This window comes from Corynebacterium tuberculostearicum, assembly GCF_013408445.1.
GTDB classification, from domain to species: Bacteria; Actinomycetota; Actinomycetes; order Mycobacteriales; family Mycobacteriaceae; genus Corynebacterium; species Corynebacterium tuberculostearicum.
Window position 1 is genome coordinate 114,871 of record NZ_JACBZL010000001.1, and the last position, 113,162, is coordinate 228,032.

The 113,162-nt window shown below is 58.7% G+C and carries 105 protein-coding genes, 2 tRNA genes and 9 pseudogenes (2 of these 116 only partly in view); 63 read left to right on the plus strand and 53 right to left on the minus strand.

Annotation, left to right across the window (positions count from 1 at the left end):
* Positions 1 to 833, plus strand: partial view of a 3-hydroxyisobutyryl-CoA hydrolase gene (locus BJ985_RS00535; protein ID WP_179386250.1) — the 3' portion only. Its footprint begins 211 nt before the window's first position; only the last 833 of its 1,044 coding nucleotides appear in the window; its start codon lies beyond the left edge, outside the window; the stop codon is at positions 831 to 833.
* Here BJ985_RS00535 and BJ985_RS00540 read toward each other — a convergent pair.
* Together BJ985_RS00540 and BJ985_RS00545 are read right to left on the minus strand one after the other, a co-directional pair.
* Complete coding sequence (locus tag BJ985_RS00540; RefSeq protein WP_179386251.1) at positions 810 to 1,988, minus strand: DUF6882 domain-containing protein; 1,179 nt, start codon at positions 1,986 to 1,988, stop codon at positions 810 to 812. The genes BJ985_RS00535 and BJ985_RS00540 overlap by 24 nt on opposite strands.
* Positions 1,985 to 2,588: pseudogene (locus BJ985_RS00545) on the minus strand (Rossmann-fold NAD(P)-binding domain-containing protein); the annotation flags it as partial. The gene BJ985_RS00540 and the pseudogene BJ985_RS00545, both read right to left, overlap by 4 nt.
* 108 nt (positions 2,589 to 2,696) lie before the next feature.
* Between BJ985_RS00545 and BJ985_RS00550 the strand changes: the two are divergent.
* The gene (locus tag BJ985_RS00550; RefSeq protein WP_179386252.1) at positions 2,697 to 3,350 is read left to right on the plus strand and encodes a hypothetical protein; all 654 of its coding nucleotides are present in this window, start codon (positions 2,697 to 2,699) and stop codon (positions 3,348 to 3,350) included.
* On the opposite strand, the gene BJ985_RS00555 is transcribed toward BJ985_RS00550, so the two are convergent.
* The gene (locus tag BJ985_RS00555) at positions 3,347 to 3,871 is read right to left on the minus strand and encodes a gamma carbonic anhydrase family protein (protein ID WP_179386253.1); all 525 of its coding nucleotides are present in this window, start codon (positions 3,869 to 3,871) and stop codon (positions 3,347 to 3,349) included. The genes BJ985_RS00550 and BJ985_RS00555 overlap by 4 nt on opposite strands.
* 33 nt (positions 3,872 to 3,904) lie before the next feature.
* On the minus strand, positions 3,905 to 4,282 hold the full coding sequence (locus tag BJ985_RS00560) for a hypothetical protein (RefSeq protein ID WP_179386254.1): 378 nt from the start codon (positions 4,280 to 4,282) through the stop codon (positions 3,905 to 3,907).
* A 141-nt stretch (positions 4,283 to 4,423) separates the two neighbouring features.
* On the opposite strand from BJ985_RS00560, the pseudogene BJ985_RS00565 reads away from it, so the two are divergent.
* Positions 4,424 to 4,978 (plus strand): annotated as a pseudogene (locus BJ985_RS00565) (IS1634 family transposase); the annotation flags it as partial.
* Between the two features lie 78 nt (positions 4,979 to 5,056).
* On the opposite strand, the pseudogene BJ985_RS00570 reads toward BJ985_RS00565, so the two are convergent.
* A pseudogene (locus BJ985_RS00570) lies at positions 5,057 to 5,767 on the minus strand (IS6 family transposase).
* 351 nt (positions 5,768 to 6,118) lie between these two features.
* On the opposite strand from BJ985_RS00570, the gene BJ985_RS00575 reads away from it, so the two are divergent.
* Positions 6,119 to 6,418: a hypothetical protein gene (locus BJ985_RS00575; RefSeq protein WP_083798073.1), complete on the plus strand. Its 300-nt coding sequence runs from the start codon at positions 6,119 to 6,121 to the stop codon at positions 6,416 to 6,418.
* Here BJ985_RS00575 and BJ985_RS11660 read toward each other — a convergent pair.
* Entirely contained in the window at positions 6,415 to 6,951 is a 537-nt protein-coding gene (locus BJ985_RS11660) for a hypothetical protein (RefSeq protein WP_236587066.1), read from the minus strand. The two genes, BJ985_RS00575 and BJ985_RS11660, sit on opposite strands and share 4 nt — an antisense overlap.
* A 741-nt stretch (positions 6,952 to 7,692) precedes the next feature.
* Between BJ985_RS11660 and BJ985_RS00585 the strand changes: the two genes are divergently transcribed.
* The 7 genes and pseudogenes from BJ985_RS00585 to BJ985_RS00610 all read left to right on the plus strand — a co-directional run bounded on the left by BJ985_RS00585 (position 7,693) and on the right by BJ985_RS00610 (position 11,599).
* A complete protein-coding gene (locus BJ985_RS00585; RefSeq protein WP_179386255.1) occupies positions 7,693 to 7,866 on the plus strand; it encodes a hypothetical protein in 174 nt (57 codons plus the stop codon).
* Positions 7,867 to 8,107: 241 nt separating this feature from the next.
* Positions 8,108 to 8,689 carry a hypothetical protein gene (locus tag BJ985_RS00590; RefSeq protein WP_236587067.1) on the plus strand — a complete coding sequence of 194 codons (582 nt, stop codon included), beginning with the start codon at positions 8,108 to 8,110 and terminating at the stop codon, positions 8,687 to 8,689.
* Between the two features lie 4 nt (positions 8,690 to 8,693).
* A complete protein-coding gene (locus BJ985_RS00595; protein ID WP_005323717.1) occupies positions 8,694 to 8,930 on the plus strand; it encodes a hypothetical protein in 237 nt (78 codons plus the stop codon).
* A 101-nt stretch (positions 8,931 to 9,031) separates the two neighbouring features.
* A pseudogene (locus BJ985_RS11815) lies at positions 9,032 to 9,374 on the plus strand (transposase).
* 55 nt (positions 9,375 to 9,429) lie between these two features.
* Positions 9,430 to 10,290 carry an IS3 family transposase gene (locus BJ985_RS00600; RefSeq protein ID WP_306454639.1) on the plus strand — a complete coding sequence of 287 codons (861 nt, stop codon included), beginning with the start codon at positions 9,430 to 9,432 and terminating at the stop codon, positions 10,288 to 10,290.
* Between the two features lie 338 nt (positions 10,291 to 10,628).
* Positions 10,629 to 11,015, plus strand: coding sequence for a hypothetical protein (locus BJ985_RS00605; RefSeq protein WP_005329067.1), 387 nt, complete (start codon positions 10,629 to 10,631; stop codon positions 11,013 to 11,015).
* A gap of 108 nt (positions 11,016 to 11,123) precedes the next feature.
* A pseudogene (locus BJ985_RS00610) lies at positions 11,124 to 11,599 on the plus strand (gluconokinase).
* A gap of 197 nt (positions 11,600 to 11,796) precedes the next feature.
* Here BJ985_RS00610 and BJ985_RS00615 read toward each other — a convergent pair.
* Positions 11,797 to 12,138 (minus strand): hypothetical protein, encoded by a 342-nt coding sequence (locus BJ985_RS00615; protein WP_236587068.1) that lies wholly within the window; start codon positions 12,136 to 12,138, stop codon positions 11,797 to 11,799.
* Between the two features lie 25 nt (positions 12,139 to 12,163).
* Here BJ985_RS00615 and BJ985_RS00620 point away from each other — a divergent pair, with 25 nt between their 5' ends.
* The gene (locus BJ985_RS00620) at positions 12,164 to 13,033 is read left to right on the plus strand and encodes a patatin-like phospholipase family protein (protein WP_179386257.1); all 870 of its coding nucleotides are present in this window, start codon (positions 12,164 to 12,166) and stop codon (positions 13,031 to 13,033) included.
* Positions 13,034 to 13,185: 152 nt separating this feature from the next.
* Complete coding sequence (locus BJ985_RS00625; protein ID WP_179386258.1) at positions 13,186 to 14,751, plus strand: aspartate-alanine antiporter-like transporter; 1,566 nt, start codon at positions 13,186 to 13,188, stop codon at positions 14,749 to 14,751.
* A gap of 73 nt (positions 14,752 to 14,824) precedes the next feature.
* On the opposite strand, the gene BJ985_RS00630 is transcribed toward BJ985_RS00625, so the two are convergent.
* Together BJ985_RS00630 and BJ985_RS00635 are read right to left on the minus strand one after the other, a co-directional pair.
* On the minus strand, positions 14,825 to 16,459 hold the full coding sequence (locus BJ985_RS00630) for a peptide chain release factor 3 (RefSeq protein WP_179386259.1): 1,635 nt from the start codon (positions 16,457 to 16,459) through the stop codon (positions 14,825 to 14,827).
* Between the two features lie 24 nt (positions 16,460 to 16,483).
* Positions 16,484 to 17,320, minus strand: coding sequence for an SDR family NAD(P)-dependent oxidoreductase (locus BJ985_RS00635; RefSeq protein ID WP_179386260.1), 837 nt, complete (start codon positions 17,318 to 17,320; stop codon positions 16,484 to 16,486).
* Positions 17,321 to 17,400: 80 nt separating this feature from the next.
* Here BJ985_RS00635 and BJ985_RS00640 point away from each other — a divergent pair, with 80 nt between their 5' ends.
* Together BJ985_RS00640 and BJ985_RS00645 are read left to right on the plus strand one after the other, a co-directional pair.
* On the plus strand, positions 17,401 to 18,753 hold the full coding sequence (locus tag BJ985_RS00640) for a TrkH family potassium uptake protein (protein ID WP_080971212.1): 1,353 nt from the start codon (positions 17,401 to 17,403) through the stop codon (positions 18,751 to 18,753).
* On the plus strand, positions 18,746 to 19,438 hold the full coding sequence (locus tag BJ985_RS00645; protein WP_023021931.1) for a potassium channel family protein: 693 nt from the start codon (positions 18,746 to 18,748) through the stop codon (positions 19,436 to 19,438). Before BJ985_RS00640 ends, BJ985_RS00645 begins: the two co-directional genes overlap by 8 nt.
* A 9-nt stretch (positions 19,439 to 19,447) precedes the next feature.
* On the opposite strand, the gene pth (BJ985_RS00650) is transcribed toward BJ985_RS00645, so the two are convergent.
* Positions 19,448 to 20,095 (minus strand): aminoacyl-tRNA hydrolase, encoded by a 648-nt coding sequence (pth, locus tag BJ985_RS00650; RefSeq protein ID WP_049360533.1) that lies wholly within the window; start codon positions 20,093 to 20,095, stop codon positions 19,448 to 19,450.
* A 35-nt stretch (positions 20,096 to 20,130) separates the two neighbouring features.
* Here pth (BJ985_RS00650) and BJ985_RS00655 point away from each other — a divergent pair, with 35 nt between their 5' ends.
* From BJ985_RS00655 to BJ985_RS11665, 8 genes and pseudogenes are all read left to right on the plus strand, one after another.
* On the plus strand, positions 20,131 to 21,114 hold the full coding sequence (locus tag BJ985_RS00655) for a nitronate monooxygenase (RefSeq protein ID WP_179386261.1): 984 nt from the start codon (positions 20,131 to 20,133) through the stop codon (positions 21,112 to 21,114).
* A 64-nt stretch (positions 21,115 to 21,178) separates the two neighbouring features.
* Positions 21,179 to 22,633 carry a glyceraldehyde-3-phosphate dehydrogenase gene (locus BJ985_RS00660; RefSeq protein ID WP_049360537.1) on the plus strand — a complete coding sequence of 485 codons (1,455 nt, stop codon included), beginning with the start codon at positions 21,179 to 21,181 and terminating at the stop codon, positions 22,631 to 22,633.
* Between the two features lie 344 nt (positions 22,634 to 22,977).
* Positions 22,978 to 23,569 (plus strand): annotated as a pseudogene (locus tag BJ985_RS00665) (recombinase family protein).
* Positions 23,570 to 23,965: 396 nt separating this feature from the next.
* On the plus strand, positions 23,966 to 24,442 hold the full coding sequence (locus BJ985_RS00670; RefSeq protein WP_179386263.1) for a hypothetical protein: 477 nt from the start codon (positions 23,966 to 23,968) through the stop codon (positions 24,440 to 24,442).
* A gap of 69 nt (positions 24,443 to 24,511) precedes the next feature.
* The gene (locus BJ985_RS11850) at positions 24,512 to 24,790 is read left to right on the plus strand and encodes a pentapeptide repeat-containing protein (protein ID WP_179386264.1); all 279 of its coding nucleotides are present in this window, start codon (positions 24,512 to 24,514) and stop codon (positions 24,788 to 24,790) included.
* Between the two features lie 125 nt (positions 24,791 to 24,915).
* Positions 24,916 to 25,114 (plus strand): annotated as a pseudogene (locus BJ985_RS11825) (hypothetical protein).
* A 162-nt stretch (positions 25,115 to 25,276) separates the two neighbouring features.
* Positions 25,277 to 25,519, plus strand: a pseudogene (locus BJ985_RS11855) (IS3 family transposase); the annotation flags it as partial.
* A 209-nt stretch (positions 25,520 to 25,728) separates the two neighbouring features.
* A complete protein-coding gene (locus BJ985_RS11665) occupies positions 25,729 to 26,199 on the plus strand; it encodes an integrase core domain-containing protein (RefSeq protein ID WP_236587069.1) in 471 nt (156 codons plus the stop codon).
* A gap of 31 nt (positions 26,200 to 26,230) precedes the next feature.
* Here BJ985_RS11665 and BJ985_RS11860 read toward each other — a convergent pair.
* From BJ985_RS11860 to BJ985_RS00745, 12 genes and pseudogenes are all read right to left on the minus strand, one after another.
* A pseudogene (locus BJ985_RS11860) lies at positions 26,231 to 26,350 on the minus strand (HNH endonuclease); the annotation flags it as partial.
* An 18-nt stretch (positions 26,351 to 26,368) separates the two neighbouring features.
* Positions 26,369 to 27,760, minus strand: a complete 1,392-nt coding sequence (locus BJ985_RS00695) for an ABC-2 family transporter permease (protein ID WP_236587070.1) — start codon at positions 27,758 to 27,760, stop codon at positions 26,369 to 26,371.
* Between the two features lie 82 nt (positions 27,761 to 27,842).
* Positions 27,843 to 28,556, minus strand: a complete 714-nt coding sequence (locus tag BJ985_RS00700; RefSeq protein ID WP_049361522.1) for an ATP-binding cassette domain-containing protein — start codon at positions 28,554 to 28,556, stop codon at positions 27,843 to 27,845.
* Between the two features lie 87 nt (positions 28,557 to 28,643).
* On the minus strand, positions 28,644 to 29,303 hold the full coding sequence (locus BJ985_RS00705; protein ID WP_179386268.1) for a response regulator: 660 nt from the start codon (positions 29,301 to 29,303) through the stop codon (positions 28,644 to 28,646).
* A complete protein-coding gene (locus BJ985_RS00710) occupies positions 29,296 to 30,474 on the minus strand; it encodes a sensor histidine kinase (protein ID WP_179386269.1) in 1,179 nt (392 codons plus the stop codon). Before BJ985_RS00710 ends, BJ985_RS00705 begins: the two co-directional genes overlap by 8 nt.
* Before the next feature lie 29 nt (positions 30,475 to 30,503).
* A complete protein-coding gene (gene ppk2 / locus BJ985_RS00715) occupies positions 30,504 to 31,391 on the minus strand; it encodes a polyphosphate kinase 2 (RefSeq protein WP_150851573.1) in 888 nt (295 codons plus the stop codon).
* Between the two features lie 76 nt (positions 31,392 to 31,467).
* On the minus strand, positions 31,468 to 32,328 hold the full coding sequence (locus tag BJ985_RS00720; RefSeq protein ID WP_179386270.1) for a fumarylacetoacetate hydrolase family protein: 861 nt from the start codon (positions 32,326 to 32,328) through the stop codon (positions 31,468 to 31,470).
* A gap of 5 nt (positions 32,329 to 32,333) precedes the next feature.
* Positions 32,334 to 32,864, minus strand: a complete 531-nt coding sequence (gene pth, locus BJ985_RS00725) for an aminoacyl-tRNA hydrolase (RefSeq protein ID WP_179386271.1) — start codon at positions 32,862 to 32,864, stop codon at positions 32,334 to 32,336.
* A 92-nt stretch (positions 32,865 to 32,956) separates the two neighbouring features.
* Entirely contained in the window at positions 32,957 to 33,610 is a 654-nt protein-coding gene (locus BJ985_RS00730; protein ID WP_179386272.1) for a 50S ribosomal protein L25/general stress protein Ctc, read from the minus strand.
* 242 nt (positions 33,611 to 33,852) lie between these two features.
* A complete protein-coding gene (locus tag BJ985_RS00735; protein ID WP_005323655.1) occupies positions 33,853 to 34,827 on the minus strand; it encodes a ribose-phosphate diphosphokinase in 975 nt (324 codons plus the stop codon).
* A gap of 15 nt (positions 34,828 to 34,842) precedes the next feature.
* Positions 34,843 to 36,288, minus strand: a complete 1,446-nt coding sequence (gene glmU, locus BJ985_RS00740; RefSeq protein ID WP_179386273.1) for a bifunctional UDP-N-acetylglucosamine diphosphorylase/glucosamine-1-phosphate N-acetyltransferase GlmU — start codon at positions 36,286 to 36,288, stop codon at positions 34,843 to 34,845.
* Between the two features lie 67 nt (positions 36,289 to 36,355).
* Positions 36,356 to 37,552 carry an MFS transporter gene (locus BJ985_RS00745; RefSeq protein ID WP_005323653.1) on the minus strand — a complete coding sequence of 399 codons (1,197 nt, stop codon included), beginning with the start codon at positions 37,550 to 37,552 and terminating at the stop codon, positions 36,356 to 36,358.
* Between the two features lie 122 nt (positions 37,553 to 37,674).
* Between BJ985_RS00745 and BJ985_RS00750 the strand changes: the two genes are divergently transcribed.
* From BJ985_RS00750 to mfd, 3 genes are all read left to right on the plus strand, one after another.
* Positions 37,675 to 38,391 carry a trimeric intracellular cation channel family protein gene (locus BJ985_RS00750; protein ID WP_179386274.1) on the plus strand — a complete coding sequence of 239 codons (717 nt, stop codon included), beginning with the start codon at positions 37,675 to 37,677 and terminating at the stop codon, positions 38,389 to 38,391.
* A 158-nt stretch (positions 38,392 to 38,549) separates the two neighbouring features.
* Positions 38,550 to 39,155 (plus strand): TetR/AcrR family transcriptional regulator, encoded by a 606-nt coding sequence (locus BJ985_RS00755; protein ID WP_179386275.1) that lies wholly within the window; start codon positions 38,550 to 38,552, stop codon positions 39,153 to 39,155.
* Positions 39,156 to 42,794: a transcription-repair coupling factor gene (gene mfd, locus BJ985_RS00760; protein ID WP_179386276.1), complete on the plus strand. Its 3,639-nt coding sequence runs from the start codon at positions 39,156 to 39,158 to the stop codon at positions 42,792 to 42,794.
* On the opposite strand, the gene BJ985_RS00765 is transcribed toward mfd, so the two are convergent.
* Positions 42,795 to 44,270, minus strand: coding sequence for an amino acid permease (locus tag BJ985_RS00765; protein WP_179386277.1), 1,476 nt, complete (start codon positions 44,268 to 44,270; stop codon positions 42,795 to 42,797).
* A gap of 57 nt (positions 44,271 to 44,327) precedes the next feature.
* On the opposite strand from BJ985_RS00765, the gene BJ985_RS00770 reads away from it, so the two are divergent.
* The 3 genes from BJ985_RS00770 (at position 44,328) to eno (ending at position 47,056) form a co-directional block, all read left to right on the plus strand.
* Positions 44,328 to 44,915: a MazG nucleotide pyrophosphohydrolase domain-containing protein gene (locus BJ985_RS00770; RefSeq protein WP_179386278.1), complete on the plus strand. Its 588-nt coding sequence runs from the start codon at positions 44,328 to 44,330 to the stop codon at positions 44,913 to 44,915.
* Between the two features lie 11 nt (positions 44,916 to 44,926).
* Positions 44,927 to 45,688 (plus strand): lytic transglycosylase domain-containing protein, encoded by a 762-nt coding sequence (locus BJ985_RS00775; RefSeq protein WP_150850944.1) that lies wholly within the window; start codon positions 44,927 to 44,929, stop codon positions 45,686 to 45,688.
* Positions 45,689 to 45,778: 90 nt separating this feature from the next.
* Positions 45,779 to 47,056, plus strand: a complete 1,278-nt coding sequence (gene eno, locus BJ985_RS00780) for a phosphopyruvate hydratase (RefSeq protein WP_179386279.1) — start codon at positions 45,779 to 45,781, stop codon at positions 47,054 to 47,056.
* On the opposite strand, the gene BJ985_RS00785 is transcribed toward eno, so the two are convergent.
* From BJ985_RS00785 to BJ985_RS00795, 3 genes are all read right to left on the minus strand, one after another.
* Positions 47,046 to 48,221 (minus strand): HNH endonuclease signature motif containing protein, encoded by a 1,176-nt coding sequence (locus BJ985_RS00785; RefSeq protein ID WP_179386280.1) that lies wholly within the window; start codon positions 48,219 to 48,221, stop codon positions 47,046 to 47,048. The genes eno and BJ985_RS00785 overlap by 11 nt on opposite strands.
* Positions 48,222 to 48,337: 116 nt before the next feature.
* Positions 48,338 to 48,922 carry a hypothetical protein gene (locus BJ985_RS00790; protein ID WP_005323638.1) on the minus strand — a complete coding sequence of 195 codons (585 nt, stop codon included), beginning with the start codon at positions 48,920 to 48,922 and terminating at the stop codon, positions 48,338 to 48,340.
* 35 nt (positions 48,923 to 48,957) lie between these two features.
* A complete protein-coding gene (locus BJ985_RS00795; RefSeq protein ID WP_005323635.1) occupies positions 48,958 to 49,488 on the minus strand; it encodes a hypothetical protein in 531 nt (176 codons plus the stop codon).
* Positions 49,489 to 49,586: 98 nt separating this feature from the next.
* On the opposite strand from BJ985_RS00795, the gene BJ985_RS00800 reads away from it, so the two are divergent.
* From BJ985_RS00800 to BJ985_RS00815, 4 genes are all read left to right on the plus strand, one after another.
* On the plus strand, positions 49,587 to 50,147 hold the full coding sequence (locus BJ985_RS00800) for an FtsB family cell division protein (RefSeq protein ID WP_005323628.1): 561 nt from the start codon (positions 49,587 to 49,589) through the stop codon (positions 50,145 to 50,147).
* Positions 50,148 to 50,155: 8 nt separating this feature from the next.
* The gene (locus tag BJ985_RS00805; RefSeq protein WP_005323627.1) at positions 50,156 to 50,704 is read left to right on the plus strand and encodes a DUF501 domain-containing protein; all 549 of its coding nucleotides are present in this window, start codon (positions 50,156 to 50,158) and stop codon (positions 50,702 to 50,704) included.
* Between the two features lie 10 nt (positions 50,705 to 50,714).
* Positions 50,715 to 51,680, plus strand: coding sequence for a Ppx/GppA phosphatase family protein (locus tag BJ985_RS00810; protein WP_005323625.1), 966 nt, complete (start codon positions 50,715 to 50,717; stop codon positions 51,678 to 51,680).
* Between the two features lie 40 nt (positions 51,681 to 51,720).
* Positions 51,721 to 51,797 (plus strand) — tRNA-Leu (locus BJ985_RS00815).
* A 50-nt stretch (positions 51,798 to 51,847) separates the two neighbouring features.
* Here BJ985_RS00815 and BJ985_RS00820 read toward each other — a convergent pair.
* Complete coding sequence (locus BJ985_RS00820) at positions 51,848 to 53,050, minus strand: IS481 family transposase (protein ID WP_005323622.1); 1,203 nt, start codon at positions 53,048 to 53,050, stop codon at positions 51,848 to 51,850.
* A gap of 387 nt (positions 53,051 to 53,437) precedes the next feature.
* On the opposite strand from BJ985_RS00820, the gene BJ985_RS00825 reads away from it, so the two are divergent.
* From BJ985_RS00825 to BJ985_RS00835, 3 genes are all read left to right on the plus strand, one after another.
* A complete protein-coding gene (locus BJ985_RS00825) occupies positions 53,438 to 54,187 on the plus strand; it encodes a Bax inhibitor-1/YccA family protein (RefSeq protein WP_005327420.1) in 750 nt (249 codons plus the stop codon).
* A gap of 363 nt (positions 54,188 to 54,550) precedes the next feature.
* Positions 54,551 to 55,261, plus strand: a complete 711-nt coding sequence (locus tag BJ985_RS00830) for a DUF3558 family protein (protein ID WP_179386281.1) — start codon at positions 54,551 to 54,553, stop codon at positions 55,259 to 55,261.
* Between the two features lie 307 nt (positions 55,262 to 55,568).
* Positions 55,569 to 57,152 (plus strand): hypothetical protein, encoded by a 1,584-nt coding sequence (locus tag BJ985_RS00835; protein WP_179386282.1) that lies wholly within the window; start codon positions 55,569 to 55,571, stop codon positions 57,150 to 57,152.
* A 43-nt stretch (positions 57,153 to 57,195) separates the two neighbouring features.
* Here BJ985_RS00835 and BJ985_RS00840 read toward each other — a convergent pair whose 3' ends face one another.
* The 3 genes from BJ985_RS00840 to BJ985_RS00850 form a co-directional block, all read right to left on the minus strand.
* A complete protein-coding gene (locus BJ985_RS00840; protein ID WP_179386283.1) occupies positions 57,196 to 57,474 on the minus strand; it encodes a thiamine biosynthesis protein X in 279 nt (92 codons plus the stop codon).
* A 41-nt stretch (positions 57,475 to 57,515) separates the two neighbouring features.
* On the minus strand, positions 57,516 to 58,037 hold the full coding sequence (gene greA / locus BJ985_RS00845; protein WP_005323614.1) for a transcription elongation factor GreA: 522 nt from the start codon (positions 58,035 to 58,037) through the stop codon (positions 57,516 to 57,518).
* A 120-nt stretch (positions 58,038 to 58,157) separates the two neighbouring features.
* Positions 58,158 to 58,628 carry a DUF4307 domain-containing protein gene (locus tag BJ985_RS00850; RefSeq protein WP_040425062.1) on the minus strand — a complete coding sequence of 157 codons (471 nt, stop codon included), beginning with the start codon at positions 58,626 to 58,628 and terminating at the stop codon, positions 58,158 to 58,160.
* 95 nt (positions 58,629 to 58,723) lie between these two features.
* On the opposite strand from BJ985_RS00850, the gene mca reads away from it, so the two are divergent.
* The 3 genes from mca to BJ985_RS00865 are packed head-to-tail and all read left to right on the plus strand — an operon-like array spanning position 58,724 to position 60,718.
* Positions 58,724 to 59,614: a mycothiol conjugate amidase Mca gene (gene mca / locus BJ985_RS00855; protein WP_179386284.1), complete on the plus strand. Its 891-nt coding sequence runs from the start codon at positions 58,724 to 58,726 to the stop codon at positions 59,612 to 59,614.
* Between the two features lie 3 nt (positions 59,615 to 59,617).
* Positions 59,618 to 59,929: a hypothetical protein gene (locus tag BJ985_RS00860; protein WP_179386285.1), complete on the plus strand. Its 312-nt coding sequence runs from the start codon at positions 59,618 to 59,620 to the stop codon at positions 59,927 to 59,929.
* 12 nt (positions 59,930 to 59,941) lie between these two features.
* A complete protein-coding gene (locus BJ985_RS00865) occupies positions 59,942 to 60,718 on the plus strand; it encodes an isoprenyl transferase (protein ID WP_150850761.1) in 777 nt (258 codons plus the stop codon).
* A 3-nt stretch (positions 60,719 to 60,721) separates the two neighbouring features.
* Here the strand turns inward: BJ985_RS00865 and coaA are convergent, their stop codons facing one another.
* The gene (gene coaA / locus BJ985_RS00870; RefSeq protein ID WP_005327431.1) at positions 60,722 to 61,648 is read right to left on the minus strand and encodes a type I pantothenate kinase; all 927 of its coding nucleotides are present in this window, start codon (positions 61,646 to 61,648) and stop codon (positions 60,722 to 60,724) included.
* A 118-nt stretch (positions 61,649 to 61,766) separates the two neighbouring features.
* Between coaA and glyA the strand changes: the two genes are divergently transcribed.
* Positions 61,767 to 63,050, plus strand: coding sequence for a serine hydroxymethyltransferase (glyA, locus tag BJ985_RS00875; protein ID WP_179386286.1), 1,284 nt, complete (start codon positions 61,767 to 61,769; stop codon positions 63,048 to 63,050).
* On the opposite strand, the gene BJ985_RS00880 is transcribed toward glyA, so the two are convergent.
* The gene (locus BJ985_RS00880; RefSeq protein ID WP_023021891.1) at positions 63,047 to 63,376 is read right to left on the minus strand and encodes a DUF5997 family protein; all 330 of its coding nucleotides are present in this window, start codon (positions 63,374 to 63,376) and stop codon (positions 63,047 to 63,049) included. The genes glyA and BJ985_RS00880 overlap by 4 nt on opposite strands.
* 71 nt (positions 63,377 to 63,447) lie before the next feature.
* On the opposite strand from BJ985_RS00880, the gene BJ985_RS00885 reads away from it, so the two are divergent.
* The 4 genes from BJ985_RS00885 (at position 63,448) to BJ985_RS00900 (ending at position 67,107) form a co-directional block, all read left to right on the plus strand.
* Complete coding sequence (locus tag BJ985_RS00885) at positions 63,448 to 64,122, plus strand: LysR family transcriptional regulator substrate-binding protein (protein ID WP_179386287.1); 675 nt, start codon at positions 63,448 to 63,450, stop codon at positions 64,120 to 64,122.
* A gap of 146 nt (positions 64,123 to 64,268) precedes the next feature.
* Complete coding sequence (locus tag BJ985_RS00890; RefSeq protein ID WP_179386288.1) at positions 64,269 to 64,910, plus strand: LGFP repeat-containing protein; 642 nt, start codon at positions 64,269 to 64,271, stop codon at positions 64,908 to 64,910.
* Positions 64,911 to 65,094: 184 nt separating this feature from the next.
* On the plus strand, positions 65,095 to 66,459 hold the full coding sequence (phoH2, locus tag BJ985_RS00895; protein ID WP_179386289.1) for an RNA 5'-3' helicase PhoH2: 1,365 nt from the start codon (positions 65,095 to 65,097) through the stop codon (positions 66,457 to 66,459).
* A gap of 78 nt (positions 66,460 to 66,537) precedes the next feature.
* Positions 66,538 to 67,107 carry a GNAT family N-acetyltransferase gene (locus BJ985_RS00900; protein WP_150850904.1) on the plus strand — a complete coding sequence of 190 codons (570 nt, stop codon included), beginning with the start codon at positions 66,538 to 66,540 and terminating at the stop codon, positions 67,105 to 67,107.
* Positions 67,108 to 67,222: 115 nt separating this feature from the next.
* Here BJ985_RS00900 and BJ985_RS00905 read toward each other — a convergent pair whose 3' ends face one another.
* The 5 genes from BJ985_RS00905 to glpX all read right to left on the minus strand — a co-directional run bounded on the left by BJ985_RS00905 (position 67,223) and on the right by glpX (position 74,000).
* Complete coding sequence (locus BJ985_RS00905) at positions 67,223 to 68,860, minus strand: IS30 family transposase (protein ID WP_179386291.1); 1,638 nt, start codon at positions 68,858 to 68,860, stop codon at positions 67,223 to 67,225.
* 281 nt (positions 68,861 to 69,141) lie between these two features.
* Positions 69,142 to 70,710 (minus strand): MDR family MFS transporter, encoded by a 1,569-nt coding sequence (locus BJ985_RS00910; protein ID WP_179386292.1) that lies wholly within the window; start codon positions 70,708 to 70,710, stop codon positions 69,142 to 69,144.
* Entirely contained in the window at positions 70,704 to 71,327 is a 624-nt protein-coding gene (locus BJ985_RS00915) for a TetR/AcrR family transcriptional regulator (protein ID WP_005327437.1), read from the minus strand. Before BJ985_RS00915 ends, BJ985_RS00910 begins: the two co-directional genes overlap by 7 nt.
* 173 nt (positions 71,328 to 71,500) lie before the next feature.
* The gene (locus BJ985_RS00920; protein ID WP_179386293.1) at positions 71,501 to 72,901 is read right to left on the minus strand and encodes a class II fumarate hydratase; all 1,401 of its coding nucleotides are present in this window, start codon (positions 72,899 to 72,901) and stop codon (positions 71,501 to 71,503) included.
* Positions 72,902 to 72,986: 85 nt separating this feature from the next.
* On the minus strand, positions 72,987 to 74,000 hold the full coding sequence (gene glpX, locus BJ985_RS00925; RefSeq protein WP_179386294.1) for a class II fructose-bisphosphatase: 1,014 nt from the start codon (positions 73,998 to 74,000) through the stop codon (positions 72,987 to 72,989).
* A gap of 188 nt (positions 74,001 to 74,188) precedes the next feature.
* Here glpX and BJ985_RS00930 point away from each other — a divergent pair, with 188 nt between their 5' ends.
* Positions 74,189 to 74,758 (plus strand): DUF4245 domain-containing protein, encoded by a 570-nt coding sequence (locus BJ985_RS00930; protein WP_179386295.1) that lies wholly within the window; start codon positions 74,189 to 74,191, stop codon positions 74,756 to 74,758.
* On the opposite strand, the gene BJ985_RS00935 is transcribed toward BJ985_RS00930, so the two are convergent.
* From BJ985_RS00935 to xseA, 3 genes are read right to left on the minus strand one after another with little or no spacing between them, the layout of a single operon-like run.
* A complete protein-coding gene (locus BJ985_RS00935) occupies positions 74,742 to 75,110 on the minus strand; it encodes a hypothetical protein (protein ID WP_179386296.1) in 369 nt (122 codons plus the stop codon). The two genes, BJ985_RS00930 and BJ985_RS00935, sit on opposite strands and share 17 nt — an antisense overlap.
* Positions 75,110 to 75,379, minus strand: a complete 270-nt coding sequence (locus tag BJ985_RS00940; protein ID WP_005323588.1) for an exodeoxyribonuclease VII small subunit — start codon at positions 75,377 to 75,379, stop codon at positions 75,110 to 75,112. Before BJ985_RS00940 ends, BJ985_RS00935 begins: the two co-directional genes overlap by 1 nt.
* A gap of 21 nt (positions 75,380 to 75,400) precedes the next feature.
* Positions 75,401 to 76,642: an exodeoxyribonuclease VII large subunit gene (xseA, locus tag BJ985_RS00945; protein ID WP_179386297.1), complete on the minus strand. Its 1,242-nt coding sequence runs from the start codon at positions 76,640 to 76,642 to the stop codon at positions 75,401 to 75,403.
* 141 nt (positions 76,643 to 76,783) lie between these two features.
* On the opposite strand from xseA, the gene BJ985_RS00950 reads away from it, so the two are divergent.
* Complete coding sequence (locus tag BJ985_RS00950) at positions 76,784 to 77,734, plus strand: 4-hydroxy-3-methylbut-2-enyl diphosphate reductase (protein WP_005323586.1); 951 nt, start codon at positions 76,784 to 76,786, stop codon at positions 77,732 to 77,734.
* 66 nt (positions 77,735 to 77,800) lie between these two features.
* Here BJ985_RS00950 and BJ985_RS00955 read toward each other — a convergent pair whose 3' ends face one another.
* From BJ985_RS00955 to BJ985_RS00965, 3 genes are all read right to left on the minus strand, one after another.
* Positions 77,801 to 78,604 carry a DUF6542 domain-containing protein gene (locus BJ985_RS00955; protein WP_236587071.1) on the minus strand — a complete coding sequence of 268 codons (804 nt, stop codon included), beginning with the start codon at positions 78,602 to 78,604 and terminating at the stop codon, positions 77,801 to 77,803.
* 62 nt (positions 78,605 to 78,666) lie between these two features.
* Positions 78,667 to 79,737, minus strand: coding sequence for a DNA recombination protein RmuC (locus tag BJ985_RS00960; protein ID WP_034668173.1), 1,071 nt, complete (start codon positions 79,735 to 79,737; stop codon positions 78,667 to 78,669).
* A 36-nt stretch (positions 79,738 to 79,773) separates the two neighbouring features.
* Complete coding sequence (locus BJ985_RS00965; RefSeq protein WP_179386299.1) at positions 79,774 to 81,243, minus strand: AI-2E family transporter; 1,470 nt, start codon at positions 81,241 to 81,243, stop codon at positions 79,774 to 79,776.
* A 47-nt stretch (positions 81,244 to 81,290) separates the two neighbouring features.
* On the opposite strand from BJ985_RS00965, the gene ychF reads away from it, so the two are divergent.
* The 4 genes from ychF (at position 81,291) to BJ985_RS00985 (ending at position 85,622) form a co-directional block, all read left to right on the plus strand.
* Entirely contained in the window at positions 81,291 to 82,376 is a 1,086-nt protein-coding gene (gene ychF, locus BJ985_RS00970; protein WP_179386300.1) for a redox-regulated ATPase YchF, read from the plus strand.
* Positions 82,377 to 82,506: 130 nt separating this feature from the next.
* A complete protein-coding gene (locus BJ985_RS00975; protein WP_150851747.1) occupies positions 82,507 to 83,040 on the plus strand; it encodes a type 1 glutamine amidotransferase domain-containing protein in 534 nt (177 codons plus the stop codon).
* Positions 83,041 to 83,267: 227 nt separating this feature from the next.
* The gene (locus BJ985_RS00980) at positions 83,268 to 84,179 is read left to right on the plus strand and encodes a cation diffusion facilitator family transporter (protein WP_179386301.1); all 912 of its coding nucleotides are present in this window, start codon (positions 83,268 to 83,270) and stop codon (positions 84,177 to 84,179) included.
* Between the two features lie 513 nt (positions 84,180 to 84,692).
* Positions 84,693 to 85,622, plus strand: coding sequence for a PRC and DUF2382 domain-containing protein (locus tag BJ985_RS00985; protein WP_005323579.1), 930 nt, complete (start codon positions 84,693 to 84,695; stop codon positions 85,620 to 85,622).
* Between the two features lie 94 nt (positions 85,623 to 85,716).
* Here BJ985_RS00985 and BJ985_RS00990 read toward each other — a convergent pair whose 3' ends face one another.
* Together BJ985_RS00990 and BJ985_RS00995 are read right to left on the minus strand one after the other, a co-directional pair.
* On the minus strand, positions 85,717 to 87,354 hold the full coding sequence (locus BJ985_RS00990) for an IS30 family transposase (protein WP_179386291.1): 1,638 nt from the start codon (positions 87,352 to 87,354) through the stop codon (positions 85,717 to 85,719).
* A gap of 60 nt (positions 87,355 to 87,414) precedes the next feature.
* On the minus strand, positions 87,415 to 88,776 hold the full coding sequence (locus BJ985_RS00995; RefSeq protein WP_179386302.1) for a dicarboxylate/amino acid:cation symporter: 1,362 nt from the start codon (positions 88,774 to 88,776) through the stop codon (positions 87,415 to 87,417).
* Between the two features lie 281 nt (positions 88,777 to 89,057).
* On the opposite strand from BJ985_RS00995, the gene BJ985_RS01000 reads away from it, so the two are divergent.
* The 5 genes from BJ985_RS01000 to nrfD all read left to right on the plus strand — a co-directional run bounded on the left by BJ985_RS01000 (position 89,058) and on the right by nrfD (position 96,402).
* A complete protein-coding gene (locus BJ985_RS01000) occupies positions 89,058 to 90,140 on the plus strand; it encodes a thermonuclease family protein (protein WP_005327456.1) in 1,083 nt (360 codons plus the stop codon).
* Between the two features lie 189 nt (positions 90,141 to 90,329).
* On the plus strand, positions 90,330 to 90,917 hold the full coding sequence (gene pcp / locus BJ985_RS01005) for a pyroglutamyl-peptidase I (RefSeq protein ID WP_179386303.1): 588 nt from the start codon (positions 90,330 to 90,332) through the stop codon (positions 90,915 to 90,917).
* 47 nt (positions 90,918 to 90,964) lie between these two features.
* Positions 90,965 to 94,231 carry a formate dehydrogenase-N subunit alpha gene (fdnG, locus tag BJ985_RS01015; protein ID WP_236587074.1) on the plus strand — a complete coding sequence of 1,089 codons (3,267 nt, stop codon included), beginning with the start codon at positions 90,965 to 90,967 and terminating at the stop codon, positions 94,229 to 94,231.
* Positions 94,232 to 95,290 (plus strand): 4Fe-4S dicluster domain-containing protein, encoded by a 1,059-nt coding sequence (locus BJ985_RS01020; protein ID WP_179386305.1) that lies wholly within the window; start codon positions 94,232 to 94,234, stop codon positions 95,288 to 95,290. It abuts the gene before it with no gap.
* Positions 95,287 to 96,402 (plus strand): NrfD/PsrC family molybdoenzyme membrane anchor subunit, encoded by a 1,116-nt coding sequence (nrfD, locus tag BJ985_RS01025; protein ID WP_179386306.1) that lies wholly within the window; start codon positions 95,287 to 95,289, stop codon positions 96,400 to 96,402. Before BJ985_RS01020 ends, nrfD begins: the two co-directional genes overlap by 4 nt.
* Here nrfD and BJ985_RS01030 read toward each other — a convergent pair.
* The 3 genes from BJ985_RS01030 to BJ985_RS01040 all read right to left on the minus strand — a co-directional run bounded on the left by BJ985_RS01030 (position 96,399) and on the right by BJ985_RS01040 (position 98,264).
* Complete coding sequence (locus BJ985_RS01030; protein WP_050776581.1) at positions 96,399 to 96,641, minus strand: hypothetical protein; 243 nt, start codon at positions 96,639 to 96,641, stop codon at positions 96,399 to 96,401. The genes nrfD and BJ985_RS01030 overlap by 4 nt on opposite strands.
* Before the next feature lie 69 nt (positions 96,642 to 96,710).
* Positions 96,711 to 97,694, minus strand: a complete 984-nt coding sequence (gene selD, locus BJ985_RS01035; RefSeq protein ID WP_005323570.1) for a selenide, water dikinase SelD — start codon at positions 97,692 to 97,694, stop codon at positions 96,711 to 96,713.
* Between the two features lie 12 nt (positions 97,695 to 97,706).
* On the minus strand, positions 97,707 to 98,264 hold the full coding sequence (locus BJ985_RS01040; RefSeq protein ID WP_040425059.1) for a hypothetical protein: 558 nt from the start codon (positions 98,262 to 98,264) through the stop codon (positions 97,707 to 97,709).
* Between the two features lie 213 nt (positions 98,265 to 98,477).
* On the opposite strand from BJ985_RS01040, the gene BJ985_RS01045 reads away from it, so the two are divergent.
* The 3 genes from BJ985_RS01045 to selB all read left to right on the plus strand — a co-directional run bounded on the left by BJ985_RS01045 (position 98,478) and on the right by selB (position 101,687).
* Positions 98,478 to 98,572, plus strand: a tRNA-Sec gene (locus tag BJ985_RS01045).
* A 25-nt stretch (positions 98,573 to 98,597) separates the two neighbouring features.
* Complete coding sequence (gene selA / locus BJ985_RS01050) at positions 98,598 to 99,914, plus strand: L-seryl-tRNA(Sec) selenium transferase (RefSeq protein ID WP_179386308.1); 1,317 nt, start codon at positions 98,598 to 98,600, stop codon at positions 99,912 to 99,914.
* Entirely contained in the window at positions 99,915 to 101,687 is a 1,773-nt protein-coding gene (gene selB, locus BJ985_RS01055; protein WP_005323567.1) for a selenocysteine-specific translation elongation factor, read from the plus strand. It abuts the gene before it with no gap.
* Between the two features lie 27 nt (positions 101,688 to 101,714).
* Here selB and BJ985_RS01060 read toward each other — a convergent pair whose 3' ends face one another.
* Positions 101,715 to 102,800, minus strand: a complete 1,086-nt coding sequence (locus BJ985_RS01060; protein WP_179386309.1) for a hypothetical protein — start codon at positions 102,798 to 102,800, stop codon at positions 101,715 to 101,717.
* 266 nt (positions 102,801 to 103,066) lie between these two features.
* On the opposite strand from BJ985_RS01060, the gene BJ985_RS01065 reads away from it, so the two are divergent.
* Entirely contained in the window at positions 103,067 to 104,932 is a 1,866-nt protein-coding gene (locus BJ985_RS01065) for a BCCT family transporter (protein WP_218840662.1), read from the plus strand.
* A 34-nt stretch (positions 104,933 to 104,966) separates the two neighbouring features.
* On the plus strand, positions 104,967 to 105,764 hold the full coding sequence (gene zupT, locus BJ985_RS01070) for a zinc transporter ZupT (protein WP_179386311.1): 798 nt from the start codon (positions 104,967 to 104,969) through the stop codon (positions 105,762 to 105,764).
* Between the two features lie 27 nt (positions 105,765 to 105,791).
* Here the strand turns inward: zupT and BJ985_RS01075 are convergent, their stop codons facing one another.
* Genes BJ985_RS01075 through BJ985_RS01085 form a run of 3 tightly spaced genes read right to left on the minus strand, consistent with a single transcriptional unit; the run spans position 105,792 to position 108,008 of the window.
* On the minus strand, positions 105,792 to 106,739 hold the full coding sequence (locus tag BJ985_RS01075) for a DUF808 domain-containing protein (RefSeq protein WP_179386312.1): 948 nt from the start codon (positions 106,737 to 106,739) through the stop codon (positions 105,792 to 105,794).
* A gap of 3 nt (positions 106,740 to 106,742) precedes the next feature.
* Positions 106,743 to 107,279, minus strand: a complete 537-nt coding sequence (locus BJ985_RS01080; protein ID WP_179386313.1) for a ribonuclease FAU-1 family protein — start codon at positions 107,277 to 107,279, stop codon at positions 106,743 to 106,745.
* Positions 107,280 to 108,008, minus strand: coding sequence for an Rv1157c family protein (locus BJ985_RS01085; protein ID WP_179386314.1), 729 nt, complete (start codon positions 108,006 to 108,008; stop codon positions 107,280 to 107,282). It abuts the gene before it with no gap.
* A 275-nt stretch (positions 108,009 to 108,283) separates the two neighbouring features.
* On the opposite strand from BJ985_RS01085, the gene typA reads away from it, so the two are divergent.
* The gene (gene typA, locus BJ985_RS01090; protein WP_179386315.1) at positions 108,284 to 110,194 is read left to right on the plus strand and encodes a translational GTPase TypA; all 1,911 of its coding nucleotides are present in this window, start codon (positions 108,284 to 108,286) and stop codon (positions 110,192 to 110,194) included.
* Positions 110,195 to 110,205: 11 nt separating this feature from the next.
* Here typA and BJ985_RS01095 read toward each other — a convergent pair whose 3' ends face one another.
* Complete coding sequence (locus BJ985_RS01095) at positions 110,206 to 110,868, minus strand: GOLPH3/VPS74 family protein (protein ID WP_179386316.1); 663 nt, start codon at positions 110,866 to 110,868, stop codon at positions 110,206 to 110,208.
* Between the two features lie 89 nt (positions 110,869 to 110,957).
* On the opposite strand from BJ985_RS01095, the gene BJ985_RS01100 reads away from it, so the two are divergent.
* On the plus strand, positions 110,958 to 112,589 hold the full coding sequence (locus BJ985_RS01100; protein ID WP_179386317.1) for an ABC transporter family substrate-binding protein: 1,632 nt from the start codon (positions 110,958 to 110,960) through the stop codon (positions 112,587 to 112,589).
* Positions 112,579 to 113,162 carry the 5' portion of a PIG-L family deacetylase gene (locus tag BJ985_RS01105; RefSeq protein WP_179386318.1) on the plus strand. 286 nt of this gene lie beyond the right edge of the window, so 584 of the gene's 870 nt are visible here — the first part of the coding sequence; it begins with the start codon at positions 112,579 to 112,581; its stop codon lies beyond the right edge, outside the window. The genes BJ985_RS01100 and BJ985_RS01105 overlap by 11 nt, the downstream gene beginning before the upstream one ends.

Here is a 113,162-nt window from a genome sequence, read left to right on the forward strand (position 1 = left end):
ACGCCCGCGAAGGGGTCAAGGAGGGCAAGGTGGATGAGGTCGATGCTTTCTTCGCCACCGAATACACGTTGAACGGTGATATCGCGGAGTATCCCAAGCCCATCGTTGCGCTCATTGATGGCATCGCTATGGGAGGTGGTCTGGGCATTTCTGCCCATGGGTCCCACCGCGTGGTTACGGAGAAAACCTTTGCCTCCATGCCAGAGATGAATATTGGCTACGTCACCGACGTAGGCATGGCCTATGCCGCCCAGCGTGCGGTGGGAACGCGCGGGAAGGCCTCGGCCGAGCTGGCGAAATTCTGGGGGATTACCGGCTACCGCATGTATGCCGCAGACCTTGTGTGGAGCGGGCTGGCCACCCACTATGTCGCGGACGGCGAGGCCTTTGCAAGTGCGGTTATTGAGCAGGGACTAGCCACGGCGCTAGCCCAGCACGCCACCGCACCTGGCGGCGAGGCCCCCTTGGCCGAGCTTATCGACGCCATCGAGGACGCCTTTTCCCACAACACCTGGCAAGACATTTCTGCGGCCCTGGAAAAGTACCCAGAATTAAAGCAACAGGTAGACAAGCTGACCGCGCAGGCGTGCCCCACCTCTATCGTGGCGGCCATGGAGCTATTCCACGCCGAGCAGGAGTGCAGCAGCATCCGCGAGGCCCTGGATATGGAGACCAACCTGGGCGCTTATATGTACCGGCGTGGGGACTTTGCCGAGGGCGTGCGAGCGATCTTGGTGGATAAAACCAATGATGCGGCATTTGAGCCTGCCGCGCTTGCCGACGTCGACGTGGACGCCCTCCGCAGCGCCCTACACGTCCACCCCGCGAAATGATCCATAGGCGGCGCGGGCGCGATCGGCGTTGATCCATGAGGGAGGGGGAACCGCCAAAGTAGCGTCGGTGGCGGCTGGGGTCGGCTCCGGAAGGTGCAGCTGTGGGGCGTCGAGCAGGACGAGGCCCACGCGGGCGTCGGCAAGCGTAGTGCCCGCCAGCGTCCAGATCCCCAAAATGGGCAAAGCTAGGTGCGGTAGCTGGTGCTCGCGCGCCAGCTGAAGCAGAAGGTGCGGGCGCACCAATTCAGGCACGGCCTCGTCGATGCCGAAGCGCGCTAGGTTTCCTGCCAACCGCGCCGCCGTGGTGTCCTTGAGCTGCGGATCTGCCCAAGCCCACGTGAATTCCTCGTCCGAAATGGTCGCGATAAGCACCGCATTGGCCGTCATCTGCCCGCCGCGATAGGACACCGTGGCGGTGGCCTTATCCACATCGAGTTCTACCGTGGCATCTGGGAAGCTGCCTTGGAAAAACATTTGGTTTTCGGTGCTTAAGTAAAAAGCATCCTCTAGGACGCGCGCGGCCGCTAAGCCAGGGGTGATGCCGGAAATCTTGTGTACTTCGGGGCTTGCCTGCTCAAAACGCACTGTGGTGCCATCAGAAAAATGCAGGTAGGGCTCTTCCTCGGTGGACTCCATGTCCAGGTAGCGGGCGAGTGCGAGGGTCGGCCCCTTCTCGTCCGCTTCCGCGCTGCTGTGCTGGAGACCCCGCAGCAAGGTCTGGCGAAAGTCCAGGTAAGGGTGGAAATCTACCGCAACAATGGCCACGTGCTCGCCCTGCTGGGCGCGCAGTACCGGCATGGTGCCCACGATGAGGGAGGCATAAGCAACCATTCGGTCAATGTCTGCGGTGGCCGTACTTGACTGCGGAAGGTCAGCAAAGTGCTCGGTCGCGGCGGTAGTCCAGTGCCAAGTGCCTGCGGCGATGACGGCCAGGCGCACGCCGCGAAAATCCGCCACGTGCTGCGCGGAGCTTACCCGTACCTCCACGAGCTGGTCGGTGGCATAGCTTCCTTCGCCATCGCCAACCGAAGGCCCGAGGAAATTGAATTCTACGTCGGTCGCCTTCCCGATGCGTTCGCGAAAGGCAGCGTTAATTCCGGCACGGATAAAGCGGGCATCGGCCGCGGCACGTTCAATGGAGTGGTAAGCAGTCATGGTTGCTCACGATGATACGGGTGCCGGCAGGCATACTCATAGGCGGCTACCAAAGCCTTGGATGATTCCCGCCAGGAGTAGAGCTCCGCTTCTTCGCGCGCGGCGCGGTCCGCGTACTTCTTGGCCACCTCTTCGACCTCGTGGAGTAGGCCTTCAGACAGCGTGGTGGGATTAAGGCCGAGCCCCAGAAAAGTGTCATTGGATACGTGCAACTCGTTCTCAGCCGACTCTTTGCGTGGATTAGGAACATAGGCTACTTCGGCGCCAGGGATGTTAGCGATGAGCTCCGCCAGGTCACGCACGCGGTGGGTTTGGGTCATTTGGTTAAGGATTTTTACGCGGTCACCGCGCGATGGTGGATTTTCCAGAGCGAGCTCGATGCAGCGCACCATGACTTGGATGTGGCACCGTCAGCAGATAGCCGATGCCGGCTTGCACGAGGAAGCGGTTCAGAACCGTACCGTAGTTGCCGTCATAATCAAAGCGGTTAATTAGGCGTTCATCCTTTTGGGTCTGAGCGGTGTGGGTGCCCCAGACAATGCCCTGATCCAGGACCTTTGTCATGTGGTAAATCGAACCCGGATTGGAAGGGTAACGGATTGTGCGCAAAGACCTGTGCCGTGGACCATAGGAAGCCGCGCGTGAGATACAGGTCTTGTGTCCTCGGACGTATCGGCGATGGCGGCATGGGGCGGTAGACTGACCGGCATGCTCCACGCCGTTAGTTTTGCCCTCCTGGATTCCGTCAATGCCTTACTCATCGGAATCCTCGTGGCCATTGGCATCATCTTGCCCCGCGGCAAGTACCGGCGCATTGCCTCCTTAGTGGTGATAGGAGACTGGATGGGAGTCCTCGCCGCGGCGGCCGTGGTGATGTTTGTGCTGCTGGGAGTAAAAGACCAGATCGAGGCCATTTTGAGCTCGCCCGTTGCCGGCTGGGTACTTGTCGCAGTGGGCATCGCGGTGGCATTCGGCTCGTGGCGCTCTCAAGGCCAGCCCAATGCCTTGGTAAATCGGCTGCTCGAGCCGTTGCGTACTCCATCGCTGCTTACCGCGATCATCGGTTTCATTATGGGCGTGGTGCAATCGCTGACTTCGGTGCCGTTTTATTACGGGCTCATGCACCTGGCTACCGAAGATATCGCTCCGGCCGCTCAGTACGGCGGTTTGGTGTGGTACGCCAGCCTGGCTCTGTCCCTGCCCACTATCTGTGGTCTTTTTATTGCGGTGGTGCGCGCCCATCCCGAATCGGCCGCCGGTCGTCTTTTTGCCGCGGCGCGCGCCAATAGGACCCAGGTGGCGCTTTTTGGCGGCTACCTTGTAGCGGTCTTCCTCATCCTCATGGGCGTGCTTTCCCTTTAATCAAAGGTGACCTCATCCAGGCTCAACGCCGCATCGGATTGGCTGCGCGCGCAGTCCACGTAGCGGGCAGCATGCGCGATGAAGGCCTGTGACTCTTCCGGGCTGAGCTCGCGGCGCACCTTCGCTGGCACGCCGGCGGCAAGGCTGCGTGGTGGAATGGCGGTTCCTTCCAGTACCACGGCGCCTGCCGCGATGAGCGAGCCGGTGCCAATAGTGCAGCGCGAGAGCAGCGAAGAGGACATTCCCACCAGGGAACCTGCCTCCACGTGCGCGGCATGGACCATTGCCATGTGTCCCACCGTGACATCATCTTCTAGTACACATGGCGTGTCCTCTTCTACGTGGAAGACGCAATTGTCCTGAATATTGCACCTAGAGCCAATGCGAATTGCGCCCACGTCGCCGCGCAGGACACTGCCATAAAACACGGAGGAATCCGGGCCGATTTCTACATCGCCAATGATGGTGGCATTGGGCGCAATCCACGCACTGCGGTGGATGCGCGGCTTTTTCCCACACAAGGCAAAAGCAGCATGTCAGTCCTTTCGAGGAAACTATTCCACCACCACGGCTAGGGCGGGGGAAAGTTCATAGTCGCCGGGGTAGGGGAGGTGGTCTACGAGGGCGTCGGCAAGCGCGGGCGTAAGCGGAATGACCCAGCCGCGCCGGGGATCTTTGATGGGCAAGGCGTCCTTTTTCACGGCGGGAAAATGCACCGTCGTGGTGGGGGAGGCCAAAGTGGCTGACTCGCGGGAGCGTGCTACCTCCAGCAATACCTCCGCGCCGGGTTGGTCAGTGACGACGATGATAAGCGGGCCAGCGGTGTGGATTTCCAGTTTTTCTACCCGTGCGGTGGGGGCGGTGAAATCGGGGTGAGCTAAGCGCGGGGGCTGCGCGCCGGTAAGTCGGGCGAGGGCGTCTTTTAATCCCATAAGCCCTTAGTCTAACCTGACTTAGGTCATGGGCAGGTGAGTAACGTCACTCTTGACACTGTTACCTGGTGGTTTTGTTTGTGGGGTGGGATTTTTCCGCACTAAGTGGGTAGTTCCGGGGTGTTCAGTAGTCTGATTTTGGTGAGTCCTTATATTCGCACCGTCAAGACTGCCTCTGGGGAGATAGCGGTGCAGGTGGTGTTCTCTGAACGCAAAAGTGCGAAAAGGATGAAGCAATCGGCTCAGCGCATTCAGAGTCTGAGCTTGTGCTTTTGCTGGCTGAGGCTCAACGCATCGTCGATGGTGACCAACTCGCAATGGACTTCGGCGAGGTTACACACCCCACCGGCAACAGGCAGTGTTTTCAACCCGCTGCCGGTAGCCGGTCAGCGGGTTGGATACTTGCTGGACTGTATTGATGCGTGTTTCAACGAGTTAGGCCTTGCAGCAGCAAGCGGCGATGATCCGGTGCTTCGTGTTCTGGTGCGTGCCCGGAACATCCATCCCAGCTCAAAGCTGGATTCCATCGAGACTCTTGCCGAGGTTGGCATCACCAGCGCAAGCTACCGCACCATCCAGAGGCGTCTTTCCTCCTTCGCCACCGAATCGTTCGGGGAGATACAAACCCAAGCGTTGGCCCATCATGCAGGTATTGGGCCAAGCGCATTTATCTTGTACGACGTGACCATCTTGTACGGTGCTGTTGCTAAGTTGGGTGGAGAACCGCGAACACTCCTTTCTTCGTCGCCTGGCCAGCATTATGGCCCAGCCTGCTTAGATATTCTGGAAGACTCGGTTGACGATCACCGCGTCCGGGTTCGGTTGCCCGTAGGCAAACATCGTGCCTTGCCCTTTCCGCAATGAGTGCATCGCCTCCATCCCTTTCAACGTCCGATATGCAGATGTCCGGTTCTTAAACGCGCCTTTCGGCCCGAGGATCCGCTTCAGCCGACCATGGTCGCCTTCCAGGATGTTGTTGAGGTATTTCACCTGCCGGTGTTCCACTGTTGGCGGGCAGATTCCCTCTGACTTCAACTCGGCGATTGCCCTGGCTAGTGAGGGTGCTTTATCGGTGTTGATCACTCTGGGATACCCGGCTGACGCATTGGATCTGAGGGCCTTGGCCAGGAAACGCTTCGCTGCGACCACGTTCCGCTTCGGAGAGAGGTAAAAGTCCAGGGTCTGACCACCGGCGGTGATCGCCCGATAGAGTTAGCACCACCTGCCGCCGACCCGGATATAGGTCTCATCCACCCGCCAGGAACTGGCCTGCCAGTCAGGTACCTGCCGGTACCACCGTGTTTGCTTGTCCAGCTCAGGGGCGTATTTCTGGACCCAGCGGTAGATCGTGGTGTGATCGACCGGCACGCCCCGCTCGGTCATCATTTCCTCCAGATCGCGGTAGCTCACCCCGTAGCGGCAGTACCACCGCACTGCCCACAGAATGATGTCACGGGGGAAATGACGACCGGAGAAGATACCCATGGCTGTGATTATTTCACGTCGCTCTTCCTACTTGCCCCAACTTTGCAACAGCACCTCTTCAATGGCTTAGACGGGCACACAGCGCGCCGCGAGAAGCCGCCACACCGCCCCGCAGGACTGATAAGCGCGGTCGGGCGGAATGTACCCAAATATGTTGCTGGCCCACCGGCCAGTCTTGGCGGACAAGCCGGGCAGTCTTGCGCCGTTCTGTCGCCCCTGCTGGCTTGAATCGTGCCGCCCGGAGGGCAAAGAAAAAGCGGCGACATTAAGCGATTGCCTAATTCTCTGCCGAGTTTCCATAGTTGAATAAGTCGGCAGTTAACACACCTTATTTTCCGTAAACTGCCGACTATGGAAGAGAAAAACCTATCGTCATTAGTGTTCGGAAACGTCGTCCTTGAATCTCAGTTTTTGGGGACAACTCCTCGAATATACGCCGCTGACATGCGGTCTTATTCTTTACGCCCCAGTCCTTATGTCACTCTCTCTGCCCCCTTAAATGATTTAAGAGGGCAGCTTCAACCTGACCATGCTGAGGCTATCGCTAAGAAAATCTTTGACTCCGTGGCTGAAGAGCTGAACGAAAACTACCCAGGTGGTTGTGAGCGTGCAGAGGAGGAACTAAAAGCCTGGCTTATGCAGAGTACTTAGTTCACATTGCATGGAAGATGGACTTCTTTGGAGATACCAATGTCATGATGCTTTCCTGCAAAAATCTCTCCATCAATTCGATAATCATGCCCTGAAGTAGTTGGGTCACAGATCGCTTCTCCACGAACAAATCCGTAGCCACTCTCAGGAAGATTCTTAGAGGTTTCATCTACGGTCTCATAAGTAAATCCGAGATGTTCTTCTTGAAGCCTGATCTTTGCGCTTAAAGGAAGAAACCCAGTTCCAGTACACCGGACATGCAATCCATAAGAGAGAATTCCTCCGGCTTCTACCTGGGGATTCGCAAATGTTCCAGTGCATACACCTGCATTCAAAGAGCGAGTTGATATTCCATCATTCGATGTTTCCTCATCAAGCGTAAAAGTAAAGCTATCTCCAGGCTTCACCTCAGCCCGAGGTGATGCGCCTTCTGATATCTCAGTCGAAGTAGCAGATGCTAGCGGGCAAGAGAGGGCGAGGGCAGAAAGAACAGTTGCAACGACAGTACAAGTTGACCTGGTTTTAATTCTCATAAAAGTGATTATGTGGGTGGATAAAGAAGTCTGTAACACTTTGAAATAGAAATCCGACTAACGAATCTGGAGAATTAGCGCCCCTTTTTCTGTTCGCGCTCGAGCTTGCGGCGTTGTTGTCGGGTCAGCGGTTGCGGAGTGGGGTTTTCGGCTGCGGCGACAGGTGGAAGAAAGCGGGGCAAGGTGTGAGTGCCTGAGCGATTTAAGCGCCTTGCCCAACCCAAGCACCCCCGCACCGCGTCTTCAATCGCTTAGAAAGCCACACAGCGCGCCGCGTGAAGCCACTACATCGCCCCGCAGGCCTGACAAGCCCGGGCGGGCGGAATGTATCCAAATATGTTGCTGACCTACCCGACCGAGCGGTCAGTCTTTCGGGCCGGATTTTCCGGCCCGAGCCCACGCCGCGAAGCGGCTGGGGAACAACATACTATAGGCACTCTTAGTGTTAATCGGGTGACCAGGCATTTTAGTGCCTGGCAGGTTTTATCGCACGTGCGATAAAGTGGGGGCATGGCAGCCCAAAAAGAAGTCTGCGAAAGGTGCGGGAAACCAATCCCGCAACGGGCGGATCCGCGCGGTCGGCAGGCCCGGTTTTGCTCGGGTGCGTGCCGCGCTGCTGCCTCGCGTGAGCGCCGTAAGCGAGAGCATCAAGAGGAGCTGGCGCAGGCGCATGAGCAAGCCACGTTGAAGCTGCGCACCCCCAGAGAGGAGGTAGCTGACGCGGCTCGCGTCGTTAGAGAGATGACCCGTGATCTCCGGATGGGGCGTGAGTTTCACGTCAGTGATGAGCACCAGGAGTTAGTGCTTGCGGTGCGTGAGTTTGCCGAGCTTATGGATAAAAATGCGCGCCGTTCTGCTGCCCCTGCCGGCTTGAATCGTGCCGCCCGTAGGGCAAAGAAAAAGCGCCGACATTAAGTGCTCGCCTAATTCTCTGCCGGGGCTTCCATAGTTGGATGGGGATTATGTGTATTTCCTCTAAGGGTACCCAGATTGTATAAGTGCTGAAAATTTCTCCGATAGGTGTTACCGTATCGACGCTATGAATTTAAATGAAGGTTTATATTTTCATAGCAATCTGTTTTCGATTGTTTCTTACGGAATTTGAGAACAGCTCCCTTCCGAAATCTAGCTCTCCATTTTGAAAGGCTAATTCTTCATGGTCACTAAACTAGGGCGTAAAGTCCCAGCTGCTGCTTTAGCTCTAATTCTTTCTTGCACTTCTGCTGCGGTAGCAAATGCAGATACGCAGAACGCTGAGAACATTCAGAAGCCAGAGCCTATTACCACTCACGAGTTGTCTCCTGCTGATATGGATGCGGCACAGCGCAACATGGAAACTCTTTTCACCACGCTCCTGCACCAAGACAATGGAAAGTGGGTAGTGAATGAGAAAGAGGCTCGAGAGACAGGTACCTCTGTCAAAGAACTGCAGACAATTGCAAACTCACTAAACGGTCGGGATGCTAATGGCAAGCCTCAAATTTCTACCTACCACAGTGTGAAGTCGCCTGAATACCGTAAGTGCGTTCTCAACGCGGTCGGTCTTGGCGGTCTAACGGCTTCTGCTGCTGGTGGCGGATCGCAATTGGCGTATCTTATCGCGGTTAAGAACTGGAAAGAGGTTGCCTGGGTTCTGGCTAGGCTCGTAGGCGTTAACGCTCTTAAGGGGGGCGTGGCAGGAGCTGCTGCTGCACTTGCTGGTGCGGGAGCATGGTGCGCAACGAAGTGGGCAAGCTAAGCAAATGAGTCTTGCTAAGTTTGTTCCTGCCCCCAAAGCCGCACAGGACTCTGCTCGATTTGTTCAAACTTATCTGTTGGATAAATCAGCTCGCGAATTCTTCCTCCAGGAGCGAATGAAAGATGTAGTAGCTCTTGCCAAACAAGGGAATTGGTCTGAGGCATCTAAGGAGTTCCGCGAGCAGACAGGTGCGGATATTAAAATGAGTGTCTTTGCAGCGCAAATTGCTGCGATTGTTTAGGTGCAAAGAAGCGACTGTTCAACAGGTGTAATGCGCTTTCCTAAATAAGAGTTTTGAGACACGATAAAAGACTAAATGAAGTGTCCCAGGTTTTGTTCCGTTTGAGTAGATGGGAAAATCTGGAATATGCCAAGAAAATTTGACCAGGATGCAAAGGACCGTGTGGTCCGTCTTGTAGAGGACCGCATCTTGGCGGAAAATATGTCGATGCAAGCCGCGTGCCAGGCAGTAGCTCCTAAGTTGGGAGTTTCATGGCACACGGCTCGTCAGTGGACCCAGCAGGCCCGTCGTGCCGGAAACATCCCAGAACCTGTGCCTGAAGACTTGGCTGCGGAAAACGCGAGGTTACGCCGTGAAAATCAAGAGCTACGCGACACTAATGAGCTGCTGAAGGCTGCCTCAGCTTTTTTCGCGTCGGAACTCGACCCAAAACGTCGGAAATGATCCGATTCATCGATGAATACCGGAGTAGTTTTCCGTCGAATTCATCTGTAAGACGTTGAAGAATAATCGCGCTGGTGGGTTTATCACCTCGCGTGGGTATCGCCAGTCCAAGGCCCGTGGATTAAGCGCTCGTCGCCTTCGTGATGCTGTGCTGGTTGAACACATTAGAACTGTTCATCGGGATAATTACGGCGTCTACGGCGTGCGGAAAATGTGGCATGCACTCCGCCGTGACGGAATTGAAATCGGTCGTGAACAAACTGCCCGTTTAATGCGCCTGGCCGGTGTTTCAGGCAAAGGCAAAGGCAGATCACCACTTACAACCCGTAAGCCTAATGTGCCTGATCTGCGCCCGGACTTGGTCGAGCGTGAGTTCAAAGCCCCCGGCCCGAACAAGCTGTGGGTGGCTGACATTACGTATGTGCGCACGAAGAAAGGCTTTGTGTATGCCGCGTTTGTCACCGACGTTTACTCTCGACGGATCGTTGGGTGGGCGTTATCAGACTCGATGCGCACCGAAGCGTTGCCGCTGCAAGCTCTCAATCAGGCGATCGCGTGTGCTGAGGAAACAACAGGTCTCATTCATCATTCGGATCACGGCTCGCAGTATGTCAGCGTTGTCTACAACGAGCGTCTTGCCCAGCACGGGATTGCCGCTTCCACCGGAACTGTCGGGGATTCCTATGACAATGCTCTGGCGGAAAACGTTAACGGCTCCTACAAGAACGAGCTAATCCATACTCGCAGGTGGGATGAGGTTGTCGAGGTGGAAATCGCGACGTTTGAGTGGGTGTCATGGTGGAACGAGACGAGGCTTCACCAAAGCTTGGGATACCGTACCCCAGTCGAAGTGGAATCCGAATTTTGGAAGCAGAACCCGCCGCAAGTAATAATGAAAATCAAGGCAAATGCCTAGGAACAAAACTCGGGGCACTTCACACCGTGCCTGAGGTGATTGAAACCTGGCGGCGGGAAAACCCGGTGAAGACTACGCCCACGGCCAGATCTGGACACAAGCCTCGGCTGGGACAACGGCGCCCATGATTGGCGGCCAGCCCCCGTTGGCGCGGCGAGCCTGGCTGAGGTCGTAACGAATCTCGTGGCTGCCGGTGCTAGCCTGCTGGGGGTGCTGCCGCGTGGGGCCACTGAGATACGCCAGCTGCGCGCTTCCATCCTTCGCGCAACAAGCGGTTCCTCTGGACAATAGCGAAGGAATACCAGGACAACCCCAATGCACGGGGATACAATATTGCTATGAAAAAGTCTTCTTTCCTCGCAGCATGCGCTGCGTTCCTCGTCGCATCTCTGTCCGTACCCGCCGCCAACGCCGAGTTGACCCAGACTGAGCGGGACCAATTCCGTACCGACCCCGTTGGCGCGATTGCCTGGCAGGCCATCAAGGGCTCTTCCGAGTATGTGCGTGCCGATGGTGACACCATGATGGCCGCGTCCTTCTTCTCCATGACTTCGCCGGGCGACGACATCGGCCTGCCGGCCTTGCAGAACTGCGCCGAGCGGGTCGGCTCCTCTGCTCCGGTGGGTGGCGTGCGCTACGTGGCGGCTGCCCTGTGCGCGACCTTTGACCCGACCACACGCGGCGAGGTGCAGCGCGCGAACCTCATGTACGCGCCGCTGGGTTAAACCGCGCTTTATCGAGCCGCACGGTGGTTGCGTCATGTTGCGTTGAATCGCGCTGCGTCAGGCAGTACGCAGTGCGTACGATTTGGTGGGGTGCTGCAAGGAGGGATGATGCGCAAGCAGGTGGTGATCAAGGGAGTCTCGAGCTGCGGTAAGTCCACTGTCGGGGAGTTGCTGGCGCAGCGCACGGGCCTGCCTTTTCGGGATGGGGACGATATGCATCCGGCGGCGAACATCTAGAAAATGGCCTCGGGGCAGGCCCTTGACGACGCCGACCGTAAGCCCTGGCTCGAGTCCTTAGGCCGCTTTCTCACGGACTAGGACGCCGGTGCCATTGTGGGCTGCTCCGCACTCAAGCTCTCCCACCGCGACATCATCGATACGATCTTTGTGGGCCTGCACGGCTCTTATGAGCTGTTCAAGGAGCGCATGAGTCAGCGCTCTGGGCACTTCATGCCGGTCGTCCTTCTGGACTCGCAATTCGAGACACTCGAGGAACTGCAGCCGGGGAAGCGGGCATCGTGCTGGATGTCAGCGAGGCCCCAGAGGAACTTGCCGCCGAGGCGGCTGAATACTTACGGGGTTAGCTGGCGCTTCCCGACTTAGGGCATGTGTGGGTGAGTAACGTTTCTCTTGACATTGCTACCTGGTGGTATTTGGCGGTGGGGTGGGATTGTTCCGCACTAAAATGGCCTAAGTCAGGTGGAATCGGGGCGCGCCAGGCGCGGGGACTGCGCGCCGGTTAGCCGGGCAAGTGCATCTTTTAATCCCATGGGAGCCCAGTCTAGTGAGCGCTCACGGTGATGGTGCGGCAGCGCTCCAGGTCGAAATAGGCACGTTGGCCGGTGGCGGCAACGCGCTCGCGGGCCACGGACTCATCGTGGGTTACGGCCGTGGCGAGGAAGACGAGCGGACCATCCGGCTGGCGCCATGTGCCGAGATACCGCGCGCCGTGTTCCTTGGCTAAGGCCAAGGCTTTGCTCACCGCGGCCGGGGTAGGCTCCGTCACCCGCAGCAGCGCCTTCCCGGTGGGGTTATAGGCGAACCCGGTGCGGGGCTGCTGGCCGGTTTCGATATCGAAGGTGCCTTCTTCGTCCGCGAGCAATTGCCGGAAAATACGCTTCATTGGGCCCAGCGTAGTATGGGGCACCATGATTGACGCCAGCAACACCGCACTCGTTATTGAAGGCGGCGGCATGCGCAATTCCTATACGGCCGCCTGCATGGTCAAGCTCATCGAAGAGGGCGTGGACTTTGGCTGGGTAGGCGGCGTCTCCGCCGGGGCATCGCATACCGTTAATTACTTGTCGCGCGATGCCCGCCGCGCCGAAGAGTCTTTTACGGACTTTGCTCAAAGCCCCAGCTTCGGCGGAGTGGGTTCGCTGGTGCGTGGTAGCGGGTATTTCAATGCCGAGTACATTTATGAGCGCGCCGCGGACAAGGATTTGCCCTTTGATTGGCAGGCTTACCGTGAGCATCCGGCCGATATGGTGCTTGCTGCAGCGCGCGCCGATACCGGCGAGTCTGTTTATTGGACGCGCGAGGACATCCACACCCCGGAAGATCTCTTCGTGCGCGTGCGCGCTTCCTCCACGCTGCCGCTGATTATGCCGATGCGATTTATCGACGGCGCGCCGTACGTGGACGGTGCTTTGGGCTCTTCCGGTGGCATTACCATTGCGCAAGCAGAAGAGGCCGGATACGAGAAGTTCCTGTTTATCGGCACTAAGCCGCGCGGGTATGTGCGCCCTGAGGTGGCGCGCCCAGCCTTCGTCCGCCGCATCTTCCGCAGATACCCCGCTATTGCCGACGCCCTCATAGCCCGCCCCGCCCTCTATAACGCGGCCAAAGACCGGCTTTTGGAATTGGAGCGCCAAGGTAAGGCGCAATTATTTTTCCCGGACGATATGCAGGTGACCTCTACCGAACGCAACGTGCACAAGCTGCGGGCGAACTATCAGGCGGGGAAAGCCCAGACCTACACGGAGTGGCCACGGTGGAAGGAATTCCTCCTCGATTAGTTCACTATGGGAGTTTCCTGTGAGATGTGCCGCTGCTGGGGGTGGGTGGCCCCTGACGAAAAGGGCTTAAGCAGTAGCGATGCCATTGGTGGTCGTTAAAGAATGTGCCTTTCACGTGGCACTTTGGGGGAAGATGCCTAAAATATTCCAGCGTGTTAGCAATTTTTGATGGAAATATATGGCTGAGCATCTTTTTCATAGTGCTGCTCGGCACGCTATTTGGCATGATCCCCTTCGGTCCGCTGCGCTTTGGCGCGGCGGGCACGCTGTTTATGGGCTTGGTCTTCGGCTCGTTTATTGATCTAGATAAAGACATCTTAAGCTCCCTGCAAGAGCTGGGATTGGGACTCTTTATTTATATGCAGGGCCTGTCCGCCGGTGAGCGCTTCTTCAAGGGCTTTTCCAAGCAGATGAAGCACATGCTCACGGCGGCCATTGCGATTGTGGTGGCCGCGGGCGCAGCCCTCCTCTTTGGCGGCATGCTGGGGCTGGATACCCTGGCTTCCGTTGGTGTATTCGCCGGCGCCACGACCTCGACGCCGTCGCTGGCAGTTGCCCAGCAACAAACCGGTGAAGAGCTACCCGCCGTGGGCTACTCGCTGGGCTATCCCGTGGGCGTAGCGGTGGCCATTTTGGTTGTGGCATTCCTGCTCAAGCAGAATTGGCCCGCCAAGCACGATAAGGACAATTCTGCCTCCAAGATCTTCCGCTCCCGCACCATTCGCGTTACCAAAGACGTGAACTACGATGATTTGGAAGAACAGTTCAAGGATCACTTTGTTATCGCTACCATTCGCCGCGGTAATAAGGTCCGTGTTGCCGGCGATCGCCCCGAATTACACAAGGGCGATATCCTGCGCGTTATGGTCACCAAGGCTAAGGCCCGTGAACTGACCCAAATGCTGGGCAAGCGTCAGCCGCAAACTCCGTTCGTGGATAAACGCCTGGTCATCGAAAACGTGGCTATTTCTAACCAAGATATCGCCGGCCGCACCGTTGAGGAGCTCAACCTGTTCTCCCGCTATGGCGGTCGCATCGTGCGCGTGCAGCGCGGCGATGAGGAATTCTTGGCCAATAATGAAACCCACTTGGCTTCTGGCGATATGCTGGAGCTCATCGTGAAGTTTGACCGCTTGGGCGACATCAAGGATTACTTCGGTGACTCAATTAAGTCCTACTCCGAGCTGAACTGGGTGGCCCTAGGCGGTGGCCTCTTTTTGGGCTACCTGCTGGGCCAGGTCGTGGTACCGATGCCAGGTGGTGCTTCTTTCGAGCTGGGCTTCGCGCTCGGCCCGCTGATTACCGGCCTTATCCTCGGTGCGCTGCACCGGACCCGCCGCATCCCATGGCAGGTGCCGGCCTCCATTAATACTGCCTTCCAGCAGTGGGGCCTCGTCATCTTCTTGGCGTCTGTGGGCCTCTCGTCTGGCGAGGCATTCCTGTCCACCGCCTTCTCCTGGATGGGTCTGAAGTGCATGATCCTCGCCGCCATTGTCACAGTGGTGGTTTCGATCCTATTCGCTGTAGCGAATCGCTTCATGGGTCAGTCCGAAACCCGTACCTCCGGCGGACTCTCTGGCATCTTCGCTCAGCCCGCCGTGGTCAATTACGCCACGGGGTTGAGCTCCGACTCGCGCATCATGACCGGTTATGCGGCCACCATTGTGGTGGCGCAGGTGGTCAAAATTGCCGTTGTCCCTGTGATGTTGATGGTTTAACACGCAACGGAAAAGGCCGCTTCCTAGAACGGGAAGCGGCCTTTTTTCTCTGCCGTGTGAAGCTGTGTGGTTTCTAATCCGCCACGAGGGTTTCCATGGTGAGCTCTGGGTGTTCCTTCTCAATGAAGGCGAGCTTCCACTTATCACCAAAGAGCGCGATGAGCTCGCCATCTTGGCGGGTAAAGATTTCCACGCCGCGCTGACGGCCGAGCTCTGGGGCGGATTCGGCATCGGTGCGGCGAGCCACGGAATAGGGGATAGGCTCGGTGACGGTTTCCACGTTGTATTCGAACTCCATGCGGGCCTGCATGACCTCGAACTGCATGGGACCAACCGCCGCCATCACCGGGGAGGCATCGCCACGCGCCTCGTTTTTGAGAATCTGGACCACGCCCTCGGCCGCCAGCTGCTCCAGGCCCTTACGGAAGGCCTTGTACTTGCCCAGCGACTTCGCGCGCAGAATGCGGAAGGCCTCCGGCGCGAACTGCGGCATGGGTTTAAATTGCACCTTCTTGCCGGAATAGATGGTGTCACCAGGGGCAAGCGAGCCGGCGTTGACCAAGCCCACGATATCGCCCGGATAGGCGGTGTCCACGGTATCGCGCGTGCGACCAAAGACGGTCAGGGCGTACTTGGTGGAAAAGCTGCGGCCGGATTGGGCGTGGTTGACCTGCATGCCGCGCTCGAATTCACCGGAAACCACGCGCATAAAGGCGAGATTATCGCGGTGCTTTTGGTCCATGCCCGCCTGGACCTTGAAGACGACGCCCGAGAAGTCATCGCTGACCTCGCGGACTTCATCAATGGCGCTGGTGGCAGCCTCAACTGCCTTCGGATCGGATTCGCGCGAGTGCGGAGCCGGGGCAATGGCGCACAGGGTGTCCAAAATCTGGTGCACACCAAAGTTCAGCATCGCAGAAGCGAAGATGAGCGGGGAGGTCACGCACTGCTCAAAAAGTTCCTGGTCATGTAGGGCACCATCGGCGGCAAGCAGCTCGGCTTCCTCCACTGCGGTCTCCCACACGTCTTCTTCCTTTTCACCGGCGGCATCCGGATCGAAGTGTTCCTCCGGTGCGATGGTAGAACCACCGGCGGTGCGGATGAAGTGAATGTACTCATCGGCCTCGCCATCATCGTTGATATGCGCTAGGCCGCGGAAGTCACCGGCAATGCCTACTGGCCAGTACAGGGGAGTGGGCTGCAGTTGGATTTCGTTGACGATTTCATCGACAAGCTCCAAGGGCTCGCGGCCCACGCGGTCCCACTTATTGATCACGGTCACGATAGGCAGGCCGCGGGCCTTGCACACGCGGAAGAGCTTGAGGGTCTGGGGCTCGAGGCCCTTGGCGGCGTCGATAAGCATGACTGCCGCATCCACCGCGGTGAGCACGCGGTAGGTATCCTCTGAGAAGTCCGCGTGGCCCGGGGTATCAACCAGGTTGATCATGTAGGGCTCGCCCTCGTGGCCCTCCGGTGCATACTCGAACTGCAGCGCCGAGGACGCCACGGAAATGCCGCGGTCCTTTTCCATATCCATCCAGTCAGACACGGTGGACTTGCGGTTGCCCTTGCCGTGGACCGCGCCGGCCTCATTAATAACGTGCGCGTGCAGCGCCAGCGCCTCCGTCAGCGTGGACTTACCAGCATCCGGGTGGGCGATAACGGCAAACGTGCGGCGGCGCGAGGCCTCAGAAACGACAGAACTCATGCGGCATAGTCTAGTGGTTTCGCGCTACCACTCCACATTGAGGCGGCGCCCCAAATCATCAAAGACGCGGCGAGCCACCGACAGCTTCTTCGCAATGGGGCGCTGGAGACCAGGTTTGCGCTTGTCGTTGTAGTATTCGCCGGACTCAAAGTGGATTCCCTCGGTGCCGGTTAAAAAGTAAGCGAGGTTATCGCCGCCGTCGGCAGGCTTGCCAAAGGTCTTGCCGATCAGCCCGGAATACATCTTGGACATTAGGCCAGTAGAAGACTTGGAAAAGTCCGTGGCAAGCACGCCAGGGTGGAAGGAGACCGCGGAAAGCCCGTGGGCATCTATATAACGGGTGAGCAGGATATCGCCCAACTTGGCGTTGCCATAAGCACGCTCGGGGCTAAAGCGCTCCACAGTATCGGGATCGTTTGGATCAAAGTAGGACATGAGAAAATTGGCCAGCGAAGCGGTCTGGACCACGTTGGCAGAATCTGCGCGCAGCTTCTCGCGCAGCAACGAGGTCAACAGGAAAGGTGCAACCACGTTGACCTGCCAGGTGCGCTCAAATCCATCAGCAGTGGTGGAGGGACCATCGAAAATGCCGCCGGCATTATTGCCTAGCGCATGGATATGCTCCAGCTCGCTCAACTCTCCGGCCAAGCGGCGCACCTGCCCCAAAGACTCGAAATCGGCAAGGAAGTACTGGCCGCCCACTTCCTGTGCCACCGCGCGCGTCTTCTCCGGATTGCGGCCAATGATAACCAGGTTGTCTTGCGGGCGGGTGCGGTGCAACTGGCGTGCGGCCGCGGCGCCCAGCCCGCCCGATGCGCCCGTAATCACAATCGTCTTGGCAGTGCTATGTGGCGAAGTCATAGCCCCAATCTTAACGTCGAGGCGGGGGTAGTGCCGGCTAGCAGTTTCCCTGCGCCGAAAGCAGGTCTATACTTCCGCTCGTGAAACATCTGCTTTCCATACGGCAGTGGGGACCGGCGCGCTTAACCGCCGCCGGCTTTCTTTTGCTCATTTTGCTGGGAACGGTTTTGCTCATGCTGCCGTTTGCCGAGGCCGGCACCGCCCGCGCTTCTTTTTTGTCTGCGCTTTTTACCGCTACGTCTGCGGTATCGCTCACCGGACTTATCGTGGTGGATACCGGTAGTTTTTGGAGCCCGGCCGGCCAAGTGGTCATCTTGGCACTCATCCAACTAGGTGGCTTGGGCATCATGTCCCTGGCCTCGCTATCCGGCCTGCTTTTTACCGGCCGGATTAGCTTCAAAGCACGCAAGACGGGTGCCTATGAGGGGCGCCCCATTGCTCCTGGCGGAATTCGCAAGACGCTGATTTTTACCTTTGCCTTTACCGCGGTAGCAGAGATCATCATCGCTGGCATCGTGGCTGCGCGGTTGATGATTGGCTATGGTCATTCCTTTCCGCGCGCGGTATGGGAAGGCATCTTTCACGCCATTTCTGCGTTCAATAACGCGGGTTTTAGCACCAATAGTGATAATCTGGTGCCCTTTGTTGCAGATGCCTGGATTCTGCTGCCCCTGGCCGCCGCCCTGATAGGTGGTGGCTTGGGATTTCCGGTATGGGCAGAGCTGGTACGCCTCGTGCGCCGCAACCGTTTCGTGGTCCACCGCATCTCCATTACCGCGCGCATGACATTGACCGCTACGGCTGTACTTTTGCTCGCCGGTGCGGTCTTTTTTGCCTGCATGGAATGGACCGGGCTGTTGTCGTCCATGTCGCTGGGAGAAAAACTACTCAACTCTTTCTTTGCCAGTGCATCTCCGCGCACGGCCGGCTTTAATGCCATCGATTACGGGCAAGCTCACCCCATTACCCTGATGGGCACCGATATTTTGATGTTCATCGGTGGTGGCTCGGCCGGTACCGCCGGCGGCATCAAGGTCACCACCGCGTGCGTGCTCCTGGCAGCCATGGCAGCAGAGTTCACCGGGCGCGAAACCACCACCATCGGGCACCGCAGCCTTCCGCGCTCGGTGACCCGCCAGGCCCTGGCCTTGAGCTTTGCCGGAGTCATGGTGGTCACACTCGGCGTGGCGGCCCTGCGCTTTTTCGATCCAGAATTCAGCGGTGACCAAGTTTCTTTCGAAGTGCTCTCCGCATTCGCTACGGTGGGCTTGTCCACCGGAATTACCGCGAGCCTATCTGCACCCTCGCAGATAGTGCTGTGCCTCATTATGTACCTGGGCCGTGTTGGCCCAACCACCTTGGTAGCGGCGCTGGCTGCAAAAACCGTAAGTCGACGTTTTAGCTATCCCGAAGAAAGGCCGTTCCTTGGCTAATATTCTCAAGGCGCTGGGCCGCACCCGCGCCGGCATCGATATTCCACCCGTCGTCGTCATCGGACTGGGGCGCTTTGGCTCCTCGCTAGCCCATGAGTTGATGGCCAATGGCGTTGAGGTCCTTGGCATCGATTCCAGCGAAAAGCGCGTGCGCGAAGAGGCACCATACCTTACCGAGACCATTGCGGCAGATACCACTGACCCGGAAGCCCTGCGCCAGCTGGGCGTGGAAGAGGTCGAGCGCGTCATCGTCGCTATCGGCTCCCACCTAGAAGACTCCATTCTTACCGCATCTAACCTGGTGGAGCTGGGGGTGAAAGATATCTGGGCCAAGGCAGATTCGGAGGCGCATGCGCGCATTTTGAGCCAGATTGGCACTCACCATGTCATCCGTCCAGAGCGAGATACGGGCCGCCGCGTGGCCTACCTTTTGGGCGGGCGTTTCCGGGATTTTGCGGAGATTGCCACCGACTATGGCGTGACCCAAATGGCCGTTCCTAGCTCATTGGTGGGCCGACCGCTCGACCTTTCCGCCATCTGGCGCACCCACCGCGTGCAATTGGTTTCGGTGCGTTGTGCGGAAGGGCAGTGGGCCCCGCTTGCCGACGCCACCGAACTTGCCCCCACCGATTTCATCGTCGCCGCCGGCAGCCCGCAGGCCCTAGAGAAATTCTCCCAGTGCTAGCGCGAGTGGTTAACGCGAGTGGATCTGGTTTTGGGCTTTGCTTAGCCCTTCGGTCACGATGAGCCGAGCCGCCTTAGCTGCAGTGGCAATGGCGTCGTCAAAGTCCGCGCCGGTATCCACCGGGCCTAATACATAGTCTGGAATCGACGAGCCCTTGGGCGGCCGTGCAATGCCAATTCGTACACGCAAGTAGTCGCGCGTGCCTAAGCGCTCGGTGAGGGACTTTAGCCCGTTGTGCCCGTTTTCATTGCCACCCTGCTTGAGCCGGACCTTATTGGCCGGCAGATCGAGCTCATCGTGGAGGACAATCACATGGTCTGGAGCGATTCCTAATTGCTGCGCTAGCGGTGCCACAGGATCCCCCGACAGGTTCATAAAGGTGCCCGAACGCACGGCAAGTACTTTGTGGCCCTCCCAATTAAGTGAAGCTACCTGCAGATCTAGCCCGCGCACCGGTTCGAGGACATCTCCGCCTGCAGCCAGTAGATCGTCGATGGCCATATAGCCCACATTGTGGCGGGTAGCGGCATACTTCGCGCCGGGGTTGCCCAAGCCCACGATAAGCCAGTCTGCCTCCAGATCATTCGGATTGAGCCCCGGTTGCGTCTTTTTTCCTGCGCCAAAGATCCGCGCGAAAAAATCTCCTAAATCTGCCACTGCGCTAGCTTCCTCTCTCGGTAGGGTGGGGTGGTATGAGTCAGGTTATTAGCTCCCTTTCCCGTAACGTAATTCCCGCGCCAATGGCCGGTGGTCCCACCACCCCGGAACTGGTGCACGCAGCTTTTGCGGCCGGCTCTTTCGGCACCCTAGGTTTGGGCTCTGCCAGCATCGACTCTGCTCGCACACAGATAGAACAGTGCGCCGGAATTCCGTTCGGGGTGAACCTCTTTTGCCCTCAAGATCCACTTACCGAGCCGTACTTGGCAGCTGCACGCGAGTTGGCTCAAGCAGAAAACCAGCCGCTACCCGAGCCCGACTACTCCTTTGGCTATGCAGAAAAGCTGGAGCTAGCCCTGCGCGGCGGCGCTCGGGTGGTGTGGTCCATGTTTGGAACCTTTAACTCTGATCACGTAGAGCAAATTCATGCCGCAGGAGCAGAGGCGTGGACCACCGTTACCACCCCTACGGAGGCAATTGCGGCCGCACGTGGCGGCGTCGACGCGCTGTGCGTCCAAGGTCCGGCGGCTGGTGGACACCGTGGAACCTGGGACATAACCGCGACTCCTGATTCCAGGCAGTTGGAAGAGCTAGTATCCGACGTGCATGCCGCTGTGCCTGAACTTCCCCTTATCGCAGCCGGTGGCCAGCGCACCGCGGCTGATGTAGCCAACGCTATGTCCTGGAGCGGAGTTGCCGCCTGCTCTTGCGGGTCCGCCTTTTTGCTCGCCGCAGAGGCCGGCACGAGCGACTATAACCGGCAGCTTCTTCGCCGTGGTGGAAAGACCGTGTCCACACGTGCTTTCTCAGGCCGCTTCGCCCGCGGCTTGGAGACCGAGTACACCCGGAGACACCCTGACTTGCCCCCGGTCTACCCACTTTTGAATCCGGTGCTAAAGAAACGCCGTGCGCAGCACGATGATGCCGTGGCCTACTGCCTCGTAGGTGAAGAGGTAGCCAAAATTAACGGGGGTACTGTGGCCGACATCCTTAACCGACTATGCCAAAACCCACACTAGTAGGCGCTAATATTTATGTTTGTAGATTCAATGCCACCCCCGTGACAGAAAAGGAATGAATTACGTGACCGCGAACGCACATGTTGGCCATGATGATTGGAACGAGCGCCTTGAGCTGGCGCAGCAGATGATTCCACTCATCCACCAGCTGCACCGCAACAATAACGTTGTCACCACCATCTTCGGCCGCCCGCTGGTGGGGCAGACCGATATCGACATCATCAAGTCTCACCGTTACGGTCGCCGCATTGCGCAGCGCCACCTGTCCACGGCGGAGACCTTGCCAATCCTGGTGGAATTGGCAGACATGAACCTAGGCGCCGCTAGCGTGGATCTGGGCCGCTTGGTTCTGGGCTGGGAGGAGTCCAACGAGGAAAACCTCCGCATGTACCTGGAAGGCGAGCTGTGCGAGATCGTCGGTGCTGGCGTGGATCTGGAAACCACCGACGTCGTTCTCTACGGATTCGGCCGTATCGGCCGCCTGCTGGCCCGCCTGCTCGTCGCCCGCGAGGCAGCTTATGGTGGAGTCCGCCTGCGTGGCATCGTCCTGCGCAAGAAGGGCGATGGGGACATCCTCAAGCGTGCCTCCTTGCTGCGTCGCGATTCCGTCCATGGCGCTTTCAACGGCACCATCTCCGTGGATGAGGAAAATGAGGTCATCTGGGCCAATGGCACCAAGATCCAGATGATCTACGCTAACGATCCTTCCGAGATTGACTACACCTCTTATGGCATCAACAACGCCATCTTGGTGGATAACACCGGCGCGTGGCGCGATCGCGAGGGCCTGTCTCAGCACCTCAAGGCCAAGGGCATCTCTCGCGTGCTTTTGACCGCACCGGGCAAGGGCGATATTAAGAACATCGTCTACGGCATCAATAACGAAAAGATCACCGATGAGGATCAGATCCTCTCCGCCGCATCCTGCACCACCAACGGCATCACCCCAGTGCTCAAGGTCATCAACGACCGCTACGGCGTAACCCACGGTCACGTGGAAACGGCACACTCGTTTACCAATGACCAGAACCTCATCGATAACTACCACAAGGGCGACCGCCGCGGCCGTGCCGCAGGCCTGAACATGGTGCTTACCGCTACCGGTGCTGCTAAGGCTGTGTCTAAGGCCCTGCCGGAATTTGAGGGTAAGCTCACCGGCAACGCCATCCGCGTTCCTACCCCGGACGTGTCCATGGCCGTGCTTAACCTTGAGCTGGAAAAGGAAGTAGAGCGCGAAGAGGTCAACGACTTCCTGCGCAATGTCTCTCTGCACTCTGACCTGCGTCAGCAGATTTCCTACATTGCCTCCCCAGAGGTTGTTTCCTCTGACTTCATCGGCAATACCCACGCTGGCATTGTCGATGGTGTTGCCACCATTGCTTCCGGCAAGCACCTCGTGCTTTATGTGTGGTACGACAACGAGTTCGGTTACTCCAACCAGGTAGTACGCATCGTAGAAGAGCTGGCGGGTACCCGCCCGGTTGTTCTGCCGAAGCGCGTATCTCCTGCTGAGCTTTAAGGCTCAGTGGTCTAAAGCCCGCGGTTATCCGCGGGCTTAAGTCGTTTTCCAGGGCTTAGGGCTAAACGTTTGTGATTCAGCGTGTTGGTGGGGTTAGATTTGGTCTTCTTGGATGCTGATTGAATGGTTGGGGCACCCCAGCCGGTGTAGCTGGGGCCCGACCCCGGAAAGTAGACACGTCGGGGGTTAGCTATGCTGCTTGGGGCACTTCATCTTTACTTGCTGACGCTGATGCTCTCGACGGCATTCAGCTTTATGCCCTCTCGGATGCAATCGAGTCGTATCGTGATGCGGTCAGAGAACAGGAGAATGCTGCCTTTTACACCCTCGCGGGGCGAAGACTAATGGCCAAAAGCTCTGGTTCGCGTGGGCAGCGGGTGGGCTATATCCGGGTTTCCACAGTGGAGCAAAATAATCAGCGCCAGAAAGAACTACTCAATGCTTCCGGCAGGATTGACCGGTTCTTTGAGGATAAGATTTCCGGCCGCACTAAAACTGCACGCCCTGGACTGAGGGAGTGCATGACCTATGTGCGCGACGGTGACGAGCTCGTCGTGTCGTCGATTGACCGCCTCGCCCGTTCGCTGACAGATCTGCGCGGGATTGTTGATGAACTTACCGGCAAAGGTGTGACTGTTACCTTCCTGCATGAGAATCTTATCTATGCGAAAGGCACCACGGATCCGCGCGCGGATTTAATGCTCGGCATTTTAGGTTCGTTTGCGGAGTTTGAGCGGGCATTATCCGCGAGCGCCAGGCGGAAGGTATTGCGTTGGCGAAAAGGCCGGCAAGTACAAGGGCCGCAAACCTGCTCTAAGCCCAGAGCAGGTGGCAGAGATTAAGCGGCGCGTATTGGAGGGGGAGTCGAAAGCAGCCTTGGCGCGGGAATTCGGAGTCACTCGCCCTACGGTGTATCGGGCGTTGAAAAACGCCTAGGGCGGTGCAGCCGTATCGGTAAATCTGCACACCTGTCAGTCCCGCCATACGGCAGAAAATACGCTAAAACACCCTCTTGGCACATGCCCGATATGTAGGGAAGTTATTCCGCACAGATTGTTCTCCTGTTATGACACCTTCGCGATACAGATCGGCCACTCATCCAGTTTGTATTTCATATCACGCATATGAGCATTCCCTTCGTTAATTAGAGAAGGTACTTTTAGGATAAGTAATTTTCTACGAGTGGGAGACTCTATCATGCGGAAATACTGGACCAAAAACGCACTAGGCAAGACAATGGCTGCTCTACTTCTAATGGCTAATTTGTCTTAACCAGCTGCCAATGCATCTACCTCTGCCCCTACAGAAGATTTCGGGGTAATCCCAGGAACAGTGGAAAGCTATGACTCTACAGCGGAGGAAATCTTGTCAGAAGCTGCCGCTTCGAAGAACTTCGACACTTCTGTCGACTCGGAATTATCTTTCTTTGGAAATAAAGGCCCTTACACTATCGTGTCGCAGTGGACGGATAAGAATGGAAAGCTGGTTTACCTTCGGGAAAAGGCTCGGGCGAAAAACCAGAACAAACACGGTCTATCCATTCGTGCTTCACAAGCTTCAACAAAATATGCGCCAAAAATTAAGCGCTCCGGCGACCGCTATGAATATCGCCTGCCCATGGATCATATTTCCTGCTCAGGTTGGGGACCTTTTAAGAAGTGCCGGAAAGTTGAAACCACAGATATATTAACAGTGGTTGGTTTCAACAAGATAAGGGACGGCAAACCTTACGGAGTTGTAACCACCCACTGCCTTGGCTACCAAGGCCGTTGCCCGCAATGGATTATCAATTCACCGCAGATTAGATAGCAAATGTACAAAACGATGCCTCAATCGTGGGCCACGGAGCTCGCTGGGAAAGACATTTCCGGGAAAGATATGTCCAACTATGACCTGACGGATATCAATCTCGAAGGAAGCATATGCAAAGGATGCTCGTTTCGCGGCTCCATGGTGGCATGGGCTAACTTGAAATCGGCGGATTTCACCGACGCAGATTTTACGAACGCAATTCTTAGCGAGTCAGACCTTCGTGGAGCGACATTAACGCGCGCGAATTTTACGAACGCATATCTGGTACCTGTTACCGCCAGTCCAAGGCAATTCTCTGAATGTACAGGTTGGGATGCAAGTAATGCGATACTTTATAGCCCCTGATTGCGCCTACGCGAATTCCGTTCAAGCCCTACGGTGTATCGGGCGTTGAAAAACGCATAGCTACCGCGATGGGGCGGGTGAATATACGCCCCACAGTACATGCCGTATGGCAGGACATATGTGAAGTGTCCCAGGTTTTGTTCCGTTTGAGTAGATGGGAAAATCTGGAACATGCCAAGGAAATTTGACTAGGATGCAAAGAACCGTGTGGTCCGTCTCATGGAAGACCGCATCTTGGCGGAAAATATGTCGATGCAAGCCGCGTGCCAGGCAGTAGCTCCAAAGCTGGGGGTTTCGTGGCACACAGCTCGTCAATGGACTTAAGCCTGCCCGCCGTTCGGGAAACGTCCCAGAGTCTGTGCCTGAAGATTTGGTCGCCGAAAACGCGAGGCTACGCCGTGAAAATCACCAGCTACGCGACACCAATGAACTTTTAAAGGCTGCCTCGGCTTTTTTCGCGTCAGAACTCGACCCAAAACGTCGGAAATGATCCGGTTTATCGATGAATACCGGAGTATTTTCTCCGTCGAGTTCATCTGTAAGACGTTGAAAAATAACCGGGCCGGTGGGTTTATCACCTCGCGTGGATATCGCCAATCCAAGGCCCGTGGATTAAGCGCTCGTCGCCTTCGCGATGCTGCGCTGGTTGAACGCATCAGTGCTGTTCATCGAGACAATTACGGCGTCTACGGCGTGCGGAAAATGTGGCAGGCTCTCCGCCGTGAAGGAATAGATATCGGTCGTGAACAAACCGCTCGGTTGATGCGCCTGGCCGGTGTTTCTGGCAAAGGCAAAGGCGGATCACCAATCACAACCCGTAAAGTTAACATGCCTGATCTGCGCCCAGACTTGGTCGAGCGTGAATTCAAAGCCCAGGGGCCGAACAAACTGTGGGTGGCTGACATTTGCGTATGTGCGCACGAAGAAAGGCTTTGTGTATGCCGCGTTTGTCACCGACGTTTATTCTCGACGGATCGTTGGGTGGGCGTTATCAGACTCGATGCGCACTTCAAGCACTGCCGCTGCAAGCTCTCAACCAGGCAATCGTGTGTGCTGAGGAAACAACAGGTCTCATTCACCATTCGGATCACGGGTCGCAGTATGTCAGCGTGGTCTACAACGAGCGACTTACCCAGCATGGCATTGCAGCTTCCACCGGAACTGTTGGTGACTCCTATGACAATGCTCTTGCTGAAAACGTTAACGGCTCCTACAAGAACGAGCTGATCCATACCCGCAGGTGGGATGATGTTGTCGAGGTCGAAATCGCGACGCTCAAGTGGGTGTCATGGTGGAACGAGACTAGGCTCCACCAAAGCTTGGGATACCGAACCCCGGTCGAGGTGGAAACCGAATTTTGGAAGCAGAACCCGCCACAAGCAATAATAGAAATCAAGGCAAATGCCTAGGAACAAAACTCGGGGCACTTCATTCATTTATTTATCCTTTCTTGCCCCAAAGGCTAAATCCACCTTTGTGAGGTGTTCTGTGTGCGCCTTTTTCAACTAGCTGCATTCTTCCAGTCTCCTGATGGTGGTGCCAGGTCAACCCGTTAGCAGAGCGATACTCTTGCGAGGCTTAGTTTGCCGGCCGCAGCGCTTTAGTTTTAAGCAGCCGGATCACCATCCACGTACCAGCCGTGGCGAAGATTCCTATCAGCACCGTCGCAAGAATATAGCGGGCAGGGGAATCCGCGTTCATGGGCCATGCGGGGAAGGCGATCAACCACAGCGGGGTTCTAGCGAGGACGTCTCCGCCCAAGGTCACGGAGACGATAGTGCAGACGATGCACAGTGCCAGGCCACTCATGATGCCCAGACGAATCACGATGAGAAGAGAGAATACCGAAATCACATATCCCACCCCAATGGCTAGGGGCAGGTGGACGGCCGTCGCCGAAGCTGAGCTGCCAGAAGCACTAAGTGCGAGCGAAGCGCCCACGCATACTGTGGATACTATCCCGAAAAGCCACCAGAGGAGTGCGCTGGAACAATGGCGGGATTCAATGTGGCTGAGTGGCCATACCGGCGCGAGTAATGGCCACACCACAACCGGTAACACACCCGCTCCTACAGGGAGAAGCAGAAAAATAAAGAAGCCCTGGACATAAGTCGGAGGGTAGAAAAGGACAAGAAACAGCAGTGCCAAGGCACTTAACGCCAAGCAGGCGATAACCGCTGGGCTGCACGCCGCTCGGTGGAGACCAACCAGCGCGCCTACCAAGCGGGGGCAGGCGGTGGCACGCGGTGCTGTGGCTGGGCGCCATGTGGCAGTGGTGCCGCTGGAGGCAGCGGTCGTCTGGCCGCGGCGAGGTAAAGCGAGACGGCGCAGGCGGCGCGGAGTGACGATGGCCGCGTAGACGCCCACTGCTGCGAGAAGTAGCGTCAGAGCGAGGGCCGGCAGCGGACTTTCTTGCAGGAGTGGATCGCCTGGATCCAAGGGCACGGAATTTTGATGAATGTGCAGTGAATGAAGCATTAGCCGCATGGGCCAAGCTGGTGGAAAAGCCCACCACGTAGGGCCTTCGACGACCTTGGAGGTCACGCTTGAAACCTGCCAGATAACGCTGAGTATTAGTGTCGCGCCAAGGCCATAGCGCCGCGAGCAGGCAGAAGCAAGACCAGCAATGCCAATAGCACCGAGGACGGAATACAGCCCGGCGAGTGCCACAAGGTGGTGCTGTTCGCGGCCTTGTGCGAACACTACTGCCCAGGACACCCCAAAGTTGAGGAGATGGAACGCGCCCAGGCTGGCGAGCACTACAACTAAGCGGGCAATGTGTTCGTAACGAGTAGTGAGGCGGCGCCACAAGGTGCCGCCGCCACGGGCAAGAACCTCACGGCGCTCTTTAACCGCGGCAAATACCGCAACGAGCGGCGCGTACATGCCGGTGACAAACATAGATTGCCAGCCGAGAACACCGGTAGCATCCTTAGCCGGGGAAGCGATAGCAGAAAAGACTATGGTCATTAGCGCAAGCGGTAAGGCGAGAAGAGGTAGCCACTGCACAGCGCTGCCACGGCTGCGCAGCAACTCTGCCGAAAGGTAGCGCTTAAACATCGGCCTCACCACCCAGGGAGGTGAGGCGGAAGAACTCGGACTCCAATTGGCCGCTGGGGGCAAGCTCCTGCAAGGACCCGGAATAGCGAATGGTGCCCTGAGACAAAATGGTGATGTCGTCGGCCAAATGAAGGACCTCGCCAAGCTGATGAGAGCTGACCACAACAGTGTGGCCGGCTGCTGCCAAGTCTCGCAGCAAAGTACGCAGCTCCACTATGCCCTGTGGATCAAGACCATTTTGAGGTTCATCCAGCAGCAAAATTTCCGGATCCCCTAATAAAGCCTGCGCCAATGCCAAGCGGGCCTTCATACCGGTGGAAAAGGATTTGGCTTTCTTAGAACCGACCTCGGCGAGCCCCGCAATGGCTAAAACACGCTCTACCTCAGACTCCGGCAGACCTAGCAAGCGGGTATGTACGCGCAGGTTGGCAGCGGCGGAAAGATGCCCGTAGAAGGCGGGCCCGTTCACGGATGCCCCCACGTGGTCGAGTACTTCACGTGACCAAGGAGCACCAGCCACGCGTACTATTCCGGAATCTGCCGGCAGCAGGCCAAGGAAGATGGAAAAGAGAGTTGATTTTCCGGCCCCGTTGCGTCCAAGCAAGGCGTGGACTCGGCCAGGGGCAATACGAAAATCCACATCTCGCAGTACCGCGTGGGAGCCAAAGGATTTGCTGACGCGTTCAAAGGAGATCTCAAAACTCATACCGCCTAGTCTCGCGGCAGAGCGCCGCAATAACCTCCGCCTAGGCTATGGACCTTCGAGCGAGGTTCTCCTACCACGGTAGGAGGCTTAGGCGATGCCAGCCTTTTGCGCCAAGAGTACTAGAGCTACGCGGTCGCGTGCAGCCAGTTTGGAAAGCAGAGAGGAAACATGTGTCTTGACAGTCGTATCCGCGATGACCATTTCACGGGCAATTTCCGCGTTGGTGGCACCGCGGGCGATGAGGGCCAAGACTTCTCGTTCGCGACGGGTGACAAGGCTTAAGCCCTGGCGCTCTTGCGCGCTCAGCTGCCCGCGCGCAATTGCGGCTCGGTAGGTCTGCAAGACTGGGCCGGTTACCTTAGCGGCTAGGACCGATTCGCCCTTGGCGACGTCCCGCACCGCTCCCACCAGTACATCCGGGTCGGCGTCTTTGAGGAGAAACCCATGCGCGCCAGCGGCGATAGATTGAGCCACCAAATCATCTTCATTAAATGTAGTGAGCATGATGATTCGGCAGTCAGGCACCCGAGAAAGTATGGCTTGAGCCGCGGCAATACCGTCCATTCCAGGCATTCGGATATCTAGGATGGCGACGTCAATGCGGTGGCTTATCGCGGCGGTAACGGCTTCGTTGCCGGTGTGTGCGGTGGTAACGACCTCAATATCATCCTGAGCATTGAGGATAGTGGATAAAGCGGTGACGAGCAGCGCTTGGTCATCGGCAAGCAGTACACGAATCTTAGACACGGTTTTCCTTGTGCAACGGAAGTTCGGCGAGCAGGGTGAATTTTGTGGCATCGCCCCAGCTCTCCAGCTTTCCACCCAATGCGAGGGCACGTTCTTCCACACCGATTAGGCCCACGCCGCTACCTGGGACTTCGCTGGGAGTCGGGGAGGGAGTGGAAGAAATTAGGGTGAGTCGGGCGACGTCGGCAAGCGCAAGCTCCACATCCACCTGGGTTCCTGGTCCCTGGTGGCGCAACGCGTTGGTCAAACCCTCAGAAATGATGCGCACCAACGCCAATTGCGTAAGTGCTGGAGCCTCGTAGGCCTCAGGTATATGCGCGTTAATGTCCAAGCCCGCCGCTCGGAAGCCATCGATAATGCCCTCGATGTGCTCTAGTTGCGTGGTGGGCTCCAGTGAGGTGGGTCCGGTGCTGCGCAGTGCAGTGACGATGCCGCGGACCTCTTCCAAAGCAGAATCCGCGCCATCACGAATATTGGCTAGCGCATCATGGGCAGCCTCTGTGTTTGCACGAGCGGAAATGATCCCGGCGTTTGCCTGAACCTTGATCAAAGTGAGGGAATGAGCGAGTACATCATGCAGCTCCCGTGCGATGAGCAGGCGTTCTTCTTCTTGGGCTTGGCGAAATCGTTCTTGCGCTAGCCGCTCGTGCTGGCGTGCCAAGTCGAAGTAGCGCGCAGCTATAAAATATGTGCTGCCTAGAACCGCCCAGTGCACGACCAACATGGCCAAGTAGCGGCGGTCCAGTTGGTAATGCAAAAAGAAAGACTCCGGATCTATGCGCCACATGAATGGCGAAATGAAGGAGCCAAGAATCGTTAGAGCCAGTACCGTGCGGGGAATGGCGCGGCGTGTGACATAGCGGGAGGTGGCATACACCGCCATGGGTGCAGTCAGAGCCCAAGGGGTAAGCCCTAGATTGGTGGGCAGCTGGCTCATCCAAGCCATAGCCCATGCCGCGAGCAACACAATAAAGCCCGTGGCGCTGAGCACGGGGCGGCTCCGCCAGATCCACATAAATGGCAGGAATAGCAACGATAGACCTGCCTGAATAATCTCAATTATGCTGGGGTTCTTCGCGGCAGAAATGACATAAAACAGCGCAATGAGCACCGCGACCGCAGTGAGGATTTTATCCCCTAAGCGCGCTTGCGCGACGGTGTCAGTGCTCATAAAGGAAGATAGTAATACAGCCCTTGCTGCTACTTCTTCTTATCCTTCTTCTTGCCCTTCTTGGACGTCTTCTTTGCCGTCTTCTGCTCGGACTTACGCTCTAGCTTGGCGGCGACGTCCGGCACGTAGCGGAACTCTTCGCGGGCGGGGCGCTCATAGGTTTCGCCATCGGAATCTGGGCGCTGCGGGATCTCCGGCATCTCGCGCTCGATCTTCTCGTATGGAATGGTGCTCAGCAGGTGCGAGATGACGTTGATACGCGAGCGCTTCTTGTCTTCAGATTCCACGGTGTACCACGGTGCGGTTGGGGTATCGGTGTGGATGAACATCGCATCCTTGGCACGGGAGTAGTCCTCCCAGCGGGTAATGGACTGCAGATCCATAGGGGAGAGCTTCCAACGGCGCAGCGGATCGTTGCGGCGGGATTCAAAGCGCTTAATCTGCTCCTCATCAGATACAGAGAACCAGTACTTGCGCAGCATGATGCCGTCTTCTACCAACATCTGTTCAAAGGTGGGTGCTTGGTGCAGGAAGCGGACGTATTCCTGATCGGTGCAAAAGCCCATGACGCGCTCGACACCGGCGCGGTTGTACCAGGAGCGGTCAAAGATGACGATTTCGCCCTTGGTAGGCAGCTTTTCCACGTAGCGCTGGAAGTACCACTGGCCCTGTTCGCGCGAGTTCGGTGCAGGCAGTGCCTCGATGCGGCAGGTGCGCGGGTTGAGGTACTGGGTGATGCGCTTAATCGCGGAGCCTTTGCCGGCGGCGTCGCGGCCCTCCATGATGATGACTACGCGGGCGCCGGTTTCAACGACCCACTGCTGCATGTCCACGAGCTCCGCTTGGAGGCGTTCGAGCTCCTTTTCGTAGGCCTTCTTGTTGAGTTTCTTAGGGGCTTTACTGCTTTTTGTGCTCATTAATTCAGCTTAACCGGCGCACGCGGCTGGGATGAAAACGCTACCGCCCACTTTGGAGTGAGAACCTGGGCACAGCCTAGGAGCAGGTACAGCCGGGGCCGCAGCCGGGCTCGCCATAGCGGGTGGTATTGGAAATATGCCCCAAGCCTTCGATGGCGATGGTGACGTTTTGGCCGTCCTCGATAAATTGCTGCGGGGTGCGGGCAAAACCCACGCCCTCCGGCGTGCCGGTAACGATGACGTCGCCCGGATTGAGTGGATAGAGCTGCGAGCAGAACTCAATGAGCTCAGCTACGGAAAAGATGAGGTCATCGGTATTATCGCGCTGCCTTTCCTCACCGCCTACGGTAGTAGTGAGGACAGCTCCGGATCCCGGCGACCACTCATCCGCGGTGGTAAGCCAAGGGCCGAAGCCGGCTGTGCGATAAAAGGATTTACCGGCATGGAACTGGCTAGTCTGGCGCTGGAAGTCACGCAGCGTGTAGTCATTCATGATGGCGTAGCCCGCCACATAATCTAGTGCCTCGTCGCGGCTGACACGGTGGGCGCGCTCGCCGATGATGACCGCCAACTCACCTTCATAATCCAGCTTCTGTGTGCCATATTCGGGAAGGAAGACATCATCATAGGGGCCGGTGAGGGCATCGGCGAACTTGATGAACAAGGTGGGATGTTCGGGGAATTCGCGTCCCATCTCGCGAATGTGCTTGGCGTAATTGAGCCCCACGCAGATGACCTTGCCGGGAGTTGGTACGACGGCTTCCAAATCAGCGTGGTCAAAGACCACGGGCTCGCCGGAAAGCTGGGCGGCCTTGCGCCAATCTTCGCTGCGCAGCAGCTGGCCCACGTCCTCATAATCCAACTCAACGCCCACGTTATCGCCGTCGATGCGGATAGCGGAAGTGCCAAATGCGGTGCGTAAGGTAGCCAATTTCATGGCGACTATCCTACGCGCAAGATTTCCTCGACCGCGTCGGCGCAAAGGATGGGGATTTCTGCCTTTTCTTGCTTTGTCCAAGGCTTGAGCACAAACGACGCCGGGTCCATGCGCCCCGGCGGGCGCCCGATTCCTACCGAAAGGCGCTGATAGTCTTTGGTGCCCAGGGACTTTGTGGTTGAACGCAACCCATTGTGGCCATGGTCGCCGCCGCCTTGGCGGAGCTTAATGGTGCCGAAATCGAGCTCTAGCTCATCGTGAACAACGATGATGTCGGCGGCGGAGAGATGAAAGTATTGGGCCAAAGCTTTGATCGGCCCGCCGGAAAGGTTCATAAAGGACCGTGGCTTTGCGCAGATAATCTTGCGGCCGCCAGCTATGCCCTCGGCGACTTCGGTGTTGGTCTTTTTGTGTACAGAAAAACCGCTCATGAGCTCTCCTGCGAGTTCATCTGCCACATCGAAGCCGATATTGTGTCGAGTGCCTGCGTACTTGGGGCCGGGGTTGCCAAGGCCTACTACGAGAAGTGGAGTCACGCGCTCAATTGTCTCATAGGCAGAGAGAAAAACGGCAAGGCCGCCGCGAGAAGCGAATCTCACGGCGGCCTATGCGTGTGAAGGGGAGGGGATTACTCCTCGTCAGAGTCAGCGGACTCCTCGGAATCCTCTGCGGACTCGGCGCCAGCGTCAGCGCCGCCTTCCTCAGCAGCCTCGGCTGCTTCCTCGAGCTCTTCATCAACCTCAGGCAGGGAGATGGAGACGATAACGGTGTCTTCCTCTGCCACCAGGGTGGTGTCTTCCGGCATGGTGACGTCGCCCGCGGTGATAACTGCGCCGTCCTCGAGGCCCTCGATGGAAACCTCGATCTCCTCCGGAATGTTCAGTACGTCTGCCTCAACCAGCAGTACGTCAGCATCCTGGATGTGCATGGTGCCTGGGGCCGGCTCGCCGGTCAGGGTAACCGGAACCTCAACCTCAACCTTCTCGCCGCGCTTAATAGCCAGCAGGTCAACGTGGTCGATGTCGAAGGTCAGGACGTTCTGGTCAACGTGCTTAACCATGGTCAGGTACTGCTCGCCGTCGATCTCCAGCTCCAGAACGGCGTTGACGCCGTTGTTGCGGACGAGGGACTGGATGTCCAGCAGCGGAACTGCGAAGTGGACCGGCTCCTGATGAGAACCGTAGATGACGCCAGGAACCTTCCACTCGCGGCGCAGGCGGCGTGCGACACCCTTGCCAAATTCGGTACGTGCTTCAGCCTTAATTACTGGGCGCTGTGCCATGCTTCATTCTCCTTAGTTAAAGTAGTGCGGCGCGGCCAACGCGATAAAAACGACGAAAGCCTGCCGATGGACGTCTTGGACGAGTCATCGCAGGCGTATATAAAAAGCAACATGCTCTAACTTCAATCGCGTCGATAACGGCTTCCTCATCCTGAGGTCGCCCTCGCCGAGACTGAGTTAGATTAGCACGTGCGTCAGGGGCAAATCAAAAGCCGCCGAGGGAAATCTCGGCGGCCCTGCGCTTAGGCGCGGTCGAAAAGGGTGGTCACGGAACCATTCTCAAAGATCTCGTGGATGGTCTGTGCCAAAAGCGGTGCAATGGACAGCACCGTGAGGTTGGACCAGCCCTCGGTGGACTGCGGGAGGGTATCGGTGGTGATAACTTCCTCCGCGCCGCACTCGGACAGGCGCTCGCGGGCTGGATCGGAGAAGACGCCGTGGGTGCAGGCGATGATGACCTTCTTCGCACCGGCGTCCTTCAGAACGCGCACGGCGCCGGCGATGGTGCCACCGGTGTCAATCATGTCGTCGAGAAGCACGCAGTCCTTGCCCTCTACATCGCCGACCACGCGGTTGGACACCGTCTTATTGGCCTCGGTGTTGGAGCGGGTCTTGTGCACGAAGGCCAGCGGGGCATCGCCCAAGTCGTGGGCCCACTTTTCTGCTACCTTCACGCGGCCAGCATCCGGGGAGACCACGGTGATGTTATCGGTGGCGTACTTGGACTTGATGTAATCGGTCAGGATGGGCTGAGCGTGCATGTGATCGACCGGGCCATCGAAGAAGCCCTGGATCTGATCGGTGTGCAGGTCCACGGACACGATGCGGTCTGCGCCGGCAGCCTGCAGAAGGTCTGCTACCAGGCGGGCGGAAATCGGTTCGCGGCCCAGGTGCTTCTTATCCTGGCGTGCATATGGGTAGAAGGGCAGGATGGCGGTGATGCGCTTAGCGGAGCCGCGCTTCAAAGCATCGATCATGATGAGCTGCTCTACCAGCCACTTATTGAGCGGCTGGGTGTGAGACTGCATTACGAAGCAGTCGGCGCCACGCACGGACTCTTCAAAGCGAATGAAGATTTCGCCGTTGGCGAAGTCGCGGGCGGTGGTAGGAACCAGATCAGTCTTGAGCTCCTTAGCCACAGCCTCTGCCAACTCTGGGTGTGCACGCCCAGAGAAGAGCTTCATGTTTTTGCTGCTACCAGTTACCTTGCCAGTCATGGGAGAATATGCCCCTTACTTTTCGTTGTCCTGCGCACGGGCTGCGGCCTCAGCCGCGGGAGTACCCGGACGCTTCTTTTGAACCCAGCCCTCGATGTTGCGCTGTTTGCCACCGGAGACTACGAGTGCTCCCGCAGGAACATCGTCTTTAATTACTGTACCCGCACCGGAGTATGCGCCATCACCGACATTGACCGGAGCGATAAACATTGTGTCAGAACCGGTGCGCACGTGGCTGCCGATGGTGGTGTGGTGCTTGTTCACGCCGTCGTAGTTGACGAAGACCGAGGATGCACCGATATTGGACTGCTCGCCCACGGTGGCGTCACCGATATAGGTCAGGTGCGGAACCTTGGAGCCGCGGCCAATCTGGGCGTTCTTTGCCTCTACGAAGCCGCCGAGCTTTCCGTCCTCGCCCACGACGGTCTTCGGGCGGATATAGGTAAACGGGCCGACCTTGGCGTTGGTACCAATGACGGAATCGCTGCCATGGGTGCGCACGACGGAAGCGCCCTCGCCCACCTGCATGTTGGTCAAGGTGGTGTCGGGGCCAATCTCGGCGTTATCGGCAATGCTGGTTGCGCCCCACAGCTGGGTGCCCGGGTGAATAATGACATCGGAGCCCACGGTGACGTTGACGCCAATCCAGGTGGTCTCCGGATCCACGATGGTGGCGCCGCCGCGCATCGCCTTTTCTACCATGCGGCGGTTGAGCTCACGGCCGGCAGCGGCGAGCTGCACGCGGTCATTGACGCCCGCGAGTTCGGCCGGATCCGCTGCTACGTGCGCGCCGACGCCGTGTCCTGCGGTGCGGGCAATCTCGAGTACATCGGTGATATACAGCTCGCCTTGGGCGTTATTGGAGTCGAGCTTCTGGAGGGCGTCGGCAAGCACGCGCCCATCAAACGCGAAAACGCCGGAGTTGACCTCATCGACCTGGCGCTGCTCTTCGGTGGCATCCTTTTGCTCCACGATGGCAGACACGCTGCCGTCCTCAGCGCGAATGATGCGGCCGTAACCGGTCGGGTCATCGAGGCGCATCGAGAGCACAGTGACCGCGTTGCCCTGCTCGGTGTGGGTGGCGCGCAGGCCCTCGATGGTCTCTGGGGTAAGCAGCGGGACATCGCCGTTGGTGACAATGACGGTTCCCTCGAAGTCCGGAATCGGCTCCAAGCCGCAGGCCACGGCATGACCGGTGCCCAGCTGCTCTTCCTGCACCGCCTGTAGTACCTCGCAGTCCAGCTCCTGGGCGATGGCATCCACGGCGGGGGAGACCTGATCGCGCTGGTGGCCTACCACCGTCACGATGCGCTCCGGGTTGATCCCGGCCGCAGCATGCAGAGCGTGGCCGAGCAAAGTGCGACCGCCAATCTCATGCAAGGTCTTCTGCTTAGTGGACTTCATGCGGGTGCCGGCGCCAGCCGCAAGGACGACGACAGCACACGAGGTTGTTGCTACCACGGGTTATTGAACTCCTGGGGTCGAGTCTGATTCTTATCCGGACTACATCCTATAGCCCGAGTGCGATTTATGTGTGAGAAACCTCTTTGAGGCCGCGGGCGCGCCACACACCGAGGAAACCAATGAGGGCAAGGAAGAGCAGCGCCGCCTCAGGTCCGGCCAGTGCCACCACGGAGGAAATGCCACCGACGATAAGCAAGATAACGCCCATCATCGTATTGGCCGCACCCACATACTGGGTGCGCTTATCGCCGCCGGCCATATCCACCACGTAGGTCTTTCGTGCCACGCGAATGGCCGTGTGAGCTAGGTTGACGGCGAAGAAGCCAATCGGCATGACCCAGGCATTGACCGCATCCGGTGCCCAGTGCGAGCTGGCGACCAAAAGCACCAGCACGACGGAAGCTACGGCCGCGCCCACGGCCATGGTGTTCTTGGAGGACTTATCCGAATACACCCCGGAGATGCGCCCGCCCACCAGGGAGGCTAGGCCGGAAGCAAGCACGAATCCGTAGAGCCCGGAAAGGTTGCTGCTGAGCAGCACAATAAAGGAGGTCGATAGCGCCGAAACGAGCAGGAGCGCGCGGACGATGACGAAGTTGCGAAATTGGCCGTCGCTGGTAAAAAGCTGCCAGGTATCTTGCCACCAGCGCTTATCGATGCCCCCTTCGGCTTCCTCTGGCACCGGCTCATCCACGTGCGAAAAGACCCACGCGGCAATGGCCCACGTGGCCGCACCAACGGCGAGGACCGTGCCCATCATGGGAATGCTGAGCTCGCCCAAAAAGTAGAGGATAATGCCGGTGAGCAAAGTAGCGCCGCCACCGAGGGCTGCCGCGCTGCCGGTCACTCGGCCGCGTGCGCCCTTAGAAATCGTGCGCGCTTGCACGTCCTTGCCCGCAATCGAGCACAGCGCGCGGAAGAGGGACAGCGCCGCCAAGGCCACCAGCACCACCACGCCCAATACCGCCCCGCGGGTAAAAAATGCCGCGAGCGCGATGACCGCGGCGGATACCGCTTGTCCCAGCGAACCGATAATCCACAGGCGCTTGCGGGCCCTATAGGTAGTCACCCACGGGGTCAGCGCCGCCTGCGGGAGCATCGAACCGGACTCGCGGATAGGGGTGAGCAGACCGGTAAAGAACGCAGGCACTCCGGCCGCACTAAAAAGCGCGGGAAGCACCGTCTTGGCAGCAACAATCTGATCGCCCAAATTTTGCAGGCCATTGGACCAGATGAAATACCGGGCGTTGGATTTAGACATGAGAAATGCGATCTTTCAGAGAAACGAGTTGGTTAAATAAGAGCCATGCTGACACGCCGGAGAGTAAAACACGGCCGCAGTCACGCCGAAATTCTACCCGCGCGGCAGGAGGCCTAAGAATCATGCACGATGTCGATCCCCTCATCAATTCGCTGTACCAAGCCTTCGATCTTCTTGGCGTGGTTTTGAACGGCATCATTGGCGGCACCCTTGCCCGCCGCCGTGAATTCGACATCGTGGGCTTCGTGTTCCTCGCCCTCTTTTCTGGGCTGGCTGGTGGCATGATCCGTGACATGCTCATCGGGGATGGAGCGGCGGCAGCGATCTCGGACCCGTGGTACCTCGGCCTTGCGTGCGGAGGTGCTCTCATAGCGTTTCTTATCGATCTCAAGGGCAAGGCGTGGGAGCTATTTCGCGAGCACGGCGATGCCATCATCCTCGGCGTGTGGTCCACCACCGGCTGCGTTAAGGCGCTCACCCACGGCATGCCCCTTATTCCCTGCGTCTTCCTAGGCGTGCTTACCGCGGTGGGCGGGGGAATGGTCCGCGATATTGCCTCCGGGGAAATCCCGTCCATCTTTGGCGGCAGCCCCCTGTATGCCGTGCCCTCTATCCTCACCGGCATCGTTATGGTTACCTTCGCCGGTTACGGGCAGTTTGCACTCGGCATGGTGGTCGCGCCGATCGTCGGCAGTGGCATGGCCATCGTGTCCTATTGGCGCGGCTGGGTCCTGCCCCGCGCCGGTGTAGCCCCCGTTAACTACACCGCCGCCCAAGTGGCGGCTATTGCGAAGAAAGCCGAGCTCAAAGGCTTTCGCCGCGGCAGGAAGAAAAACTAAAAAGCTTCCCCACCAGGACTCGAACCTAGAATGACGGTACCAAAAACCGTAGTGTTGCCGATTACACCATGGGGAAACACAGCAAAAGCTGTAGGCATAGCGTACCTGACGCCCCCGGGTAAATCACAAATTGCGGGGCAAAGGATAGGGTAGAGGGTATGGCTCGACAAAGGATGACCGGCCGGAAACGCCGCGAACAACTCATTTCCATCGGACGCGCCGCATTCGCGGAACTAGGCTTTGAAGGAACCAGCGTCGAAGAGATCGCGGCACGCGCCGGGGTATCCAAACCCGTTGTTTATGAGCACTTCGGGGGCAAGGAAGGCCTCTACGCGGTGGTTGTTGACCGCGAGATGCTGGCCTTGGAAAAGGTCATTACTGATTCCTTAGAGACCGGAAGCTGGCGCGAGCGCATCGAGCAGGCCGTCATGGCCATTTTGACCTATGTTGAGGAAGAAACTGATGGCTTTCTCATCTTGGTACGCGATGCCAAGCCCGGCGATGAACGCAGTTTCTCCACGCTGTTGAATTCCGCGGTGGGCCAGGTTTCCTATATCCTGCGAGAAGCGTTCGAGCACCGCGGCATTGACCCGGATTTGGCGGATATTTACGGCCAAGCGCTGGTGGGAATGGTATCGACCACCGCGCAATGGTGGCTGGATGAGCGCAACCCGGACAAGGAAGTCGTCGCCACGCATATTGTCAATCTATGCTGGAATGGTTTGTCCGGTATGGAAGTAAAGCCCAAGCTAGGAGGCAAATAAATGGCGACCCCAATGCTGGCCGGCCTGCTCAAGGTAGCGGCCTCAGATCCCAAGCTTAAGGGCATGATTTCTCATGTGGGCGAAGACCTCCACATCACAGGCTTGGATCAGTCCCGGCCGTGGGCCTTGGGCGCCTTGGCTCATCATGCCCCAGTGCTCGTGGTAACCGCTACGAGCCGCGAGGCTGAGGACCTTACGGCGGAGCTTACGGCGATGCTGGGGGAGAAGGTGGCCATGTTCCCCTCCTGGGAGACCCTGCCGCACGAGCGCCTGAGCCCCGGCGTAGACATCATCGGCCGCCGCGCTGAAGTTCTGCACAATCTCGATAGCCTGCAGGTCATCGTCACCGCCGCCCGCGGCCTGTCCCAGCCCATCCTGCAGGAGGTGGAGGGCCGCGCTCCCGTCCACCTCGAAGAAGATCACGAATATGACTTCGATGAGGTAGTCCGCGAGCTCGAGTTCCGCGCCTATAAGCACGTAGACATGGTGGCTAAGCGCGGCGAGTACGCTACGCGCGGCGGCATCATCGATATTTTCCCCACCACGCTGGACTATCCGGTCCGCGTGGAGTTTTGGGGCGATGAGATTACCGATATCCGCCAATTTTCCGTAGCTGACCAGCGCACCATCCCTGAAATCGAGGTGGGCCGCGTAGACATTTTCCCGGCCCGCGAGCTGCCTATTACGGACGCTATTGCCAAGCGTGCAGCCGATCTTGCCGTCAAGCACCCCGGCAATCCCGCCTTGGTGGAGCTGCTGACCAAGGTAAGCGAGCACATCCCGGCCGAAGGCATGGAGGCGCTCCTGCCCGCGCTTTCCGACGCCCCCATGATCACCCTCCCCGAATTCCTGCGCCCCACCACCCACGTGGTGATGGTCGGCCCGGAAAAGACTCGCCGCCGTGTGGCGGATCTAGAAAAGACCGATGCGGAATTCCTCGCTGCCGGTTGGGAGGCCGCGGCCATGGGTGCCGATGGCCCGCTGGCTACCGAAGGGCTCGATACCGAGGCATCCAGCTATCGCTCCTATGAGTCGCTCGAGGTCTCCATCAGCGAGTCCAGCCTGCCTTTGTGGACTTTCTCCCCACCGGGAATGCTCGCCGCCCCGGAAGAGGAGACCCTCCCGCTCGAATTCGAGCCAGGGCCCACCCCGCGCGGCAATATCGAAGAAATCGATGCCATGATGGCCCAACTCCTCGCGCACACCAATGCCGGCGGCCGGGCAGCCTTCATCGCGCCGGCGCAAGGTGCCATCAAGCGTATGGTGGATCGCTTTGCAGAAAAAGGCATCCGCACCAAGGTGGCCACCCCTGGCTGGGAGCCCACCGCCGGTGAAGTCACCCTCTACCAAGCACTAAGCCACGCCGGCCTGGTATTTCCCAAGGTGAAAAAGCCCAAGGATGCCGAGGCCCTCCCACTGGTCGTTGTAACCGAGACGGATCTGACCGGTAACCGCGTAGGCGATATCGCCGAAGCGAAGCGCCGGCCCGCCAAACGCCGCAATAAGGTTGACCCGCTCGCCCTCAAGCAGGGCGATTTTGTGGTGCACGAGACCCACGGCATCGGCAAGTTCCTCAAGATGGCCGAGCGCACCATCCAGTCCGGCGATGAAACCAGCCGCCGCGAATACATCGTGCTCGAGTACGCGCCCTCCAAGCGTGGTCAGCCCGCCGATCAGCTCTGGGTGCCCATGGACTCGCTGGATCTGCTCAGCAAGTACACCGGTGGCGAATCGCCCCACCTGTCCAAGATGGGCGGTTCCGACTGGAAGAACACCAAGAAGAAGGCGCGCGCCGCCGTGCGCGAAATCGCCGGCGAGCTGGTCGAGCTCTACGCCAAGCGCCAGGCCGCGCCGGGGCACCAGTTCTCCCCGGATAATCCGTGGCAGGCGGAGATGGAGGATAATTTCCCCTTCGTCGAAACCGAAGACCAGATGCTGGCTATCGACGCCGTCAAGCACGATATGGAGTCCACGGTGCCGATGGACCGCGTGGTCGTCGGCGATGTGGGCTACGGCAAGACCGAGGTGGCCATCCGTGCCGCCTTCAAGGCCGTGCAAGACGGTATGCAGGTGGCCGTCCTCGTGCCCACCACGCTGCTGGCGCAGCAGCACTTTGATACCTTCAGCGAGCGCATGACCGGCTTCCCGGTCAAGATTGAGGTGCTTTCGCGCTTTACCTCAAAGAAGGAAGCCAAGGACATCTTCAAGGGCCTGGCCGATGGCAGCGTCGATATCGTCGTCGGCACCCACCGCCTCCTACAGACTGGCGTGCACTGGAAGAACCTCGGCCTCATCGTCGTGGACGAGGAGCAGCGCTTTGGCGTGGAGCACAAGGAACACATTAAGGCGCTTAAAGCCAGCGTGGATGTGCTCACCATGTCCGCGACACCTATCCCGCGCACCTTGGAGATGTCTATGGCTGGCATCCGCGAGATGTCCACCATCCTGACCCCACCGGAAGACCGCCACCCCGTGCTGACCTACGTCGGCGCTTACGAGGACAAGCAGGTAGCCGCGGCCATCCGCCGTGAGCTGCTGCGCGATGGTCAAACCTTCTTCATCCACAACAAAGTCTCTGATATCGAAAAGAAGGCCCGCGAGCTGCGCGACCTGGTACCGGAGGCCCGCGTCGTCGTCGCGCATGGCCAGATGAACGAGGAGGTGCTCGAGCAGACCGTCCAGGGTTTCTGGGATCGCGAGTACGACGTATTGGTGTGTACCACCATCGTGGAAACCGGCCTGGATATCGCTAATGCGAATACCCTCATTGTGGAAAACGCCCACCATATGGGCCTGTCCCAGCTGCACCAGCTGCGCGGGCGCGTGGGCCGCTCCCGCGAGCGCGGCTATGCCTACTTCCTGTACCCCAAGGGGGCCACGCTCACGGAAACCTCCTATGACCGCCTGGCCACCATCGCTCAAAACAATGACCTTGGTGCCGGCATGGCCGTAGCCATGAAGGACTTGGAGATGCGCGGTGCCGGTAACGTGCTCGGTGCCCAACAGTCCGGTCACATTGCCGGTGTGGGCTTCGATCTCTACGTGCGCCTCGTTGGCGAGGCGGTCGAGACCTTCAAATCGCTCGCTCGCGGCGAGGCCCCCACCGTTACCGATGAAGGCCCGAAGGAAATCCGCATCGATCTCCCCGTGGACGCGCATATTCCGGAGGCTTATATCGATTCCGAGCGCCTGCGTCTAGAGGTCTACCGCAAACTTGCAGCCTCGCAAGATAACGATGATCTCAAAGCCGTCATCGAGGAAATGGAAGACCGCTTCGGCCCACTGCCGCAAGAGGTGTTGCGCCTGCTTTCCGTTGCCCGCCTGCGCCATCAAGCACGCCGCGCCGGCATTTCCGATATCACCGTGCAGGGCACCCGCGTCAAGTTCCACCCGGTGGAGCTGCCGGATTCCAAGCAGGTGCGTCTCAAGCGCCTATATCCGGGCTCCAGCTTCCGCGCGGCGGCTAAGGCTATCAACGTGCCGTTCCCCAAGGCGGGGCGCAATGTCACCTCCCCGAAGCTGCGCGATACCGAGCTCATTCAGTGGGCGGCGGACTTCTTGAGCGCGCTTTTCGACGTCGACCCCATCAACGTCAGCGGCGCCCAGCCCACCTCGAACGTGGTCAGCGTAGGGGAGTAGCTAGAGGGTGAGCCAGCCGGTGCTCAAGCCCCAAATGGCGGTGGCGGCACCGGCAAAGACAATGGCCACCACGCACCACTCGAAGGTGTTGAAGATGCGTTCCTTTTTCCACACACGGGTGCCGACATACGGGATAAGGCCGGGAACCACGGCCAATGCGCCGAGCAGGACGTAGACGAGGTCGGCCGCATAAATCAGCCACAGGGAATAGATAAACGCGAGCAAAGAAATGACCAAGTGCTTGCGGTTTTCCTTGCGGCTGACTTCTGGTCCGGAAAGATCGAACTTGATACCCGCCTGCGGGTGAGACAGCCCCTTGCCCCGCAGCGCCAAGAGCAGCAGGTACAGGGAAGAGAAGATATAGGGCAGCAAGTACATGATGGTTGCCAGCTGCACCATGGCGTTATAGGACGCCTCGTTGAGGTAAAAGACGATGATGAACAGCTGGATGGCCATCGTGGAAATCAGCTGCGCTACCCACGGCGCACCCGCCACATTGATGGTTCCGATGCGGCGGGGAATGAGGCCGTCGATGGCCATCATCACGATGGGCTCGGCGCACAGCATCTGCCAGGAAACATAGGCACCCAAAACTGACAAGCACAGCCCAATAGACACCAGCGCGCCGCCCCAAGGTCCGATGACCTCGGTGAGCACGGAGGCCATGGAATTATCTGGCAATGCGGCTAGTTCTTCTTTGGTCATCACGCCAAAGCTCAAGGTAGACACGGAAACCAGCAGTGCCAGTACGGAGAAGAAACCGATGACGGTCGCGCGGCCGACGTCGGTGCGCTTAGAAGCCTGCTTGGAATAAACGGATGCTCCCTCCACGCCGATGAAGACCCACACGGTAAAGAGCATGATTCCCTGGACCTGCTCGAAAACGCTGGCCTCAGACGCGCGTCCCCAGAAATCCAAGGTGAATTTATCCCAGCTGAACCCGAGGAACGCAATGAGCACCACAAAGGCCAGGATGGGCACAATCTTGGCAATTGTGGTGATGAGGTTCATGAACGCGGCCTGCTTAATGCCGCGGGCAAGTACCGCAAAAATGCCCCAGGATAGGAGGGAGACGGCGATGGCGGAGGTCCAGTAATGGTCGGCGTCGAAAAGCGGCAGGTAATGACCCAAGGTATTGAAAAAGAGGGTGGCATAACCCACCTGCGCCATAACGGAGCCCAGCCAGTAGCCCCAGCCGGAGGTAAAACCAATAAAATCGCCGAGGCCGGCCCGCACGTAGGAATAAACGCCAGAATCAAGGTGCGGCTTGCGGCGGGCCAGAATTTGAAAAACAAACGCCACAGACAGCATGCCGATGCCCGCTACCAGCCAGCCAATGAGCATCGCGCCTGGGCCGGCAACGGAGGCAATGTTTTGGGGCAGCGAGAAAATACCCGCGCCCACGGTGGAACCGATAATCAGCGCGACGAGGGTCCACAACGTCACGGAGTGGGATCTATTCTGGCTGGAGGTCATTGGCCTAAAATACCTTGAATAGCCCCATAATGGGAACTCGGGCTAGACTTTGTGCACATGACTGTGCTGTTGCTCGATGAACGCTGGCCCACCATGATCCCCATGCAGGCATACGGGAAGCTGCGTGGCCCCGTCCACTTCACGGGTGAGGTACCCGTGTCCGTACGGTGGAATTTTTCCGATCTGCTGGTAGGCGAGGACGCCACCGGCACCTTGGTAAGCACCGACGAACACGATCCGGACACTCGCGCCCGCCTCGCTAGCGGCGAGCCCGTCATTCGCGCCGAATCCCTCGCAGATCCCATCATGCAAGCGCGCCAGACCATGGCCACGGCGCGGCGCATCGGGGAGTGGGAGCGCGAGCAAACCCATACTTCCCTCTTGCCGTACCTCGAGGAGGAGTCCGACGAATTCGCCGCGGCCGTGCGCAGCCGCGAACCGGAAAGCGAGATGCTTAAGGAATTGGGGGATATCTTCCTCCAAGTACTTTTCCATGCGGAAATCTCCACCTTTTCGCTTGACGACGTCGCCCAGAGCTTCCTCACCAAAATGCGCGCCCGCGCCCCATACCTATTTGATGGCACCACGGAGATTGTCGACGTTGACACGCAAGAGAAGCTGTGGCGCGAAGGCAAGGGAATGTAGGATGGCTTCTCATGAAGAGGCTGCTGCAGATATTCGGGGGCTGCGGGGTGGCCGTAGCCGTGATAATCGCGCTGGTGGCATGGCTGTTGACGGGGCACGGCACTTCACAGGAGCCCGTACCGGAGAACATTCCGCCCGTTGAGGGCAAAGAGGTCGCGCATATTGACGTCAATGCCCCCGGCCGCACCGCCGATAAGCTCACCTACTGGGCCTCTGACCTAGCTGAGCAGACGGGTATCCCACCGGCAGCCCTGCGCGCTTATGGCAACGCCGAACTCATCGCTCAGCAAAAATGGCCGAATTGCCATCTGCGGTGGAATACCCTTGCCGGCCTGGGTTACGTGGAGACACGCCACGGCACCTACAACGGCAATTGGTTTAAGCCCTCCAAGCTTGACGACGCCGGCTACCCCCAACCACCCATCAACGGCATCGCCCTCGATGGCCTGAACAATACGGCGCACACCCCAGATACCGATAATGGCGAAATCGATGGGGATTCCGAATATGACCGCGCCGTCGGCCCGATGCAGTTTATCCCGACCACGTGGGAATCGGTGGGCGCTGATGCCAACGGCGATGGCAAGGCAGATCCCAATCAAATTGACGACGCCGCAGTTGGCGCCGCCGGACTTTTATGTTTTGGTGATAGAGATCTCTCTAACCCAGAACAGTGGGAGGAAGCAATCCTAAATTACAATCAGTCCAGCGAGTATTTGCATAAAGTTGCACACGCCGCCAACGCCTACTCGGTTCCGCAAAGTGCAAAGTAGTGTCACACAGTAAAGTTTTCTGCAACAATTGACAACGTAGCTGGGCCGGCTGGTCCAGAGCGAACTTTTTTATGAGGAGTGAAAAACAGCATGGCTGACATCATCCACACTTTCGCCCGCGAAATTCTTGATTCCCGTGGTAACCCAACCGTCGAGGCCGAGGTCTTCCTTGATGACGGCGCCCGCGGTGTTGCCGGCGTTCCTTCCGGTGCTTCTACCGGTGTGCACGAGGCTCACGAGCTGCGCGACGGTGGCGAGCGCTACCAGGGTAAGGGTGTTCTGAAGGCTGTTGAGAACATCAACGAGAAGATTGCCGACGAAATTGCTGGCTTCGAAGCCGACGACCAGCGCCTCATTGACCAGGCACTGATTAAGCTGGACGGTACCGATAACAAGTCTGAGCTCGGCGCTAACGCTATCTTGGGCGTTTCCATCGCCGCAGCCAAGGCCGCTGCAGAGTCCGCTGCACTGCCTCTGTACCGCTACATCGGCGGCCCGAATGCACACGTACTGCCGGTGCCAATGATGAACATCCTCAACGGCGGCGCACACGCTGACTCCGGCGTGGACGTCCAGGAATTCATGATCGCTCCGATTGGTGCGGAGTCCTTCGCCGAGGCTCTGCGTATGGGCGCCGAGGTCTACCACGCACTGAAGGCAGTGCTAAAGGACAAGGGCCTGTCCACCGGTCTGGGCGACGAGGGCGGCTTCGCTCCTTCCGTTGACTCCACCAAGGCTGCTCTTGACGTCATCGTGGACGCCATCAAGAAGGCCGGCTTCGAGCCCGGCAAGGACGTAGCCCTGGCACTCGACGTTGCTTCCTCCGAGTTCTTCAAGGACGGCAAGTATCACTTCGAGGGTGGCGAGCACACCGCTGAAGAGATGTCCAAGGTCTACGAGGACCTCATCGACCAGTACCCGATCGTCTCCATCGAGGATCCACTGCAGGAAGACGACTGGGATGGCTACACCGCCCTGACCGCCGCGATTGGCGAAAAGGTGCAGATCGTCGGCGATGACTTCTTCGTCACCAACCCTGCTCGTTTGCAGGAGGGTATTGAAAAGAAGGCTGCCAACGCCCTGCTGGTTAAGGTCAACCAGATCGGTACCCTGACCGAGACCTTCGACGCAGTCGAGCTGGCTCACCGCAACGGCTACCGCACCATGATGTCCCACCGCTCCGGTGAGACCGAGGACACCACCATTGCAGACCTGGCTGTTGCTCTAAACTGTGGCCAGATCAAGACCGGTGCACCGGCTCGTTCCGAGCGAGTAGCTAAGTACAACCAGCTGCTGCGTATCGAGCAGGAGCTTGGCGACGGCGCAGTTTACGCCGGCCGCTCCGCTTTCCCGCGCTTTAAGGCTTAATCGCCTCCTTTCGTAGCGCCCTCGCATTGCCGCGGGGGCGCTTTCGCATGTCTAGGTATTGCTGCCAGGTTTGCTTCCAATTCACGGTTCGCGGCGCTAAAGGCCCTTGGGCACGGTCAATTTCGAAGGTGCCGTCCGAAAAGAGCCACGCAACGTCTCCAGTGATGGGATCCATGATGTAGCGTGCCCTTCCATCGGTCTTCACGTTGTGGTGGTGTTGACAGAGAGTGACAAGATTATCGACGCTCGTCGGTCCGCCGTCGGCATACTCCACACGATGATCAAGCTGGCAGTAATGCGCCGGCATGGAACACCCCGGCCAACGGCACGTGGCATCGCGACCGTGGACCCATGTCCTGATTTGCTCGGTGGGGACGTAGGAGGATGTTTCTTCTGGGCACAACTCGCGAGTCATCGAGTAATTGCTTAAATGCTCCGTAAGAACGCACCATCCCGCCGAAGGTATGTATACCCGAGAAGTATCGTCGCCTGCTGCATAGGTGTTGATAACTACTTTTGTCTGGGTGCGATTAAAGATCAGCGCTTCCAAAGCCTCTGACTTAGTGATGTTCTTCTTTCGCGCTGCTTTATCGATGTGCCGTGAAATAGCACTGGCGGTAGCCTTATCCGTCTTCAGGGTGATGGTGGCTTGGCCTTTGGAATAAGAAATGGAAACGGAGCGCTCGATTTCCTTCTCAATATCTGGCTTGAGAATTCCGTCGATGTAGTCGCGCAAGAATCTACGGATTTCAGATTCCGTGGGGACATGTTGGGCAGGTTCCTTTGGGGTGAGGAAGTCTGCAAGGGCGGCATCGACTAGTTGGATGCCCTCGGCGTCGTCGCCAAGCGGGGCAAGCTCGGCATCAATAACGTGCAGCCGCGGGAGGTCAAGAATCCAATGTTCGGTCTGTACCGCCGTGGTTAACGGCAACTCACGCATGCGCAGGTGAGAGCGCAGAGCGGATAAGACGCGCCAGTAGCTCAAGCCCACCCGCTTAGCTAAAGCAGTGGTAGTGCATTCGACATCGTTTTCTAATCGCGGAAGCACGGATTGGTATAGCTGCCAGGATTGAATGCGTTGGAGCATGCCCAAAACGCAAACCGTATCGTCGAGGTTATTGGTAGAAAAATAGGCGTTCTTTGGTGGTGCGTCGCCGGCTGTCACGGAAAGTTCCCCCTCTGGAATAAATCGCACACCCAATCGAATTTCTGCCCCTAGTATAAGCCGCCTTTCCGGCGTGCGCAAGGGGTAAAACGAAAAAATGTGCGAAATTCCGGGGGTTAGTAACTGAAAACGTTGTCAGCTACTGCTTCGAGTTCCTTATCGTCATATTTGTCACCGCAGGTGGCGAGGGAACCCACGCCAGCCATGTACATGGTAAAAAGCTTGTCTAGGACGGGAGAAGCCGCTGAAATTTCAAGCTTTTCGTAGACGGGAGCGTATTTCCTATCGAACTCCTCAAGGCTAGGGACGAGTTCTTCAAATGCGCTGTCGCCATGGGTTAGCAAATACTTGGCGTCGTCCAGGATTTGCTCATTCTCGCAGGCAACAGATCCAGCCTTCTTCAGCGTCGTGGCATTGACCTCGTAGCTTGTAGGGCCGTCTTCCTCTTCGGAAGCCCCAGCGCCGAACACATCTAGGTAGAAGTCCGGGATCGTGCCGTGTTCCTTTATGTGGTAAATGAAGCCGCTTTTGGTATTGAGGTCGTGCTTTCTGCTTGTGGTGGTGGGGGTTTCGCTGCTGGTAGGGCTTTCGCTAGTGGGGGATTCCGCTTTGGTGGCTGCTTCTTCTTTGTGGTCGGTCGAGCTGCACCCGGTAAGTAGGGTGCCTACGGCGGCTAGGAGGAGGAGACGCTTGAGGGGCATAGCTATTCCTTAAGTAGGGAATCTGGTTCGAAGCTCTAGCTGGAATGGATGGACTCAGCGACTTTTTCCAGTTCTTCATCGCTGAATTCATCGCCGCAAGCCATCACGGCACCGAGTGAGGTCATCGCTGCAGCCATGATCTTGTCATTGTCTGGTGCGTCATCGGGGATGTTCAGTGCCTCAAAAACATCACTGTATTTATCATCAGAGCCGCTGACTGATGACATAACAGCTTCCCCAAATTTGTCGGTGTTTCCTCGGAAATATTCCTTTGAAATGTCGAGCAACTCGTTATTCTTGCAGGTAGCTTCGCCGGCTTTCTTCACGGAATCTGCGTTGGTTTCAAAGGTCTCGGGCTGATCGTCGCCCTCGAGCTGGTCAGCATCGTGGTTGATGTAATCATCTGGCAGGGTTTTGTACTCCTTGAGATAGTCGGCCATGCCGTCTTTGGTGTTCAGGTCGTAGCCGTCACCGTAGACGGGGTATTCGCCGTCTTGGGCGGAAGGGCTGCAGCTGGCAAGGAATAGGGTTGCGGTGAGAACGGGGAGGAGGCGCTTGAGGGACATGAAACTTCCTTCCTGGGAGGGAGAATTTCTTTTAGTGTATCCAAATTGCGCGTGCCACGTCCCTGTTACAGGAGTGACGGCGCTAGGATTAGAGGCCTATGGCACGCGAAAAGAAGAGGCAGCGAAACCGGAGCCGCACTAGGGTTCCGGTGGCCTCGCGTGCTGCGGATATCCGCAAAGCTCAGCGTGCACAACTGAAGCAGAAGCAGAAGCCGGACCGGATGAGTATTGCCGGAGTGGGCGTGATCGTGGCCATCGTGCTTGTGGTCTTGTTTGCTATCGCTATTCCGCTGCGCAATTACTACCACGGCCGGTCCGAAATTGCCCGCCTCAATGAGTCAATCGCCGCCAAGCAGGATGAGAAGGCTGCTTTGCTGGAGAAGATCGATAGATATAAGTCTGATGAGTACATCAAGCAGGAGGCGCGGCGCCGATTCGGGGTCGTCGATGAGGGCGAGACCGCCTACCGCATCATTGACCCGCAGATAAAGCCGGATGACCAGCTCACTACAGATGGTCAGAAGGAAGAAGATTCCCGCGAATGGTACGAGGTTTTGTGGGATTCCGTGGCTGAGCCCCCTGAGGAGGAAGCTCCATCCGAGCAGGTAAATCATCTTCCGATTGAGCCTGCGCCGGAAGAGAATCCAGATGTGCGATAATTGTCCGCATGACCGTCACTGATGCAGATATCGCTGTAGTAACTGAGCAATTGGGCCGTACCCCGCGCGGGGTCCTGGAGGTTTCTTATCGCACGCCGGATGGGCAGCCCGCGGTAATTAAGACGGCGCCCAAGCTTGCCGACGGCACCCCATTCCCCACCCTCTATTACCTCACCGACCCACGGCTTACTGCCGAAGCCTCACGCTTGGAGGTTGCCCACGTTATGAAGTGGATGGAAGCCCGCTTGGGTGAGGACGAAGAATTGGCTGCCGACTATCAGCGCGCCCACGAATACTTCTTGGCCAAGCGCAATGACATCGAAGACCTTGGTACCGATTTCTCCGGTGGCGGCATGCCCGATCGGGTGAAGTGTCTGCATGTGCTCATCGCATACGCGCTTGCTGAAGGCCCACAGCATTTCCGGTTGGGAACTGAAGCGGTGGCCATGGCCGCCGACCACGGCAAGCTTCGAGGCACTGCCATCCCGCAGGACTGGCCCACCGTAGAAGATCTGGGAATTGACCTAGCCCAGTTCGATTTCTCTAACGCGGAATAGGAGGGCTGCTATGACTCGCGTTGCTGCGATTGATTGCGGAACCAATTCGATTCGCTTGCTCATCTCTGAGATTCAGGATGACGGCAAGGTCCGCGATATTACCCGCACCATGGAAATCATCCGCTTGGGAGAGGGAGTCGATGCCACTGGCGAAATTGCCCCTGCGGCCCTAGACCGCGCCCGCGTGGCCTTGGAAGGCTACGTACGCCAGATGAAGTTTGAGAAGGTCACCCGCGTGCGGATGGTCGCTACCTCCGCTACTCGCGATGCCAAGAACCAGCAGGAATTCTTCGACATGACCGCTGAGTTGCTCGGCCAAATTCAGCCGGGCGCACAGGCCGAGGTCGTCTCGGGCGAGGAAGAGGCTCTGTTGTCCTTTAATGGCGCCGTAGCCGATGTGGAGCCAGACCGCGGGCCATTCTGTGTCATCGATCTGGGCGGCGGTTCGACCGAGTTCGTCGTAGGCACGGCCGATGGCGATATCTTGGGCACCCACTCTGCCCGCATGGGGTGCGTCAGGCTAACCGAGCGCATTATGCGTACCGATCCGCCTACCGAGTCGGAGATTGAGATCGCTTCCGAGTACGTCGGCGAGCGCACGGCAGAAGTGGAGAAGATAGTACCTATTTCTAAGGCCCGTACCATCGTCGGCTGCGCAGGCACGTTTACCACTCTTTCTGCATTGGCTCAGGGCCTTGAGCGCTACGACGCCGATGCCATTCACGGGTCTGAGCTCCGCTTCGATGCCCTGCGCGTGCTTTTGCAGCAGCTTATTGGCCTGCCTTCCGACGTCCGCGCCCTCAACCCCGTCATTCACCCCGGCCGTGCCGACGTCATTGGCGGTGGGGCGGTAGCCGTCGAAGGCATCATGCAGCTTATCGAGCGAAATTGCGATGCGCGCAGCTTTTTCATCAGTGAAAAGGACATTCTCGACGGCATTATCGCTGGTCTGGCTGCTGAGGGTACCCCTCGTTAACTCCCGTAGGGTGGGGTGGCCTAAAATATTCCTTGCCCTTGCCCCCATAGCCCAATCGGCAGAGGCAGTCGACTTAAAATCGATTCAGTGTGGGTTCGAGTCCCACTGGGGGCACCATGTGAAGTCTCGAGACATCGTTCCGGTCGATGCCTCGAGATTTTTCGTTTTCAGTTGCCCTGTTGGGGGTCAAGTTCGTTGTCTTTCTTGTTGTAATAGATCTTTTCTTCGGCGAGTGTGTAGGCGGCGATTTGTGCCCCAGTGGTGGTTATTTTGATGCTTACGCGGTTGTCGATGCAGACCATGGTGATTGGTTCGCCGCCCCATCGGCGCCCGATGTAGAGGCGGCGTAGTTTGCCACCCCATCGCAGGGTTGTCTTGCCGTTGGTGCCTACTTTGTCAGTGCGTAGGCGGTAGTCGTGGTCTGGTTTGATGTCTGCTGGGAGAGCTTTGGGCAGTGCTGTGTAGGCTTCTGCGGGGGTGGTTCTGTTTAGGGCTCTATGGGGGCGTTTGTGGTTGTAGTATTCGATGATTTCTTTTAGCTGAGAGTTGAGTTCATCGAGACTTTGAGCTGGTATTTTGCTTGCTAGGGCTAGTTTAAGGGTGTAGTGGAAGCGTTCAACTTTTCCTTGTGTCTGGGGGTGGTAGGGTTTACCGTTTTTCTGCTTGATTCCTAGGTCTATGAGCAGTTGCTCGAATCCGTTTCGCGCGGGGTTTGTCCGGTCTGTGCTGGTTGTGAATGCTCGGCCGTTGTCGGTGAGGGTGGACTGGGGGTAGCCGTGTGTCTGGCCTGCATTAATGAAGCTTTCTATGACGTTTCCCACGGTGGCATTGTTGTAGGCACAGCAGGAGATGATGAACCGGGAATGGTCGTCCAAGATGGTGAGGATAGCTACTCGCTTGTGACCTGCGATGGTCCAGTCACTGTAGTCCATTTGCCATGTTTCGTTGGGTTGATCTGCTTGAAATCGTATCCATGAGCTGCGAGGACGCTTTTGTGGTTGGGCGATGACGTGACCGTTGTTTGCGAGCACTCGGTGGATTGTGGATGGTGCTGGTGGTGGGTCGATTCCCTCTTGCTGCAAGTGCCAGCGAATTGTATGGGCTCCGGCGTTAGTGCCGCGTTCTGTGAGGTCCTGGCGCAGTTTAAGTATGCGGTCGACAGTGCTGGGGTTGAGCGCTCGGGGATTAGTGCGCGGGCGTTTAGAGCGTGGTTCTAGGCGGTTGATTCCGCCTTCTCGGTAGCGGGCTTGAAGTGTTCGGATCCATCTGGTGCTGACGCCGAAATGGTCAGCTGCTTCGGCTTGAGTCATGCCGGTAGCAAGCATGGTTTCGATGATGATTTTTGGGCTTGGTTTTGATTTCTGCTCCATTTTTAAAGCATGGAGGATCGATGTCTCGAGACATCACTTTTTGTCGCGGCCGGGCAAATTTAACTTCAGAGTTTTCTACCGGATCGATGTAATGAGACATTAGTGCTGGTTAGACCGGAACTATCTCATAAGACATGCGGAACGATGTCTCCGAACCAGACACCACTGGGGGCACCATGTGAAGTCTCGAGACATCGTTCCGGTCGGTGTCCCGAGACTTTTCTCGTCAACAGGTCTTCACAGGGTTGATGTAGAAGTTGCACACAAAACTTCTAGCTAAATGGAAAGAATGTGGAACTTTATGGGGTGGTGTCTCGTTGAATGGGGTGAGATAGCTAATTTGCACCTCTCTTAGAAAGGACAACCGTGCGTTCAAGCAATCCGGTAATGAGTTCTCTGACCGAAAATAGTAGCCGTCAAAACTCTGGTTATGAGGACGTATCTACTCGTCCCATGACCGTGGATGACGTAGTGACCAAGACGGGCATTACCCTCGGCGTTATCATCGTCGCCGCAGCCATCAACTTCGCCTTGGGAATGCTAGTAAGCCCGGGTATTGCCATGGCCTTGACTCTGGTCGGTGGTATCGGTGGCTTCATTACCGTGCTCGTTGCCTCTTTTGGCAAGAAGTGGGGTTCTGCTGCAGTCACCCTGATTTATGCCGTATTTGAAGGCCTATTTGTCGGTGGCTTCTCCTTGATGTTCTCCAACGTCAACTTCCAGGGCGAGGGCGGCATGGCCATCATTGGCCAAGCGATTGTCGGCACGATTGGTGTATTCATCGGCATGCTGATTGTGTACAAGACTGGCGCAGTGAAGGTGACTCCGAAGTTCACCAAGATCCTTTTCGGCCTGATTGCCGGCGTTGCTGTCATGGCTCTTGTTAACTTCTTGGGCGCGATTTTCTTTGACTTCAACCCACTGCGTGATGGTGGCCCGATTGCCATCATCTTCTCGCTTGTCTGCATCGTTCTCGGCGCCCTGTCCTTCCTGACCGACTTTGATCAGGCTGACCGCATGATCCGCGCTGGTGCTCCTGCTAAGAACGCTTGGGGCGTAGCTCTTGGCCTCGCTGTGACTCTGGTCTGGCTCTACACTGAGATCCTCCGTCTGCTGAGCTATTTCCAGCGAGACTAACTGACTCTTTTGCATTGGCCCGCACTTCGGTGCGGGCCTTTTTGTTGCCAAAAATCGCTTACAAACGTGTAATTTCTGGGGTAATTCTGGGGGATAAAGTGCGGGTTTAGCCTTCATTTGGTCTACAAAACCACTCCCAGGGGTGGTACAGCTAATGAGCAGGAAATTTCGCCCTTTAGACGTTATGGATGTGACATATGGGGCAAATAATTTTGTTAAATTGCCGTTAACCTTTGCGGTTGCATAGAAAATTCTTGGGGCCTCATGCATGCTGTGTACCGGAACGGGAAATACGAAGTGAAAAGTTCTCTGTTTCACTTTTCCTGTTCCTCTCGTCAGGAAGTGAGTGCGCGAAGGATTGTTGTGAAGCGTCAGGTCACCGTAGCAACGTTGATGGTCAGCAGCACCGTTATGCTGAGTAGCTGCGTTGCGGACATCGGTACGAGGAGCGCGTCAGAGGAACCCACCAAGGTGGACGAGGCTGGCGGCATTAGTTCGGCCGACGGTGCAGGGGGAACCAACGGGGACCCGGGGGATGATGCGGACGACAATCAGGGGGAATCGGCGCACACTAATGGCGGGGAGAATGCGGACGGCGCCGGCCAACCGGGGGAGGCCGGCGCCACGGGGTCGGGAGACACTTCCGGCGTCCTACCGCCACTGGGGGAATTCGATCCAGCTCAGCCGGGGTTCCAAGTATTCGATCCTTGTTCAGAGATTTCGGAAGACCAACTGCAAGATCTTGGACTGGAGCGTTATGGTGACCCAGACATTATAGAGGCAGGTCAAAAGGGGTGTAGCTACAAGAGTGTTTCCGAAGGGACAGTTCTTTCTATTAGTTCCACATTCAAGCCATTTGAGAGTTCAAATGTAAGGCCAGACTTGGTGGTCAAATCCACCGACAGCGAATTGTCAGGAGTTCTAATTCAGCGAGGGGAAATTTTCCCGGAAATGGCTTGCACCGCAACAATTTCAACCGTGCGAGGCGTGGTAACGGTCTCGGCGAATAGCTTTGGTGACACCAAAAATAGCGCCTGTGAAAAGGCAAGCAGATTGACCAAAGACCTAATTTAAATGATTATCGGGGGATTAAATGAAAATTAACGTAGCTAATGTAGGAAGAAATATAAACCAAATTGAGCGGATGAATCAAAACATTGCCGGGAATAATATGGCTGCCGTAAGTCCGCTTACAGGTAGCTTCTCTCCGGTGACTGGCATCGATCATGTTGGTGCAATTCATGAGCGAGTTTTGAGTTCGGATCCAGGATCAGCCCGAAACTCCATTTCGAGCTTTGTAAAACAGCTGGAGTGGCTTTCTGATTCTTTGGGACGGGAAGCCCGAGGGTTTCAGGCGCAGGAGGACGCGAATAGTCGGGGAATGGAGATCGCGGATGCGGGTGGGGACATCGGTATTGAGTCGATGCCGATTATGAACCAGCCTGAGCCGGGGTACAGCCCATTTGGGTTTTCCATGCCGGTGGTGAATGTCGGAACGGACATTGTGAAGCTGGCTACGGACCTGATGTCGACGCAGATTTGGAATGTGTCTGAGGCGAATGCACGGTGGAGCTCGTTGGCGTCGGAAGTCGACGATATCGTTAGCGGGCTGCAGGAAGCAGCCGGGTCTTTGGAAGGCGAGAACGACAGTGAGGCAACGTCGAGGGCGGCGGCAAAGATTAGGGAAGTGGCGGCGTCGGGAAGCCACTTTGTAGCAAATGCCAAGGTCATGGGGGAGAAGCTGACCGGATTCCACGCCAAGCTGATGGGCATGCAGCCTACTGCAATGGCCATGGCGATGGAAGTGATGGCCATCCCGGAACCGGTTGAGCGCGAGATTGCGGAAAAGGCCGCATTGGCCGCATTGCAGCCTGACCTGCAGCGCTTCGCGGTTGAGGCAATGCCGTACCAGCACGCTTTGATGGAACAATCGCCGGCGTCGGGAGGCGGCGGTGTCGACGCGGGCCTCGCTGGCGTTGACGGTGATGGGCAGCGCTACACCACCGATGCCGTGGTATGGCCAAAGAAGATTGCGGAAGCGATAGCGCGAGGAGATTTGGGGCCGGGGAACTTCGACGTCGTCAATGGCAATGTGGACGGGCTAGAAGCAGTGGGGATGAGCCCACAAGAAATTAATGATTTTCACCAGCAGATGCATACTAGCGGCAGAAATGCGCTGGAAAAGCTGGGCCTGGGAGACCACGTAGCCATCGGCGGAAATGAAGTATCCACCCAAGGTGCATCCATGCCGGGCGTAACTGCGCCGAACGGGGCGATGGGGCAGGTTCCTAGTGGCACGGCGCATCCGGTTGCCGCAGGAGCAAATGCAGGCGCGCTTAATAACAGTGGTGCGATGGCGCCGACAGCTACAGGGCAATCCGCTACTTCTGGGATGGCGCCGATGATGGCAGCCGGAAGGCCTGCGGATGCGGGCCGCGGCGTACTCGGCGGTCAGTCGCTACGAGGCGGAATTGGATCCGCTGCAGGAAATGTAAGTGGCGGCGCCGATATTGCGCGTGCCGGAAGAGGAGCGCAGTCGGGCCTGCATCTTGGACGCGGAGCCGGAGCGCCCTACGCTGGTGTCGGTTCAGGCGTGCGCGCTGGCCATGGCAATGCACTCGGCGGTGGTGCGGGCATGCGCGCTGGTCTTGGCAGCGGTGCCGGAAACGGTGCTGGTGCGGGCATGCGGCCCGGCGTGGGTGGCGGCCTTGTTTCGGCAACAGGTGGCGGCGAAGGCGCCGCGGCAGCGCGCGGTGGCAATGCCGGCCGCTCAACCGGAGGGGCGCGAGCCTATGGTCCAATGATGGGTATGCGCGGAGGCAAAGACAGTGAGAAAAAGCGCGTAAAGTCCGTCACCACGCAGGTGGAACGGGATCCAAATAAGCGCGACCTCTTGGGAGAGCCGCCTGCTGTCGTACCCGGTGTCATCGGGGATTGGGTGCGGGAAGTGGACCCAGAAAAATAGCATGAAAAAGGGCCGAGGAAATCCCTCGGCCCTTCAATCCTTTTTACTGCTGTGGCAGCTCGGTGGCGGTACCGTTCAAGTGCGGCTGTGCCGGCTCTTCTGGAACACCGGACTCGACTACAGGTGCTTCCTCTTCAACAACGGTTTCGGGTGCGGAAGAGCTGGTCTCAGCATCCTTCTGCATCGGGGCTTCACCGGTGAAGGTGGAGGCATTTTCTACCTTGGAATCAGAATCCTGCTGGTTCGGTGGGTGGCAAGCAGCGAGGGAGAGGCCAGCGGTGAAGACCAGGCCAGTGGCGGCGAAACGGGAGAACTTCTTCATGGGGATGTGCTCTTTCTCCAGAGTGGTAAGTGGTTAAAAGTTTAGGACTCGCGTGGAGCAGCGGCCTTAGCAGAATCATACGGCGCTGCGGATTCGATGGTGACCGAAATGGTCTTGCCATTCGGAGCGGTGTACTCGCGGGTCTCGCCCTCTTGTGCGCCAAGGATGGCAGCGCCCAGCGGGGACTGTTCGGAATAGGTTTCCAGGTCCTTGTTATCGGAAGCAGCGGCGCGAGTACCGATGAGGAAGGTCTCCTTATCGTCCTTGTCACCGTTGTAGTAAACGTGAACTACGGAACCGGTGTGGGCGACGCCCTCCTGAACGGCACCGCGCTCGGTGGTGGCATTCGCAAGAACCTCAGAAATCTGCTTAATGCGGGCCTCTTCCTGGTCCTGCATCTCACGTGCGGCGTCGTAACCGGCGTTCTCCTTGAGGTCGCCTTCCTCACGGCGCTCGTTGATCTCAGCCGCGACTACTGGGCGGTGGTCGATGAGCTCCTGCAGCTCGGCCTCGAGCTTTGCCTTGGTTTCCGGGGTGATGTACTGCTTTTGCTGCTCAGCCATTCTGCAACCTTCCGTAGATAGGAATTGTGGTCAAAGCCCCTGCTAATCCCTGGGGCTATAAGTAAAAGTGGAACCGGGCATATGCCCAGTTCTAGGCGCTACAAATCCTAGCACACGCGGCTAGCGGCTTTCCGCGTAGTCAGGACTATCCATATCCAAGTATTCGGGGATGTTGCCGGAACAACCATAGGCCCCGCCGGCTACGGCACGAGCGTTGGTCGGGACGTCGACAGCGATGCGCTGGGTTTCGTTTCCGCCCGCGGGAACAGGGAATTCGCGGCGGCCTACTTCGGACTTGGAGTAGTCAAAGGCCTGGACAATGCAATAAGCATCTTCATCGGTGTGATTGCGGGTGACATCGACCCAAACGCGGGTGGAATCATCGCTCAAAACCTCCTGGGTCACGATGGACACCTGTGCGTTCACGCGTTCCTTTTCTTGGAAGTACCGGAATCCGAAGAAAATAAGCGCGATAAAAATGGCGACAAAGATGAGCACCAGCGCCTTATTAGTCCAGCTACCAGAGTTCTTTTCAGAGGAGCCGCGGGAGCCGTAGCGGGCGACTGAGCGAGATTTTCCGGCGGAAGTCATGGCTTCCACTCTAGCCGAGGACCACTGTTTTCCAATTATCTACTAGGATAATCATCTGTTCAAAGAACCTAGATTAATAAGGGGATGGATTTTCAGTGAGCGATTTTCGCCTACTAGCGATCCACGCGCACCCAGACGATGAATCATCCAAGGGTGCTGCAACCACCGCGCGCTATGCCGCAGAAGGCAATGAGGTTTTGGTGCTAACTTGTACCGGCGGCGAGCGCGGCGATGTGATTAACCCCGCCATGAATCGCCCGGGAATCAAGGAAAAGATGGGCGAGGTGCGCCGGGAAGAAATGGCTAATGCTGCGCGGGCGCTGGGCGTGCAACATCGCTGGCTGGGGCACGTCGATTCCGGATTGCCGGACCCGGTTGAAGGCAAGACTATGGAGGAATTGCTGCCGGAGGGCTGTTTCGCGTTGCTGGGCGATGACACCGTCGCGCAGGAATACGTCCAGGTTATCCGCGAATTTCGTCCACACGTCATTGTCACCTATGACGAAAATGGCGGCTACCCGCACCCAGACCATTTGATGGTGCACCGGGCTTCCATGATCGCGTGGGAGAAGGCGGGCGATGCCGAGTATCACCCTGAGCTGGGTAAGCCGTGGGAGCCGCTGAAGCTGTACTATTCGCACGGCTTTGTTTATCAGCGCATGAAGATGTTCCATGATCTGCTCCTGGAAGAGGGTAATACCAGTCCTTATGGGCCAATGTTGGCGCGTTGGGACACCGCTTTTGGCGATATCATGGCGCGTGTCACCACCCAGGTGGAATGCGCGGATTACTTCAGCAATCGCGAGGAGGCCTTGCGGGCGCACGCCACGCAGATCGATCCGGCGGGTGCCTTCTTGGCGACGTCGGTGGAGGTACAGCAGCGCCTTTGGCCCACCGAGGAGTTCGAGCTGGCGAAGACTCGCGTTTCTACCTCTCTGCCCGAAAATGACCTCTTCGCCGGCATCGAAGAGGAAGAGGAGGCCTAAGACATGAGCATGTATGGCTCTTTCGTGTTTGCCGCACATGACGTATTTGTACTCGCCCAAGGAACCGAGGGTGCCGAAGGTGGCCCAATGGGCCCTGAATTTGGCAAAGCTTCGCCCATCGGCCTGCTGATCCTGGCGCTTATGGGAGTTGCGGTGTTGTTTGCGGGCTGGAATTTCCATCGCCGCTACTCACGCTTTCGCCGCCGCATGATGTTTGCGGAGGATCACGGAATCGATCCATTCGATGAGGAAGCCGTGGATAAGGCGATGAAGGAAGCCGGCATTTACGATAACCGCAAGAAGTCCATTTTCTAGGCGGATAGACTAATGAGCGTGAGTTCTCTCAAGCAGCTGGCCTACCCAGCATATGAAGCCCGTCTGGCGCGCCTGATCAAGGGAAAGCCGCAGCCTAAGCACATAGCCATCATGGCCGACGGCAATCGTCGGTGGGCGCGTGAGGCTGGTTTTACCGATATCAGCCATGGTCACCGCCAAGGCGCGAAGAAAATCGGAGAGATGATCTCGTGGTGCCGCGATACCGATATCGAAGTGGTCACCATTTATCTGCTGTCCACGGAGAACCTGAAGCGCAGCGAGCAGGAAGTAGAGCTGCTCTTTGACATCATCTCGGACGTGGTTACGCACCTATCTCATAGCGACGTCGGCTGTCAGGTGCGCTTGGTTGGCCACCTCGATCTGCTCCCGGACGATATTCGCCAGCGCATGGTGACGGCGGCGGCAGAAACCAAGGACAATACCGGGGTCATCGTCAATGTGGCGGTGGGCTATGGCGGGCGCCAAGAAATCGTGGACGCAGTGCAGAACTTGGTGCGCGCGGAAGCAGAGAAGGGAACTACCGCAGCGGAGATGGCGGACCGCGTCACCGCAGAGTCCATTGGGGAGCACCTGTACACCAAGGGACTACCGGACCCGGACTTGGTTATCCGCACCTCTGGTGAACAACGCCTGTCGGGCTTTCTCCTGTGGCAGGCCGCGTACTCCGAGATCTGGTTCACGGATACTTACTGGCCAGCATTCCGCAAGGTGGACTTCCTCCGCGCCTTGCGGGATTACTCCCAACGTTCGCGCCGCTTTGGCAAATAGGCTCTAGAGCTTGCGCATCCGCACCTGTTCTACCAGGTGATGCGAGCCCTTTTTCAGCACGAGGGAGGCTCGCACACGGGTGGGCAGGATATTTTCCACCAAGTTCGGCAGGTTAATGGACTGCCAAATTTCGCGGGCCTGGTCGCGGGCCTCCTCATCGTTCATGTCTGCAAAGGCAGAGAAGTGGGCGTTGGGCTCGCGAAAAGCGGTGTGGCGCAGAGTAAGGAAGCGGTCGATATACCACTGCTCGATATCGTCGGTGCGGGCATCAACGTATACCGAGAAATCAAAGAGGTCCGCCACGGTCAACGTGGGGCTCGTTTGTAGTACATTGAGCCCTTCCAGAATAAGGATGTCGGGCTGGTGAACTTCTTGATATTCCCCGTCCACAATGTCATATGAGATATGGGAATAAAGCGGCGCCTTGACCAGAGGCTTTCCTGATTTTACGTCCGTGACAAAGCGAAGGAGTGCGCGCCGGTCATAGGATTCCGGAAAACCTTTGCGCTGCATGAGGCCGCGTTTCTTGAGGGTTTCGGTGGGGAAGAGGAAGCCGTCGGTTGTCACGAGCGCGACCTTGGGGTGAGACTCCCAGCGTTGCAGCAGCACCTGAAGGAGGCGGGCGGTGGTGGATTTTCCCACTGCCACGGAGCCGGCCACACCGATGACAAAGGGAACGTGCGTCGGAGGGTTGCCTAAGAAGGATTCGGTAGCCGTGGTGAGCTGCTGGCGTGCCATGACCTGCATATGGATGAGGCGGGAGAGGGGGAGGTAGACGTCAGCTACCTCGTCTAGGTCGATGCGGTCTCCTAGGCCGCGAAGCTTTTCCACCTCGGTTTCCGTGAGCACCTGAGGCATGGATTTACGCAGTTCACGCCAGGTCTCGCGGTCAAAATCTAGGTAGGGACTCGAATCCAATGTGCGCGCCATGGCTCCATTGTTGCACTTGCATAATCTGCGGGTAAAAGTATGCCCCCTTAGGGAGCATGGCACGATAAGATATGCAGCATCCCATACCGCTTGATTTTGAGAAGGGGACCACACCTTTATGGCTTCTTTTACCTCTGACCTCCGCGACCTCGATCCGGACGTATTCGGCGCAATTCAGGGAGAGATTTCCCGCCAGCGCGAAACCCTGGAAATGATCGCCTCTGAGAACTTTGTGCCTCGCGCCGTGCTCCAGGCACAGGGCTCCGTGCTTACCAACAAGTACGCCGAGGGCTACCCGGGGCGCCGCTACTACGGTGGATGCGAGCATGTCGACGTCGTGGAGGACCTAGCCCGCAACCGCGCTAAGGAGCTCTTCGGTGCGGAATTCGCCAACGTTCAGCCGCACTCCGGTGCACAGGCGAACGCAGCGGTGCTTTCCACCATCGCTGAGCCGGGCGACAAGATTTTGGGCCTGTCCCTGGCTCACGGCGGCCACCTTACCCACGGCATGAAGTTGAACTTCTCTGGCAAGCTTTATGATGTCGCTGCCTACGAGGTGGATCCGGACACCATGCGTGTGGACATGGATAAGCTGCGTGAGCAGGCGCTGAAGGAAAAGCCGAAGGTCATTATCGGCGGCTGGTCTGCCTACCCGCGCACCATGGATTTCGCGGCCTTCCGTGAAATTGCTGATGAGGTCGGCGCTTACCTGTGGGTAGATATGGCCCACTTTGCTGGTCTCGTGGCGGCCGGCCTGCACCCGAGCCCAGTTCCTCACGCGGATATCGTGTCCACCACCGTGCATAAGACCCTGGGTGGCCCGCGCTCCGGCATGATTTTGGCCAAGCAGGATTATGCCAAGAAGATCAATTCCAACGTCTTCCCGGGCCAGCAGGGCGGACCGCTGATGCACGTGGTCGCTGCCAAGGCTATTGCTATGAAGATTGCCGCTACCGAGGAATTCAAGGAGCGCCAGGAGCGCACCTTGGAGGGTGCTCGCATTCTGGCAGAGCGCCTTACCGCAGAAGATGCCAAGGCGGCTGGCGTGGACGTGCTGACCGGCGGCACCGATGTGCACTTGGTCTTGGCGGACCTGCGCAATTCTGAATTGGATGGACAGCAGGCAGAGGATCTGCTGCACGAGGTAGGCATTACCGTTAACCGAAATGCCGTGCCGAATGACCCGCGTCCGCCGATGGTCACCTCCGGCCTGCGCATTGGTACTTCTGCGCTGGCAACCCGCGGCCTCGATGCCGAGGCCTTCACCGAAGTTGCAGATATTATCGGCACCGCCCTGGTCCAGGGCAAGAATGCCGATGTGGAGGCCCTGCGCGCTCGCGTGGACAAGATTGCCCAGCACTACCCGCTGTATGAGGGCCTCGAGGACTGGAAGCTGGTTTAGTCCTTCACCTCATGGCCACGGGCCTGCGCCATGGTAGCGCGGGCCTGCTGAAGCCATTCCGGCTGCTCTTGGAGGAGCTGATTGATTTCCGCTGTGGTCAGCGGCTTATCCATATCGTTCTTCTTGAGCGCGGTAACAGAGATTCCCAGCTTATGGGCAACCTCGGGGCGGGGGTGGGGCCCTTCGCGGCGCAAGGTTTGCAGCCACTCGGGTGGGTTATGCTGCAGTTCGCGCAGCTCTTCGTGGCTAATGGCACTATTTTGAAACTCGTCCGGCGCGGCGGGCAGGTAGATGCCTAGCTTCTTCGCCGCGGTCTGGGCACGCATGGCGGTGCCGGATGGTTGCTTTTGTTCTTCAGTCACGCTTTTACCGTAGCACTTTCAGTAGACTGTCCTCTATGCTGCGCTTAGCTTTTGCCACGGGTACAGAACCTGGAAAGTGGTTCCGCCGATTCGAGGAAAATACTGCTCATGGTGGCTTGTCCACCATTGATGCGGACGATGCGCTTGCCCCGCTGGTAGCCGGCGAGGTGGACCTAGCTCTCGCGCGCTTGCCGGATGCGCGGGTGGATGACACCTTTCACGTGGTGCGACTTTATAAAGAGGCCCCTGGCATTGCCGTTCCCAAAGACTCGGTCTATGCGGAGGTGGGCGAGGAGCTTGCGCTTGCCGACGTCGCCGATGAACACCTCAACTACCGCCTCGCCGATTCCGGGCTTGTCGATGTCCCCGCCGTCCGCGACGCCTTGCAGGTAGTGGCGGCCAACGTGGGTATCGCGATTGCGCCGCGGCCCCTGCTGAAGATCCTGAGCAAAAAGCAGGTGGTGCCGTTGGGCCTTAAGGACGAGTCCGTGCCGGTGACGGAGATTGCATTGGTGTGGCGCAAGGACGATGACGGGGAAGCAATTCAGGACTTCGTGGGCGTCGCTAAGGGCCGCACGGCCCGTTCCTCCCGCCAAGAGAAGCCGAAACGCAGCGCTAGGGAAAAGGCGAAGGCGAAGCAAGCGCGGAGAAACGTTAACAATTCGTTACAAAAGAAAAAGAAGGCTCCTAAGCAGCGCAAACGTAGGTAGACCTTTACTGTTTGCTGTCTACTTCCTGTCTGAGCAGGTGGCGCCAGCTGGGAGTCGTCGTTACGGTGGTCGTTGTTCGCCATAAAGGGCGATTTAACAATAATTTTAGAATTAACTTACTTTCTCGATGAAAGGATGATGCAGTAATGCAGAAGATGACCCGTCGTATCGCAGGTGGCTTTGCAGCCGCAACCCTGTCCGTTGCTCTCGTAGCGTGCTCCGATGCTGAGGATGCAGCTAACGACGCTAAGGATACCGCCGGCTCCGTAGCGGCTGATGCTTCCGACGCTGCTGGCTCCGCCGTTGATGAAGCTACCTCCGAAAAGGATAAGGACGCGGAATCCTCCGAGTCTGAGGGCGCGGATGATTCCGAGTCTGCGGACTCTGCGTCTGAGGATGCTGATTCCAAGGACGGCGACACCAAGACCGTCTCCACCGCCAACGGCGACAAGGAGGTTCCGGCAGCTCTGGCGTCTGCCATCGAGGAGAAGAAGGCTGAGTGGGGCGACGTACAGAGCGTAGAGTCTTCCGATAAGGGTTCTTTGGCAACCTTCGACGGCGGCAACCTGCTGGCTATGGCCAAGGGTGGCGATGAGGCTCAGCCAATCGTCGGCAAGATCGCTGAAACCTGGAAGGAGCAGGGCGGTCTGGATGCAGAGGTAGGCCTGCCTAAGGCTGCCGAGGAGAAGGCTACTGAGGGCAAGGGCTGGACCCAGCAGTTCGACAATGGCGTTATCTCCTGGCTCCAGGATGAGAGCGGCAAGTTCACCTCTTCCGTAGAGAAGTAAAAAGCTCCTTTAGAGCTTCTCCCTCTGCAGCAAGTGCTGCGGAGGGATTTTTCGTTTTCTTAATGTTCATCTTGCACCCATGTAATTTCAACCTTCGGTGCCTACTTTGGGTGGCAACCCCGGGGATTCGGGGTCATTCGGAAGAAGTCTGATCTACCGCACACTAAGGGAGAACCCTGCCACCATGTCTCGTCCCTCTGTACTTTCTACTCCGCTTGCCACTACTGATAACACCGTCGCTACCAAGACCTATGTAGTGGATACCTCGGTCTTGCTTTCTGACCCTTGGGCCCTGCGCAAATTTGCAGAGCACGATGTGGTCCTTCCCGTTGTAGTTATTTCTGAACTGGAAGGAAAACGTCATCACCCGGAGCTTGGCTGGTTCGCCCGCCAAGCTCTTCGCTTTTTGGAGGAACTGCGCGCTACCTATGAGGCCTTAGACCAGCCGGTCCCCGTTAACGTCGATGGCGGTACCCTGCGCGTGGAACTGAACCATCAAGACCAATCCTTGCTGCCTACCGCATTCCGCGGGCCAGAAGGTGACCACCGCATCTTGGCGTGCGCGCTTAACCTTGCGCACGAGGGGAAGGACACCGTGTTGGTCACGAAGGACGTGCCGCTGCGCGTGAAGGCCGGGGCGGTAGGCGTGCAGGCAGATGAATATCACGCCCAGGACGTAGTCTTGACCGGCTATACCGGAATGGCGACGGTGCAAACCAGCTCGGATGTCATCGATGCCCTTTATCGTGATGGGGAAGTCATGCTAGACGGCATCGAAACTGAAAAGGGTACCGCCGTGGAGGACCTGCCGGTGCACTGCGGCTTGACCTTGGCTGCGGGTGCGCAATCCGCGCTGGGGCGCATGAGTGCTGATGGCGTGGTCGAGCTTGTACGCGGTGATATCAATGCCTTTGGTCTTCAGGGACGCTCCGCGGAGCAGCGTATCGCTTTGGATTTGCTGATGGACCCAAACGTAGGGATTGTCTCCATCGGTGGCCGCGCCGGCACCGGCAAGTCGGCACTTGCGCTGTGCGCCGGTTTGGAGGCGGTGCTCGAGCGCGGCGAGCACCGGCGCATTGTGGTCTTCCGCCCAATGTATGCGGTTGGCGGGCAGTCCTTGGGGTACCTACCGGGCACCGAATCGGACAAGATGAACCCGTGGGCGCAGGCGGTCTATGACACTTTGGAGGGTCTTGTTTCTGAAAACGTCATGGAAGAGGTGCACGAGCGCGGCCTCATCGAGGTCTTGCCCCTGACGCATATTCGCGGTCGCTCGCTGCATGATGCCTTCGTCATCGTGGACGAGGCGCAGTCCTTGGAGCGAAACGTCCTGCTTACCGTGCTTTCCCGGTTGGGGAAGGGCTCGCGAGTAGTACTTACTCATGACGTTGCTCAGCGCGATAACCTTCGCGTGGGTCGCCATGACGGAGTCCAGGCAGTGATTGAAAAGCTCAAGGGGCATGAGCTATTTGCGCATATTACGCTGCAGCGTTCTGAGCGCTCTGCCATTGCGGAGCTCGTTACTGACCTGTTGGAAGGCGGCAACTAGGCCAAGTTCGTTCGCGTTGGGCGATCTTTATGTGTACAGCGTGGCGAAGCTGGGCAAGTCCCAGTAATAATGTTGTATATGAGCGAGAACGCTAAGCAGACGTCTTCGGACGATAAGAAGAAAGATTTCCGCATCCGCCCCTTCACCGCGGCGGATTACCCGCAGATGCGAGAGATCTATGAACAGGGGCTCAACACTGGTCACGCCACCTATGAGACCCGATCCCTGACCTTTGAAGAATTCAAAGCCGGCAAGATCATGCCTTCGGTGCATGTGGCCGTTGAAGCAGATGATGATTCTAAGGTCTTGGGGTGGGTTTCCGCGGCACCGGTATCTACCCGCACCGTCTTCCACGGAGTAGTGGAAGATTCCATCTACCTAGGCACCGAGGCACAGGGCCGTGGTATCGGCGGCGCACTTCTGGATCGCCTGATCGAGGTGTGTCAAGACCTACACAAGTGGGCTATTCACTCGTGGATTTTCCCTGAGAACGCAGGTTCTGCGGGGCTGCATAAGTCGCGCGGCTTCGTGAAAGTGGGCACCTACTCGCATATGGCGAAGATGACCTACGGCGAGCTTGCGGGCCAGTGGCGCGACACCGACGTATATGAGCTGCTTTTGCCCAAGCCGGAGGAAAAGAAGCGGTAGCTTCCCCGGCGCATACTAGCCCCTGCTCGTACCACACTCGTGGTAACGATGGCAGGGGCTTTTTGTTTAGGCCTTAGAACCAGGCGGATTCTAGGGGTCGTTGCAACGATGATGGTTAGTTTGGTTTGATGCTACCGGTTTGTGTGAGGGCGTTGGTCATGACTTCGGCTGGGGTGCGCCAGTTGAGTGCTTTGCGTGGTTTGTGGTTGTGAATGTTGGCGATCATTTCTAGGTCCTCGGCGCTGTAGATGGACAGGTCGCTGTTTTTGGGAAGGTTTCTTCTGAGCCTGCCGTTGGTGTTTTCGTTGCTGCCGCGTTCCCATGGTGATCCTGGATGGCAGAAGTAGATGGGAATGTCAGTGGCCATGGTAAAAGCTTTATGACCAGCCATTTCGCTTCCTTGGTCCCAGGTAATTGATGACCAGATAGCTTTATCGATTCCTGTAACTGCCTTGTGCAGGGCTGTGAATACTTCTTTGCTGGTATGCCTTCCCGGTAAGTGGCCAAGGACAACAAATCGGCTAACACGTTCTACTAGCGTGATTACCGCTGATTGGTTGTTTTTACCGAGGATGAGGTCGCCTTCCCAGTGGCCTGGCAAAATACGTTCACTTACCTCATCTGGCCGGTCGTCTATGAGGATCATGTCGTCGACGAAGCGTTGCTGGGCAGGTGTGCTGGAGCGGGTTTGGCGTTTCTTGCGTTTCTTTCTACCGGTCGGCAAGTCCAGGCCAAGGTCTTTGAGTCTTCCTTTGGCCTGCAGGTAAAAGGCGTCATAAATCGTTTCGTGACTAATGCGCATGTCCTTATCAGTGGGGTAGTCGATGGGCAGGCGATTAGAAATCTCCTCAGGTGACCATTGTGCCCGCAATTGTGCGCATACATAGTCCCATAGTCTTTTGTTGGCTAGTAGTTTCGGTATTTTCGGCCGCAACCTCCGCGCACAGGCCTTTAACTGGGCTGTTTCTGCACGATACGGGCCTTGAGCACTGTGGTTTCTGCGTACTTCACGCTGAATTGACGATGCACTTCGCCCTAAACGGCGCCCAATCTCACGCAGTGGCACATCTTCGCGGAGAAGATCGGCGATGATGACGCGTTCTTCGAAGCAAATGTAGCGATTGCTGATGCGTTTATACGGATCTACCCCGCTAGGTAAGGCGGGAGGGGCAAGCCTTCCGGATTCGATGACATCATGGCGTTGGCGCAGCGCTTTCATAAGTCTGTTATACGTGCTGGCGTCTTCGCCGACGGGTATGAACTCTTCTCGTCGACCCTGGGATTTGGTGAGTCCTTTTTCGAAATCTAAACGCAGTCGACGATCAATTCCTACTGCCGTGCCAGCATCACCACCAGGCAGGCTCGCCAGCCGAAGGCGCAGGTATTCCACTCTTAACTGCGTCTGGCGGACTTTCCGAGCATACTGACTTAACCGGATATGGCACCCAGCTTCCGTAGCTACGGCATACGCAGCGGTAAGATGCATCCCACATCTTTTAGCAGCTTGGCGTACCGACAGTCCGCTTCGGACTAGCTCTACAAGCTGGACAGCCTGGCTGCCGCGGCGATCAACTCGTTTGGCTTTATACACGACTGGCAATCCAAAGGCATGGCAAAAATTCAAAGCATGCCCGTAATGACAGCCAAGCTCACCAGCCGCCGAACGGACACTACGCCCACTGCCAACCAAGGCAACTAAGCCACGACGATCCGATTCAGACAACGAATGAAACGGGCCAACAACCCCAGACACAACAACACCCTCCTAAGGGAAAGTGTTGCAACGACCCTCTGAACTCAAGCCAGGGGAGCGGCAATAAAAATGCCCCGCCTAGGGCGGGGCATATCGGCCCACCGTGCGCGCGGGCTTGCGCCACACTTCGATGGGACCGGCCTGGATTTGTAACGCCGCTTGGAGGCCGCCGGGGGCATAGCCGAGGGCGGATTCAATGGGGGCGTCGGCAAGCGGGAATGCATCGCGCAGGGCGTGCAGCTCCCGGCTAGTGGCCTGTATTTCTGCAGGTGAAGGTGATATTAGTCAATCGTTTCCTTCAGCCGCTCCTCGCGCAGTGGCAGGAGGAGGATGAGGGCGACGATAACCAGCGGAACCATGAGGGCGATGACCGGGGTCAGTCCGTCATTGTAGGAGTTGAGGATTGCTTCCTCGATGGGCTTGGGGAAGGACGCAACCAAATCCGGGGTGAGGCTATTGGCACCGCTATTGGCGTCGCCGAACTTCTCCGCGTAGGCGGCGCCCTCCGGTCCCATCTTCTGGAAAGCCTCTGGCAAGCGGGTGGCCATCTCATCCTTCATATTGTGGATGAACATGGAGCCAACCAGGGAAGCACCCAGTGCGGAGCCGATCTGGCGGAAGAAGTTATTCGCCGCGGTAGCCGTACCCACCTGGGACAGCGGGAAGGAGTTCTGGACGATGAGCACGAGGACCTGGATAACCATGCCCAGGCCGATGCCGAAGACGAGGAACTCGCAGCCCAGCTGCTTCAGGGAAGTCTCTACGGAGAGGTGGGACATCCAGAACAGGGCGCCGGCGGTAATCGCCAGGCCGATGATGGGGTAGACCTTGTAGTGGCCGGTGCGGGCGATGATAAAGCCCACGCCAGTGGAGGTGCCGATAAGGCCAACCATCATCGGGATCATCATGAGACCCGCCTTGGTTGGGGTCAGGGTGTGCACCATCTGCAGGTAGGTAGGCATGTAGCCCAGAACACCGAACATTGCCAGGCCAAGTACCACGCCGGAGAGGGTAGTCAGGGCCATGTTGCGGTTCTTGAATAGGCGAACCGGGATGAGCGGTTCTTTAGCGCGCAGCTCCACAAAGACGGTGATGATGGCGCCGATAATGGTGATGGCACCCAAGGTGAGGATCATGGAAGAGCCCCACTCGTACTCGGTGCCGCCCCAGGTGGTCATGAGGATAAGGGAGGCGGTGGTGATGGCGATGAAGGTGGCACCTAGCCAGTCAAAGCGCTTCATATCGGCATCACCTACGCGCAGGTGCAGCACGAGGGTGCACACGATAATGGCGAGGATACCCAGCGGGATGTTCATCCACATGCCCCAGCGCCAGCCTGGGCCGTCGGTGAACCAGCCGCCGAGGACGGGGCCGAGAACCGAGGACAGGCCGAAGACGCCGCCCATGATGCCCATGAACTTGCCGCGCTCACGGGAGGAGGTGACCTCGGCGATGATGGACTGGGAGGAAATCATCATAAAACCTGCGCCAAAGCCCTGCACAGCGCGGGCGATGATCAGCAGTGTCATGGAGTTTGCAAAGCCGCCGAGGGTAGAGCCCACGACGAAGGTGGCGATACCACCGATGTAGAGCCACTTGCGGCCCAGCATGTCACCCAGCTTGCCGGAAATAGGCATGGCGATGGTCATGGTGACAAGGAAGGCGGAGATGACCCAGCTCATGTGGTCGACGCCGCCAAGCTCACCAACGATGGTGGGAAGAGCAGAAGAGAAGATCATTTGGCCCAAAGAGCTCATCAGCATGGTGAGCATCAAAGCCGAGAAGATAAGCCCGAGGTTATCGGCTCGGGACTGGCCCTGCGTGGGGGCCTTAGTAGCCGTATCTACCATCGCATTCCTTTCATAAAATCTGTTATTAGCGTGAGGGAGGTATCGAGTCGCGCGTGGAGGTCCTTGCTGCAATCCGCATCGGGGGATGCCATCGCGAGCCAAAGTGCCTCGCGGACGAGGCCGGCGATGAGCATCGCCTCGGTACTTGCGGAGCAGTTATCGAGGACGCGAAGCTCCGGTTCTGTGGTGAGGCGTTCTTCAATGAGATCGATAAGCTCAATGGACTTTGCCCGCTTCCGGCTTATTGCCGCCGCGGCCGCATCCGGATCATTAGAGATGCGCTTGCGGCGGTCCCGGATGGTCGGGTTGATGTGGTGGCCTTCCATGTGTTGCCTGACCAACTGGAGGACGAGTCCCACCATGCTGGTCGTTGGTTCCGTGAGGAAGAATTCCCGCATCTCCTCCGTAAACTCGGTGCTTGGAGCACCTAGTACGGCGGATTCCTTGGAGTCGAAATAATTGAAGAAGGTGCGCCGAGAAATACCGGCTACTTCGCAGATCCTCTCAATCGTGACCGCGCTAAAGGATTGTTCATCCACCAGCTTCGTGGCGGCATCCTCAATGCGCAGGCGCGTCTCGAGGCGCTTCTGCTCGCGTAGTGATAATTCTTCTTGCACGCCATGCAACTTTACACTCGGTGCAAACTTGCACCAAGTGCAAAAGTGGTGATTTTAGAGGTGCGTTTTCCCTAATGTGTGCTATGCCATAGCGCTTGCCGACGCCCCCTTACCCCAGACATGCGAAACCCCGCCCGAGTCCTGCCCGGGCGGGGTGGCGGTGCGGCGAATACTTAGAAGTTATCGCGGTCGCGGTTAGTCATGCTCAGCACGTTGAGGCGCTTATCCAGCTCCTCCTCGGTGAGGTTTTCGCCGTCGACAAAGCCCAGGTCAATAACGGCCTGGCGGACGGTGATCTTCTCGTGCAGGGCGTGCTTAGCCGCCTTAGCTGCGTTCTCGTAGCCAATGGCAGAGTTGAGCGGGGTCACGATGGAGGTGGAGGACTCCGCAAAGTGCTTCATGCGCTCTTCGTTGGCCTCGATGTGATCGATGCACTTATCGGCGAAGACGCGGGAAGCATTAGCCAGCAGGCGAGCGGACTCGAGTACGTTGCGCGCCATCATCGGGATGAAGACGTTGAGCTCGAAGTGGCCCTGGGCGCCGCCGAAGGCTACGGCTGCGTCGTTGCCTACCACCTGGCCGGCCACCATGGTGACGGCCTCTGGGATAACCGGATTGACCTTGCCCGGCATGATGGAGGAACCCGGCTGCAGGTCCTTCAGGTGAATCTCGGCCAGGCCAGTCAGCGGGCCGGAGCCCATCATGCGCAGGTCATTGGCAATCTTATTGAGGGATACAGCAATCGAGCGCATGGCGCCGGAGAACTCCACCAAGCCATCGCGGGCAGCCTGGGCCTCGAAGTGGTTTTCTGCTTCCTTCAGTTCCTGCACGCCGGTGAGCTTCTTCAGCTCCTCGGTGACCTTGGCGCCAAAGTCTGCGGAGGTATTCAGGCCGGTACCGGTGGCGGTGCCGCCGATGGCCAGCTCGCCCAAGCGTGGCAGGGTGGCCTCAATGCGCTCGATGCCCAGCTCGATCTGGCGGGCATATCCGCCGAATTCCTGGCCCAGGGTAACCGGGGTGGCATCCATCAGGTGGGTGCGGCCGGCCTTGACCACGTCGGCGAATTCCTTGGCCTTCTTGGTCAAGGACTCGTGGAGGACCTTCAGGCCCGGGATGAGGTCATTAACGGCAGCTTCCGTAGCAGCCACGTGCGTAGCGGTGGGGAAGGTGTCATTAGAGGACTGGCCCATATTCACGTGGTCATTCGGGTGAATTTCCACGCCATTGTTATGTGCCAAGGAGGCAATAACCTCATTGGTATTCATATTGGACGAGGTACCGGAGCCGGTCTGGAATACGTCGATAGGGAAGGCGTCATTATGCTTGCCCTCGGCGATTTCGGTGGCGGCAGCAATGATGGCATCGGCCTTGTCCGCGTCCAGCTTGCCGGAATCCTTATTTACCTGAGCGCAGGCTGCCTTGAGCAGGCCAAGGGCGCGAATCTGCGCATTTTCCAGGCCGCGGCCAGAGATAGGGAAGTTGTCCACTGCGCGCTGGGTCTGTGCACGCCACAGGGCATCTGCAGGAACCTTAACTTCGCCCATGGTGTCATGTTCAATGCGGTATTCAGTCATGTGAAGATCACCTCAGTTAATTGGGTAGTGTGTGCTTTCCAGTATGGCGGAGATCTAAAAGAAGGGCCGCCTTCGGGGGTGAACCCTACTTCTTGGTTGGCGTGTCGTAGTCCACGACGGAATACTCCTGCAGCTTGGACAGCTTGTGGATGGAGTCGATGTAGCGGATGGTGCCGGACTTGGAGCGCATAACCAGGGAACGGGTAGTAGCGCCGGAATTGCGGTAGGAAACACCGCGCAGCATGTCACCATTGGTCACGCCGGTGGCAGCGAAGTAGCAGTTCTCAGAGGAAACCAGATCAGTAGTGGTAAGGACGCGGTTCAAATCATGGCCGGCTGCACGGGCCTTTTCTGCTTCCTCTTCATCCTTCGGCCACAGCTTGCCCTGGATTTCGCCGCCCATGCAGCGCATAGCGCAGGCAGTGATGATGCCTTCTGGAGTGCCGCCGATGCCCATCATCATGTCGATGGAGTTCGAATCCTGGCAGGTGGCGATGGCGCCGGCTACGTCACCATCCATGATGAGGCGTACCTTGGCGCCAGCGGCGCGAATCTCAGAGATGAGCTGCTCGTGGCGGGGACGGTCAAGAACCACCACGGTCAGATCGGTGGGGCGAATATTCTTCGCCTTGGCCACGGACTGGATATTCCATTCCACGGACTCGTTGATGTCGATAGCGCCAACTGCCTCGGGGCCAACGGCAATCTTTTCCATGTAGAAGACTGCGGAAGGGTCATACATGGTTCCGCGTTCGGCAGCCGCAATGACGGAAATAGCGTTGGGGCGGCCTTCCGCCATCAAGCGGGTACCGTCGACCGGGTCCACGGCGATATCCATGGCGGCACCCTCGCCGGTGCCGACCTCTTCGCCGTTAAAGAGCATGGGGGCCTCATCCTTTTCGCCCTCACCAATGACAACGACGCCGTTCATCTCTACGGAATTGATGAGCTTACGCATGGCGTCGACCGCCGCGCCATCGCCCTCATTCTTCTGGCCGCGGCCTACCCAACGGCCGGAAGCGAGTGCTGCTGCCTCGGTGACACGAACCAGTTCCATTGCCAGGTTGCGGTCAGGAAGATAAGACGTATTTTCGGACATGTGTAGTGGTTGCCTTCCATAGTTTTCTCATCGAGGGGTGTTCCCCTTGATGCTCTACCTTTCCATTCTCGCACTTTTTTGCTCTAATGGGTTCGATTTTGCGCCCCATTTGTGGGGGATCGACAGATCTTTCGGGGCAAAAGGGGCCGTGTGGCTTTTTGAAAGCAGGCCGTGCGATACTAAGGCGCGTGGCTGCAGAAGAAAGACCAAAGATTTTTGAAGGCGCGAAGGACATCTCCCTGTCCCTCGCAGTCGTGGTGATTATGATGCTGCTCGCCGTGGGAGCGACCGGCCTGTGCTCAATTAACTCCGAAACCCAGCAGGGAGCGGTGCAGGAAGTAGATGAACAAACCTTCCTAGACACCCAAGCCCGCGCAGGGGTCGGTGCTATTCGCAATCCCGAAATGCCAGAGGGCTGGGAGGCGAATGCCGCCCGCCGCGTGGATATGGGCGGCGAGAACGCCACCGTGGTCAGCTGGGTGACCGCTGACCAAGGGTTTGTGGAGTCTACACAGACGCAGGTCGCGGCCAATGAGGCGGGCGAGGCCTACGACGCCAACTACCGCGGCATTGAATCCACCCGCGAGGTCAAGGGGCACCAGGTGCGGGTGCTAGAAAGCGACGATGATTCCGTGCGCCGCCTGTGGGTTACGGATCTGGGCGATGCTCGCCTCATCATTTCCGGCGCCGCGGACGACAGCGACTTTGAGGCTGCTACCGCTGCGTTTATCGACGCCGCCCCTATAGCCGAAAAATAACCTCGCCCAAGCCTTCTTCCGCAGCGGTGGCGCTAAGACCGTCGCCGGCCTGGGCAGTAACTTCAGCTAGGGACTCCGCATCCAGGCCGCTGAGGCGTGTCTTTCCTGCAAAAACATCGATGCGCTCACGCTGCGAGCGCTGCGGATAAATGGCAATCTCGCGTACTTTGTCGTCCGTAAACCGCAGCACCACGGATTGGGAGAAGTAGCTCACCTCGTTATCGCCGCGGGTGTGTGCAGGACCGAAGAATTCTTCTACGAATTCTCGGGAGTCTCCCGCCATGATGGAACCGGCGGCCGCGGATTTCGACACAAAATCCACGCGCTCGCCTGGATAACCATAGATCTGCACTACTCGTCTCCTTCAGCGTCTGCTTCTTCGGCCTTATCGAGCGCGTCTTCCACACGCTTCGCCGCGCCGTCGAGGTGCGCCTCGCACGCACGGGCAAGGGCCTCGCCGCGCTCCCAGTACTTTAGCGACTCATCCAAGCCCATCTGCCCAAGCTCGAGAATCTTCACGGTTTCAATGAGCTCATCGCGGGCTTGCTCATAGCTCAATTCTTCTACTGGGGTAAAAGCATCCTGGCCTGGCTGGCCGGTACCAATGGTGTCATCAGACATGATTTTCTCCTCGGTTGGTGATTAATCGGCGGCCTGGGAGGCCATAGAAACTGCGGTAATAGATCCGTCGCCCACGCGAATGCGCAGCTGAGCGCCAGGCGGGGATTGCTTATAAGAGGTGACGACCTCGGGCCCGGAACCGTCCTTGGGTACTACCTGGACAATGGAGTAACCGCGGGCGAGAGTCGCCGACGGGCCCAAGGCTGAAACGCGGGCGCGCAGCGATTCCACGTGGCGGGTTTCGCGTTCCACCATGACTTCAATTTCGCGTCGCATGGTAGCGCGGGTGCGCTCCACCTCTTCGCGGCGCGCACGGATAGGGGTCATTGGGTCCGCCATAACGGGCCGGGAACGAATGTTGTCCAGGCCGCGACGTTCCCTTTCCACCCAGCCGCGCAGCGCGGCCGCCATGCGAGAGTGAGCCTCTGCGACGATGGCGCGCTCCTCTGCCACAGAGGGCACGACGCGCTTTGCGGCGTCGGTAGGCGTGGCAGCGCGCAGGTCGGCGACGTTATCGAGCACTGGGCTGTCCGGCTCGTGGCCAATGGCAGATACCACCGGGGTGCCGGCCGCTGCCACTGCGCGTTGCAGTGCTTCTTCCGAGAAGGGAAGCAGATCTTCCACGGAGCCGCCGCCACGGGCGATGATGATGACGTCTACCTCAGGATCCGCATCAAGCTGCTGGAGCGCATCAATAACCTCAGGTACGGTATTCGCACCCTGAACCGCGGTATTGAGGACGCGGAATTGCACCGCCGGCCAGCGGTCATGGGCTACCGCCATCACATCCCGCTCTGCAGCAGAACCACGGCCGGTAATCAGCCCAATTTTGTGCGGCAGGTAGGGGAGAGGACGCTTGCGTGCGGGATCGAAAAGGCCTTCAGCAGCTAGCTGTTGGCGCAGCTTTTCAATGCGAGCAAGCAGGTCGCCTATGCCCACATGACGAATTTCGGTGGTCCATAGTGAAAAGGATCCGCGTCCCGCGTAAAAGGCGGGCTTACCGTGGACAATGACGCGGTCGCCATCTTTCAGCGGTGCTGACAAGGACTGCAGCATCGATGATGGGCAGGTTAACTGCACGGACTTTTCCTGCTGTACGTCACGCAGAGTGAGGTAGGACAGCTTCCAGGTGGGCTTGAAGTTAATTTGGGTCAACTGACCCTCTACCCACAGGTAACCCAGGCGCTCGATCCAGCCCTTGACTTGGTCATTGACCTTGCCAACGGGCCAGGGAGTATCCGGAGTATTTGCTGGTTGATTCACACAGCCTCCCTTTCTTCAGTCTGCCGTGTTCTTCCGTCTAGTTTAGGGGCCAGCGCAGTTGATTGTCCCGCTCGGGGTAGCCAGAAAGGTGACGTTAGGCCCCACTATTGTTTTGCGTAGTGTTTCGATACTCTGGGAGCCATGACTGATGGTAAAAATGTACTCCTCGCGGCCCCGCGCGGATACTGCGCGGGCGTGGACCGCGCGGTCGAGACCGTAGAAAAGGCGCTGGAAAAGTACGGCGCTCCCATTTATGTACGCAAACAAATCGTGCACAACCGTTACGTCGTAGAGTCTCTGGCAGAACGCGGCGTCATCTTCGTCGACGAGGCTTCTGAGGCCCCAGAAGGCGCCCACCTAGTCTTTTCCGCCCACGGTATTTCCCCTGCCGTGCGCGCGGAGGCAACGCAGCGCAAGCAGCTTACTCTGGACGCCACCTGCCCATTGGTAACCAAGGTGCACAAGGAAGCCCAGCGCTTCCAGCGCGATGGCTACCACATCCTCTTGGTTGGCCACGAAGGCCACGAAGAAGTGGAAGGCACTGCAGGCGAAGCACCAGAGGTCACCCACCTCGTGGACGGCGTCGAAGGCGTCGCTAAGCTGCCGGAATTCTTGCAGGATGAAAAGCTCATTTGGCTGTCCCAGACCACGCTATCGGTGGATGAGACCATCACCATCGTCAATAAGCTGCGCGAGCGCTTCCCGCACCTAGAGAACCCGCCTTCAGACGATATTTGCTACGCCACCCAAAACCGCCAAGAATCCGTTAAGGCCATCGCCCCACAGTGTGACCTGATGATTGTGGTGGGCTCTAAAAACTCCTCTAACTCGGTGCGCTTGGTCGAGGTGGCGCTTGAGGCGGGCGCCAAGGCTTCCCACCTCGTGGATTTTGCCAAAGAAATCGACGAATCTTGGTTGGAAGGCGTGCAGACCGTCGGCGTAACCTGCGGTGCTTCGGTACCTGAATTGCTGGTACGCGAAGTGCTGGAGTTCCTAGACGAGCGCGGTTATAGCGACGTAGAACAGGTAACTACCTCTACCGAGACGATTACCTTCGCCCTACCGCGCGACCTGCGCCCAGCACGCACCTAAGCAGCGCGCGCCTATACGGCAGTTAAAACGAAAGAAAGGCCCGGAAACGGGCCTTTCTTTTTTGCTTTAATCCTCGTCGTAGAGGTTATCGTCCCAGCCTTGCTTAGGCTGTTCCTTCTCCTGCTGAGACGCCGGAACGGAATCGCCAGCGCGCCGGGCGGGATCCGGGCGCCGTGGATTGTCGCGTTCCTCTTGTTGCATTCGGCGGCGCTCTTCACGGTCGCGCCCACGCAGGCGATCCTTGGGCGCTGGGCGAGACTTCTTCAGCGTGTGCGAGGCGCGGGCGCGCTGCGGAGCGGCTTGCGATTTCTTGGATTGCTTTGCCGGTGTATCGCGCGCCATCAAGTCTGCAACCGATAGGCGTTCCTCGCGGTTTCGCCGGTCTTGTTCGGCGTCGGCACGGCGGGAAGCGGTTTCCATTTCGGCGGTGCGCTTGGCCGTCTTGCGGTAGCGTGCCCAGCGCAGCCAGGCGATGATTGCTGCGCCCACCAGGGCAATGAGGAGCCACAGGAACCTCTGAACAAGGGGGAACGCCGCAGTGACGATTGCCGTCTTGGATAACGCCGATGCGCCCTCTGGCAAGTTGGCCTTGGTGATAAAGAAACCGGCCACGCCCACCGTTATGGCATACACAATGGGGATAGAAGCCACGGTGAGGAAGAGACCCCGCTCTTCCACGACGAGCGCCACCAGCAGCGAGCCGATGACAAGGAACGCGAGGTAAGCCCACCCGATGGAACCCATCAGGATGGAAATCAACGCGCCCGTGAGCAAGAGTGCCGCGAGCAGCCCAAGGCCCTTGCCCAGCGAGATGCTGGGGAGACCGGAGCTTTGGGCGGCGGAGGACTTTCTTTGCTTGGCTTGTGACACGTCGGAAGATCCTACCGGTTGCCGCCGGCCCATGGCTATTTCCACGCACGAAAGCGGCGGATTTATAGTGCTGAATTCCCGCGCGGCCAGGTATCAATAGGCAATGGCTCCCGCGGGGTGCGGTCCGTGCGGCCCGGGATATCCATCTCATGCAGTTTGCGGGCGGTGACGCCCACGCGGGAATCAAGCGAGGAAAGCGTGGCGTTATAGGCCTCGACTGCCTTTTCCAGGTTATGGCCCACTTTGCCGTAGTGATCAGAAAGTGTATTTAGGCGCGTATACAGTTCGCGCCCCAAGCGCTGGACCTCCTTAGCCTTGGCGGAAATGTCTTCCTGGTGCCACCCCATGGCCACCGTGCGCAGGAGGGCAAAAAGCGAGCTGGGGGTGGCGATGACTACATTGCGTTCAAAGGCGTACTCGATAAGTTCCGGATCCACCGATAGCGCGGCATCAAGGAAAGGGTCAGCGGGAACGAAGAGGATGACGAACTCGGGCGTTGGTTGAAACGCCTCAATATAGTCCTTCTGCGATAGTGCTTGGACATGGCCGCGCATTAAATGCGCGTGACGGCGGAGGAAGCCGGCGTGTTCTTCCGGGTCATCGGTTTCTAGGGCGTCAAGGTACGAGGTAAAAGGAACCTTGGCATCGACGATGATGTGGCGGCCACCGGCCAAATTGATGAGCATGTCAGGGCGGACGATGCGCCCGCCCAATGGGGCGGAGACCTGGCAATCAAAGTCCACATGCTTGGTCATACCGCCGAGCTCAACCACGCGCTCCAATTGCACCTCGCCCCAACGGCCACGCACATTGGGTGAGCGCAGAGCGGTCACAAGCTTGTCGGTGCGTTCGGTCAAGCGGGAGGAGGTGCGGGTCACCGCCTGCACCTGGCTGGAGAGGGAGGCGAGCAACGCGGTGCGGTCCTCCTCAATTTCTTGGAGCTGAAATCCCAAGCGGTCCATGGCCTTTTCTAGCGGCTGGAGCTCGGCCTGGCGGCGCTGCGAGTCTTGCAGCGCGCGGTGCTCGGCGCTCGGCGCGGAGCGGGTAGCGGAGTAGGAATGTGCTAACCAGCCCATTACCGCGCCGAGAATGAGGCCGATAAAAAGTAGCAGCACGGGCAAAGTGGAAGTCATGGTTTCCAGCATGGCACGCGCCGCCGACACGACCCACTATTTTTTCGAATCTCCGTTCAAAAGGCCTTCGAAGGCGTCGCGGGCGCGGCGCAGGTTTGCGCGCATGCCGGGCTTTTCATGCTTCTTGGGGGTGGACTCCACGTTGAGGGCGGCGTCGAGGGAATTGGAATCGCCGTCCGCGGAGACGTCGGCAAACGCGCCTTCTGGGGCTGCATAGTCCGGCATCTTGAGCCATGCCTCGCGCTTATAACGCCCTTGGTCTTCGGTGTAGCGGCCGATGAGATAACCAGCCACGGTAGAAAAGTCCAGATCCGCGGCGGTCTTTTCGCCTGACTGTAGCTTCATCATGTCTTGGCCGTAGCGGTAGGCCACCGCAAACATAGCGGCCGCGGGAACCGCGAGGAAGCCACCTATCAGGCCAAAGAGAGCCGAGCCTACCGTCACGGAAACCAGGACGATGACCGGGTGCAGGTCCATGGCCTTGGACTGCAGCCAGGGCGAAAGAACATTGCCTTCCAACTGCTGGACCAGCAATACCAGGCCGAGGACGAGCAGGGCCTTGGTGACGCCAAGGGAGACCAACGCGATGGTGACGGATAGGGCGCCGGCCACAATCGCGCCGACGAAGGGGATAAATCCAGCAATAAAGGTGATGATCGCCAAAGCCATGGCCAAAGGGACACCGATGAGGGCGAGGCCGACGCCGATAAAGACGGCGTCGACAAGCGAGACAACTGCCTGCGCGCGAATGAAGCCGCCCAGCGTATTCCACGCGCGGGTAAGAAGCTCAGTAAGGTGCCAGCCGGCACGCTTGCCCGTGGCATCGCGCAGCCAGGGAAGGAACTTAGCGCCGTCCTTCAGGAAGAAGAAGGTCAGCACCAGGACGATGAAGAGGGTGACGAGGATGGAGGTAGCAGTGCCGATGCCGGTAAAGACCGAGCCTGCGATGGCGCCGGCGCGCTGCTGCAGCCAGGACGCCGCCTCGTCGATGTAGCTGCTCATGTCATCGCTATCGAGGTTAAGCGGCGGGCCTTGGGCCCAGAGCTGCAGGCTTTGGATGCCGGAGACCGTCTGCAAATACAGTGACCGGGATTGGCGCACGAAGTCTGGGGCAATAAAAGCAATGAGGCCGCCGACGGCCGTGAAGGAAACCAAAATGGTTACGGCGGCCGCCAACGCGGCGGGAAGGCCAATATTGCGCAGCTTTTTCGCCACTGGTGCCAGAACGGTACAGATAATCAGGGCCAAAAGAACCGGCAAAAGGCCCTGCCAGAAGTTGCCCAGCAAACGGTAGAGGGCGTAGAGGAATACGCAGATGATGAGCAGGCGAACGGCCCATAGAGATGCGGCCTTAACCACCTCGCCGGCGATGACGGAGCGGTCTACCTGATCGCCCGGCGGATGTGGGGATACATCCTCCAGCTTGCTGGTGTCGAAGCTTTCATCAAACTTATCGCCCAGGCCCGCTTGGGGGTCATCGGGCAGCGGTTGGTTATCAGAATTCACCCCACCATCTTGCCTTAAAAGAAGGCGGGTGCGTTAGGATTGGCCCCGTGAGTCTTACACTAGGAATCGTCGGCCTGCCCAATGTGGGCAAGTCCACTTTGTTTAATGCCCTGACCCGTTCCGAGATCCTGGCGGCCAACTACCCGTTTGCCACCATCGAGCCCAACGTGGGCTTGGTGGAGCTGCCGGATTCCCGCCTGACCCAACTGGCGGAGATGTTTAACTCTGAGCGCATCCTTCCTGCCACCGTGTCCTTCGTGGACATCGCCGGCATCGTCTCCGGCGCTTCGCAGGGTGAAGGCATGGGCAACGCCTTCCTAGCCAATATCCGCGAGGCAGACGCCATTTGCCAGGTAGTGCGCGCCTTTTCTGATGACAATGTCATTCACGTCGATGGCAAGGTTGACCCGCGCAACGATATCTCCGTTATTAATACCGAGCTCATTCTTGCGGACCTCCAGACCATCGAAAAGGCCCTGCCGCGCCTGGAAAAGGATGCGCGCAAGAATAAGGATTTGGCCGCCGAGGTGGAAGCAACCAAGAAGGCCCAGGAGATTCTGGAAGATGATCGCACCCTCTTCGCCGCAGCGAAGGAGGGCGAGATTGACCTCGCCCTCGTGCGCGATCTGCACCTGATGACGGCTAAGCCCTTCCTCTATGTCTTCAATTCGGATGAAGCAGTGCTTACCGACGACGCTAAGAAGGAAGAACTCCGCCAGCTCGTCGCCCCAGCTGAGGCCGTATTCCTCGATGCGCAGACCGAAACCGAGCTGCTGGAGCTGGAAGAAGACGAAGCCCGCGAGCTGCTCGAGGCTGTCGGCCAAGATGAGCCGGGCCTAGCCACCCTGGCTAAGGCAGGTTTTGCCACCCTGGGCCTGCAGACCTACCTCACCGCAGGTGAAAAGGAGGCCCGCGCCTGGACCATCAAGCAGGGCTCTGCCGCACCGCAGGCCGCTGGTGTCATCCACACCGACTTTGAAAAGAAGTTCATTAAGGCCGAGATCGTTTCCTTCGATGACCTTGTAGCCGCCGGCTCCATGGCCGAGGCTCGTGCGCATGGCAAGGTCCGCCAAGAGGGTAAGGACTACATCATGCAGGACGGCGACGTGTGCGACTTTAAGATCGGCGGCTAATTCCACACCGCTTGGAACCGGCCCTTTGTCAGAGGGAGAAGGCGCCGCCCACTCGCGCGCAAGAGAAGGTAGCGAAGACGAAACTTCCGCGTTACCGTGGGCGGCGTACTCGAACAAAGGAGGCTGCAACATGGCTGAACTAGATAATAAGACCATTGCCATCATCGCTACCGATGGCTTCGAAGACTCTGAGCTGACCTCCCCGCTGGAGGCCGTGAAGAACGCTGGCGCTACCGTGCGTGTCCTCGCCCCAAAGGCCGGCACCATTACCGGTAAGAAGGGTACGGAGATTTCCGTGGACGCCGCTACCGCTGACTCCACCGGCGAGTCCTTCGACGGCATTATTCTGCCTGGCGGTACCGAGAATGCTGACCTCATCCGCTTGGATAAGGCAGCGGTGGAAATCGTGCGCAACCATATGAGCAAGGATCTGCCGCTTGGCGCCATCTGCCACGGTGCTTGGATTCTGGCTGATGCTGAAGCTCTCAAGGGCCGCACCCTGACTTCCTTCCCCTCCCTGCAGACCGACCTGCGCAATGCAGGCGCTACCTGGGTAGATGAGGAAGTTCACTGCGACCAGGGCTTGGTTTCTTCCCGCACTCCAGATGACCTGCCAGCCTTTAACGCCAAGCTGGTAGAAGAGTTTGCAGAGGGCCAGCACTAAAGCTTCACGAATTTAAGCCACGGGAGTTTCCCGTGGCTTTTTTCGATCTTGCGCCGGTATCACGTGCCCTATAAAGTTAGGAATTCCTGAAGGGGAGTAGTTCCCTCGGTTAATTCCGAGATGACTGGTCGACATATTGGCGTTTAGCCCGGCCAGCCAGCGCCCGCAGTGCCCGCGGCCGTGAACGAGACCTTCGGTCCGCAACCGAACCGAAGGGAGAAGTGGCTATGTCCTCCATGGGCTCAGAGCAGCGCATTCTCGAGCGCTTCATGCAGCTATCCATCGCCGCCGCTGTGGCTACCATCATCCTCAAGGCCTTGGCCGCGTGGTTTACCGGTTCGGTGGGCTTCCTCTCCGATGCCTTCGAATCCATCGTGAATCTCGTCGCGGCCGTCGCCGGCTTTTATGCCCTCCGGATTGCCTCTAAGCCGGCCGACGATAACCACCAGTTTGGCCACGGCAAAGCCGAGTACGTCTCCGCCTTGGTAGAGGGTGCAATGATTTTTATTGCGGCCGGCATGATCGTGTACACGGCGATCCACCGCTTCTTTGTTCCGCAGCCGATTGAAGAGCCAGGCTGGGGCTTGGCGTTGTCAACGCTTTCGTCCGTGCTCAACGGCGCGGTGGGCATCGCGCTCATCCGTGCAGGTAAGCGCTACCGGTCTGCCACCTTGGATGCGGATGGGCACCATTTGCTTACCGACGTCTGGACTTCCGTAGGTGTCCTTATAGGCATCGCCGCCGTATTCCTTACTGGTTGGTGGTGGCTGGATCCTGTAGTGGCGCTTGCAGTGGGCATCAATATCTTGTGGACGGGCTATAGCCTCCTGCGCGACTCGGTGAGTAGCCTTCTTTCTGAGGCGCTTCCCGACGACGAGCGTCAGAACATTAGGCAGCTCCTAGCTCGGCTGGAGAAGGAACACTCGGTAAACTTCACGGATCGTCGCACCGTGGCCTCTGGCCGCCAGCGGTTGGTGTACCTGACCATGGAGGTGCCAGGGGAGTGGAGCGTCATGCACTCTCACGAGGTTGCAGACTCAGTGGAAATTGCCCTCGACGAGCTGTACCCAGGCTGCAGTGCGATCATTCATGTGGAACCAGCGGGCCTGGAAAATCGGCGTCCGTACCTATTCCGCTAAGGCTTAATCTTCTAAGTTTGCTGCCCATCACTGTGGTGTATGTGTACTAGACCAATATGTGTGTAGGCCCGTTCGGGTGTACGGGCCTGTGCACCGCCTGTGGATACTGGGAGAAAAAGTACACCCTCGTTAAAGAATCCTGTGGGGTAGTTGTCACCGCATTTCGGGGTGTGGTGAACAGTGGACGATTTGGAGATCGTGAAGGGGTGTGTCTAGGGCGCTACGGGCGAGGGAATCGACATCCGGTTTCCTCAATTCGGGCGCTTATGGTGCAGATTTTCCAATGTTATAGAACTGTTACCAACCGTTCTGAGCTGCATGAAGCCTGATTTCGGTGAACGAAATTTAGAAAATTTTTGTCTGCCGGTCGAAAAATTTTGATTTCTCCGTATGGTGGTTGTTACAGCAATCAATTGGAGATTTTCACCCCCATACTCCACGTGTCGGGGGTAGAAAATGTCCTTTTGTTTGGTTGAAGATAGCTATACCAATAGCAGAAAGGATTTACTGACAATGGGTAAGAACATTAAGGACCTCTTTAACGCAACCGCATACGACAAGAACGGCGAGAAGCTGGGCGACGTTAACGAGGTATTCGTTGATGACCAGTCCGGCCAGCCTACCTTCGTTGAGGTTAACCACGGCCTGTTCGGCATGAACTCCAGCCTGGTTCCGCTGCGCGGCCACGACTTCTCCGGCGATGACCTGAAGCTGGGCTTCTCCAAGGACCGCATCAAGGATGCTCCGGACTTCGACTCCGATAAGCCGCTGACCCCTGAGGCACAGTCCGATATCTTCAAGCACTACGGTCTGGATAACGCACACGACGTTACCGACTACAAGGATTCCAACCTTGACTCCAAGCGTGACGCTCAGGCTGGCGCTGACAAGGATCACAACCTGACCGCAGGTGCCGGCGCTGCTGGTGCTGGCGCAGGTGTTGCAGGTGCAGGCGCTGCTGGTGCACACGCTGATGAGAAGAAGGCAGCTACCCACACCACCGACGCCGCTGCTACCGAGCGCAAGGCTGGCGTAGCTGATGACGCTGCAGCTGCACGCACCAACAACGATGGCGAGCTCATCCGTTCCGAGGAGCAGCTCAACGTCAACAAGGAGCGCGTGGCTACCGGTGAGGCTCGCCTGCGCAAGTACGTTGTGACCGACACCGAGACCGTTGAGGTTCCGGTTGAGCGTGAAGAGGTTAGCGTCGAGCGCACCCCGATCAGCGCTGAGGATGCCAAGAACTACAACGGCACCATCTCCGGTGACTCCGAGGAAGCTTCCGTCACCCTGCACGAGGAGCGCGTAAACGTGAACAAGGAAACCGTTCCGGTTGAGAAGATCAACCTGAAGAAGGACACCGTTCGCGACACCGAGACTCACACCGAGGAGCTGCGCAAGGAGCAGATCGACACCGATGGTGTTGACGGCCTCAAGAAGTAAAAGCGCATAGCTAAACGCCCGCAAGGAATACCTTGCGGGCGTTTCTTTTGCCTTATTTAGGGGCGGATTCTAGGGGTCGTTGCAACGATGATGGTTAGTTTGGTTTGATGCTACCGGTTTGTGTGAGGGCGTTGGTCATGACTTCGGCTGGGGTGCGCCAGTTGAGTGCTTTGCGTGGTTTGTGGTTGTGAATGTTGGCGATCATTTCTAGGTCCTCGGCGCTGTAGATGGACAGGTCGCTGTTTTTGGGAAGGTTTCTTCTGAGCCTGCCGTTGGTGTTTTCGTTGCTGCCGCGTTCCCATGGTGATCCTGGATGGCAGAAGTAGATGGGAATGTCAGTGGCCATGGTAAAAGCTTTATGACCAGCCATTTCGCTTCCTTGGTCCCAGGTAATTGATGACCAGATAGCTTTATCGATTCCTGTAACTGCCTTGTGCAGGGCTGTGAATACTTCTTTGCTGGTATGCCTTCCCGGTAAGTGGCCAAGGACAACAAATCGGCTAACACGTTCTACTAGCGTGATTACCGCTGATTGGTTGTTTTTACCGAGGATGAGGTCGCCTTCCCAGTGGCCTGGCAAAATACGTTCACTTACCTCATCTGGCCGGTCGTCTATGAGGATCATGTCGTCGACGAAGCGTTGCTGGGCAGGTGTGCTGGAGCGGGTTTGGCGTTTCTTGCGTTTCTTTCTACCGGTCGGCAAGTCCAGGCCAAGGTCTTTGAGTCTTCCTTTGGCCTGCAGGTAAAAGGCGTCATAAATCGTTTCGTGACTAATGCGCATGTCCTTATCAGTGGGGTAGTCGATGGGCAGGCGATTAGAAATCTCCTCAGGTGACCATTGTGCCCGCAATTGTGCGCATACATAGTCCCATAGTCTTTTGTTGGCTAGTAGTTTCGGTATTTTCGGCCGCAACCTCCGCGCACAGGCCTTTAACTGGGCTGTTTCTGCACGATACGGGCCTTGAGCACTGTGGTTTCTGCGTACTTCACGCTGAATTGACGATGCACTTCGCCCTAAACGGCGCCCAATCTCACGCAGTGGCACATCTTCGCGGAGAAGATCGGCGATGATGACGCGTTCTTCGAAGCAAATGTAGCGATTGCTGATGCGTTTATACGGATCTACCCCGCTAGGTAAGGCGGGAGGGGCAAGCCTTCCGGATTCGATGACATCATGGCGTTGGCGCAGCGCTTTCATAAGTCTGTTATACGTGCTGGCGTCTTCGCCGACGGGTATGAACTCTTCTCGTCGACCCTGGGATTTGGTGAGTCCTTTTTCGAAATCTAAACGCAGTCGACGATCAATTCCTACTGCCGTGCCAGCATCACCACCAGGCAGGCTCGCCAGCCGAAGGCGCAGGTATTCCACTCTTAACTGCGTCTGGCGGACTTTCCGAGCATACTGACTTAACCGGATATGGCACCCAGCTTCCGTAGCTACGGCATACGCAGCGGTAAGATGCATCCCACATCTTTTAGCAGCTTGGCGTACCGACAGTCCGCTTCGGACTAGCTCTACAAGCTGGACAGCCTGGCTGCCGCGGCGATCAACTCGTTTGGCTTTATACACGACTGGCAATCCAAAGGCATGGCAAAAATTCAAAGCATGCCCGTAATGACAGCCAAGCTCACCAGCCGCCGAACGGACACTACGCCCACTGCCAACCAAGGCAACTAAGCCACGACGATCCGATTCAGACAACGAATGAAACGGGCCAACAACCCCAGACACAACAACACCCTCCTAAGGGAAAGTGTTGCAACGACCCTCTGAACTCAAGAGGAGACTGGTTTAAGCCTTGACGCCGATAGCCTCAGCCGAGTCAGAATCCATAATGTCCTTGACGCCGTTCTCGGCAGCATCCCAGGTTGCCTTGTCCTGGATGCCGGCGCGCTTAGCCACGATGGTGGCGCACAGCACCTGTCCGGTGACGTTCAGTGCGGTACGGCCCATGTCAATGATCGGCTCGATGGCAAGCAGGAGACCAACACCGGCCAGCGGCAGGCCGAGCGTGGAAAGCGTGAGGGTGAGCATCACCGTTGCGCCGGTGGTGCCTGCGGTAGCGGCGGAACCGATAACGGACACGAAGATGATGAGCAGGTACTGGGTGAAGTCAAGGTCGATGCCATAGAACTGGGAGACGAAGATGGCAGCGATGGCTGGGTATACGGAAGCGCAGCCATCCATCTTGGTAGTTGCGCCCAGCGGAATAGCAAAGGAAGCGTACTCGGAGGGAACGCCCATAGCCTTTTCGCTGAAACGCTCGGTAGCTGGCATGACGCCCATCGAAGAACGGGTGACAAAGCCCAGGGAGGTCACAGGCCATACGCGCTTGAAGAAACCAATGACCGGGATCTTGTTGAACTTCAGCACTGCCGGGTAGACCACGGCAAATACCAGGCCCATGCCGACGTACATGGCCAAGACGAACTTGCCCAGCGAGCCTAGTGCGTCCCAGCCGTAGGTAGCTACGGCCTTACCAATGAGGGCCGCGGTGCCAATCGGGGCAAGGCGAATAATCCACCACAGGATGACCTGAATGACCTTCAGGAAGGACTCGGTAAAGCGCAGGAAAGGCTCAGCAGACTTGCCAGTCTTGACGGCGGCGATACCAATGGCCAGCGAAATGACGAGGAGCTGGAGGGCACCAAAGCTGAGGGATACTTCGCCGTCGGAAAGCGAGGCAGAAAGGCCCACGAAGTTCTGGGGCAGAAGCTGCTCAAAGAACGCGGTCCACGAGCCGACGTGGGAAGGATCCTGCGCGGTGGCAGCATCGATGCTCGTGCCGATGCCCGGCTTCATCACGACGGCGACGATGATGCCCGTCAAGACGGAGAAGAATGCGGTGATGGCAAACCACACAAGCGTGGAAATTGCCAGGGACGCGGCGTTGGCGACCTTGCGCAGGTTAGCGACGGAGGTAACAACAGCGGCGAAGATCAGTGGCGGGATCATCACCTTGAGCAGCTGGACGTAGGCGCTGCCGACGCCCGTGAGCAGGGTGGTCAACCAGCCCGGGTTATCTGGGTCGGTATCCATGCCGGAGGCAATGAAGCCCAGGATAAGGCCGATGATGAGGCCCGCGATGACCTGAGCACCGAATCCCGTGGCCCAGCCGGGAAGCTTGGAGCGCGAAGATTCTTGTTGAGACATAAAGATTCCTTTGAAAATAGAAATGGACAGATCGGACTATTTTCCAGATACTGTCCTGTTCAACTTCAACATCGCTCAGCTTATTCCTTCTGCGTCCATAGGCACAAAGTGCGAGTTATATGCAGTGGCCGCAACCTCATCCTTCGCGCTCACGGAGAGGTGGTTTTGTGCTTGCTTTTCGACGCCGGTGAGCGCGAAGGGAAGGGACCTTGAACTACCACGTGTGTCCCATTGCTAACTTTAGATAGCTACTCTCTCTATCTTTCTCAGGAGGAACATTCATGGGCTGGGTTAAACCTCTCGTTGGCATTTTCGCAGTTGGCGCAGTGGCTTCCGTTGCTTTAGGCGGCGGTGATGAAGATACTGTGGTGGTCAACCGAGTGATCGATGGCGACACCATTGACGTCGACATAGACGGCGAAAATACCCGCGTCCGGCTACTTAATATTGATACGCCGGAGATCGGCCATAACGGCGAACCGAGTGAGTGCCTCGCGGAGGAAGCGAAGCAGTACCTGGAAGGGCGGCTGCCAAAAGGGACGGAGGTTCGGTTGGAATATGACTCCGAGCGGACCGACAAGTACGGCCGCACTCTTGCCGGTGTCTTTATCGACGATGACTTCATTAACGCGGATGTCGCGGCCGAAGGGTTAGCCACGGCGGTTGTATTTGGCGGAAACGACAAGTTTTATGACGAAGTGCGCAATGCCGAACGCGGCCCTAAAGACGCCGGCGAAGGGATCTTTGGGGTCTCAGACGAGTGCAAGGTTTCCAGCGATAAGAACATGGCCGAGGCGGTTAGCGGCGCTGAAGCTGCAGCGGCAGCATTTGCAGCTTCCGGGGAAGCTGATATTGCAGGGTACGAGGATGTACTGGACAAGTCAGCAGCTGCGAAGGCCGGATTGGCGGTTCTGACTCGCCACAAAGATGATCGAAGCACCTTCCAGAAAGCAGCGTATCCGGATGCTCCCAAGGAGATTGCCGCGAAGAAGGAACGCGAGCTTGAGGGGGAGGAGAAACAAGCCCGCGAAGGGCTCGAGAAGTTGGAGGAGAAAGAGCGGGAGGAAGAGAAGCGTGAAAAGGAGCGCCAGGAAGAAGAACGCCGCCGTGCAGAGCAGCGGCAAGAAGAGATTCATCAGCAGGAGCACTACGCGCCGGAAGTAGAGGTAGCGGAGCAGCCAACGCACGATGAGGTGGCTGACTACCAAGCCCCCGAGCAGCAGCCGGCACCTCAGCCGGCGCCGGTGGTCGATAACTACACCGGGTGCCGAGCTTATGGCGGAAACTATGCCTTGACGTCCGTGGATAAGAAAGGGCGTTCCTACGCGAAGATCGACTGCACTACGAAGCAACAGATTGGTTAGGCAGCCTGCCCTTCGCGCTCACGGGCAGGGCCCTGAGTGCTTTGAGTATGGCTCCCGGTGAGCGCGAGGGGAGTGGGGATTGTGGCCTACGCCCTTGCTGCTCACCGGGGCCAAGGGGAAGCGCCATTTAGGTGCTGCCGGTGAGCGCGAAGGGGGTGGGAGGGCCCGGGGATCTGGAATACTGGCAGCATGAAAATCCTCGTAACCGCATTCGACGCCTTCGGCGGGGAGAGCATAAACCCCACGGAACGAGCTCTTCAGCAACTACCGGATCGCATTGGAGACGCGGAGCTCATCAAGCTGGTGATCCCGACGAAGTTCGGGGAATCGCTGCGTCGGGCGATTGAGGCCGCGGAGGTCTCGGCGGTCGATGCAATTGTATGTTTGGGCCAGGCCGGTGGACGGGCACATATCACCCCAGAGCGGGTCGCGATTAACGTTATGGATGCCGATATTCCTGATAATGCGGGTTATCAGCCGGTCGATGTGCCGGTAGTGGAAGGCGGCCCGGCGGCATATTTCTCTACGCTGCCGGTAAAGGAAATGGTTGCGGCAATGGAGGATATTCCGGCGCGGTTGTCGAATACGGCCGGGACTTTCGTGTGTAACCAGCTGCTCTATGGTCTCTTGCATCGCTTCGCGGACACCGGGATAAGCGCCGGATTTGTCCACGTCCCGTTCAGTACAGAGCAGGAGAAAACGGATAAGCCCATGATGGAGCTGGCGGACATCGTTGAGGGGATTAAGCGGGCACTCTGGGCGGTGCAAGCTAGTTAGGGTAGCCTTTGTAGCTTTTTTAACCGGTGAAATATAGATTAAAGGACATGTCTCGCTTTAGCCCTCTCAACTGGCCGGTTGTGCGCCAGCTGCGCAGTGGCGATCCCTTCGGCAGGGACGTCAATACGCAGTCTCAAAAGAGTAAAGATAAGCATGGGCGCACCGTGGAAGCAGACCGCGTGGTGCAGTCGGTGTGCCCGTACTGTGCGGTTGGTTGCTCGCAGCGCGTATATGTCAAAGATGACCGCGTCATCCAGGTGGAGGGCGATCCGGATTCGCCTATTTCCCGTGGGCGCCTGTGCCCGAAGGGATCTGCGTCGGAGCAGCTGATCAACTCCGCTACGCGCTTGACCAAGATTAAGTACCGTGCGCCGCACTCTACGGAGTGGCAGGACCTTGATGAAGATACCGCGATGGAGATGATTGCGGATCGTTTCTTGGAAGCCCGCCGCAATGGCTGGCAGGATGTGGACGATGAAGGTCGTGCGCTCAACCGCACGATGGGCATCGCCGGTTTGGGCGGTGCGACCTTGGATAATGAGGAAAATTACCTCATCAAGAAGCTATTTACCGCCGCTGGTGCGATTCAGCTCGAGAACCAGGCGCGCATATGACACTCCGCCACCGTTCCTAGTCTAGGAACTTCGTTTGGCCGCGGCGGCGCAACCCAACCGCTGCAGGATATGGCGAATGCGGACTGCATCGTCATTGAGGGTTCTAACATGGCCGAGTGTCACCCAGTGGGATTCCAGTGGGTGGTGGAAGCCAAGAAGCGTGGTGCCCGCATCATTCACGTGGATCCGCGCTATACGCGCACGTCAGCCTTTGCGAATCGCCACATTGGCATTCGCGGCGGCACGGACGTGGTGCTTTTGGGCGCAGTCATTAACTACCTGCTGGACAATGACCTGTATTTCCATGACTACGTGGTGGCGTATACCAATGCGCCGATGATCATCTCGGAGGACTACCAGGACACCGAAGATCTGGACGGCCTGTTCTCTGGTTATGACCCAGAGACCGGTAAGTACGTCACGGATTCGTGGCAGTACGTACAGAAACCGGAGGGTGCGTCGTGGAATGTGGAACGCGATGAGACGCTAGAGCATCCGAATTCGGTTTTCCAGATTCTCAAGCGGCACTACGCGCGCTATACGCCTGAGGTAGTGGAGGAGACCTGCGGTATTGCGCAGGAGGACTTCTATTACCTAGCGGAGTCGATCGCGCAGAATTCTACGCCGGATCGCACCACCTGCTTTGCCTATGCGTTGGGCTTTACCCAGCACACCCTGGGTGCGCAGTTCATTCGTACCGCCGCCATCTTGCAGCTTCTCACCGGCAATGTGGGTCGCCCAGGTTCGGGCATTATGGCGTTGCGCGGTCACGCCTCGATTCAGGGCTCTACCGATATCCCGACGTTGTTCCACTCGTTGCCGGGGTATTTGCCCATGCCGAGCGTCGATAAGCAAAGCTGGCCAGAGTTCGTTGATGGAATCCGTAACGAGTCGCAGAAGGGCTTCTGGCAGATTGGTGAGAACTACGCAGTCTCGCTGATGAAGTCCTATTGGGGCGATGCGGCAACCAAGGACAATGGATGGGGCTATGACCTCATGCCGCGCATTTCTGGTGCGCATTCTACCTATGAAACGCTCATGGCCATGTTGGATCAACAGGTGGAAGGCTACTTTGTCTTTGGCCAGAACCCGGCCGTCGCGCAGTCCAATGGCGGCATGCAGCGCCGCGGCTTGGCGGCGCTGAAGTGGCTGGTCGTACGCGATTTCCAGGAGATTGAGACCGCCTCTTTCTGGAAGGATTCGCCGGAGATTAAAAACGGCGAGCTTAAGACCGAAGACATCGGCACTGAGGTCTTCTTGATGCCGGCGGCTACCCACGTGGAAAAGGCAGGAACCTTTACCCAGACGCAGCGCATGTTGCAGTGGCGTTTCCAGGCAGCCCCGCCGCCAGGCGATGCCAAGAGTGACCTGTGGTTCTTCTACCAGCTGGGCAAAAAGATTAAGGAACGCCTGCGCGATTCCACCGATCCGCGAGATATTCCTCTGCAGAAGGTCACGTGGGACTATGTAGAAACCGAGGAAGGCGAGCCGAATTCTGAGGACGTCCTCAAGGAGATCAACGGCTACTACCTCGAGGGCCCGAAGAAGGGCGAGCTTTTGCCTGCCTTTGTGGAGATGAAGAATGACGGCAGCACCTCGGGCGGTTGCTGGATCTACACCGGCGTGTTTAAGGACGGCATTAATCAGTCCGCGCGCAAGGTTCCGGGTTCGGAGCAAAACGAGGTAGCTCCCGAGTGGGGTTGGGTATGGCCGGCCAACCGCCGCCTGCTCTACAACCGTGCTTCGGCGAAGCCGGACGGCACTCCGTGGTCCGAACGCAAGAAATATGTGTGGTGGGACGCTGACCAGGGTCAATGGGTTGGCGATGACGTGCCGGACTTCCCGGCTACCAAGGCCCCGGACTACAAGGCTCCGGTCGACGCCGTGGGCCCGGACGCCCTCGACGGCACCGATGCCTTCATCATGCAGGCGGATGGCCGCGGTTGGCTCTTTGCACCGACCGGGCTTTCCGACGGCCCATTGCCTACCCACTATGAGCCGCACGAGTCCCCGGTGCACAACGTGCTGTACAAGCAGCAGCAGTCACCGACGCGCCTGACCATTAAGCGCCCAGACAACCTGTCGCGCCCAGAACCTGGTGAGCCGGGCTCCGAGGTGTTCCCGTTTGTCTTTTCCACCTATCGCCTCACCGAGATGTATACCTCGGGTGCGATGTCGCGCCGCCTGCCGTATTTGGCGGAGCTGCAGCCGGGCCTTTTCTGCGAGGTCGATAAGGCCTTGGCAGAAAAGCGTGGCTTGGAAAACGGCAAGTGGGCCACCATCGTCTCGCCGCGCGGCGTGATTGAGGCACAGGTCTTGGTCACTGACCGCATGCAGATGATGAAGATCAATGGCGAGGAGTTCCACCAGATCGGCCTGCCGTATCACTATGGCGAGTCCGATTCCACGGCCGTTGCAGGCGATGGTGCCAATGATTTGCTGGGCCTTACGTTGGAGCCGAACGTATTCATCCAGAATTCCAAGATCGGCGCTTGTGATATCCAGCCGGGGCGTCGCCCGCGTGGTGAGGCCCGTGTGGAGATGCTCAAGGAGTATCAGAAGCGCGCGCACCTGAACCTGGATTCCGGCAATGATCTGCTCACCGTGGATGATTCCTTCACCTATAACCCAGAGCCGCAGCAGCCCGCGGATGCGGATGAGCACGGCGAAAAGGGCGAGGAAAGCGAAGAAGGTAAGTAAATGACAAATCTTCTGACCGAAAACGCCAGCCGGCATGGCTACGACAAGTACCGCCGCATGGCCTTTTTCACCGACACTTCCGTGTGTATCGGGTGTAAGGCCTGCGAGGTGGCGTGCAAGGAGTGGAACCGCAACCCGGTAGAAGGCTATGACGTCACGGGTGATTCCTATGACAACACCGGCGCACTGGGAGCAAATACCTGGCGGCACGTGGCCTTTGTGGAGCAAAACAATGACCGCATCGAGCAGGCCCGCGAGGAGGGCAAGAATCTCATTTCCTTAGGGATGCCTTCGGTAGGGGCGCAGGCCCCGTCGGTTGATACCACCCCGCCGGATACGGATACGTTCCGGTGGCTCATGTCCTCGGACGTGTGTAAGCACTGCACGCATGCGGGCTGCTTGGACGTGTGTCCTACCGGCGCGCTGTTCCGCACCGAGTTTGGCACCGTTGTGGTCCAAGATGATGTGTGCAATGGCTGCGGTACCTGCGTGGCCGGCTGCCCGTTTGGCGTCATCGAGCGCCGCGATGACGGCGGTGTGGCGCTGAAGTACGACAAGACGGCCACGGTGGATTACGTGGATAATTCCCATGCCGGCGTGAACGTGCTGAAAAAGCTTAAGCAGCTTGCCCCGCAGGGGCCGGACCACACGCCAGGCGAGTCGATGCCGATTAAGAATTTGGGTGTGGCCCAAAAGTGCACCATGTGCTACGACCGCCTGAAGCAGGGAGAGCAGCCAGCATGTTCTAAGACCTGTCCTACCGATTCCATTCAGTTCGGCCCGTACGAGGAGATGGTGGCCGCGGCCAAGGAACGCGTGCGTGTATTGCACGAGCAAGGGCTTACCGAGGCCCGCCTTTACGGCGCCAACCAGGACGATGGCGTGGGCGGAACCGGCTCCATCTTCCTGCTTTTGGATTCACCTGAGGTCTACGGTTTGCCGCCGGACCCGCGCGTGCCGACGGCCGATTTACCGCAGATGTATAAGACCGCAGCCAAGGCTATCGGCGGCATGGCGCTGGCCGTGGCCGGTTCCTTCCTGATTGGGGGACGCAAATGAGCAACTTTGATGAATACCGTCCACCGCAGCCGGAGCGCCGCAATCGCTACCGGAAGTTCGATGGTACGAAGCCGAAGAAGAAGCGGAAGCGTCCAGGCGCGGGTGCGCAGGACGGCTCCAAAGAGGAGCGCATGGCGCAGGACTTCGAGTTCTCGTCTTACTACGGCCGACCTGTGGTGAAGGCTCCGCCGTGGGAATGGCCTATCGGCGCCTACCTCTTTCTGGGCGGTGTGAGCGGTGGCTCGGGACTCTTGGCCGCTGGTGCACAGGCCGTGGGCAATGCGCCGCTGCGTCGCACCACGCGGATCTCTGCCTTTGGCGCGGCGGCCGTGGGATCGGTCTTTTTGATTCTGGATTTGGGCCGCCCGGAACGCGCATTGAACATGTTCCGCGTCTTCAAGGTGACCTCGCCAATGTCCATGGGCTCGTGGATTTTGTCGGGCTTTGCCAGCGCGGCCGCGCTGCCTGCCGCCGCGGAAGTGGACGCGGCGACTGGCCACAAGCTGCCGCTGCCGAAATTCGTGCGCACGGCGCTGAAGAAGTCGGCCGGGCCGGCGGGCGCGGTCGCGGGTGTACTCGGTGGTCCGCTCGCAGGCTATACCGCGGTATTGCTGTCCAATACCTCGAACCCGGTGTGGAATGACATGAAAAAGCACCTGCCGTATGTCTTCGTTTCCTCGGCAGGTGCGGCGTCGTCAGGCCTGGCTATGGTGACCACTCCGGTCGAGCACGCGGGACCGGCCCGTGTGTTGGGCATGGCCGCTGCAGCAAGTGATCTGGCAGCGACCAAGGTGCTGGAGGAAGGCATGGAGCCGGAGCCGCGCGAAGCTCTGCACCAGGGTAAGCCGGGCGCGTTGATGAAGGCTTCGGAATACTTCATCGCAGCCGGCGGTGTCGGTAGCGCGGTGGCTGCGGTGACGAAGTCGCGGGCGGTCTCGGTGGCTGCGGGGCTATCGCTCTTGGCTGGCTCGGCGTGCACGCGCTTTGGCGTGCTCAACGCCGGCTTGGAAGCGGTGAAGAACCCGGAGACCACCATCGGGCCGCAGAAGCGCCGGGCGGAAAGGCGCCGGCGCGAGCAGGGCCTCGACCACGATGTGGTGAGCCCGGACTAGTCCAGGTCCTGCAGGGCGGGGGCGAGCTCCGCGCCGATGTCTTCCATGCGTTGTTGCTCGGCTGCGGAGTCGCGGCCATCGCGGTGAAGGTAGTAGTTCAGCGCCACATCGCCCACGGTGGTCACGCACGTGGTAGACACTGACTCTTCGACCGGCCAGGCGGAGCAGTAAAAGCGCCTGTCAGCGGCGGTGAACTCGAAGGGGGAGTACTCATTGGCGATGCCCCCTCGGACGAGCACCCCACCAGCCCCGCCCCGGCTAGGGCGGTGGAGGCGAGGGTGAGGAAAGCGGGGAGGCGTCGGCGCATCTTAGGCCTTAATGAACGCATCGCCGGTGCGCTCGGTGGTATGGCCGATGACGGGGTAGCCGGGAACCTCGCCGATGAGGAGGAGGCCGCCGGAAGTTTGGGCGTCGGCAAGCAGCACTAGCTCTTCCTCGCTCAAGGAGGTATCGAGGTGTGGGCGCACCCAGTCGAGATTGCGGCGAGAGCCGCCGGGGATGAAGCCCTCTGCCAGCGCTTCCTTTGCGCCTTCGATGGTGGGCACGGCGGAAAAATCGAGCTCCGCGGCGATGCCGGAGGCCCGGCACAGCTTGTATAAGTGGCCGAGCAACCCGAAGCCGGTGACATCCGTGGCGGCACGCACGCCCGCCTCCACCGCGGCGCGGGCGGCCTCACGGTTCAAGGTGGTCATGGAATCGACCGCGGCCTGGGAGACCTCGCCGGTGGCCTTGTGCTTGTTGTTGAGGATGCCCACGCCAATGGGCTTGGTTAGGGTGATGGGCAGGCCGGGTTCGGCGGCGTCGTTGCGCATGAGCTTGTCGGGGGCCACGATGCCGGTAGCTGCCATACCGTACAGGGGCTCGGGCGCGGTGATGGAATGCCCACCTGTTACGGAGATGCCGGCCTCGGTGGCTATATCCATGCCGCCGCGCAGGACCTCGCGCAGCACATCCAGGCCCAGCTTTTCATTGGGCCAGCCCACCAGGTTGATGGCGGTAACCGGGGTGCCACCCATGGCATAGACATCAGAGAGCGCATTGGCCGCGGCCACCCGCCCCCAGTCATAGGGGTCATTGAGCATGGGAGTGAAAAAGTCCGCGGTGGAGATAACCGCCAGGCCATCTTGAATCTTTACGGCTGCGGCATCATCGCCATCGTCCAAGCCGACCAGCACGTTGGGGTCGGCCTTGCCAATGAGGCCTTCGACGGCGGATTCCAGCTGCCCAGCGGGGATCTTGCAGGCGCAGCCGCCACCAGCTGCGAAAGAGGTGAGCTTAATATCTTGGGTCATAGCGCCATTTTACTAGCCCCAGGAAATTGCCTCCGCGCGGTCGAGGCGGTTGAAGGAGGGCACGTGGAAGTGGAACTGTGCCCCGTGGGGATCGCTTGCCGCATGGGCAGGTTCTGTAAAGGAAACCAGTGCGGTGCGATAGGTCTGGCCCACCTTGGGTATCGCAGGGACCTGGCTATATGGGCAGCTTGCCGCGGCGGAGTTGGGCACCTCATTGGCGCGCGAGCCATCAGCTGTAGCTGGTGCGAGGTCTGGAAGGGAGGTCGGTGCGGAGGTATCCGCTGCTCCGAGGTACGTCAGCGATACTGGGAAACAAATGGTGGAGGCGGACTCGGGGAGGGTGAAGTCTTCCGAAGAGCCGGTAGGGCGGATGTTGTCAGCGAGGCGTGGGGCATCTACCCGAACCTTAAAATAACTTATATTTCCCTCGCGAGATTCTGTGAGGACGGAGGCCGTCTCGCCATAGCGCAAGTGGGTGCCAGGCTCGGTGGCAGTGAAGCCATGTGGGGCGCCGGCTGCGTCCTCGGTGAAGGCTTCCAGCTGCTGCGACTCCACCTCTGGTCGGGTCATGTTGGGGGACTCCGCAGGTGGGGAAGTGGCAGGGGAGCACGCGGTGGCGAGAAGGGCGAAGCCGAGTATGCAACCGGCGCCCGCGCGCCGGCCAATCTCTCGCCGCCTTAAACCTGATAGGAACATAAGTAGAATCTTAGCCTGAATCTTAGAAAAACGTTAATTGTACGGAGAATCCCGGGAAATTTCTTCCCCCGTGTAAGGTGAGCACACGGAGGCGTACGTGTCCTGGTGGGCGCCCCGGTCTTCAAAACCGGTGAGGCCGAGCATCTCGGTCTGGCAGGTTCGATTCCTGTCCGTCTCCGCCACCCGCGCGCAAGGAGGAATGCCACAGTGCCCACGCCCACGCCTGCTGCCAGCCCGGATCCCCGCAGGAATATTCCCCGCATGGACGAGCTGCTCCAGCTGCCGGAAGTAGAATCCGCGCGCCAGCGCCTAGCCGAGCACGCCATCCGCGCGATTATCCAGGGCGCAGTCACCCAAGCGCGCCGCGGCCAGCTGCCGGTCAGCGATATACCCGCAGAAATTGCGCAGCGCCTGGAACAAAAGACAGCGCATTCCTTGCAGCCGGTCATTAACGCCACCGGCGTCATCATTCATACGAACCTAGGGCGTGCCCCGCTTCCCAGCGCCGCGGTAGAGGCCCTGCAGGCCGCTGCCTCCTATACGGATGTGGAAATGGACCTGGACTCGGGCAAGCGATCCAGAAATCGCGGTGCCGGCGCCAGGGCCGCACTGCTCGCGGCCTGCCCCGGTGCAGAAGATGCCCTCGTGGTCAATAACGGCGCTAGCGCCTTGCTGCTGGCTACCGCTGCGCTCGCTCCCGGCAAAGAGGTCATCATCTCGCGCGGCGAGCTCATTGAGATAGGAGCTGGTTTTCGCCTGCCGGAGCTCATCGAGTCCACGGCCACGCGCCTCAAGGAAGTAGGCGCGACGAATCGCACGCACCTGGCCGATTATGAATGCGCGCTGGGCGATAACACCGGCGCCATCTTGAAGGTGCATCCTTCCAATTTCCGCATCGAGGGGTTTACCTCCGCAGTCGGGGTAGAGGATCTGCACCGCCTAGCGGTGGAGCACGATACGCGGCTCATCGTGGACTTGGGCTCCGGCCTGCTCACCCATGACCCAGCGCTGCCAGAGGAACCAGATATCCAGGCCCAGCTGCGCGCCGGCGCCGATATCGTCATAGCCTCCGGCGATAAGCTTCTCGGTGGCCCGCAGGCAGGAATCTTGCTCGGCACCCAGGAGGCGATTGCCGCGGTGAAGAAGCATCCGCTGGCGCGTGCGGTGCGCATAGATAAGCTGCGCCTCAACGCGCTGGAGGCGGCCATTTCAACGCCCTCGAATGCGGTGCAGGACGCCCTCCACCTCGATCCCCAGACCCACCGCGAGCGCACGGAAGCCATCGCGCAGGCAGTTGGGGCAGAAGTGGTGCCTCATGATGGCCGCGTGGGCGGCGGCGGGGCGCCGGAGTACCCGCTGCCCGGCTTCGCGGTTAGCCTGCCTGAGCACTATGCGGACGCGCTGCGCCGCCAGGACCCGCCCGTGGTAGGCCGCGTGCATCAGGGCCGCTGCTTGGTGGATATTCGCTGCGTTCCCGCCCACCACGACGCCACGGTTATTGCCGCTATTAAGGCGGTAGGCTAGGTGTACGTCGTCGCTACTGCCGGCCATGTGGACCACGGCAAGTCCACCCTGGTGCGGGCTCTTACGGAGATGGACCCGGACCGGTGGGAGGAAGAAAAGCGCCGCGGTCTTACCATTGACCTGGGGTTTGCCTGGACCACGCTGCCTTCTGGCGCGGATGTGGCTTTCGTAGATGTGCCCGGCCATGAAAAATTCCTAGGCAATATGCTCGCCGGCGTGGGCCCGGCCCCGGTCGTCCTCTTTGTTGTGGCGGCCGATGAGGGATGGCAGGCCCAGTCCACCGACCACCGCGATGCCTTGCGCGCGCTGGGAGTAGAGCACGGCATTATTGCGTTAACTCGCAGCGACCGCGCCACCGTGGACCGCACCGCAGAAATCCGAACGCAGCTGGCCGGCACCCCGCTTGCCGACGCCCCCATTATCCCCGTATCCGCCCCTACCGGCGACGGCATTGCGGCGCTGCGGCAGGCGCTCGATGAGGTCCTTGCCGATGTGCCCGCTCCCGATGCGCAGGCGCCCGTGCGCCTGTGGGTGGACCGCGCCTTTAGCGTGAAGGGCGCGGGCACCGTGGTTACCGGAACGCTCGCCGCGGGCACCCTGCGCGTGGGCGATAGCCTTAAGGTGGCCACGGCTGGTGGGGAAAGGGCTGTGGAGATCCGTGGCCTGCATAGTGAAAATCGCGAGCAGGATTCACTCGGCCCCGTCACTCGTGCGGCCGTCAACCTGCGCGGGGTGGATGCCGCCGATATCCACCGCGGCGACGTGCTGCTTACCCCGGGTGCGTGGCGCTTGGTGGACCACCTCGATGTCCGCCGCACCTTTGGCGCGGATCTCGATGGGCTGCCCGATAACCTCGTCGTGCACACCGGTACCGCCGGGGTAGAGGCCCACCTGCGTCCCTTGTCTGCCGATTTCGCGCGCATCAGCCTGGCACACCCGCTGCCGCTGCGGCTCCTTGATCGTTTCGTAGTGCGCAGCCCTGGCGGCCGGCACGTCGTCGCTGGGGTAGAGGCAGTAGATCTGCGCCCGCCGGAGCTTAACCGGCGCGGTGACGCCCGCCGCCGCGCAGAAGAGCTCAGCGCCCAGGACTCTTTCCGCGATCCCGCCTCCTACCTGCGCCGCGTCGGCTTCGCCCGTGTGGATGACTTAGCCCGCGACGGCTTTATTACCGCAGCGCCGCCGCAAGGCATTATCGCCTTCCGCGACTGGTGGATTGCGGCCTCCCAGGTAACTCGGTGGAAGCACGCGCTTACCGACGCCCTGCAAGCCCACGCTGCTGCACATCCCCTGGCACCGGGAATGCCCCGCAAAGCAGCCTTGGATGCCCTCGGCCTGCAAGAAGAAGGCTTGCTGGGCCTTGCCATCGCGGCTACGAAGGCGGAAAGCAGTGAGGGAGTGTTGCGCTTTCCCGGGCAGCGGGCGGACCTCGGTGCGGCGGAGCGCGGGGTCGCTGCCATCGAGGAAAGGCTTAAGGTAGAACCTTTTGCGGCACCCGAGGCAGATGACCTAACGGAGCTGGGCCTGGGCCCAAAGGCACTTGCCGCCGCCGAGCGCGCCGGGCGCCTCCTGCGCCTCAAGCAGGGAATCGTGCTCTTGCCCTCGGCACCGGAGGAGGCGCGCCGGCGCCTTAGCGTACTGGAGCAACCCTTTACGCTTTCGGCAGCCCGTAAAGCGCTGGGCACCACGCGACGGGTAGCCATCCCGCTGCTGGAATACCTCGACGCCCAGCGGATTACGCGCCGCGGCGACGGGGGCCAGCGCACCCTGCGCTAGCGAGGCCTCTGTGGCCGAGCATCGCACCTATTTGCGGTGATTGCCCCCGCGGTGGTGAGACGTGTCGCGTGCCACGCGCCGGGCCCGCACGCGCGCGGATTCGGAGGAAAAGCGGCCCGGTTCTTCGGCTACCGGGAGCGCACGCCAGCTGAAGTTCTGCTCTCCTGGGATAGAGGAGACCAACTCCGCCAGCTTGGCGCTGGCCTGCGGTTGTTGTGCTTGCTCATTGTGCTGCTGAGCTGGCGCATCTGGCTTAGCGGGTGCAGCCGGCTGGGCCTGCGGCCCTTTCGGGCGGCGCGAGCCGCTGGGCAGTGCCGTCACGATGGCTTCGCCGGAAAGCGTGTGCTCCCAGACCTCGGGCTGAGCCGGTGTGGCTGCGCGCGCGGCGGCGGGAATCGCAGGTTGTGGCGCGGGCACGCGCAGTGGCGGAACAGCGGGGGAGAAGAGCTCCGCGGTGGTGGCCTCATCGGCGGGGATATCGACGGCAAGCATGCCGTGGCTCGCGTAGGCGCGGGCAGAAAGCCCCGCCCCAGAACCGTGTGCCGCAGCGAATGCGGCGCGCAGTCCAGGGAGCGCGGCACTGTCGCCGAGGGGACCGAGAACCGTATCGTCGCAGGTCGCCACCGCGGTGCCGGCAAGGTCTTCCAGCGTGACGAAGAATTGCTGCGAGCCCATGCCATCAAGCTGGGCGGGCGATAGGTCGCCGGCGGCGGCATCGATTAGCACGCCTCGTCCGCCAGTTAGCAACGCAGTTCCTTGCGGCTGGTCATTGACCGGCACCATCCACGGCCACAGGCCCAGTGACACGGCAACTTCAACCTCGCCGTCCACGACCTCCACGGTGGCGATCGTCTGCGGCTGTGCGGAGGAAGCCTTCAATCGCTCCAAGGCGGGATACTCCGCCGCCTCGACCTCGTCCAGAAACCCTAAGAAGCCGAAGTCCGAGCGAACGCGCCAGCCGTTGGTGTAGGTATCGGGTTCTAGGGAGACGTCGACAAGCGCAGCGTGCTTCGCCACACCGGGGATACTCAATGCGGTGCCCAGCACTGGGTGCTCGAGGACCGCAACATGCTCCACGCCGAAGTAACTAGTCGCGAGCGGGTATAGCGCCATAGAAAGTCACTCCCAAGGTTAAAGGCCGGTAAACAATTCGTAGCTCATTTTACGCATATGGGGGATAGGGCTGGCGCCAGCTTTATATCCTGCGAGTTTTCATTAATGTATAGACAGCTCTCTTAAAAGTGAAACCCGGAAAACAGAATAGGAGTAGAACCATCTCTTCTTCATCGTCTTCCTCATCCCGCCCTGTGCGTGGGGTGAATAATTCGGAGGAAAGCAAAAAGCGCACCCGCAATGCCAAGCGCATCTTAAAGGACATTATGTACCCGCATAATATCCACCCCGCGCTGGTACCGGGCGTCTCCATTGAGGACCAGAAGGTCAAGTACGGCGTGGATAAACCGATCCTCTTTGTGGTCGGCGGACTGGTCGTCGCCTTCGTAGTCTGGGGTGTGATTGCGCCCGAGCAGGTCTTCGATGCTTCTTCGACAGCGCTCGATTGGGTGATGCGTAACTTGGGCTGGATCTTTACCGCCCTGGCGACGTTCCTGATGTTTTTGCTCATCATCTTGGCCTTTTCAAAGTACGGCAAAATCCCTCTCGGGCTAGATGGGGAGAAGCCGGAATTTTCCACGGTGAGCTGGGCCGCGATGCTCTTTGGTGCCGGCATTGGCATCGGCATTATCTTCTTCGGCCCCTTCGAGCCGCTGAGCTACTACCTTTCGCCGCGCCCTGGTGCCTATGAGGCTGCGAGCGATGAAGCGGTGCTGGGCGCCATGGCGCAGGCAGCCATGCACTGGGGCTTTAATGCCTGGGCAATTTACGCCATCGTGGGCCTGTGCGTGGCCTACGTCTCCTTCCGCCGCGGCCGCGTGCCGCTGATGAGCTCCATCCTGATGCCGCTCTTTGGCAATCGCTCCTCTGATTCCCTGCCCGCGCGCATCATCGATGGCCTGGCCATTATTGCCACTCTCTTCGGCACCGCCGCCACGCTGGGCATCGGTGCGCTGCAGATCGGCCGCGGCGTGGAATTGGTTAGCGGCTGGTCTACCACCGGCAATGCTGCGGCGCTGGTGATCATCGTGGTGCTGTCCATCGGAACGATCTTCTCGGCCGTCTCCGGCGTGGCCAAGGGCATTCGGTGGCTCTCCAATATCAATCTGGTGCTGGCCATGGCACTGGCCCTGTTCTTCTTCGTCGTGGGGCCGACCGCCTTCTTGGCCAATATGCTGCCGGCCGTGGTGATTGAATATCTCGATGAAATGCCGCAGATGCTCTCCGCCAACATGGGCGAGGGCGAAGACATGGTGGCCTTCCTGTCCTCTTGGACCACCTTCTACTGGGCGTGGTGGGTATCCTGGTCGCCATTCGTGGGCGTCTTCGTAGCCAAGATTTCGCGCGGGCGAACCATCCGCCAGTTCGTGCTCGGTGTGTTGCTTATTCCCTCGGCCATCATTGTTGCCGCTTTTACCATCCTGGGCGGTACCACCATTTGGTTGCAGCGCCGCGATGGCGATATCGCCTCAGATGGCACTATTGATTCCATGCCGGCGGCAGAAGACATCTTCTTCAAGGTCTTGGACCACTTCCCAGGAGCGGAGTGGATGGCGCCCATCGTCATCATCATGCTGGTGGTCTTCTTCATTACCACGGCTGACTCCGCATCCATTGTGAACTCGCAGCTCACCCAGCGCGGCAACCCCAAGCCCAACCCGGCAGTAACGGTCTTTTGGGTGGTATGTATGGCTGGCATTGCCGTGGTCATTTTGCTTGCCGGTGGCCGTAATGCGCTGCAGGGCCTGCAGAACCTTATTACGGTGACGGCTTTGCCTTTCGCGGTTATCATCGTGCTCATGTGCATCGCGTTGGTGCGCGAGCTGCGCCATGATCCTGCCTCCATCCGTCATTTCTACGAGGACGAAGCGGTCTCTAATGCGATCGTGCGGGGCGTGCGCGATTATGGCGATAACTTTGCCCTGTCTATCGAGCCGACAGACGGCGACTACGCAACGGGCGCGCACTTTAACTCCACTGCAGCAGAGGTGACCGATTGGTACGCGCGCACGGACGAAGAGGGCCGCGCCGTGGGCTATGACTATGAGGCAGGCGAGTATGTGGACAACGATCCATCTATCAAGAATGGCGAGTTCATCTCTCCGGTACCGGAAGATAAGGAAGAAAATTAATACTTGACAATTATTGGCTGGTAGGGTGCCAGCTATGACTTTTAGTACCTTTGCCTTTGCCTTCGCCTTGGTGCTGCTGTCGGGTCTATCGACCTCGATTGGCGGCGCTTTGGCGGTGGGAAGGCGCGAGCCGGGGCCGGCTTTTATGGCCGCTGCACTGGGGCTTTCGGCCGGCGTGATGCTGTATGTCTCCTTTATGGAGATCCTGCCGGAAGGCATTGCGCAGCTTTCCGACGCCCTCGGCGAGGAAACCACCGGCACCTGGGCCGCCGTCGGGGCGTTCTTTGCTGGCATCGCCGTCATCGCCATCATTGACCGGCTCGTGCCGGAGGAGATTAATCCCCATGAGCCGGCCACCACGGCCGAAGAAGCCCGCCGCAAGAAGCTAATGAAAACTGGCGTATTTACCGCCTGCGCGCTGGGCCTGCACAATTTCCCTGAGGGATTCGCCACCTTCTTATCCGGTCTGGAATCTAAGGAAGTTGCGGTGCCGGTGGCGGTGGCCATCGCCATTCACAATATTCCGGAAGGCATTGCGGTGGCTGTTCCGCTGCGCGAGGCCACTGGCTCCCGCAAGAAGGCCTTTTGGTGGGCCACCTTGTCTGGACTGGCTGAGCCGCTCGGCGCGCTCATCGGCTTTGGCCTTCTCATGCCGGTTATTGGGCCGGCGACGATGGGCATTAGTTTCGCCGCCATCGCCGGCATTATGGTCTTCATCTCGCTGGATGAGCTATTGCCCACCGCTGAGGAGACCGGCGAGCACCATCACGCTATCTACGGTTTGATTGCCGGCATGGCCGTGATGGCGGTTTCGCTGATGCTATTTATGTAGCCGGCTATGCAGCCGGGCTACGGAGCGTTAAGCTTCCGCCGGCTCGGCAGAAGTGGCCGAAGTCTTGCCAAAGGAGGCCTTAACCGCCATCACGATGGTGGCAACGACTACGCCAAGCACCAGGCCGCAGACCATGGACATGCCGGTATCTGCCAGCCATGCCAGGGCGCCATTGGAGATATTCTCGGTCGTGGACGCGATGAATTCGTGGGGCTGATCCATGCCGAACTCGTGCAGGCCCTTGACCACGATATGGCCGCCTACCCACAGCATGGCGGCGGTACCAATGACGCCGATGATATCGAGAACGATCGGCATGCCCTTGACCAAGGCGTTGCCCACCGTGGACTTGCCATCGTGGCGCTTATTAAGGGCCATGCCAATATCGTCCATCTTGACCAAGAGGCCTACGGCGCCGTAGACACCCAGGGTCAGCAAGATGCCGACGAAGATGAGGGCACCCAGGCGCATCCAGAATGGCTCGTTGATGACCTCATTTAGGGAAATGACCATGATCTCGGCAGACAAGATGAGGTCGGTGGTGATAGCGGACTTAACTAGGCTGTCCTCGGCATCGGCGCCCTTTTCCTGGACTGACTCGGTCTCCTTTTCCCGGTGGGGGAGAACGTGATGCAGGATTTTCTCCGCACCTTCAAAGCACAAGAAAGTACCGCCGCACATCAGGATGGGGGTGAGCGCCCACGGCGCGATCCAAGAGAGGATCATGGCGATGGGCAGGATGATAACGAGCTTATTGATGAGTGAGCCCTTGGTAATGCGCCAGATCATCGGCAGCTCGCGTTGCGGCTTGATTCCCTCCACGTATTGCGGGGTTACGGCAGCATCGTCGACCACCACACCTGCGGCCTTCACGGAGGTTTTGCCCGCGAGGGCGGCCGCATCGTCAACGCTGGAGGCAGCGGAGCGGGCGATCAGGGCGACGTCGTCAAGCAGGGCAAAAAGGCCACCAGCCATAAATTATCCTTCTGGGGTTAGGGTGATGTTATCGGACCACGTTAAGTGTATCCCCTGATGCGCCAGCCAAGCCATCGCATCATCACCGCTGCGAGTAATGCCCTCGACCGCGGCAAGTGTAGTGTCGATCGCTTTCTCGGCGTCCTCGGCAGAAATCAAGCCAGCGGAGGTCGCGGCAGAGAGTTCATCAATATCGAGCACAGAAATGGGCTCGCCGCGCGTGGCAACCAGATCCACATAAAGGTCGCGGGTGGTCCACACCGCGCCCTCGCGCTGGATCTCGGCCACGTCGATATAAAAGTCTTGGTGGACGTCTACGCCGGGGCGGAAATGGAAGATATTGGCGCGCAGGTTGAGATCGGGCAGCAGCCACGATTCCAGGTAACCAAAGCGCGGGTGATCGGCGCCGCGAGCCATGTAGAGGCCGAAATCCGTCTCGGTGTACGTGTCGACCTCGCGTAAGAATCCCTTGGGGTCGGTATTGGTGTACTCGGCGGTATTAAAGGTCTCGCGCTTGACCGGATGGAGATCCACCGGCATCTACTTCACCTCAAGGAAGGCGGCGGTCGGGGCGAAATTGCAGCGGGATTCCTGGGTGTTCACGCCGCCAGAAAGCAGCGCGATGACGGTGCCCTTGCCGGTCTGGGCGGTGCCGGACAAGGTGGTAGGGCCGTCCTGATTGATGCCATTGTTATTCAGCGGGGTGACACCGCTGCGCAGGGTGTCGAGGTTGAACCACTGCACGTTCATCCCGCCTTGTTCGCGCGCGGCCGGTGGGGTGCCAAGGGCGGTGAAGAGGAATACGGTTTCGCCGGACTTTGCCCCCGGTGCCGGCATTTCGGTGGGGCCAGGAACGGCAATGGCCGAGCCCATGGCATCGCTGGTGCCGCCGATGCAGTGTGCGGAGACCGTGGGCCAGTAAAACTGGCGGAAGTTCGGGTTATTGCCTTCCGGCATGGCTACGCCGCCCTTGCCATCGCCGCCGCCGGCGAAGAACGCGAGGCCAGAGAGGATAGCGTTGCGAACATCCTCGGGAATCCACGGTTGTGCCGCAAAAGCGCGGATGCGGTCCTGGGTTTCCTGGTTGGGGCGGCCAAGCTCGTCCAGTGGGCTATGGGAGGACGCCTGCTGCACCAAGGAAGAAAGATCTGGTGCGGAAGCCTGCGCTGGGGCGACGAGGGGAGAGGCGAGGCCGATGAGCGCGGCCGTGGCAGCGGCGATATAACCGGTGCGGCCGGACAGGCGCCAAGTAGTGCGGGCGTGGCTCACGTTATCAATTCCTTGGGTGCGGTCTCGGGAAGGGCGGTTAAACCCCAGTTGTCACATTTGTAACAATATTACCTACAGTAACGATAGTGATGGCTGGGGGAGTGTCAAGTGCTTTGGCAATCTATAAGATTTTTCGCCCGTTATATACGGTGCGTTACGGGGTAAAGCCAGCCCCAATGCTGCACTTGGCCCTTTAAGGGGGTATCGTGGGAGCTCGTTCAAGATCAATTTCGCGCGCGCAAGCGCTGTAGATCCTCCGAAGGAGAACCCCACTAGTGAGTAATACCGAGTTCCGTAATGTTGCCATCGTCGCGCACGTTGACCATGGCAAGACCACCCTGGTCAACGGCATGCTGGAGCAGTCCGGCGCCTTTGGTGACCACGGTGAACACACGGACCGCGTCATGGACTCCAATGATCAGGAGCGCGAGCGCGGCATTACCATTCTGGCCAAGAACACGGCCATTCACCGCAAGGGCCTGGGCAAGGACGGCCAGGACCTGATTATTAACGTCATTGACACCCCAGGCCACGCCGACTTCGGTGGCGAGGTCGAGCGCGGTATTTCCATGGTGGATGGCGTTGTCTTGCTCGTCGATGCCTCCGAGGGTCCGCTGCCGCAGACCCGCTTCGTGCTCACCAAGGCACTGGAAGCCAAGCTGCCGGTTATCATCTGCGTGAACAAGACTGACCGCCCGGATGCCCGCATCGACGAGGTTGTCTCCGAGTCCCAGGACCTGCTGCTGGAAATCGCCGCCGGCCTGGAGGACGAGGAAGCCGCGGCCGCCGCCGAGGAGCTGCTGGACCTTCCGGTTCTCTACGCTTCCGGCCGCGCCGGCGTTGCCTCCACCGAGAACCCAGGCGATGGCAACGTCCCTGAGGGCGAGGATCTGCAGCCGCTTTTCGACGTCATCTATAACGTCCTCCCAGAGCCTTCCGCTACCGTCGACGCCCCACTGCAGGCGCACGTAACCAACCTGGACGCTTCCGACTTCCTGGGCCGTATCGCGCTGCTGCGTATCTACGCCGGCCGCATCAAGAAGGGCCAGCAGGTGGCCTGGATTCACTACGACGAGGATGGCAACCAGCACACCAAGACCGTGAAGGTCGCCGAGCTGCTGCGCACCGTCGGCTTCGAGCGTCAGCCGGCCGAGGAGGCCATCGCCGGTGACATCGTTGCTATCTCCGGCATTTCTGACGTCATGATTGGTGACACCATCGCCGATCCGGAGCACCCAGAGGCCCTGCCGCGCATCACCGTGGACGAGCCGGCCATCTCCATGACCATCGGCGTTAATACTTCCCCGATGGCAGGCCAGGGCGGCGGCGATAAGCTCACCGCACGTATGGTCAAGGCCCGTCTGGAGCAGGAGCTCATCGGTAACGTTTCGCTGCGCGTGCTGCCTACCGAGCGTCCCGACGCTTGGGAGGTCCAGGGCCGTGGCGAAATGGCGCTGTCCGTGCTCATCGAGTCCATGCGTCGCGAGGGCTTCGAGCTGACCATCGGCAAGCCGCAGGTTGTGACCAAGGAGATCGACGGCAAGACCTACGAGCCGTACGAGATCCTCACCATTGACTCCCCGTCCGAGCACCAGGGTGCTATCACCCAGCTGCTGGCCTCCCGCAAGGGCCAGATGCAGGCCATGGACGTGCGCGAGGGCGACTGGGTACGCATGATCTTCCGCGTTCCTGCCCGCGGTCTCATCGGCTTCCGCACCCAGTTCATGACCGAGACCCGCGGTGCCGGCATCGCTAACTCCATTTCTGACGGCCTAGATGTCTGGGCCGGCGAGATCAAGTCCCGCCCAACCGGCTCCCTGGTGGCTGACCGCACCGGCCAGATCACCCAGTACGCGTTGATGCAGCTGGCTGACCGCGGCAACTTCTTCGTCGAGCCGGGTGCTGAGGCTTATGAGGGCATGGTCGTTGGTGCCAATAACCGCGATGAGGATATTGACATCAACATCACCAAGGAAAAGAAGCTGACCAATATGCGCTCCGCCACCGCGGATGCCACGGTCACCCTTGCTAAGGCACACACCCTCTCCCTGGAAGAGGCGCTGGAATTCTGTGGCAACGACGAGTGCGTCGAGGTCGCCCCAGACGTCCTGCGCGTGCGCAAGGTAGAGCTTTCCGCTACCGACCGCAAGCGTGCTGCTGCTCGCAAGAAGCAGATGAATAAGTAAAAAGCCGCACCCTAGGTGGTGGTGATTGCCGCTGTCGTGGCCACCATCGCCGCAACCGCTGCCGCCTCCTCAACTACGGCCTTGACCGCTGAGGAGGCGGTTTTGTCGTACTCGACCTCTTCTTTGATTTCCTGAATGCGCGCCCGCATCTCGCGGCGCTTCATTCCCTCCGCATCGTTTTTCAGCAGGGTATAGGCGCCGCTGACCTCGCGGAGGATATCGAGGATGATGACGTCATTGACCTCGGCTGGCCGCTGCGCCTCTAAGACTGCAACCAACCGCTCGCGCAGTTCCTTTTCCAGCTCCAAGTCCGTCATGATGTAGCGGTCGCCGCTTATTTGCCACCACTTGGCTTTTTCCACGTCGAGCTGTCCATTCGCGTGGAAATCCAAGGCGATGATTTCCCGCGGGGTAAACCACGAAGCCTCCAACAGGCTCTGCATGCTGGTGGCCTTGTGCTGCTGCAGCTCCTCCCAAGCCCACGCCAACACGGGGTGCTCTGGGCGCTGTGGAGTGGTCTCTACCTTCTTTTTCTCACCGAGCTCTACGTGCCCGCCCAGCAGCAGGTCCGTGAGTACGGTGGCGCGCAGAGCGGCCTCATTATTGGACACCCAGTCTTCCTGCTTGCCGTTGTCCTTGGTCAGGAGAAGGAACATTTCTTGGCAGATGAGCATTGTGGACTCCTTAAAAGTTGCGGTCTATGGCCGAGTCTAGCGCCAATAATCTTCGTTTCGGCGGGGTAGAGGGACTAAAGTAGTCCGCGATGAAAAAGAATCCGGCTTCACCAAGGCGCGCGGCGTCGGCAATCGCAGCGGTACTCAGCACCGCCAGCCTTTCACTACTTAGCGCCTGCGCGGCTAACCCCGGCCCACCACCGGTGGTGGAGGATAATGCCTCCGCGCTGCAAGAAGATCAGACCACCACCACGCCTGGCCCGGAAGAAGAGCAGCCGCAGGATGCCGACTCCGCCAAGCGCCCGACCATCTCGGTGGGCGTGGACCCTCTGCGCGCGGGTTTGAACCCGCACCTTGTGGCCAATAACTCCGAGCTGGTCGACCAGATTGCAGAACTGGTGCTGCCCTCGGCGTTCCACCACGGGCAAAGGGACGCCGATATCCTCGAATCCGCCTCTGAGGTCACCGCTCCTAAGGGCGTGGCGCAACGGGTGCGCTACGTTATCGCCTCGCCCGCACAATGGTCCGATGGCACACCCATTTCCGGCGCGGACTTTAGCTACCTGTGGAAGCAGATGACCACTACCGCCGGTGTGCGCGATCCCGCCGGCTACCACGCCATATCGGCCGTCAATACCTCCGATGGCGGCCGCGTAGTCACCGTGGACTTTTCCCAGAAGGTGAAAGATTGGCATCTGCTTTTCCATAATTTGCTGCCTTCCCATCTGCTGCAGGACGATAACTTTGGCTCTGCCTTAGCCGATAAGATTCCAGCATCGGCCGGGCGCTACCTCGTTGATAGCGTGGACCGCGGACGCGGAGTCATTACCTTGAACCGGAACGACCGCTTCTGGGGCGCTAATCCGGCGCAGGTGGACGTCATCCAGCTGCGCGAAGTGCGCGATAGCACCCAGGCGCTCAATATGCTGCGCTCCGGGCAGATTGGTTTCGCGGACTTTACCCCGGATCAAACCTCCCAGGAGGCACTGGGCCTTTTAGGGCATGTTTCCGATAAAGCCCTGACCCGCCCGCGCCAGCTGCGCCTGCACATGTCCACCGCGGATGGAGCACTAGAAGAAAGCGCAGCACGCCGTGGATTGGCCTCGCTGATTGACACGGACCAGGTCGCGCGTTTGGCCACCGGCCGCGCCTCCAACCTGGAGCCCGGGAACAACCCTATAAGTAAGGACACGGATCTTACTGCGCTGCGCACCCGCGCTAGTAAAAAGCCGATTCGCTTTGCGGTAGACCCCACTAGCCCCACGGCCTTGGCCGCGGCCACTACGCTTTACGACGTCCTAGAAGCCCATGGGATCGATGCTGAGGTGGTTTCCGAGCGCCTGACTACAATAACTTCCAAGCTTTTGCCAGAAGGCGAAGTGGATGCGGTGGTGACCTGGGAGGATATTTCCCTGAACTCGCTGGCCGCGGCAAATATCTTCAGCTGCGATGACAAGCAGCCGCTCGCCGGCGACCTGTCCGGAATCTGCCCGGAGAACGCGGATGAGATTCGCGAGGAGATTTTGTCCGGCGCCATGAGCCCGAAGGAAGCCCTCGGCCGCATTCGCGATGTGAACTCTAAGGAGGCCCTTTACGTGCCTTTGGTGGATGAGACGCGTATCCATGCGCTCGGGGAGGGTATTGTAGGCCCCGGCCAAAGCATTGATGATTGGGACGAGGGTCTTATCACCGCGCCCCGCTGGAGGATAGATGAAGACTAAGGACTTAACCGGCTACCGTGTGGTGGCAGTGCACGCCCACCCGGATGATGAAACCCTCTTTATGGGTGGCACCCTGGCCACTCTTGCCACACGCGGCGCCGAGGTTACCGTCATTACTCTTACCTTGGGTGAGGACGGCGAGGTCATCGGCGAGCCTTACCAAGGTCTGGCCGATCACGATCAGCTCGGCGGTTTCCGCGCCCGCGAATTGGCCAATGCCCTCGATGCCCTGGGTGTCAAGGGGATCCAGCTGGGCGGTTTCGGCCACTTCCATGACTCTGGCATGGCAGGCTCTCCCTCGCACGAGAACCCGCGTGCGCTGGTCAATCGCATCGAGGAGGCGGCCGATTTCCTGAGCGACGAGCTTGAGGCTATCCAGCCCCACGCCATCTTGACCTACGGGCCCGATGGCGGCTACGGGCACCCGGACCACATTGCGGTGCATGAGGCGGTGATGAAGGCGGCGTCGCCAAGCACGCGCATTTGGTACGGCATTTTTGAACGCGCGGCCAATTATGCCGGCCTGGACACCCTCGATGCGCCGGCCGGGTGGACCAAGCCCAGCCAGGAGTA

Excerpts from the sequence above, each read along its gene's own strand:
- BJ985_RS00620 (WP_179386257.1), top strand. The coding sequence starts at position 12,164 with ATGATTGACGCCAGCAACACCGCACTCGTTATTGAAGGCGGCGGCATG.
- BJ985_RS00890 (WP_179386288.1), top strand. The coding sequence starts at position 64,269 with ATGCAGAAGATGACCCGTCGTATCGCAGGTGGCTTTGCAGCCGCAACC.
- BJ985_RS00770 (WP_179386278.1), top strand. The coding sequence starts at position 44,328 with ATGACTGTGCTGTTGCTCGATGAACGCTGGCCCACCATGATCCCCATG.
- BJ985_RS00795 (WP_005323635.1), bottom strand. The coding sequence starts at position 49,488 with ATGTCCCTCAAGCGCCTCCTCCCCGTTCTCACCGCAACCCTATTCCTT.
- BJ985_RS00960 (WP_034668173.1), bottom strand. The coding sequence starts at position 79,737 with ATGACTTCCACTTTGCCCGTGCTGCTACTTTTTATCGGCCTCATTCTC.
- ppk2 (WP_150851573.1), bottom strand. The coding sequence starts at position 31,391 with ATGAGCACAAAAAGCAGTAAAGCCCCTAAGAAACTCAACAAGAAGGCC.
- BJ985_RS01100 (WP_179386317.1), top strand. The coding sequence starts at position 110,958 with ATGAAAAAGAATCCGGCTTCACCAAGGCGCGCGGCGTCGGCAATCGCA.
- BJ985_RS00775 (WP_150850944.1), top strand. The coding sequence starts at position 44,927 with ATGAAGAGGCTGCTGCAGATATTCGGGGGCTGCGGGGTGGCCGTAGCC.
- BJ985_RS00850 (WP_040425062.1), bottom strand. The coding sequence starts at position 58,628 with ATGACTTCCGCCGGAAAATCTCGCTCAGTCGCCCGCTACGGCTCCCGC.
- BJ985_RS00980 (WP_179386301.1), top strand. The coding sequence starts at position 83,268 with ATGTCCTCCATGGGCTCAGAGCAGCGCATTCTCGAGCGCTTCATGCAG.
- BJ985_RS00615 (WP_236587068.1), bottom strand. The coding sequence starts at position 12,138 with ATGAAGCGTATTTTCCGGCAATTGCTCGCGGACGAAGAAGGCACCTTC.
- BJ985_RS00730 (WP_179386272.1), bottom strand. The coding sequence starts at position 33,610 with ATGGCACAGCGCCCAGTAATTAAGGCTGAAGCACGTACCGAATTTGGC.
- BJ985_RS01060 (WP_179386309.1), bottom strand. The coding sequence starts at position 102,800 with ATGGCGCTATACCCGCTCGCGACTAGTTACTTCGGCGTGGAGCATGTT.
- BJ985_RS00985 (WP_005323579.1), top strand. The coding sequence starts at position 84,693 with ATGGGTAAGAACATTAAGGACCTCTTTAACGCAACCGCATACGACAAG.
- BJ985_RS11850 (WP_179386264.1), top strand. The coding sequence starts at position 24,512 with ATGTCCAACTATGACCTGACGGATATCAATCTCGAAGGAAGCATATGC.
- BJ985_RS11665 (WP_236587069.1), top strand. The coding sequence starts at position 25,729 with ATGCCGCGTTTGTCACCGACGTTTATTCTCGACGGATCGTTGGGTGGG.
- BJ985_RS00755 (WP_179386275.1), top strand. The coding sequence starts at position 38,550 with ATGGCTCGACAAAGGATGACCGGCCGGAAACGCCGCGAACAACTCATT.
- BJ985_RS00735 (WP_005323655.1), bottom strand. The coding sequence starts at position 34,827 with ATGACTGGCAAGGTAACTGGTAGCAGCAAAAACATGAAGCTCTTCTCT.
- BJ985_RS00820 (WP_005323622.1), bottom strand. The coding sequence starts at position 53,050 with ATGGAGCAGAAATCAAAACCAAGCCCAAAAATCATCATCGAAACCATG.
- BJ985_RS00800 (WP_005323628.1), top strand. The coding sequence starts at position 49,587 with ATGGCACGCGAAAAGAAGAGGCAGCGAAACCGGAGCCGCACTAGGGTT.
- coaA (WP_005327431.1), bottom strand. The coding sequence starts at position 61,648 with ATGGCGCGCACATTGGATTCGAGTCCCTACCTAGATTTTGACCGCGAG.
- BJ985_RS00605 (WP_005329067.1), top strand. The coding sequence starts at position 10,629 with ATGAAAAAGTCTTCTTTCCTCGCAGCATGCGCTGCGTTCCTCGTCGCA.
- BJ985_RS00595 (WP_005323717.1), top strand. The coding sequence starts at position 8,694 with ATGAGTCTTGCTAAGTTTGTTCCTGCCCCCAAAGCCGCACAGGACTCT.
- mfd (WP_179386276.1), top strand. The coding sequence starts at position 39,156 with ATGGCGACCCCAATGCTGGCCGGCCTGCTCAAGGTAGCGGCCTCAGAT.
- BJ985_RS00805 (WP_005323627.1), top strand. The coding sequence starts at position 50,156 with ATGACCGTCACTGATGCAGATATCGCTGTAGTAACTGAGCAATTGGGC.
- BJ985_RS01065 (WP_218840662.1), top strand. The coding sequence starts at position 103,067 with ATGTACCCGCATAATATCCACCCCGCGCTGGTACCGGGCGTCTCCATT.
- BJ985_RS00885 (WP_179386287.1), top strand. The coding sequence starts at position 63,448 with ATGCTGCGCTTAGCTTTTGCCACGGGTACAGAACCTGGAAAGTGGTTC.
- zupT (WP_179386311.1), top strand. The coding sequence starts at position 104,967 with ATGACTTTTAGTACCTTTGCCTTTGCCTTCGCCTTGGTGCTGCTGTCG.
- BJ985_RS00745 (WP_005323653.1), bottom strand. The coding sequence starts at position 37,552 with ATGTCTAAATCCAACGCCCGGTATTTCATCTGGTCCAATGGCCTGCAA.
- pcp (WP_179386303.1), top strand. The coding sequence starts at position 90,330 with ATGAAAATCCTCGTAACCGCATTCGACGCCTTCGGCGGGGAGAGCATA.
- BJ985_RS00765 (WP_179386277.1), bottom strand. The coding sequence starts at position 44,270 with ATGACCTCCAGCCAGAATAGATCCCACTCCGTGACGTTGTGGACCCTC.
- BJ985_RS01040 (WP_040425059.1), bottom strand. The coding sequence starts at position 98,264 with ATGACCCGACCAGAGGTGGAGTCGCAGCAGCTGGAAGCCTTCACCGAG.
- BJ985_RS00710 (WP_179386269.1), bottom strand. The coding sequence starts at position 30,474 with ATGAGCACTGACACCGTCGCGCAAGCGCGCTTAGGGGATAAAATCCTC.
- BJ985_RS00880 (WP_023021891.1), bottom strand. The coding sequence starts at position 63,376 with ATGCGTGCCCAGACCGCGGCGAAGAAGCTAGGCATCTACCTGCCCGCC.
- BJ985_RS00585 (WP_179386255.1), top strand. The coding sequence starts at position 7,693 with ATGACCCGTGATCTCCGGATGGGGCGTGAGTTTCACGTCAGTGATGAG.
- BJ985_RS00700 (WP_049361522.1), bottom strand. The coding sequence starts at position 28,556 with ATGAGTTTTGAGATCTCCTTTGAACGCGTCAGCAAATCCTTTGGCTCC.
- BJ985_RS00910 (WP_179386292.1), bottom strand. The coding sequence starts at position 70,710 with ATGGTAGATACGGCTACTAAGGCCCCCACGCAGGGCCAGTCCCGAGCC.
- phoH2 (WP_179386289.1), top strand. The coding sequence starts at position 65,095 with ATGTCTCGTCCCTCTGTACTTTCTACTCCGCTTGCCACTACTGATAAC.
- BJ985_RS00540 (WP_179386251.1), bottom strand. The coding sequence starts at position 1,988 with ATGACTGCTTACCACTCCATTGAACGTGCCGCGGCCGATGCCCGCTTT.
- BJ985_RS00835 (WP_179386282.1), top strand. The coding sequence starts at position 55,569 with ATGGAGATCGCGGATGCGGGTGGGGACATCGGTATTGAGTCGATGCCG.
- BJ985_RS01020 (WP_179386305.1), top strand. The coding sequence starts at position 94,232 with ATGACAAATCTTCTGACCGAAAACGCCAGCCGGCATGGCTACGACAAG.
- BJ985_RS00655 (WP_179386261.1), top strand. The coding sequence starts at position 20,131 with ATGAGTCAGGTTATTAGCTCCCTTTCCCGTAACGTAATTCCCGCGCCA.
- glpX (WP_179386294.1), bottom strand. The coding sequence starts at position 74,000 with ATGTCCGAAAATACGTCTTATCTTCCTGACCGCAACCTGGCAATGGAA.
- BJ985_RS00950 (WP_005323586.1), top strand. The coding sequence starts at position 76,784 with ATGACTGATGGTAAAAATGTACTCCTCGCGGCCCCGCGCGGATACTGC.
- BJ985_RS00550 (WP_179386252.1), top strand. The coding sequence starts at position 2,697 with ATGCTCCACGCCGTTAGTTTTGCCCTCCTGGATTCCGTCAATGCCTTA.
- BJ985_RS00825 (WP_005327420.1), top strand. The coding sequence starts at position 53,438 with ATGAGTTCTCTGACCGAAAATAGTAGCCGTCAAAACTCTGGTTATGAG.
- nrfD (WP_179386306.1), top strand. The coding sequence starts at position 95,287 with ATGAGCAACTTTGATGAATACCGTCCACCGCAGCCGGAGCGCCGCAAT.
- BJ985_RS00920 (WP_179386293.1), bottom strand. The coding sequence starts at position 72,901 with ATGACTGAATACCGCATTGAACATGACACCATGGGCGAAGTTAAGGTT.
- BJ985_RS00995 (WP_179386302.1), bottom strand. The coding sequence starts at position 88,776 with ATGTCTCAACAAGAATCTTCGCGCTCCAAGCTTCCCGGCTGGGCCACG.
- BJ985_RS00750 (WP_179386274.1), top strand. The coding sequence starts at position 37,675 with ATGCACGATGTCGATCCCCTCATCAATTCGCTGTACCAAGCCTTCGAT.
- BJ985_RS00940 (WP_005323588.1), bottom strand. The coding sequence starts at position 75,379 with ATGTCTGATGACACCATTGGTACCGGCCAGCCAGGCCAGGATGCTTTT.
- BJ985_RS01095 (WP_179386316.1), bottom strand. The coding sequence starts at position 110,868 with ATGCTCATCTGCCAAGAAATGTTCCTTCTCCTGACCAAGGACAACGGC.
- BJ985_RS00810 (WP_005323625.1), top strand. The coding sequence starts at position 50,715 with ATGACTCGCGTTGCTGCGATTGATTGCGGAACCAATTCGATTCGCTTG.
- BJ985_RS00720 (WP_179386270.1), bottom strand. The coding sequence starts at position 32,328 with ATGAAATTGGCTACCTTACGCACCGCATTTGGCACTTCCGCTATCCGC.
- BJ985_RS00860 (WP_179386285.1), top strand. The coding sequence starts at position 59,618 with ATGAGCATGTATGGCTCTTTCGTGTTTGCCGCACATGACGTATTTGTA.
- BJ985_RS00790 (WP_005323638.1), bottom strand. The coding sequence starts at position 48,922 with ATGCCCCTCAAGCGTCTCCTCCTCCTAGCCGCCGTAGGCACCCTACTT.
- selD (WP_005323570.1), bottom strand. The coding sequence starts at position 97,694 with ATGACCCAAGATATTAAGCTCACCTCTTTCGCAGCTGGTGGCGGCTGC.
- BJ985_RS00635 (WP_179386260.1), bottom strand. The coding sequence starts at position 17,320 with ATGACTTCGCCACATAGCACTGCCAAGACGATTGTGATTACGGGCGCA.
- BJ985_RS00575 (WP_083798073.1), top strand. The coding sequence starts at position 6,119 with ATGGAAGAGAAAAACCTATCGTCATTAGTGTTCGGAAACGTCGTCCTT.
- BJ985_RS00560 (WP_179386254.1), bottom strand. The coding sequence starts at position 4,282 with ATGGGATTAAAAGACGCCCTCGCCCGACTTACCGGCGCGCAGCCCCCG.
- BJ985_RS00865 (WP_150850761.1), top strand. The coding sequence starts at position 59,942 with ATGAGCGTGAGTTCTCTCAAGCAGCTGGCCTACCCAGCATATGAAGCC.
- BJ985_RS01080 (WP_179386313.1), bottom strand. The coding sequence starts at position 107,279 with ATGCCGGTGGATCTCCATCCGGTCAAGCGCGAGACCTTTAATACCGCC.
- BJ985_RS00630 (WP_179386259.1), bottom strand. The coding sequence starts at position 16,459 with ATGAGTTCTGTCGTTTCTGAGGCCTCGCGCCGCCGCACGTTTGCCGTT.
- BJ985_RS00590 (WP_236587067.1), top strand. The coding sequence starts at position 8,108 with ATGGTCACTAAACTAGGGCGTAAAGTCCCAGCTGCTGCTTTAGCTCTA.
- BJ985_RS11660 (WP_236587066.1), bottom strand. The coding sequence starts at position 6,951 with ATGAGAATTAAAACCAGGTCAACTTGTACTGTCGTTGCAACTGTTCTT.
- BJ985_RS00900 (WP_150850904.1), top strand. The coding sequence starts at position 66,538 with ATGAGCGAGAACGCTAAGCAGACGTCTTCGGACGATAAGAAGAAAGAT.
- BJ985_RS00695 (WP_236587070.1), bottom strand. The coding sequence starts at position 27,760 with ATGACCATAGTCTTTTCTGCTATCGCTTCCCCGGCTAAGGATGCTACC.
- eno (WP_179386279.1), top strand. The coding sequence starts at position 45,779 with ATGGCTGACATCATCCACACTTTCGCCCGCGAAATTCTTGATTCCCGT.
- glyA (WP_179386286.1), top strand. The coding sequence starts at position 61,767 with ATGGCTTCTTTTACCTCTGACCTCCGCGACCTCGATCCGGACGTATTC.
- BJ985_RS01000 (WP_005327456.1), top strand. The coding sequence starts at position 89,058 with ATGGGCTGGGTTAAACCTCTCGTTGGCATTTTCGCAGTTGGCGCAGTG.
- greA (WP_005323614.1), bottom strand. The coding sequence starts at position 58,037 with ATGGCTGAGCAGCAAAAGCAGTACATCACCCCGGAAACCAAGGCAAAG.
- BJ985_RS01075 (WP_179386312.1), bottom strand. The coding sequence starts at position 106,739 with ATGGCTGGTGGCCTTTTTGCCCTGCTTGACGACGTCGCCCTGATCGCC.
- BJ985_RS00975 (WP_150851747.1), top strand. The coding sequence starts at position 82,507 with ATGGCTGAACTAGATAATAAGACCATTGCCATCATCGCTACCGATGGC.
- BJ985_RS00840 (WP_179386283.1), bottom strand. The coding sequence starts at position 57,474 with ATGAAGAAGTTCTCCCGTTTCGCCGCCACTGGCCTGGTCTTCACCGCT.